At 64.3% G+C, this 84215-nt stretch carries 74 protein-coding genes, 6 tRNA genes and 3 pseudogenes; 61 read left to right on the top strand and 22 right to left on the bottom strand.

The features are described from left to right. From IV088_RS21425 to IV088_RS21405, 5 genes and pseudogenes are all read left to right on the top strand, one after another. A pseudogene (locus IV088_RS21425) lies at positions 1 to 191 on the top strand (ABC transporter ATP-binding protein); the annotation flags it as partial. Further along, positions 188 to 925 carry an ABC transporter ATP-binding protein gene (locus tag IV088_RS21420; protein WP_291105998.1) on the top strand — a complete coding sequence of 246 codons (738 nt, stop codon included), beginning with the start codon at positions 188 to 190 and terminating at the stop codon, positions 923 to 925. The pseudogene IV088_RS21425 and the gene IV088_RS21420, both read left to right, overlap by 4 nt. 85 nt (positions 926 to 1010) lie before the next feature. After that, the gene (locus IV088_RS21415) at positions 1011 to 1997 is read left to right on the top strand and encodes a branched-chain amino acid ABC transporter permease (protein WP_291105997.1); all 987 of its coding nucleotides are present in this window, start codon (positions 1011 to 1013) and stop codon (positions 1995 to 1997) included. Positions 1998 to 2007: 10 nt separating this feature from the next. Beyond that, a complete protein-coding gene (locus tag IV088_RS21410) occupies positions 2008 to 3108 on the top strand; it encodes a branched-chain amino acid ABC transporter permease (protein WP_291105996.1) in 1101 nt (366 codons plus the stop codon). Further along, the gene (locus IV088_RS21405) at positions 3105 to 3977 is read left to right on the top strand and encodes an alpha/beta hydrolase (protein ID WP_291105995.1); all 873 of its coding nucleotides are present in this window, start codon (positions 3105 to 3107) and stop codon (positions 3975 to 3977) included. Before IV088_RS21410 ends, IV088_RS21405 begins: the two co-directional genes overlap by 4 nt. Before the next feature lie 1053 nt (positions 3978 to 5030). Here the strand turns inward: IV088_RS21405 and hemH are convergent. Further along, positions 5031 to 6122 (bottom strand): ferrochelatase, encoded by a 1092-nt coding sequence (gene hemH / locus IV088_RS21400; RefSeq protein WP_291105993.1) that lies wholly within the window; start codon positions 6120 to 6122, stop codon positions 5031 to 5033. Positions 6123 to 6141: 19 nt separating this feature from the next. On the opposite strand from hemH, the gene IV088_RS21395 reads away from it, so the two are divergent. Genes IV088_RS21395 through IV088_RS21385 form a run of 3 tightly spaced genes read left to right on the top strand, consistent with a single transcriptional unit; the run spans position 6142 to position 7573 of the window. Next, complete coding sequence (locus IV088_RS21395; RefSeq protein WP_291105991.1) at positions 6142 to 6906, top strand: HAD-IA family hydrolase; 765 nt, start codon at positions 6142 to 6144, stop codon at positions 6904 to 6906. A 14-nt stretch (positions 6907 to 6920) separates the two neighbouring features. Further along, complete coding sequence (locus IV088_RS21390) at positions 6921 to 7460, top strand: glutathione S-transferase (protein ID WP_291105989.1); 540 nt, start codon at positions 6921 to 6923, stop codon at positions 7458 to 7460. Then, positions 7445 to 7573: a hypothetical protein gene (locus IV088_RS21385; protein WP_291105987.1), complete on the top strand. Its 129-nt coding sequence runs from the start codon at positions 7445 to 7447 to the stop codon at positions 7571 to 7573. The genes IV088_RS21390 and IV088_RS21385 overlap by 16 nt, the downstream gene beginning before the upstream one ends. A gap of 90 nt (positions 7574 to 7663) precedes the next feature. On the opposite strand, the gene hpnE is transcribed toward IV088_RS21385, so the two are convergent. From hpnE to IV088_RS21370, 3 genes are all read right to left on the bottom strand, one after another. Then, positions 7664 to 9034, bottom strand: a complete 1371-nt coding sequence (hpnE, locus tag IV088_RS21380; RefSeq protein WP_291105985.1) for a hydroxysqualene dehydroxylase HpnE — start codon at positions 9032 to 9034, stop codon at positions 7664 to 7666. Positions 9035 to 9191: 157 nt separating this feature from the next. Beyond that, a complete protein-coding gene (gene hpnD / locus IV088_RS21375; protein ID WP_291105983.1) occupies positions 9192 to 10058 on the bottom strand; it encodes a presqualene diphosphate synthase HpnD in 867 nt (288 codons plus the stop codon). A gap of 81 nt (positions 10059 to 10139) precedes the next feature. Beyond that, the gene (locus tag IV088_RS21370; RefSeq protein WP_291105981.1) at positions 10140 to 10847 is read right to left on the bottom strand and encodes a Crp/Fnr family transcriptional regulator; all 708 of its coding nucleotides are present in this window, start codon (positions 10845 to 10847) and stop codon (positions 10140 to 10142) included. A gap of 408 nt (positions 10848 to 11255) precedes the next feature. On the opposite strand from IV088_RS21370, the gene IV088_RS21365 reads away from it, so the two are divergent. Continuing rightward, positions 11256 to 12056 (top strand): ATP-binding protein, encoded by an 801-nt coding sequence (locus IV088_RS21365; protein WP_291105979.1) that lies wholly within the window; start codon positions 11256 to 11258, stop codon positions 12054 to 12056. Here the strand turns inward: IV088_RS21365 and hpnC are convergent. Continuing rightward, positions 12031 to 12966 (bottom strand): squalene synthase HpnC, encoded by a 936-nt coding sequence (gene hpnC / locus IV088_RS21360; RefSeq protein WP_291105977.1) that lies wholly within the window; start codon positions 12964 to 12966, stop codon positions 12031 to 12033. The two genes, IV088_RS21365 and hpnC, sit on opposite strands and share 26 nt — an antisense overlap. A 218-nt stretch (positions 12967 to 13184) precedes the next feature. Between hpnC and IV088_RS21355 the strand changes: the two genes are divergently transcribed. The 13 genes from IV088_RS21355 to IV088_RS21295 all read left to right on the top strand — a co-directional run bounded on the left by IV088_RS21355 (position 13185) and on the right by IV088_RS21295 (position 26434). Then, positions 13185 to 14291, top strand: a complete 1107-nt coding sequence (locus tag IV088_RS21355; RefSeq protein WP_291105975.1) for an efflux RND transporter periplasmic adaptor subunit — start codon at positions 13185 to 13187, stop codon at positions 14289 to 14291. 8 nt (positions 14292 to 14299) lie between these two features. Continuing rightward, entirely contained in the window at positions 14300 to 17455 is a 3156-nt protein-coding gene (locus tag IV088_RS21350) for an efflux RND transporter permease subunit (protein ID WP_291105973.1), read from the top strand. Between the two features lie 86 nt (positions 17456 to 17541). Beyond that, positions 17542 to 17628 (top strand) — tRNA-Leu (locus IV088_RS21345). A gap of 68 nt (positions 17629 to 17696) precedes the next feature. Beyond that, a complete protein-coding gene (gene tig, locus IV088_RS21340; RefSeq protein WP_291105972.1) occupies positions 17697 to 19007 on the top strand; it encodes a trigger factor in 1311 nt (436 codons plus the stop codon). A 192-nt stretch (positions 19008 to 19199) separates the two neighbouring features. Then, positions 19200 to 19817: an ATP-dependent Clp endopeptidase proteolytic subunit ClpP gene (clpP, locus tag IV088_RS21335; protein WP_236964998.1), complete on the top strand. Its 618-nt coding sequence runs from the start codon at positions 19200 to 19202 to the stop codon at positions 19815 to 19817. Positions 19818 to 19969: 152 nt separating this feature from the next. Then, entirely contained in the window at positions 19970 to 21235 is a 1266-nt protein-coding gene (gene clpX, locus IV088_RS21330) for an ATP-dependent Clp protease ATP-binding subunit ClpX (protein ID WP_236964999.1), read from the top strand. Positions 21236 to 21319: 84 nt separating this feature from the next. Beyond that, on the top strand, positions 21320 to 23752 hold the full coding sequence (gene lon / locus IV088_RS21325) for an endopeptidase La (protein ID WP_291105971.1): 2433 nt from the start codon (positions 21320 to 21322) through the stop codon (positions 23750 to 23752). Positions 23753 to 23840: 88 nt separating this feature from the next. After that, positions 23841 to 23916: transfer RNA gene (locus IV088_RS21320), tRNA-Gly, on the top strand. Positions 23917 to 23992: 76 nt separating this feature from the next. Further along, positions 23993 to 24066: transfer RNA gene (locus tag IV088_RS21315), tRNA-Cys, on the top strand. A gap of 22 nt (positions 24067 to 24088) precedes the next feature. Beyond that, positions 24089 to 24164 (top strand) — tRNA-Gly (locus IV088_RS21310). A 140-nt stretch (positions 24165 to 24304) separates the two neighbouring features. Further along, positions 24305 to 24393, top strand: a tRNA-Leu gene (locus tag IV088_RS21305). Between the two features lie 43 nt (positions 24394 to 24436). Further along, positions 24437 to 25060, top strand: a complete 624-nt coding sequence (locus IV088_RS21300) for a DUF6806 family protein (RefSeq protein ID WP_291105970.1) — start codon at positions 24437 to 24439, stop codon at positions 25058 to 25060. 75 nt (positions 25061 to 25135) lie between these two features. Beyond that, positions 25136 to 26434, top strand: a complete 1299-nt coding sequence (locus IV088_RS21295) for an MFS transporter (RefSeq protein ID WP_291105969.1) — start codon at positions 25136 to 25138, stop codon at positions 26432 to 26434. Between the two features lie 12 nt (positions 26435 to 26446). On the opposite strand, the gene murI is transcribed toward IV088_RS21295, so the two are convergent. Both murI and IV088_RS21285 read right to left on the bottom strand, forming a co-directional pair. Further along, positions 26447 to 27274, bottom strand: a complete 828-nt coding sequence (gene murI, locus IV088_RS21290) for a glutamate racemase (protein WP_291105967.1) — start codon at positions 27272 to 27274, stop codon at positions 26447 to 26449. Next, complete coding sequence (locus tag IV088_RS21285; protein ID WP_291105966.1) at positions 27271 to 28824, bottom strand: fumarate hydratase; 1554 nt, start codon at positions 28822 to 28824, stop codon at positions 27271 to 27273. Before IV088_RS21285 ends, murI begins: the two co-directional genes overlap by 4 nt. A 132-nt stretch (positions 28825 to 28956) precedes the next feature. On the opposite strand from IV088_RS21285, the gene fumC reads away from it, so the two are divergent. Continuing rightward, on the top strand, positions 28957 to 30342 hold the full coding sequence (gene fumC / locus IV088_RS21280; protein ID WP_291105965.1) for a class II fumarate hydratase: 1386 nt from the start codon (positions 28957 to 28959) through the stop codon (positions 30340 to 30342). Between the two features lie 67 nt (positions 30343 to 30409). Here the strand turns inward: fumC and IV088_RS21275 are convergent, their stop codons facing one another. Continuing rightward, positions 30410 to 31009 (bottom strand): TIGR00645 family protein, encoded by a 600-nt coding sequence (locus tag IV088_RS21275; RefSeq protein WP_291105964.1) that lies wholly within the window; start codon positions 31007 to 31009, stop codon positions 30410 to 30412. 192 nt (positions 31010 to 31201) lie between these two features. Between IV088_RS21275 and acs the strand changes: the two genes are divergently transcribed. After that, entirely contained in the window at positions 31202 to 33196 is a 1995-nt protein-coding gene (gene acs, locus IV088_RS21270) for an acetate--CoA ligase (RefSeq protein ID WP_291105963.1), read from the top strand. A gap of 94 nt (positions 33197 to 33290) precedes the next feature. Here acs and IV088_RS21265 read toward each other — a convergent pair whose 3' ends face one another. Next, complete coding sequence (locus IV088_RS21265; RefSeq protein WP_077331376.1) at positions 33291 to 33596, bottom strand: c-type cytochrome; 306 nt, start codon at positions 33594 to 33596, stop codon at positions 33291 to 33293. Between the two features lie 124 nt (positions 33597 to 33720). On the opposite strand from IV088_RS21265, the gene IV088_RS21260 reads away from it, so the two are divergent. From IV088_RS21260 to IV088_RS21225, 8 genes are all read left to right on the top strand, one after another. Continuing rightward, positions 33721 to 33960 carry a TIGR04438 family Trp-rich protein gene (locus IV088_RS21260; RefSeq protein WP_291105960.1) on the top strand — a complete coding sequence of 80 codons (240 nt, stop codon included), beginning with the start codon at positions 33721 to 33723 and terminating at the stop codon, positions 33958 to 33960. Positions 33961 to 34071: 111 nt separating this feature from the next. Next, positions 34072 to 35931, top strand: coding sequence for a dihydroxy-acid dehydratase (gene ilvD, locus IV088_RS21255; RefSeq protein WP_291105959.1), 1860 nt, complete (start codon positions 34072 to 34074; stop codon positions 35929 to 35931). Positions 35932 to 36042: 111 nt separating this feature from the next. Continuing rightward, positions 36043 to 36846 (top strand): prolipoprotein diacylglyceryl transferase, encoded by an 804-nt coding sequence (gene lgt / locus IV088_RS21250; protein ID WP_291105958.1) that lies wholly within the window; start codon positions 36043 to 36045, stop codon positions 36844 to 36846. A 159-nt stretch (positions 36847 to 37005) separates the two neighbouring features. After that, positions 37006 to 37674, top strand: a complete 669-nt coding sequence (locus IV088_RS21245) for a GntR family transcriptional regulator (RefSeq protein WP_291105956.1) — start codon at positions 37006 to 37008, stop codon at positions 37672 to 37674. Further along, complete coding sequence (locus IV088_RS21240; protein ID WP_291105954.1) at positions 37671 to 38999, top strand: malonyl-CoA decarboxylase; 1329 nt, start codon at positions 37671 to 37673, stop codon at positions 38997 to 38999. The genes IV088_RS21245 and IV088_RS21240 overlap by 4 nt, the downstream gene beginning before the upstream one ends. A 35-nt stretch (positions 39000 to 39034) precedes the next feature. Next, complete coding sequence (locus IV088_RS21235; protein WP_291105953.1) at positions 39035 to 40021, top strand: tripartite tricarboxylate transporter substrate binding protein; 987 nt, start codon at positions 39035 to 39037, stop codon at positions 40019 to 40021. 20 nt (positions 40022 to 40041) lie between these two features. Continuing rightward, on the top strand, positions 40042 to 40809 hold the full coding sequence (locus IV088_RS21230) for an enoyl-CoA hydratase/isomerase family protein (RefSeq protein WP_291105952.1): 768 nt from the start codon (positions 40042 to 40044) through the stop codon (positions 40807 to 40809). Positions 40810 to 40829: 20 nt separating this feature from the next. Next, on the top strand, positions 40830 to 42371 hold the full coding sequence (locus tag IV088_RS21225) for a malonyl-CoA synthase (protein WP_291105951.1): 1542 nt from the start codon (positions 40830 to 40832) through the stop codon (positions 42369 to 42371). A 127-nt stretch (positions 42372 to 42498) separates the two neighbouring features. On the opposite strand, the gene IV088_RS21220 is transcribed toward IV088_RS21225, so the two are convergent. Then, positions 42499 to 42942 carry a universal stress protein gene (locus IV088_RS21220; protein WP_236965024.1) on the bottom strand — a complete coding sequence of 148 codons (444 nt, stop codon included), beginning with the start codon at positions 42940 to 42942 and terminating at the stop codon, positions 42499 to 42501. Between the two features lie 238 nt (positions 42943 to 43180). On the opposite strand from IV088_RS21220, the gene IV088_RS21215 reads away from it, so the two are divergent. The 10 genes and pseudogenes from IV088_RS21215 to IV088_RS21170 all read left to right on the top strand — a co-directional run bounded on the left by IV088_RS21215 (position 43181) and on the right by IV088_RS21170 (position 51526). Then, complete coding sequence (locus IV088_RS21215; RefSeq protein WP_291105949.1) at positions 43181 to 45475, top strand: cation-translocating P-type ATPase; 2295 nt, start codon at positions 43181 to 43183, stop codon at positions 45473 to 45475. Between the two features lie 39 nt (positions 45476 to 45514). Then, a complete protein-coding gene (gene ccoS / locus IV088_RS21210; protein ID WP_236965026.1) occupies positions 45515 to 45652 on the top strand; it encodes a cbb3-type cytochrome oxidase assembly protein CcoS in 138 nt (45 codons plus the stop codon). A gap of 67 nt (positions 45653 to 45719) precedes the next feature. Further along, on the top strand, positions 45720 to 47165 hold the full coding sequence (gene ccoN / locus IV088_RS21205) for a cytochrome-c oxidase, cbb3-type subunit I (RefSeq protein ID WP_291105948.1): 1446 nt from the start codon (positions 45720 to 45722) through the stop codon (positions 47163 to 47165). A 13-nt stretch (positions 47166 to 47178) separates the two neighbouring features. Continuing rightward, positions 47179 to 47790: pseudogene (ccoO, locus tag IV088_RS21200) on the top strand (cytochrome-c oxidase, cbb3-type subunit II); the annotation flags it as partial. Between the two features lie 111 nt (positions 47791 to 47901). Next, positions 47902 to 48201, top strand: coding sequence for an OmpA family protein (locus tag IV088_RS21195; RefSeq protein ID WP_291106002.1), 300 nt, complete (start codon positions 47902 to 47904; stop codon positions 48199 to 48201). 14 nt (positions 48202 to 48215) lie between these two features. Further along, positions 48216 to 48353, top strand: coding sequence for a cbb3-type cytochrome c oxidase subunit 3 (locus tag IV088_RS21190; RefSeq protein ID WP_291105947.1), 138 nt, complete (start codon positions 48216 to 48218; stop codon positions 48351 to 48353). A gap of 27 nt (positions 48354 to 48380) precedes the next feature. Beyond that, positions 48381 to 49289 carry a cytochrome-c oxidase, cbb3-type subunit III gene (gene ccoP / locus IV088_RS21185; RefSeq protein WP_291105945.1) on the top strand — a complete coding sequence of 303 codons (909 nt, stop codon included), beginning with the start codon at positions 48381 to 48383 and terminating at the stop codon, positions 49287 to 49289. Between the two features lie 104 nt (positions 49290 to 49393). Next, positions 49394 to 50821 (top strand): cytochrome c oxidase accessory protein CcoG, encoded by a 1428-nt coding sequence (ccoG, locus tag IV088_RS21180; protein ID WP_291105944.1) that lies wholly within the window; start codon positions 49394 to 49396, stop codon positions 50819 to 50821. A gap of 35 nt (positions 50822 to 50856) precedes the next feature. Further along, a complete protein-coding gene (locus IV088_RS21175; protein ID WP_291105943.1) occupies positions 50857 to 51159 on the top strand; it encodes a nitrogen fixation protein FixH in 303 nt (100 codons plus the stop codon). Between the two features lie 73 nt (positions 51160 to 51232). Continuing rightward, positions 51233 to 51526, top strand: coding sequence for a hypothetical protein (locus IV088_RS21170; RefSeq protein ID WP_291105941.1), 294 nt, complete (start codon positions 51233 to 51235; stop codon positions 51524 to 51526). A 66-nt stretch (positions 51527 to 51592) separates the two neighbouring features. On the opposite strand, the gene fnr is transcribed toward IV088_RS21170, so the two are convergent. Further along, complete coding sequence (fnr, locus tag IV088_RS21165; RefSeq protein WP_236965033.1) at positions 51593 to 52312, bottom strand: fumarate/nitrate reduction transcriptional regulator Fnr; 720 nt, start codon at positions 52310 to 52312, stop codon at positions 51593 to 51595. 176 nt (positions 52313 to 52488) lie between these two features. Between fnr and hemN the strand changes: the two genes are divergently transcribed. Together hemN and IV088_RS21155 are read left to right on the top strand one after the other, a co-directional pair. After that, on the top strand, positions 52489 to 53868 hold the full coding sequence (gene hemN / locus IV088_RS21160) for an oxygen-independent coproporphyrinogen III oxidase (RefSeq protein ID WP_291105939.1): 1380 nt from the start codon (positions 52489 to 52491) through the stop codon (positions 53866 to 53868). Between the two features lie 121 nt (positions 53869 to 53989). After that, a complete protein-coding gene (locus tag IV088_RS21155) occupies positions 53990 to 54661 on the top strand; it encodes a sulfite exporter TauE/SafE family protein (RefSeq protein WP_291105938.1) in 672 nt (223 codons plus the stop codon). On the opposite strand, the gene IV088_RS21150 is transcribed toward IV088_RS21155, so the two are convergent. Further along, complete coding sequence (locus tag IV088_RS21150; RefSeq protein ID WP_291105937.1) at positions 54662 to 55603, bottom strand: DMT family transporter; 942 nt, start codon at positions 55601 to 55603, stop codon at positions 54662 to 54664. A gap of 301 nt (positions 55604 to 55904) precedes the next feature. Between IV088_RS21150 and aceA the strand changes: the two genes are divergently transcribed. The 12 genes and pseudogenes from aceA (at position 55905) to IV088_RS21090 (ending at position 66914) form a co-directional block, all read left to right on the top strand. Then, the gene (aceA, locus tag IV088_RS21145) at positions 55905 to 57236 is read left to right on the top strand and encodes an isocitrate lyase (protein WP_291105935.1); all 1332 of its coding nucleotides are present in this window, start codon (positions 55905 to 55907) and stop codon (positions 57234 to 57236) included. Between the two features lie 273 nt (positions 57237 to 57509). After that, entirely contained in the window at positions 57510 to 57905 is a 396-nt protein-coding gene (locus IV088_RS21140; RefSeq protein WP_291105934.1) for a DUF4189 domain-containing protein, read from the top strand. A 235-nt stretch (positions 57906 to 58140) separates the two neighbouring features. Continuing rightward, positions 58141 to 58272, top strand: a pseudogene (locus IV088_RS21135) (IS3 family transposase); the annotation flags it as partial. A 473-nt stretch (positions 58273 to 58745) separates the two neighbouring features. Further along, positions 58746 to 60653: a threonine--tRNA ligase gene (gene thrS, locus IV088_RS21130; protein ID WP_291105932.1), complete on the top strand. Its 1908-nt coding sequence runs from the start codon at positions 58746 to 58748 to the stop codon at positions 60651 to 60653. A gap of 52 nt (positions 60654 to 60705) precedes the next feature. Beyond that, entirely contained in the window at positions 60706 to 61371 is a 666-nt protein-coding gene (gene infC / locus IV088_RS21125) for a translation initiation factor IF-3 (RefSeq protein WP_291106000.1), read from the top strand. Positions 61372 to 61550: 179 nt separating this feature from the next. Beyond that, positions 61551 to 61754: a 50S ribosomal protein L35 gene (gene rpmI, locus IV088_RS21120; protein WP_066151481.1), complete on the top strand. Its 204-nt coding sequence runs from the start codon at positions 61551 to 61553 to the stop codon at positions 61752 to 61754. 24 nt (positions 61755 to 61778) lie between these two features. After that, a complete protein-coding gene (gene rplT, locus IV088_RS21115) occupies positions 61779 to 62138 on the top strand; it encodes a 50S ribosomal protein L20 (protein ID WP_066151478.1) in 360 nt (119 codons plus the stop codon). Between the two features lie 128 nt (positions 62139 to 62266). After that, positions 62267 to 63319: a phenylalanine--tRNA ligase subunit alpha gene (pheS, locus tag IV088_RS21110; RefSeq protein ID WP_291105930.1), complete on the top strand. Its 1053-nt coding sequence runs from the start codon at positions 62267 to 62269 to the stop codon at positions 63317 to 63319. Between the two features lie 36 nt (positions 63320 to 63355). Then, positions 63356 to 65782, top strand: a complete 2427-nt coding sequence (gene pheT, locus IV088_RS21105) for a phenylalanine--tRNA ligase subunit beta (RefSeq protein ID WP_291105929.1) — start codon at positions 63356 to 63358, stop codon at positions 65780 to 65782. Between the two features lie 38 nt (positions 65783 to 65820). After that, positions 65821 to 66147: an integration host factor subunit alpha gene (locus IV088_RS21100; RefSeq protein ID WP_291105928.1), complete on the top strand. Its 327-nt coding sequence runs from the start codon at positions 65821 to 65823 to the stop codon at positions 66145 to 66147. A gap of 202 nt (positions 66148 to 66349) precedes the next feature. Next, positions 66350 to 66802, top strand: a complete 453-nt coding sequence (locus tag IV088_RS21095; protein ID WP_291105927.1) for a MerR family transcriptional regulator — start codon at positions 66350 to 66352, stop codon at positions 66800 to 66802. A gap of 35 nt (positions 66803 to 66837) precedes the next feature. After that, a tRNA-Pro gene (locus IV088_RS21090) sits at positions 66838 to 66914 on the top strand. 267 nt (positions 66915 to 67181) lie between these two features. On the opposite strand, the gene IV088_RS21085 is transcribed toward IV088_RS21090, so the two are convergent. The 8 genes from IV088_RS21085 to IV088_RS21050 form a co-directional block, all read right to left on the bottom strand. After that, positions 67182 to 70358 carry a DUF3427 domain-containing protein gene (locus tag IV088_RS21085; RefSeq protein WP_291105926.1) on the bottom strand — a complete coding sequence of 1059 codons (3177 nt, stop codon included), beginning with the start codon at positions 70356 to 70358 and terminating at the stop codon, positions 67182 to 67184. A gap of 14 nt (positions 70359 to 70372) precedes the next feature. Continuing rightward, on the bottom strand, positions 70373 to 71251 hold the full coding sequence (locus IV088_RS21080; protein ID WP_291105924.1) for a restriction endonuclease: 879 nt from the start codon (positions 71249 to 71251) through the stop codon (positions 70373 to 70375). Positions 71252 to 71738: 487 nt separating this feature from the next. Then, complete coding sequence (locus tag IV088_RS21075) at positions 71739 to 73019, bottom strand: TRAP transporter large permease subunit (protein ID WP_291105923.1); 1281 nt, start codon at positions 73017 to 73019, stop codon at positions 71739 to 71741. Further along, positions 73016 to 73612 carry a TRAP transporter small permease gene (locus IV088_RS21070; protein WP_291105922.1) on the bottom strand — a complete coding sequence of 199 codons (597 nt, stop codon included), beginning with the start codon at positions 73610 to 73612 and terminating at the stop codon, positions 73016 to 73018. The genes IV088_RS21075 and IV088_RS21070 overlap by 4 nt, the downstream gene beginning before the upstream one ends. A 145-nt stretch (positions 73613 to 73757) precedes the next feature. Next, a complete protein-coding gene (locus IV088_RS21065; protein WP_291105921.1) occupies positions 73758 to 74780 on the bottom strand; it encodes a TRAP transporter substrate-binding protein in 1023 nt (340 codons plus the stop codon). Between the two features lie 23 nt (positions 74781 to 74803). After that, on the bottom strand, positions 74804 to 75577 hold the full coding sequence (locus IV088_RS21060; RefSeq protein ID WP_291105919.1) for an SDR family NAD(P)-dependent oxidoreductase: 774 nt from the start codon (positions 75575 to 75577) through the stop codon (positions 74804 to 74806). Between the two features lie 42 nt (positions 75578 to 75619). After that, positions 75620 to 77029, bottom strand: a complete 1410-nt coding sequence (locus IV088_RS21055) for a four-carbon acid sugar kinase family protein (protein ID WP_291105918.1) — start codon at positions 77027 to 77029, stop codon at positions 75620 to 75622. A gap of 3 nt (positions 77030 to 77032) precedes the next feature. Beyond that, complete coding sequence (locus tag IV088_RS21050) at positions 77033 to 78307, bottom strand: ribulose-bisphosphate carboxylase large subunit family protein (protein WP_291105916.1); 1275 nt, start codon at positions 78305 to 78307, stop codon at positions 77033 to 77035. 135 nt (positions 78308 to 78442) lie between these two features. Here IV088_RS21050 and IV088_RS21045 point away from each other — a divergent pair, with 135 nt between their 5' ends. Next, positions 78443 to 79327, top strand: a complete 885-nt coding sequence (locus tag IV088_RS21045; RefSeq protein ID WP_291105915.1) for a LysR substrate-binding domain-containing protein — start codon at positions 78443 to 78445, stop codon at positions 79325 to 79327. Between the two features lie 10 nt (positions 79328 to 79337). On the opposite strand, the gene IV088_RS21040 is transcribed toward IV088_RS21045, so the two are convergent. Together IV088_RS21040 and IV088_RS21035 are read right to left on the bottom strand one after the other, a co-directional pair. Beyond that, positions 79338 to 80012 (bottom strand): glutathione S-transferase family protein, encoded by a 675-nt coding sequence (locus IV088_RS21040; RefSeq protein WP_291105914.1) that lies wholly within the window; start codon positions 80010 to 80012, stop codon positions 79338 to 79340. A 63-nt stretch (positions 80013 to 80075) separates the two neighbouring features. Further along, complete coding sequence (locus IV088_RS21035) at positions 80076 to 80828, bottom strand: SDR family oxidoreductase (RefSeq protein ID WP_291105913.1); 753 nt, start codon at positions 80826 to 80828, stop codon at positions 80076 to 80078. 127 nt (positions 80829 to 80955) lie between these two features. On the opposite strand from IV088_RS21035, the gene IV088_RS21030 reads away from it, so the two are divergent. The 4 genes from IV088_RS21030 to IV088_RS21015 all read left to right on the top strand — a co-directional run. Further along, on the top strand, positions 80956 to 81885 hold the full coding sequence (locus IV088_RS21030; RefSeq protein ID WP_291105911.1) for a LysR family transcriptional regulator: 930 nt from the start codon (positions 80956 to 80958) through the stop codon (positions 81883 to 81885). Between the two features lie 274 nt (positions 81886 to 82159). Further along, positions 82160 to 82765: a TetR/AcrR family transcriptional regulator gene (locus IV088_RS21025; protein WP_291105909.1), complete on the top strand. Its 606-nt coding sequence runs from the start codon at positions 82160 to 82162 to the stop codon at positions 82763 to 82765. 115 nt (positions 82766 to 82880) lie between these two features. Next, positions 82881 to 83882: an NADP-dependent oxidoreductase gene (locus IV088_RS21020; RefSeq protein ID WP_291105908.1), complete on the top strand. Its 1002-nt coding sequence runs from the start codon at positions 82881 to 82883 to the stop codon at positions 83880 to 83882. A gap of 134 nt (positions 83883 to 84016) precedes the next feature. Next, on the top strand, positions 84017 to 84215 hold a 199-nt coding region (locus tag IV088_RS21015), incomplete at its 3' end, for an SDR family NAD(P)-dependent oxidoreductase (RefSeq protein WP_291097444.1).

Here is an 84215-nt window from a genome sequence, read left to right as displayed (position 1 = left end):
AGACCAAGACCATCCTGCTGGTCGAACACAAGATGGACGTGGTGCGCGAACTCTCCGACCGCATCATCGTGCTGCACAACGGCGAACTCGTGGCCGACGGCGACCCGGCGACGGTGATTGCCTCGCCCGTGGTGCAGCAGGCCTACCTCGGCATCAACCCCGAAGAAAAAGAAGAAGAGGCCGCAGCATGAGCGAAGCACTGCTGACACTCGAAGGGGTGCATACCCACATCGGGGCGTATCACATCCTCCACGGCGTCGACCTCACCGTGCCCAAGGGGCAGCTGACCATGCTGCTGGGCCGCAACGGCGCCGGCAAGACCACCACGCTGCGCACCATCATGGGCCTGTGGCACGCCAGCCAGGGCCGCATTACGCTGGCCGGGCAGGACATCACCGCGCGCCAGACACCCGACATTGCGCACAGCGGCGTGGCCTATGTGCCCGAGAGCATGGGCATCTTCTCGGACCTCTCGGTGCGCGAGAACATGCTGCTGGCCGCGCGCGGCGCACGCACGCTGGACGACATCGACACCACGCGGCTCGAATGGATCTTCGGTCTGTTCCCGGCCATGAAGAAGTTCTGGAACCACCCGGCGGGCAAGCTCTCGGGCGGGCAGAAGCAGATGCTCGCGGTCTCGCGCGCCATCGTCGAGCCGCGCCAGCTGCTGCTGATCGACGAGCCCAGCAAGGGCCTGGCGCCCGCCATCATCCAGAACATGATCGAGGCCTTCCGCCAGCTCAAGGCGGCGCAGACCACGATCCTGCTGGTCGAGCAGAACTTCAACTTCGCGAAACAGCTGGGCGACACCGTGGCCGTGATGGACGACGGGCGCGTGGTGCACAGCGGCTCCATGGCCGAACTCGCGGCCGATGAATCGATGCAGTCGCGTTTGCTGGGCCTCTCACTCGGAGCACACCAGTGACACCCCACGTTCATCACTTCGTGTATTCACTGCCCCTCCAGGAGGGGCTGGCCTCCCTTGGGGCGGCCCGGTGGGAGGCCGTTCTATGACATCCCTGAAAGAGATGGACTGGAAGCCCATGGCCCTGGTGCCGCTGCTCGCGCTGGCCGCTTTGCCCGCCATCGGCAGCCCTTCGACCTGGCTCACGCTCACGGTGGCCGGGCTGGCCATGGGCATGATCGTCTTCATCATCGCCTCGGGCCTGACGCTGGTGTTCGGCCTGATGGACGTGCTGAACTTCGGCCACGGCGTGTTCATCGCGCTCGGCGCCTTCGTCGCGACCACGGTGCTGGGCAGCATGAGCGCCTACACGACGGCCGACAGCCTGTGGCTGAACCTGATGGCTATCCTGCCCGCCATGCTCGTGGCCATGGCGGTGGCGGGTGCGCTGGGCCTGGTGTTCGAGCGCTTCATCATCCGCCCGGTCTACGGCATGCACCTCAAGCAGATCCTGATCACCATGGGCGGCATGATCATCGGCGAGGAGATGATCAAGGTGGTGTGGGGGCCCGAGCAGATCGCGCTGCCGCTGCCCGAGAGCCTGCGTGGCTCGTTCATCTTCGGCGACGCCGCGGTGGAGAAGTACCGCCTGCTCGCGGTGCTGGTGGGCGCGGCCGTGTTCGCGGCCATGGTCTGGACGCTGAACCGCACCAAGGTCGGCCTGCTGGTGCGCGCCGGCGTGCAGGACCGCGAGATGGTCGAGTCGCTCGGCTACCGCATCCGCCAGCTCTTCATCGGCGTGTTCGTGGTGGGCAGCGCGCTGGCCGGCCTGGGCGGCGTGATGTGGGGCCTGTACCAGCAGAGCGTCATGCCGCAGATGGGCGCGCAGGTCAACGTGCTGATCTTCATCGTCATCATCATCGGCGGCCTGGGCTCCACGCTGGGCGCGCTGATCGGCGCGCTGCTGGTGGGCCTGATGGCCAACTACACCGGCTTCCTGGTGCCCAAGGTGGCGCTGTTTTCCAACATCGCACTGATGGTGGCGATTCTGCTCTGGCGTCCGCAAGGCGTCTACCCGGTGACCAGCCGCTGAAGGCCTGACCATGCTGCAAAGACTCCTCTCCAAAGACCTGCCCCGCAGCCCCTGGCTGGCGGCCTTGCTGGTGATCCTGTTCCTGGGCCTGGCGTTCGCGCCGTTCCTGTTCCCGGGCGTGAAGGCGCTCAACGTCGCGGCCAAGATCCTGATCTTCGTCGCGCTGGTGGCGAGCTTCGACCTGCTGCTGGGCTACACCGGCATCGTGAGCTTCGCGCACACCATGTTCTTCGGCATCGGCGCCTACGGGGTGGCGATCGCGCTGAGTTCGGTGGAGGAGGCCTCGTGGGGCGCGCTGCTGCTGGGGGTGCTGGGGGCGCTGGTGGTCTCCAGCGTGCTCTCGCTGCTGATCGGGCTGTTCTCGTTGCGGGTGCGCGCGATCTTCTTCGCCATGATCACGCTGGCCGTGGCCTCGGCCTTCCTCACGCTGGCCTCGCAGCTGTCGGACTTCACGGGCGGCGAAGACGGGTTGACATTCAGCGTGCCCGAGCTGCTGACGCCCGGCTTCGAGCTGAGCGAAGAACCGCTGGTCACGCCCTTCGGCGAGGTCAACCTCAACGGCAAGCTGCTCACCTACTACCTGATCTTCGCCAGCGTCTGCGCCATCTTTCTCACCATCCTGCGCATCGTGAACTCGCCCTTCGGCCGCGTGCTGCAAGCGATCCGCGAGAACGACTTTCGCGCCGAGGCACTGGGCTACCGCACGGTGATCTACCGCACCCTGTCCAACGTGCTCTCGGCCCTGTTCGCCACGCTGGCCGGCTGCCTGCTCGCGATCTGGCTGCGCTACAACGGGCCGGACACCTCGCTGTCGTTCGAGATCATGCTGGACATCCTCCTGATCGTCGTGATCGGTGGCATGGGCACGTTGTACGGTGCGCTCATCGGCAGCGTGCTCTTCGTGCTGGCGCAGAGCTACCTGCAGGACCTGCTGCGTCTGGCCGGCGAAGCGACCGAGGGCATTCCGCTGCTGCCCGCGCTGCTCACGCCCGACCGCTGGCTGCTCTGGCTGGGGGTGCTGTTTGTGCTGTCCGTCTATTACTTCCCGACCGGCATCGTTGGCAAGCTGCGCGAGCGCGCGGTGCTCGGAAAACTCAAGGGGCTGAAATGAACGCCGTTGCCACCCATGCGCCCCAATCGCGCTATCTCACCTGCGAAGGCCGCGAGATCCATTTCATGGACTGGGCGCCGGCACCGGGCACACCGGACCACGGCACGGTGATCGCCTGGCACGGCCTGGCACGCACCGGGCGCGACATGGACGCCCTGGCCGCGCACCTGAGTGCCTTGGGTTACCGCGTGATTTGCCCCGACACCATCGGGCGCGGCCTCTCGCAATGGAGCCCCGAGCCCAAGACCGAGTACTGCCTGGCCTTCTACGCGAAGCTGGCGCGTTCGCTGGTGAACCAGCTCGGGCTGGAGCGCTTCCACTGGGTCGGCACCTCGATGGGCGGCGCCATCGGCATGGTGTGTGCCGACGGCCTGCTGCGCGGGCGCATCCAGCGCCTGGTGCTCAACGACAACGGCCCCCAGCTGGCCGAGGCGGCCATTCAGCGCATCCGCAGCTACGCCGGCAACCCGGCGAGTTTTGCCACCGTGGGCGAACTTGAGCGGTACTTCCGCACCGTCTACAAGCCCTACGGCCATCTCACCGACGCGCAGTGGACGCTGCTGACCGAGAGCTCGGTGCGCCGCCTGCCGGACGGCCGCGTCACGCCCCACTACGACCCGGCGATGGTGATGCAGTTCACTGAGCACCCGGGCGACTACGACCGCTGGCCCGAGTACGACCGCATCGACGTGCCGGTGCTGTGCCTGCGTGGCGCGGAGTCCGACCTGCTGCTGGCCGACACCGCCGAGCAGATGCGCGACCGCGGACCGCGTGCGCTGGTGGTGACGATTGCGGGCTGCGGCCATGCGCCGGCGCTCAATGTGCCCGAACAGCTGCAGTTGGTCAGCCGGTTTCTGGCGGGGCAGTGAGGTCCGGAAATGACGCTGGCACTACCTCCGTGTGAAGCGTGGGTGGCTAAGGCTCGCTTGACCTGTTCCTTGTCGATTCAGATCTTCGCAAACGTGCGCCATGTTCCAATCGGGCAAAAGTGGGTTTTCAGTTCAGAGACATTCGCGCAAAGGCGGCCACAGACACAGGCAACCGCGCCCACTCCCAGATGCTTCTAGCTCACAAGAATCGGGACATGACTGAACACTACGCGCCCGCCCGCCTTGGAGCTAGCGTCAGGCCGCTTCGGTAGGGAATGTGTACTCCCGAGAAAAGCACCACGGCGAGTACTTTTGCAAACTCAACAGAAGCTCATGGGCGATTGTTCGAATGCAAGAATATTGAGGTGAGGACAGCCATGTCGAAGCTTGGTCCTCCCGCAATAAACGCCAGCCGAGAAATTCGCCAGATCGGAACCGTGCGTAAATTTCGGTGAAACCGGGGTCCACATGGGCTCCTCCATCCATGTCGGTCACTGCTCGAACGATATCCATCCTCGACATCGTTCTTTTGTCTTGCGCTTTTGCTACGGGCCGCGTCCACCATTCCGGAAACGGAACTCTCTTGGGCATAGACCACGGGGGGTGCAGTACTGGTAGAAACCGAGAGTCCGTCGCCCCGATCCGCATTGAAACCAAATTGCATTCAGAAAGAATGTTGTGAGGATTCAATGGTGGCGCCATCGAGAAGTACCTTCCACTCCTAAGGCCAAGCTGATGAAGAATCGAATGGGAGCTCGGACTCTGGTGCAGGAGAACTCGTACCGAGGTTGCCATTGGCTTCGCAAACGCACTCTCCCCTCGGTCCACATGTTCGCAATAGCCAAGCAATAAATCGACCTGCTCAATCAGTGCAGCACGCAAGTCCGCCTGACTACGTTTCACCTTCGCGTTGTTCTTCAACATAAAGTCCTCCGACGAAGCGATTGTAGAAATGCGGAACCAGACGTAGAAACGCCCTAGAACCTTGAACGGACGCTGGGGCACATAAAGGCTGGTGGCATGGGACCGATCGAACCACCGACACACGGATCTTCAGTCCTTCGCTCCCCGAGCCAGCGCGCGCTCGCGGCTGGCCTGGAGCTGCATCGGGTCGTCGGCCTGCTTCGTGGGCCAGCCTTGCAGGTGCTGCTCGGTCAGGTGGGTGAGGGCGCGGATCCAGTCGGGGCTGTCGTTGAGGCAGTCGATGTAGTTGAACCGCTCGCCCCCCGCGTGCAGATACGCCTCCTGCGCCTCCATGCGGATTTCTTCCAGCGTCTCCAGGCAGTCGCTGGTGAAGCCTGGGCAGACCACGTCCACGCTCTTGATCCCCTTCTGCGCCATGGTGATCAGGGTCGGCTCGGTGTAGGGCTCCAGCCACTTGGCCTTGCCGAAGCGCGACTGGAAGGTCACGGTGTAGCGGTCTTTGCTCAGGCCCAGTTTCTCGGCCAGCATGCGCGCCGTTTTCAGGCACTCGCAGTGGTACGGGTCGCCCAGCAGCAGGGTGCGTTCGGGCACGCCGTGAAAGCTCATCACCAGGTGCTCGGCCTGGCCGTTGTGCATCCAGTGCGCGCGCACCTTGCGGTGCAGCGCGTCGATGTAGCCCAGGTCGTCGTGGTAGCGGTTGATGAAACGGAGCTCGGGCAGGTGGCGGATTTTCAGGCCCCAGTTCGCCACCGCGTCGAACACGCTGGCCGTGGTGGTGCCGCTGTACTGCGGGTAGGCCGACAGGATGAGCACGCGGGTCACGCCGTCTGCCTTGAGTTCATCGAGCACCGAGGGGATCGACGGGTTGCCGTAGCGCATGGCGTAGCGCACCGTGACCTGGTGGCCGCGCTCGCCCAGGTAGCCGCGCAGCAGCGTGGCCTGCTTCTCCGTCCAGACCTTGAGCGGTGAACCCTCGGGCGTCCAGATGCTGGCGTACTTGGCGGCCGACTTCTTGGGCCGCACCCGCAGGATGATGCCGTGCAGGATCAGCATCCACACGGCCCTGGGGATCTCGACCACGCGGGCGTCGCCCAGAAACTCGGCGAGGTAGCGGCGCAGCGCGGGCGCGGTGGGTTCGTCAGGAGTGCCCAGATTGCACAGCACCACGGCCGTGCGCGGCGCCTGGCCATGGGAGAAAGCGGGTTCGGGTTGAAAGGGCATGCGCTATTCTCACGCAGACATGACAACCTCCCCATCCGGGCAGCGAGAACCTGCCGAATCCCCCGCCACCGGTGTGGTCGCAGACCAGGGGCTGGACCTGTCCCGCATCCGCGCCATCACGATCGATCTGGACGACACGCTCTGGCCGATCTGGCCGACGATTGCCCGCGCCGAAGCGGTGCTGCAGGCCTGGCTGGACACGCACGCGCCGACCGCTGCCGCGCTGTGCCGCGACAAGGGCGTCTTGCGCGAGGTGCGCAACCAGATGAACACCGAGCGGCCCGACCTCGCGCACGACCTGAGCGCCCTTCGCCGCGAGTCCATCCGCCTGGTGCTGCAGCGCGCGGGCGACGACCCGGCGCTGGCCGAGCCGGCCTTCGAGGCCTTCTTCGCCGAGCGCCAGCGTGTCGATCTGTTCGACGACGCCTTGCCCGCGCTCGAGTTTCTCAGCGGCCGCTTCCCGGTGGTGGCGCTGTCCAACGGCAATGCCGACGTGCACCGCGTGGGCATCGGGGCGCATTTCCGGGCATCGATCGGCGCGCGCGAGTTCGGCGTCGGCAAACCCGACCCACGCATCTTTCACGCGGCGGCCGAAGCCGCGGGCGTGGAGGCATCGCAGGTGCTGCACATCGGCGACGACGCGCACCTCGACGGTGTGGGCGCGCTCAACGCCGGCATGCAGCTGGCCTGGGTCAACCGCTCGGCCCACGCCTGGGAACACGCGCCCCTGGCACCACACATCACCGTGAGCGAACTGCTCGCGCTGTGCCGCGCGCTGGGTTGAAACTGGCTTCCGCGATGCCCATCACCATCCACGGCCTGGCGGCCTCGCGCGCCATCCGTCCGCTGTGGGCCGCGAGCGAGCTGGGGCTGACCTTCACCCATGTGCCCATGCCCTACCTGGGCGGCGCCACACGCACCCCCGGGTTTCTGGCGCTCAACCCCAATGGCCACATCCCGGTGCTGGTGGATGCCCGGCCCGAGGGCGAGGTGGTGGTGTGGGAAAGCATGGCTTGCGCGCTGTACCTCGCGCGCCATCACGGGCAACCCGACGGGCTGGGCATCACGCCGGCCACCCCACGCGAAGACGCCGAGGCGCTGCGCTGGGGCTTCTGGGCTGTGACCGAGTGCGAGGCCGACGCGCTGACCGTGCTCATGCACCGCGAGGCCATGCCGGTCGAACGCCGCAGGCCCGAGCTGGCCAGCGCCGCCGAAAAGCGGCTGGCGGTGCGCCTGCGTGTGCTGGAACAGCACCTGGCGGCGCAGCGGGCGGCGGGTTCGCTTTACCTGGCGGCCGAGCGCTTCACCGTGGCCGCCTGTGTGTGGCCAGCGTGCTGAACTGGGTGCGGCCGGCGCGCGAACTGATGGTGACCCACCCGCTGACGCAGGACTGGATCGCCCGCTGCACCGAGCGACCGGCCCACGAGGCCGCCAAGGCGCTGGGCGGCTGACGGCGGCCCGCGGTCCGGGCACCCGGTGTCATGGCGCCAGCGCGCCACCCCGAGGCATGAGGGGGTGATGCGCAGCGGCGCGGGAGCTGCTTAGCTGCTGGCGGCTTGCGCGGCGGCCAGGCCGCTGCGCACCGCGCCCTCCAGCGTGGCCGGGTAGGGCCCATCCACAAAGTCGCCCGCGGCCCACAGGCCGGGCGCGATCTGCGCGGCGGGGCGCACCAGGCCCGGCGTGCAGGCGAAGGTGGCGCGTTTGTCCACCACCGTCTGGATCGGCCGAAGGTCGCTCAGCCCGAGTTGATCCGCCGCCTGCCGCAGCACGCGCGCCTGCAGCGCCTCGCGCTCACCCTCGCTCGCGCTGACCACGAAGGCCAGCACGCCCTGCATCGACGGGTCGTCCGGGCGCAGCTGCCCGCGGTCAAAGGCGAACTGCGCGGGCGCCGACAGCGGGTCGGGCTGGGCGCGCAGGGCGAGCATGGGCGCGCGCAGGCGCACGCCCGGCGCCCACGCATAGACGGTGGTGATGGCGGTGAACGCCAGCGAGGCGGTGGTGTGCGCCCAGCCCGACAGGGCTTGCGCGAGCGCCGTGTCGCCCGCGTCGAGCGCCACCGGGGCGGCAGCGTTCATGGCCTGCGCCGCAGGGCTGGCCGCCGTGGCCCAGATCACCCGGTCGAAGTCCTCCTGCCAGCCGTCTCCCGCCAACCGCCAGCCTGGGGGCCGGGCGCTGATCGAATGCACCCGCGCGGCCAGGCGCACGCGCGCGTGGGTGCCGTGGGTGCGCGCCAGCCAGCGGGCCGCTGCCTCGGGAAACAGCGCCCCCAGGTCGTCGCGTGGCAGCAGCAGGCTGGACGCACCCCAGCGCCCGAAACCCCGGCCGAACAGCGCGTCGCGCATCACGCGCAGGAACACCTGGGCGCTCGCTGCCGCCGCCGGCAGGTTGAGCGCCGACACGCACAGAGGCTCGATCAGTTCGTCCATGACACGGCCGGGCAGGGATTGGCACAGCGCGCCCACGGTCAGCGATGGGTCGCAGGCAAAGCCTGAGCGTTGCCAGCCCAGCGAGGCACGGACCAGCGCGAACCGCTCGCTCCAGCGCCAGCCGCGCGCCGTGGCGATGGCCGCGACGGCGTCAAGCGGCGCGGGCCAGCGCGCGGCCCAGCCGGGCGTCTGCAGACCGAGCCCGTCGGGGTAGGGCATGGCCAGGGGCAGGCCCAGCAGCAGGTGCTCGGGGTCCAGCCCCACGCGCTGCATGAGCGAGAGCGATTCGGTGTAGGCGCCGATCAGGATGTGCTGCCCGTTGTCCAGGGTCAGCGGCGTGCCATCGGGGCGCTCGGCGCTCAGGGCGCGGGCCCGGCCACCCAGCATCCGGGTGGCTTCAAAGACGGTGACGTCCGCGCCGGCCCCCGCCGCCGCCACCGCTGCCGCCATGCCCGCCCAGCCGCCCCCGACGATCGCGATGTTCATGCGACCGACACCACGCAACCGCGGAGTGTGGGGGCCACCGGGCCAGCCGCCTGGCCGCCCCAGGCCGGATCAGCCCCCCTTGGGAGGGGCAACGACCCGCGCAGCGGCGGAACCCTGGGTTCCCGCCGTTGGCGGGAGCATGCTTGGGGGGCAACCCTCACAACCGCCCCAGCGCCTGCACCTTCCACGCCAGCCAGAACTTGCGCAGCGGGGTGAGGCTCACGCGCTGGGTGAGCACGGGCAGCGGGTCGGCGGCGATTTCCCGCAGCAGGGTGCGGTAGATGTTGGCCATCATCAGGCCCGGCTTCTGTGCGCGCCGGTCGGCCTCGGGCAGCAGGGCCAGGGCCTCGTCGTAGGTGTTCAGCGCGCGTTCGCACTGGAAGCGCATCAGCGCCAGGAAGCGCTGGTGGAAGTCGGCGGTGTCCATGCCCGGCGCTGCGCCACGCTTGATCAGTTCGTGCGCCTTCACGTCGAAGCGCTGCAGCTCGTTGACCGGCAGGTAGATGCGGCCACGCGCGGCGTCTTCGCCCACGTCGCGGACGATGTTGGTGAGCTGGAATGCCAGGCCCAGGCGGTGGGCGTAGTCGGTGGTCTGCGGCTGGGTCTGACCGAAGATGCGCGCGGCCACCTCGCCCACCACACCGGCCACCAGGTGGCAGTACTGCTGCAGGTTGGGGAAGTCGAGGTAGCGGCTCTGGTCCAGGTCCATCTGGCAACCGTCGATCACGGCCAGCAGGTGGCGCGCCTCGATGCCGAAGCGGGCGGTGTGCGGCATCAGTGCTTGCATCACCGGGTGGTTCCCTTCGCCGGCAAAGGCCTGCGCCACCTCGTGGCGCCACCAGGCCAGTTTGGTCTGCGCGACCCCGAGGTCGCTGATTTCGTCGACCACGTCGTCCACCTCGCGGCAGAACGCATAGAACGCCGTGATCGCGGCGCGGCGCTCGGCAGGCAGGAACAGGAAGGCGTAATAGAAGCTGCTGCCGGAGGCGGCGGCTTTTTGCTGGACGTAGTCTTGTGGATTCATGGACTCAGGCGGGGTTGCCTGAGTGTAAACAGCCGTTTCACCGCTGCCCGCTGCCCGCTGCCGGCAGAGGTCAGGGTTGGGTCAGGTCAGGTCGTTTGTGAAGACTTCGCGGTGGCTGCGGCTGAGTTCCGCGTGCCAGCGGTCGATGCGCCGCAGGTGTCCGCCGGTCTCGAGCTGGCGCAAGGTGCGGGCCACCGATTCGCGCGTGGTGTTCAGCACCGCCGCGAGCGCCACATGGCTGGGCAGGCGCACCGCGCTGGCGCCCTGCGCTTCGCCCAGCAGCACCAGCGAAGCCACCAGTTGCCGGGGCAGGCCGCGCAGGCGCACGACCTGGCTCCAGTCCGCCAGCCGCGCGAAGGTGTGGGCCATGCCAGTGTGCAGCGTGTTCAGGAACACCGGGTCCTGCAACAGCGATTCGCCCAGCGAGGCGACGGGCAATTCACATGCCCGTCCGCTGGACAAGGCCAGGGCGCCGACCTGGGTGGGCTGATCGAGCAGGCGCCACTGGCCAAGCAAGTGACCCCGGCCCACGATGGCCACCGGGCGCGCCACGCCGTCGATCCCCTCTCGGGTGAGCATCACGGTGCCGAGCTTGATGGTGCGGACCACCTCGGTGGCCGCGCCCTCGGCCTGCAGGGTGTCGCCTTTGTGGAATTCGACCTCGCTGATCCAGGGATCCAGGCGCACCTGACGTGCGCGCGGCAAACCGCCGATCAGGCAGTTCAGGCGGGCCGCGCACACCAGACAGCGGGCGGAGGGTGGGGTGCTGGGGGCCGGGGTTTGGGTCATGCGGGCGTGGTCGTGGGCATCGCGGGGTGCGGGGATCGCGCCTGGGTCGGGGTGGCTCGACGGCCGGGAAGCGCCCGGCTGTTCCTGATGTATCGGCCACTGTGCGTGTGATTGAAGGCCCGGTGGCGTGTCATCCATCACGGGGACGGGCTCGGACGCACGGGGCAGGCCCGCTCCGGCGTCGGCGGGCGGCTGCGTTCAGGGTCTGTTCGGTGGGTGTCCATCCCGGAGGTATGCCGCAGACCCGGGGCACTGTGGGCCGGAAAATGTGATGCCCGTCACATTGGGTGTTGAAAATGCCACGGACGGTGGCGCGCGGGGTGGCACACGAAGGTTTGCGTGCCGTCAGGCGTTAGTGTTGCGTCTCTGGGTGTGAGGCCCAGCGTTTCGCCACCTTTTCATTGACCCATGACGTCCCACCGCGACTCCCCCCACCCGCTGGCCTTGCGTTCCGTTGCGATGGAAACCGATTCGGGTTCGGGGCCGTCACACGCCGTGCCGGCGGCGCTGGCGGCGCGGCTCGATTCGGCCGAGCAGACGCTGCGCGACATCGCACACGCCCTGGCCCACGACCTGCGGACCTCCTTGCGGCATGTCGTCAGCTACGCGCAGTTGCTGGGCGACCCCGCCTACGCCGACAAGCCCGAGGCGGCCGCGCGCATCTCGCACAAGGTGCTCGACTCCGGCCGCCGGCTCCAGCGGCTGATGGAGTCCATGGCCGCGCTGGCCCGGCTGCAGGTGGCCGACGTGCAGCTGGAAACGGTGGACACCGCCGAGCTGCTGCGCGGTGTGATCAAGGAACTGGACGAGCGCGCCGGTGGTTCGCGTGTGGCGTGTGTGCTGGCGGCCGATCTGCCACCCGCCGTGGCCGACGCGGGTTTGCTGCGGCGTGTCTGGCAGGAACTGCTGGACAACGCCTGGCGCCACGCGCGCAGCCATGTGTCGCCGCGCATCGAGGTGACTTACGAGGCGGTGCCGGGCGGACACGCCTACTTTGTGCACGACAACGGGCTGGGCTTCGAGCCTGAAAAAGCGGCCGAGCTGTTCGGCCTGTTCCAGCGCGCACGGGGTGCGCCCGATCCGGGCTTGGGGTTGGGCCTGGCCATGGTGCGGCGCATCGTCGAATGCCACGGCGGCCGGGTCTGGGCCACGGCCCGCCCGGGCGAAGGCGCCCGCTTTGGTTTCAGCCTGCCCGATCGCGCGGGCTGAGGCCCATCCCGAACGCGGCGCGCCACAGCAGCAGCGGCAGGTCCGCCTTGCCCAGCGTGGGGCGCGTCTGCCAGCTGCGGTGGTGGAGGACGCCGATCTTGTCGAGGATGCGCAGACCCCCTTGCACGACCAGCCGCAGTTCCCATCCGGCGCGCCCGGGAAGGCTCAGCGCCAGCGGGGCGCCCCGGTTCATGAGCGTGCGTGCCTGGCCGCACAGTTCGATCACCAGCGCCTCGCAGCGGGCCGTGCGCTCGGCATCGATGGGGCCGGAGAAATCGGCCAGCTGCAATCCGTGGCGCTTCAGCGCGTCGGCCGGCAGGTAGTTGCGCTGGCGCGGCAGGTCCACGCTGATGTCCTGCCAGAAGTTGATGAGCTGCAAGGCACTGCAAATGGCGTCGCTCTGCTGGAGCGAGGCCCCGTCGTGGATGCCATACAGGTGCAGCAGCAAGCGCCCCACCGGGTTGGCCGACAGCCTGCAATAGGCCAGCAGCTCGGTCTCGTCGGCGTAGCGGTGGCCGACGGCGGTGTGGCGCACATCTTGCTCGAACGCGCTGATCAGGTCGTGCAGCAGGTGGCCGGGCAGGTGGTGTTGCTGGATGGCCCGGGCCAGCGGGTGGAAGACATGTTCCCAGGGCGTGTCCTGCCCGGCGGGGAGGCGGTCGCTCAGCGCGTGCGTCAGGGCCAGCCGGTAGCTGGCCAGTTCGGCCAGGCGCTGCCCGGGCGAGGCGTCGCCTTCGTCGGCGATGTCGTCGGCCGTGCGGGCAAAGTGGTAGATCGCCATGACCGCGGGGCGCAGGGCCGGCGGGCACAGCAACGAGGCCACCGGAAAGTTTTCGTAGTGGCCCACCCCCGCCGACAGGGGCGCCAGGGCGTCGGCGGTGGCTGGAGAGGGAGGGGCGGGCGGGGTCATTCGGGCAGGGCTTCGGTGGTTGCAGGGTTTGTCAGTGAACGGCGCTGGCTGTCGTCGGCGTCGGGCAGAGTGGCCCGCCGTTGAACGGGTGCACATCCGCGAAGATTGCACTACAATTTTGATTACTAACCGGTCAGTCATTAACGTGGCCGCCCGGTTTTCTTCCGATTTTCGGCGCAAACCGCGGTGGTGGGCGCCGCCATCAGCCGACCGACACCATGAACATCCGCCTGCTCATCCTTGTTTCGACGGCCGCCCTGTTGCTGGCCGCGTGTTCCAAGCCCGAGGCGCCGCAAGAGCCGATCCGTGCGGTCAAGCTGCTCAAGGTCAGCAGTGGCGCGGTGAGCGGGCAGAGCGAGTACGCGGGCGAGGTCAAGGCGCGCACCGAGTCGCGCCTGGGGTTCCGGGTGGGCGGCAAGGTGACCCAGCGCCCGGCAGAGGTGGGGCAGCGGGTGGTTGCGGGCCAGTTGCTGGCGCAGCTCGATGCGCAGGACCTCGCCCTGTCCAGCCAGGCGGCGCAGGCACAGGTCAGCGCGGCGCAGACGCAGCGCGACCTGGCCGCGGCCGACCTGAAGCGGTACATGGATCTGAAGAACCAGGGCTTTGTGAGCGGCGCCGAGATCGAACGCCGACAGGCCACCCTGCAGGCGGCGGACGCGAGCCTGCGGCAGGCCCGCGCCCAAGGCTCGGTGCAAGGCAACCAGGCGGGCTATGCGCGGCTGCTGGCCGATGGCGCCGGCGTGGTGCTGTCGGTGGAGGCCGAAGTGGGGCAGGTGGTCGCCGCCGGCACGCCGGTCGTGCGCCTGGCCAGGGACGGTGCACGCGATGTGGTCATTGCCGTGCCCGAGGACAAGCTGGCCCAGGTGCGCATCGGGCAGGTGGCTCAGGTGCGGCTGTGGGGCCACGGGATGCCCGGGCAGGCACCGCTGGAGGGCACCGTTCGCGAGGTCGCGGCCAGTGCCGACCCGGTCACCCGCACCTTCCAGGTCAAGCTGGCCCTGCCGGCGGGCGCGAGTGCGCCGCTGGGCGCCACCGCCACGGTGTCGCTGTCGGCGACCGGCGGCGTGGCGGTGGCCGCCATCAAGCTGCCCACCAGCGCCCTGATGCGTGCGCCCGGTGGCACGAAAGGCGAGACCGCCGTGTGGGTCTTTGAACCCGCGAGCCACACGGTGGCCTTGCGCCCGGTGGTCGTCAGCGGTGCCGATGGCAATCACCTCTTGATCGCGACGGGTCTGAAGGACGGCGAGGAGGTGGTCGCGGCGGGTGTGCATGTGTTGTCGCCAGGCCAGAAGGTCACGCGCTTCGCGGCTTCCGCCACCGAGTGAGGCCGCACATGCATCCGCAAACCAACAGCGCCCATCCCGAAGAGACGTCCTGGGTGTCGCGATTCAATCTTTCGCAATGGGCCCTGGACCACCAGGCCTTCACGCGTTACCTGATGATCGTGCTGATGCTGCTGGGCGTGGCGGCGTATTTCCAGCTCGGCCAGGACGAAGACCCGCCGTTCACCTTCCGCGCCATGGTGGTTCGCGCCTACTGGCCGGGCGCCACGGCACAAGAAGTGGCCGAACAGGTGGCCGACCGCCTGGAGAAGACGCTGCAGGAGGTGCCTTACGCCGACAAGATCCGCAGCTACTCCAAGCCGGGCGAGACGCTGATCCTGTTTCAGGTCAAGGACAACGCGCCAGCGGCCGAGGTCCAGCAGACCTGGTACGCCGTGCGCAAGAAAATCGGCGACATGCGGGCGACGCTGCCGCAGGGCGTGGTCGGACCGTTCTTCAACGACGAGTTCGGCGATGTGTACGGCGTCATCTACGCGCTGCAGGGCGACGGTTTTTCGCCTGCCGACAAGAAGCAGGTGGCCGACACCGTGCGCCAGCGGCTGCTGCGGGTGAAGGACGTGAACAAGGTCGAGCTGTTCGGTGTGCAGGACGAGAAGCTGTACATCGAGATTTCCCACCAGCGCCTGGCCACCCTGGGTCTGGACATGCAGCAGGTGCTGGCCGCACTGGGCCAGCAGAACGTGCTGGAGTCGGCCGGCGCGGTGCAGGCGCCGCACGACGTGGTGCAGGTGCGCGTGGGCGGGGCGTTCAACTCGGTCGAACAACTGCGTGCGATGCCGGTGCGCGCCGCCAACGGCACCCAGCTGCGCCTCGGCGACTTCGCCGACATCCGGCTGGGCTATGTCGATCCCGAGCAGGTCAAGGTGCGCCACAACGGCAAGGACAGCGTGGCCCTGGGCATCTCCATGGCCAAAGGCGGCGACATCATCGCCCTGGGCGAGGCGCTGAAGACGGCCGTGACCGACATCGAACGGCAGTTGCCGGCCGGCATGCAGCTGGTGCAGGTGCAGGACCAGCCCAGCGCGGTGACCCGGTCGGTGAACGAGTTCGTGAAGGTGTTGATCGAGGCCGTGCTGATCGTGCTGGCGGTCAGCTTCCTGAGCCTGGGCCTGCACCGGCGCGAGGGCGGAACCGGATGGCGCCGCTACCGGCTCGACGCGCGCCCGGGCCTGGTCGTGCTGATCACGATTCCCCTGGTGCTCTCGATCACGTTTCTGGCCATGCGGTACTGGGGCATCGGCCTGCACAAGATCTCGCTGGGCTCGCTGATCATCGCGCTGGGCCTGCTGGTGGACGACGCGATCATTGCGGTGGAGATGATGGTGCGCAAGCTGGAAGAGGGCTACTCGATGATGAAGGCCGCAACCTTCACCTGGGACGCCACCGCCATGCCGATGCTCACCGGCACCTTGATCACCGCCGCGGGCTTCCTGCCCATCGGCATGGCGAACTCGACCGTAGGCGAGTACACCTTCGCCATCTTCGCGGTCACCGTGATCGCGCTGGTGCTGTCGTGGATCGTCGCCGTGATGTTCGTGCCCTATCTCGGCGTGAAGCTGCTGAAGGTGAAGCCCCATGTCGGCCCCGCCCACGAGGTGTTCGACGGGCCGTTTTACGTGCGTTTCCGGGTGCTGGTGAACTGGTGCGTGCAACACCGCTGGATCACCATCGGCCTGACCATCGCCACCTTCGTGCTGGGCATCGTCGGCATGGGCAAGGTGCAGCAGCAGTTTTTCCCCGATTCGAGCCGCCCCGAGATCATGGTCGATCTCTGGCTGCCCGAAGGCGCGAGCCTGACGGCCAACGACGCGATCACGCGCCGCGTCGAGGCGCGCATGGCGAAGGAGCCGGGGGTGAGCAGCGTGAGCACCTGGGTGGGCTCGGGCGTGCCGCGCTTCTATCTGCCGCTGGACCAGGTGTTCCCGCAGAGCAACGTGTCGCAGCTGATCGTGTTGCCCAAGGACCTGGAAGCCCGTGAGCGCATCCGCAAGGCCCTCCCCGCTTTGCTGGCGACCGAGTTTCCCGAGGTCCGGGGTCGCGTGAAGCTGCTGCCCAACGGGCCTCCGGTGCCGTACCCGGTGCAGTTCCGCGTGGTCGGCACGGACCCCGCGGTGTTGCGCAGCCTGGCCGACGAGGTGAAGGCTGTCCTGCGCGAGAGCCCGAACATGCGCGGCGTGAACGACAACTGGAACGAGTCGGTCAAGGTGCTTCGCCTGGACGTGGACCAGACCAAGGCGCGTGCGCTGGGTGTGTCGAGCCAGTCGATTGCACAGGCCGCCCGCACCATCCTGAGCGGCAGCACCGTCGGGCAGTACCGCGACGGCGACAAACTGATCGACATCGTGCTGCGTCAGCCTTTGTCCGAGCGCGACGCCCTCTCCAGCCTGGCCAACGCCTACCTGCCCACGGCGAGCGGCAAGAGCATTCCGCTGTCGCAGATCGCGCGGCCGGTGTTCGACTGGGAGCCGGGCGTGATCTGGCGAGAAAATCGCGACTTCGCCATCACCGTGCAGGGGGATGTGGTCGAGGGGCTTCAGGGCGCGACCGTCACGGCCGAGCTGCTGTCGGCGCTGCAAAAGATCGAGGCGGGGTGGACCGAACGCGGGCTGGGCGCTTACCGAGTGCAGGTCGCGGGCGCGGTGGAAGAGAGCAGCAAAGGCTCATCGTCCATCGCGGCGGGTGTTCCGCTGATGCTGTTCATCACCTTCACCCTGCTGATGCTGCAGTTGCAGAGCTTCAGCCGCTCGTTGCTGGTGTTCCTGACCGGCCCGCTGGGCATGGCCGGTGTGGCGGGCGCGTTGCTCCTGCTGAACCGTCCGTTCGGCTTTGTGGCGCTGCTCGGCGTGATCGCGCTCATGGGCATGATCCAGCGCAACTCGGTGATCCTCATTGACCAGATCGAGCAGGACCGCGCCCGAGGCGTGCCGGCCTGGGACGCGGTCGTCGAGGCGGCGGTGCGCCGCATGCGCCCCATCGTGCTGACGGCCGCCGCCGCCGTGCTGGCCATGATCCCGCTCTCGCGCAGCGTGTTCTGGGGCCCGATGGCCGTGGCCATCATGGGCGGCCTGATCGTCGCGACCGTGCTCACGCTGCTGGCCCTGCCGGCCATGTACGCCGCCTGGTTCCGCGTCAAGCGGGAGGCTTGAGCCCTGCGGCTACAATCGAAGGTTGCCGAAAAGCGGAAAGCATGCTTTGCAGTGTCAGTGCTGCGGGGCTTGATCACCGTGCAGGCGCGCGGGTGGCGAAATTGGTAGACGCACCAGGTTTAGGTCCTGACGCCAGCAATGGTGTGGGGGTTCGAGTCCCCCCCCGCGCACCACCTCAGATACAGCGATTTCCTGCGGCAGGCAGCACCTTCTGACCCGCCGTCCCTATTTGGAGAAAACCATGACCGTGACCGTAGAAACCCTGGAAAAACTGGAACGCAAGATCACGCTCACGCTGCCGGCCGACGTGATCCAGAACGAAGTCGCCAAGCGCCTCAAGCGCCTGGCCCGTGACGTCAAGATGGACGGTTTCCGTCCTGGCAAGGTGCCGATGAACGTGGTGGCCCAGCGCTACGGTTACTCCGTGCACTACGAAGTGATGAACGACAAGGTGGGTGAGGCCTTTGCCACCGCCGCCGACGAAGCCAAGCTGCGCGTGGCCGGTCAACCCAAGATCACCGAGAAGGAAGAGTCGCCTGAAGGCCAGCTGGCTTTCGACGCCGTGTTCGAGGTGTACCCCGAAGTCAAGATCGCCGACCTGTCGACCGCCGAGGTCGAAAAGGTGTCGTCGGAAGTGACCGACGCCGCCATCGACCGCACGCTGGACATCCTGCGCAAGCAGCGCCGCACCTTCGCGCAGCGCGCGCAAGACCAGGCCGCACAGGACGGCGACCGCGTCACCATCGACTTCGCCGGCAAGATCGACGGCGAGCCCTTCGAGGGCGGCAAGGCCGAGGCCTTCCAGTTCATCGTGGGCGATGGCCAGATGCTCAAGGAATTCGAAGACGCGGTGCGCGGCATGAAGTCGGGCGAGTCCAAGACCTTCCCGCTGCCGTTCCCCGCCGATTACCACGGCAAAGATGTGGCCGGCAAGACGGCCGACTTCCTGGTCACCGTCAACAAGATCGAAGCCGCCCACCTGCCCGAAGTGGATGAGGCACTGGCCAAGTCCCTCGGCATCGCCGAAGGCACGGTGGAAGGTCTGCGCGCCGACATCAAGAAAAACCTGGAGCGCGAGGTCAAGCACCGCCTGCAGGCCCGCAACAAGCAAGCCGCCATGGATGCCCTGGCTGCCAAGGCCGAGCTGGACCTGCCGAAGTCGGTGGTGCAGTCCGAACTCGACCGTCTGGTGGAAGGCGCGCGCGCCGACCTCAAGCAGCGCGGTGTGAAGGATGCCGACAAGGCGCCGATCCCTGACGACCTGTTCCGCCCGCAAGCCGAGCGCCGCGTGCGCCTGGGCCTGGTGGTGGCCGAGCTGGTGCGTGCCAACGAGTTGCACGCCAAGCCCGAGCAGATCAAGTCCCACATCGAAGATCTGGCTGCGTCCTACGAGAAGCCGGCCGACGTCGTGCGCTGGTACACCAGTGACAACCGCCGCATGGCCGAAGTGGAAGCGATCGTGATCGAAAACAATGTCACCGAATTCCTGTTCGCCAACGCCAAGGTCACCGACAAGGCGATCGGTTTTGACGAGTTGATGGGTCAGGCCTGATCGGCAAGGCCTGACGCAGGCAGCCGACGCGAGCGACAAGGGCGGAGGAATCCGCCCTTTTTTTTGCCGCGCGGCTTGTCTTTTGTGGTCGGCACGCCATATGCAAGCCTCTGACAAAGCCGCTGCGAGGTTGCGGCTTTGTCGGGTTGGTTACAGTAGTGACATGGTCTCAAACACACACCGGAGAAACGCATGAGCGCAATGGACATTCAGGGTTTGGGCATGGTGCCCATGGTCATCGAAACCTCGGGCCGCGGCGAACGCGCCTACGACATCTATTCCCGTCTGCTCAAGGAGCGGGTGATCTTCCTGGTCGGTGAAGTCAACGACCATTCGGCCAACCTGGTGGTGGCGCAGTTGCTGTTTCTGGAAAGTGAAAATCCCGACAAGGACATTTCGTTCTACATCAACTCGCCCGGCGGTTCGGTGAGCGCGGGCATGGCGATTTTCGACACGATGAACTTCATCAAGCCCGACGTGTCCACCCTGTGCTGCGGTTTTGCCGCCAGCATGGGCGCCTTCCTTTTGGCGGCCGGTACCAAGGGCAAGCGGTTTTCACTGCCCAACTCGAAAATCATGATTCACCAGCCATCGGGCGGCAGCCGTGGCCAGGCGACCGAGATTGAAATCCAGGCCCGCGAGATCCTCAAGACCCGCGAGCAGCTCAACAAGATCCTGGCCGAACGCACTGGCCAGCCGCTGGACCGCATCGCACGGGACACCGAGCGCGACTACTACATGTCCGCCGCCGAGTCCGCCGAGTACGGCTTGATCGACAAAGTGATTGAAAAGCGTCCGACCGCCGCCTGACTGCGGAACCACCCTTGGCTGGTCGCCAGAAAGGGCCCGTTCTGGCTGCGGAATGGGCCTGATTGGCCCTCTTTTCCCTCGTTTGAGCCTGTGCAGGCTTGAACTATCATTGATTCCACCGCTCCCAACAGGCATTCCGGACCTCCAGACCCATGGCCGACAAAAAATCCGCCTCCAGCGAAAAAGCGCTCTACTGCTCGTTTTGTGGCAAGAGCCAGCACGAGGTCAAGAAACTGATCGCCGGCCCATCGGTGTTCATCTGCGACGAGTGCATTGACCTGTGCAATGACATCATTCGCGACGAACTGCCTGGCCTGGAGTCGGTCAAGTCGTCCAGCGACGATGTGCCCACGCCGGCCGATCTCAAAGGCAACCTGGACAACTATGTCATCGGGCAGGAGGCCGCCAAGCGCGCGCTGGCTGTGGCGGTGTACAACCACTACAAACGCCTGCGTCACAAGCAGAACGCCCGCAAGGACGATGTCGAGCTGGCCAAGAGCAACATCTTGCTGATCGGTCCGACCGGTTCGGGCAAGACGCTGCTGGCACAGACCATGGCTCGCATGCTCAACGTGCCGTTCGTGATGGCCGATGCCACCACGCTGACCGAAGCCGGTTACGTGGGCGAAGACGTCGAGAACATCGTGGCCAAGCTCCTGCAGAGCTGCAACTACGACGTGGAGCGCGCCCAGCAGGGCATCGTCTACATCGACGAAATCGACAAGATCACCCGCAAGTCCGACAACCCCTCCATCACCCGCGACGTGTCGGGTGAGGGCGTGCAGCAGGCGCTGCTCAAGCTGGTCGAAGGGACGATGGCCAGCGTGCCGCCCCAGGGTGGCCGCAAGCACCCGAACCAGGACTTTCTCCAGGTCGACACGACCAACATCCTGTTCATCTGCGGTGGCGCGTTTGCCGGTCTCGAGAAGATCATCGAGAACCGCACCGAGGCCTCCGGCATGGGGTTCAGCGCGGTGGTCAAGAGCAAACAGCAGCGCAGCCTGACCGATGCCTTCAAGGAAATTGAACCCGAAGACCTGATCAAGTTCGGGCTGATTCCCGAGCTGGTCGGCCGTGTGCCCGTGATCGCCGCTCTGTCGGAACTCAGCGAGGATGCGCTGGTGGAGATCCTCACCGAGCCGAAGAACGCGGTGGTCAAGCAGTTTTCGCGTTTGCTCGCCATGGAAGGTGCGGAGTTGGAAGTGCGCCCAGCGGCGCTGAAGGCGATCGCGCGAAAGGCGCTGGCCCGCAAGACCGGTGCGCGCGGGCTGCGCTCCATCCTGGAAAACGCGCTGATCGACACCATGTTCGATCTGCCCGGCATGAGCAATGTTGAAAAAGTCGTGGTCGATGAGTCCACGATTGAAGAGAACAAACCCCCCCTGCTGGTGTACCGAGAGGCGGCCAAGCAGGCTTGAGCGCGTGCGCTGTGTGGGTGTGCAACGCGCTGGCTGATGCGAGGCCATCGCGTTGTTTCACCGAAACCTTGTAGAGGTTAAAAAATGTCCGGACAAATTCCCTTGCCCAGCACGCCCGTAGACCTGCCCCTGTTGCCGTTGCGCGACGTGGTGGTCTTCCCGCACATGGTGATCCCGCTGTTTGTGGGACGACCCAAAAGCATCAAGGCGCTGGAGGCGGCCATGGAGGCCGAGCGCCGCATCATGCTGGTGGCGCAAAAGGCCGCGGCCAAAGACGAACCCGCGGTGGACGACATGTTCGAAATGGGCTGTGTTGCCACCATCTTGCAGATGCTGAAGCTGCCCGATGGCACCGTGAAGGTGCTGGTCGAGGGCGTGCAGCGTGCGAAGGTGCTGGCAATCCACGATGGTGAAAGCCATTTTGTGGCGAACGTGGCGCCTGTCGATCCAGCCCAGGAAAAGCTGGCCACGCAATCGAACGAGCTGGAAGCGCTGCGCCGTGCGGTGATGCAGCAGTTTGATCAGTACGTCAAACTGAACAAGAAGATCCCTTCGGAAATCCTGACTTCGATCTCCAGCATCGATGACCCGGGCCGGCTGGCCGACACCATCGCGGCGCATCTGCCGTTGAAGCTGGAGTCCAAGCAGGTGGTGCTGGATCTGGATCCGGTCAACAAGCGCTTGGAGAACCTCTTTGAGCAGCTGGAGCGCGAGGTCGACATCCTCAATGTGGACAAGAAGATCCGTGGCCGCGTCAAACGCCAGATGGAGAAGAACCAGCGCGACTTCTACCTGAACGAACAGGTCAAGGCGATCCAGAAAGAGCTCGGTGAAGGCGAAGAGGGCGCCGACATCGAAGAGATCGAGAAGAAGATCAAGGCCGCCAAGATGCCCGCCGAAGCGCGCAAGAAGGCCGATGCCGAGTTCAAGAAGCTCAAGCTGATGTCGCCCATGTCGGCCGAAGCCACTGTGGTGCGCAACTACATCGACGCGCTGGTCGCGTTGCCCTGGAGCAAGAAGACCAAGATCAAGCACAACCTCGCGCACGCCGAAGAAGTGCTCAACGAGGATCATTACGGACTGGACAAGGTCAAGGACCGAATCCTTGAATACCTCGCGGTGCAGCAGCGCGTGGACAAGGTCAAGGCGCCCATCCTGTGTCTGGTGGGCCCACCCGGAGTGGGCAAGACCTCTCTGGGCCAGTCGGTGGCCAAGGCCACGGGTCGCAAATACGTGCGCATGGCGCTGGGTGGCATGCGGGACGAGGCAGAAATTCGTGGCCATCGCCGCACCTACATCGGCGCCATGCCTGGCAAGGTGCTGCAAAGCCTGAGCAAGGTGGGCACGCGCAACCCGCTGTTCCTGCTGGATGAGATCGACAAGCTGGGCACCGACTTCCGTGGTGACCCGTCCAGCGCGTTGCTGGAGGTGCTTGATCCCGAGCAGAACCACACCTTTGGTGACCATTACGTTGAGGTTGATTTCGACCTGTCGGACGTGATGTTCGTGGCCACGTCGAACTCGATGAACATCCCTCCAGCGCTGCTGGACCGCATGGAAGTGATTCGCTTGTCGGGCTACACGGAGGACGAAAAAACCAACATCGCGATCCGCTACCTGTTGCCCAAGCAGTTGAAGAACAACGGCATCCGCGAGGGTGAGTTGAACGTCAAAGATGAAGCGGTGCGCGACATCGTCCGCTACTACACCCGCGAGGCGGGCGTGCGTTCGCTGGAACGCGAACTCGGCAAGATCTGCCGCAAGGTGGTGAAGGGTCTTCTGCTCAAAAAATACACGCCCACAGTGGTGGTGGACGCGGACAACCTCAACGATTTTCTGGGTGTGCGCAAGTACAGCTACGGCCGCGCCGAAGCGCAAAACCAGGTGGGTCAGGTGGTGGGTCTGGCGTGGACCGAAGTGGGCGGGGATCTGCTGACCATTGAGGTGGCGATCATGCCGGGCAAGGGCGTGATCACGCGCACCGGTTCGCTGGGCGATGTGATGAAGGAGTCGGTGGAAGCCGCTCGCACCGTGGTGCGCAGTCGCGCCCGTTCGCTCGGCATCAAGGACGAGCAGTTCGACAAGCGCGACATCCACATCCATGTGCCCGATGGCGCGACGCCGAAAGACGGTCCGAGCGCAGGTGCTGCCATGACCACGGCGCTGGTGTCTTCGCTCACGGGGATTCCCGTGCGTGCCGATGTCGCCATGACCGGTGAGATCACCTTGCGTGGTGAGGTGACAGCGATCGGTGGATTGAAAGAGAAGCTTCTCGCCGCGCTGCGCGGCGGGATCAAGACCGTGATCATTCCCGAAGAGAACGTGAAAGATCTGGCCGAGATTCCGGACAACGTGAAGCAGGGGTTGGAGATTGTTCCAGTGAAGTGGATCGACAAGGTGTTGTCCATCGCGCTCGAGCGCATGCCTGTTCCATTGACCGACGAAGAAGTGGCGGCACAACTGGCTGCGGCCGCCGTGCGCGCTCCGGCGACGGCGCCAGACGCCGTGAAGCACTGATTCAAAAAAGTTGAGGGGGCTTGAAAAGAGGGCGTTTTCTAAGCTAGAATTTCAGCTTCCGACGAACATCACCAAACGTCGGAAGTTTGCGGGAATAGCTCAGTTGGTAGAGCGCAACCTTGCCAAGGTTGAGGTCGCGAGTTCGAGTCTCGTTTCCCGCTCCAGTTTCAAAAAAAGGGAAGCCCGGCTTCCCTTTTTTGTCGATGGCGGTGGAGAGGGGTTTCCCGATCCGGCGTTTTGGGCGCGATAGCAAATCGGTTATGCAACGGATTGCAAATCCGTCTAGCCCGGTTCGACTCCGGGTCGCGCCTCCAGTCACAACTGGTGTCAGGCAATGCGGGAATAGCTCAGTTGGTAGAGCGCAACCTTGCCAAGGTTGAGGTCGCGAGTTCGAGTCTCGTTTCCCGCTCCAATATCAAAAAAGGGAAGCAGTGCTTCCCTTTTTATTGTTCCATCGCCGGCGTGCCTTCGGCAGTCAAAGCTTCCTGGGCGCGTGCCTTGGCCGCAACCCTGGCCAAAGGTGTCCGAGTGAACCTGCGACAATCACCGGTGGCCTCGATGGTGAAATTGGTAGACACAGCGGACTTAAAATCCGCCGGCTTTAACAGGCCGTACCGGTTCGATTCCGGTTCGAGGCACCACACCTCTAGGCTTTTGCGGTTTTCGTCGCTACAGTGAGTTTCCATGACCCGATACAACGCGCCTTTTGAAATCCATGTGCATGGGGATGTGCCCCTGCGCGAGGATGTGGCCTACAGCCAGATTCAGGATGCGCTCAAGCCGCTCTGGCAGTACGCTGGCGCGCGTTCGCTGGCCGCCGCCGCCGAGAGCACCTACGAAGATGAGCCCGGCATCCGGTTCGATGCCGAGGCGCACCTGCTCCAGATGTGCTGGACAGTACCGGGTGACGAAGATTTCCGGCAGGTGATCGAAGAGGCCTGCATGGGGCTGAATGACATTGCGGCTTCAGGGGCTCCCCTGGAGGTGTCGTTCTACGACACGGAGTTCGACGAAGAGGATGGGGCGTCGGAAGAAGAGGCGCGTGACGACTTCATGATGTGTTTTGTCGGTCCGACGCCGGCGGCGATCATGCAGGCTCAGCGCGACCTGCTGGTGGAAGATGTCGTGCACGTCATGGAGCGGCACTTTGACGCCTCGGAGCTGGGCAGCGTGGTGGCTGCCATCGACGGGTTGTTCACGGAGCGCTTTGATGCGCTTGTGAGCTCCATGCAGCTTGGGAAACCACCCCGCGGGCATGGAGGATCGTCCGGTCATGGTGGTGGGCGCAAGCCCCGGCACCTCCATTGACGCCCAGGCTTCGTTTGTCCGAGGCGCGCCACCATCAGGGCGGGCGCGTTCCAGCAACCTCCGAATAGGATCCGGATGACGGTGTTTTCTACCGACGCCCTCAACCCAGGGGTTCGCAAGCGCGAGCTGTTGGGGTGGGCGATGTACGACTTCGCCAACTCGGGTTACACCACGGTCGTGCTCACGGCCGTTTTTGCGGCCTACTTCGTGGGTGCCGTGGCGGGTGGCGCTCCTTGGGCAACGTTTGCGTGGACGGCTGCGCTCAGTGCCTCGCACGCGATCGTCATGTTGAGCATGCCGGCCATCGGTGCGTGGGCCGACCGGCATGGCGCCAAGAAGCGCCTGCTGGTGCTCACGACCTTGGGTTGTGTGGTGAGCACGGCGGCGCTCTCACTGGTGGCGCCGGGCGGCGTGGCGCTGGCCATCGGGTTGGTCATCGTGTCCAACGTTTTCTTCTCTTGGGGCGAGTCGCTGATCGCCGCGTTTCTGCCTGAACTGGCTCGGCCCGATTCCATGGGCCGTGTCAGTGGCTGGGGCTGGAGTTTTGGTTACCTGGGGGGCATGTTGGCATTGGGCTTGAGCTTGGTGATCGTGCTGCAGTCTCAGGCCGCAGGAAAGACCGCTGAGCAATTTGTGCCGCTGACCATGCTGCTCACCGCGACGCTGTTCGCGGTGGCTTCCTTGTTCACATTCGGCTTGCTGCGAGAGCGCACGATCCCCAGCCAAAACCAGCCGGCGGGCAACCTGGGGTCTGCCTGGCGGCGTTTGCTCGGCACCTACCGACGTGCCAAGCACTACAAGGACTACATGTGGCTGTTGGCCTGCGCGGTGGCTTATCAGGGCGGGGTGGCGGTCACGATCGCTCTTGCGGCCATTTACGCTGAGCAGGTCATTGGCTTCGCGCAGCAGGAAACGATGGTGCTGATCTTTGTGCTGAACATCGCCGCTGCGCTGGGGGCCTTTGCGTTCGGTTACTGGCAGGATCGCATCGGTCACAAGCTGGCCCTGGGCATCACGCTGGTCGGGTGGATGGCGACCTGCGTCATTGCGGCGCTCACCACCACCAAAGGCGGTTTCTGGTACGCCGCCGTCATTGCCGGACTGTGCATGGGATCCAGCCAGTCGTCCGGGCGCGCCATGGCGGGGCTTTTCGCGCCGCCAGCTCAACTGGCCGAGTTCTATGGTCTCTGGACCTTCGCGACGCGCCTGGCCAGCATCATCGGACCTTTGACCTACGGCGCGATCACCTGGGCCACCGATGGCAATCAGCGACTGGCCATCGCATCCACCGCGGTGTTGTTTGCCGTGGGTCTGGTGTTGCTCCAGCCGGTGAACATGGCGCGTGGTCGCCGGGCCGCCTTGGCCACCGATTGAGCGGTACAGGGATCAGCAGGCCAGGTGTTGACCCGCAACGTCCAGACCCAGCCAGCGCCGCGCGGCGCGTGCCAGCGGTTCAGGGTCTCCCGTCGAGAGCAGCGTGACACCCGGGGCAACGACCGGCCGGGTTTCAAGGCGGGGCAAGGCTTCCAGCACCTGGCGCGTGCGTCGCGCCACGGGCGCACCGGTTTCCACCATCGTGACGTTCGGACCACAGAGCGCCTGCAAGATTTCTGAGGCGAAAGGGTAGTGGGTGCAACCCAGCACCAACGTGTCCATCGGGGCCAAGGTGCTTGTCTGGGAAAGCAGCGCTCCGATGTAGCGCTGACTCAGCGCTTGGATGGCGGGTTGGTCGTCCCGCTCGATGGCGTCGGCGAGGCCGTCGCATGCCTGGAGGCTGAAGTGCAGGGGCGTGAGGGCCTCGCTCTGGAGCCGATCGCGCAATCGGGCGACACGGGCGCTCTCCACGGTGCCCCGCGTCCCGATCACGCCCACATGGCCGGTGTGCGTGAGGGCCGCTGCCGGCTTGAGCGCCGGTTCCACCCCGACGATGGGCCAGCCCAGGTGTTGCTCGCGCAGGCCTTCAATGGCCAGTGCGGTGGCGGTGTTGCAGGCCACGACCAGTGCGTCGATGCCAAAGCTGTCGCGCAGGCGCCGGGTGATGCGGTGCGCGCGCTCGGCCACTTGCTCGGCACTGCGTTCGCCGTAAGGCGCGTGAGCGCCATCGGCGAGGTAGACAAAGTGCGCCCGCGGCATTTCGGCGAGCAGGGCCCGGAGCACGCTCAGGCCCCCGACCCCGCTGTCGAACACCCCGACGGTGTGGCTGCCCTGGTTCAAGCAGCGCCCACCGGAATGCCCTTGAACTCGCCGGAGGCGATGCGCTTGCTCCACTCGGCCGGGCCAGTGATGTGGGCGCTGGTGCCGCCGGCGTCCACCGCCACCGTGACCGGCATGTCGACCACGTCGAATTCGTAGATGGCTTCCATGCCCAGGTCGGCAAAGCCGACCACCTTCGCGGTCTTGATGGCCTTGGACACCAGGTAGGCGGCACCGCCCACGGCCATCAGGTAGGCCGACTGGTGTTTCTTGATGGCCTCGATGGCGACCGGACCGCGCTCGGCCTTGCCGACCATGGCGATCAGGCCGGTCTGGGCCAGCATCATCTCGGTGAAGCCGTCCATGCGGGTGGCGGTGGTGGGGCCGGCCGGGCCCACGGCCTCGCCCTTGACCGGATCGACCGGGCCGACGTAGTAAATGACGCGGTTGGTGAAGTCCACCGGCAGCTTCTCGCCCTTGGCCAGCATGTCCTGGATGCGCTTGTGCGCGGCATCGCGGCCGGTGAGCATCTTGCCGTTCAGCAGCAAGGTGTCGCCGGGCTTCCAGCTCGCCACCTCGGCGGCGGAGAGCGCATTGAGGTCGACCTTCTTGCTTTTCACATAGTCGGGCGTCCAGGCCACGTCGGGCCACAGGTCCAGGCTCGGCGGGTCGATGTAGACCGGGCCGCTGCCGTCGAGCACGAAGTGCGCGTGGCGGGTGGCGGCGCAGTTGGGGATCATCGCCACGGGCTTGCTGGCCGCGTGCGTGGGGTACATCTTGATCTTGACGTCGAGCACGGTGGTCAGACCACCCAAGCCCTGCGCACCGATGCCCAGCGCGTTGACCTTCTCGAACAGCTCCAGGCGCATTTCTTCGACCTTGCTGAGCTTCTCGCCTTTGGAGGCCTTGGCCTGCAGTTCGTACATGTCCAGGTCGTCCATCAGGCTTTCCTTGGCCATCAGCACGGCCTTTTCGGCGGTGCCGCCGATGCCGATGCCCAGCATGCCGGGCGGGCACCAGCCGGCGCCCATGGTGGGCACGGTCTTCAGCACCCAGTCGACCACGTTGTCGCCCGGGTTGAGCATGACCATCTTGGACTTGTTTTCGGAGCCACCGCCTTTGGCGGCCACGGTCACTTCCACCGTATTGCCGGGCACGATCTCGGTGAAGATCACGGCCGGCGTGTTGTCCTTGGTGTTCTTGCGGGCGAACTGCGGGTCGGCCACCACGCTGGCGCGCAGCGTGTTGTCGGGGTGGTTGTAGCCACGGCGCACGCCTTCGTTGATGGCGTCGTCCAGGCTGCCGGTGAAGCCTTCCCAGCGCACGTCCATGCCCACCTTCAGGAACACGTTGACGATGCCGGTGTCCTGGCAGATCGGGCGGTGGCCGGTGGCGCTCATCTTGCTGTTGGTCAGGATCTGCGCGATCGCGTCCTTGGCGGCGGCGCTTTGCTCGCGCTCGTAGGCGCGGGCCAGGTGGGCGATGTAGTCGGCCGGGTGGTAGTAGCTGATGTACTGCAGGGCGGCGGCGACGGATTCGATCAGGTCGTTCTGGCGGATGCTCGTGGTCATGGCGTGGGGCAATGGTGGGGACGTGGACAAGGCGTGCCGCGCTGGTGGCGCGGCGCAAGGTCTGCTACGGTGGGATCAGCCCGTTATTTTGACAGGCCCAGCCTTTCAACGGCTGACGACTGGAGGCCAAGCATGAACACCCGGACCGAATCCGACAGCATGGGGCCGATCGAGGTGCCCGCCGACCGCCTGTGGGGCGCGCAAACCCAGCGCTCGCTCGAACATTTCGACATCTCCGGCGAGCGCCTGCCGGTGGAGCTGATCCGCGCGCTGGCGCAGGTCAAGCGGGCCTGCGCGGTGGTGAACCCGTCGCTGGCGGGCCTGGATGCGGGCACGGCGCAGGCCATCGTGGCGGCGGCCGACGAGGTGATCGCTGGGCGGCACAGCGGCGAATTTCCGCTGGTGGTCTGGCAGACCGGTTCGGGCACCCAGAGCAACATGAACCTGAACGAGGTGCTGGCCAACCGCGCCAGCGAGTTGCTGGGCGGCACGAAGGGCGCAGACCGGCGGGTGCACCCGAACGACGACGTGAACCGCAGCCAGTCGTCCAACGACGTGTTCCCCACCGCCATGCAGCTGGCGGCGGTGGAGGGGCTGACGCAGCGCCTGCTGCCGGCCTTGGCGGGTTTGCGCGAGACCCTGGCCGCGAAGGCGGTGGCCTTTGACGACATCGTGAAGATCGGCCGCACCCACCTGCAGGACGCGACCCCCCTCACGCTGGGGCAGGAGATCTCGGGCTGGGTGGCGCAGCTGTCACATGCGGAGCGCCATGTGCGCGCCGCGCTGCCTCACCTGTGCGAGCTGGCGCTGGGCGGCACGGCCGTGGGTACCGGGCTCAACGCACCGCCGGGCTTTGCCGATCAGGTGGCGGCCGAGCTGGCCCGCCACACCGGGCTGCCGCTGGTGAGCGCGCCCAACAAGTTCGAAGCGCTCGCCAGTTGTGATGCGCTGGTGCATGCACACGGCGCCTTGAAAGGCCTGGCGGCCAGCCTGATGAAGATCGCCAACGACGTGCGCTGGCTGGCGAGTGGTCCGCGCAGCGGGCTGGGCGAACTGTCCATTCCAGAAAATGAACCCGGCTCGTCCATCATGCCGGGCAAGGTCAACCCGACGCAGTGCGAGGCGCTGACCATGTTGTGCTGTCAGGTGATGGGCAACGATGTGGCGATCAACATTGGCGGGGCCTCGGGCAACTTCGAACTCAACGTGTTCCGCCCGATGGTGGCGCACAACTTCCTGCAGAGCGTGCGCCTGCTGGCCGATGGCATGGCGAGCTTCAACGCGCACTGCGCGGTCGGCATCGAGCCCAACCGCGAACGCATCGCCGAGCTGCTGGAGCGGTCGTTGATGCTGGTGACCGCGCTGAACCCGCACATCGGCTACGACCGGGCGGCACAGATCGCAAAGAAGGCGCACCGTGAGGGTTTGACTCTGCGCGAGGCCGCTTTGGCGCTGGGGCACGTCTCGGCGGAGGACTTTGACCGCTGGGTGGTGCCACAGCGGATGGTCGGCCGCTGAGCTTGATCAGGCACCAGAACAAAAAAGCGGCCACGAGGGCCGCTTCCGGGAATCCGTTGCTGGGGGTTCAGTGGTCGCTGCCAACGGGTTTGCTCATCAGTCGATCGGTCACCGCGATGGCCATGGCGCTGAGCAGGAACACCACATGGATGATGGTCTGCCACATCAGCACCTTTTCGTCGTAGTTGGCGGCGTTGATGAAGGTCTTGAGCAGGTGGATCGACGAGATGCCGATGATGGCGGTGGCCAGTTTGACCTTCAGCACCGACGCGTTCACATGGCTGAGCCACTCGGGCTGGTCGGGGTGGCTTTCCAGGTTCATGCGGCTCACGAAGGTTTCGTAGCCACCCACGATCACCATGATCAGCAGGTTGGAGATCATCACCACATCGATCAGCGCCAGCACCACCAGCATGATGATGGTCTCGTTGAGCGAGGTGACCTCGAAGGATTCCTTGTAGCCAATGCTCTTGACCAGGGCGGCAAGGGCATCCTTGTTGCCGAATGCGGCCTCGATCAGATGGACCAGTTCCACCCAGAAATGGAACACATAGATGCCCTGCGCCAAGATCAGGCCCAGGTACAGCGGCAACTGCAGCCAGCGGCTGGCGAAAATCAGGTTGGGCAGAGCCTGCAGGTTGCTGTTGGTTTTGGGTGGGTGGCTCATCGAATGGCTGTCAAGAATGGAGGGCCGCTGGCGCGGGAAAGCTTGAGCGCGATTGTAGGTCTCCCTCACAATGTCGCTGCGCGCGCGCGATGTCCCCGCTGGGGGGCTCTTGCACCAGTAAGCGGCTCGTAAGAGCCTTTGCGCACATTCGCCAGGTTCACTGTCATCACACCCCCAAGAGGAGACTTGCCCATGTCAACGCCGTCGTCGTCCATTGAATCGACCCTGGTTGAAAACCGTGTTTTTGAACCCAGCGAAGCCTTCCGCAAAGAGGCTTGCATTTCCGGCATGGACGCGTACAACGCGCTGTGCGCCGAGGCCGAGAACGACTTCGAAGGCTTCTGGGCCAAGCGTGCCCGTGAAACCCTGACCTGGAGCAAGCCGTTCACCAAGGTGCTCGACGAGTCCAACAAGCCTTTCTACAAGTGGTTCGAAGATGGCGAGCTGAACGCCTCGTACAACTGCCTGGATCGCCACATGGGCACGCCGGTCGAGAACAAGACCGCCATCATTTTCGAGGCCGACGGTGGTGAGGTGACCAAGGTCACTTACAAGGAACTGCTGGCCAAGGTGTCGCAATTTGCGAATGCTTTGAAGGCCCGCGGTGTGAAGAAGGGCGACCGCGTCGTCATCTACATGCCCATGACCATTGAAGGCGTGGTGGCCATGCAGGCCTGCGCCCGCATCGGCGCCACCCACAGCGTGGTGTTCGGTGGTTTCTCGGCCAAGGCGCTGCAGGAACGCATCCAGAACGCCAGCGCCGTGGCGGTCATCACCGCCAACTACCAGTTGCGCGGTGGCAAGGAACTGCCACTGAAGGCCATCGTGGACGAAGGCATCGCCATGGGTGGATGCGAGTGCGTGAAGGACGTGATCGTGTTCCAGCGCACGCCCACCGCCGTCAACATGGTGGCAGGCCGCGACAGCTTCATGCACGAGGTGATGGCCGCCGCCTCCACCGATTGCCCCGCCGAGATGGTGAGCGCCGAGCACCCGCTGTTTGTGCTCTACACGTCCGGTTCTACCGGCACCCCGAAGGGCGTGCAGCACAGCACCGGTGGCTACCTGCTGTGGGCCAACCTCACGATGAACTGGACCTTCGACCTGAAGCCCAGCGATGTGTTCTGGTGCACCGCCGACATCGGCTGGATCACGGGCCATACCTACGTGGCCTACGGCCCACTGGCCGCTGGTGCCACTCAGATCGTGTTTGAAGGCGTGCCCACCTACCCGAACGCCGGTCGTTTCTGGCAGATGATCGAGAAACACAAGTGCACGATTTTCTACACGGCTCCCACGGCGATCCGCTCGCTGATCAAGGCCGCCGAAGGCGATGAAAAGGTGCACCCGGCGCGCTCGGACCTGAGCAGCCTGCGCCTGCTCGGTTCGGTGGGTGAGCCCATCAACCCCGAAGCCTGGATGTGGTACTACAAGCACGTGGGTGGCGAGCGTTGCCCCATCGTGGACACCTTCTGGCAGACCGAGACCGGTGGTCACATGATCACCCCGCTGCCAGGAGCCACGCCGCTGGTGCCAGGCTCCTGCACGCTGCCGTTGCCGGGCATCACCACCGCCATCGTCGATGAAACCGGCAACGATGTGCCCAACGGTGCGGGCGGCATCCTGGTCGTCAAGAAACCCTGGCCGTCGATGATCCGCACCATCTGGGGCGACCCCGAGCGTTTCAAGAAGAGCTACTTCCCTGACGAACTCAAAGGCTACTACCTGGCCGGAGACGGCGCGGTGCGCAGTGTGGATCGTGGCTACTTCCGCATCACGGGCCGCATCGACGACGTGCTGAACGTGTCGGGGCACCGCATGGGCACGATGGAGATCGAATCGGCGCTGGTGGGCAAGACCGATCTGGTGGCTGAAGCCGCCGTGGTGGGGCGCCCTGATGACCTGACCGGTGAAGCCATCGTGGCCTTCGTGGTGCTCAAGCGCTCGCGCCCCACGGGTGACGAAGCCAAGGCGATTGCCAAGGTGCTGCGCGACTGGGTGGGCAAGGAGATCGGCCCGATCGCCAAGCCCAAGGACATCCGCTTCGGTGACAACTTGCCCAAGACCCGCTCGGGCAAGATCATGCGCCGCCTGCTGCGCTCGATCGCCAAGGGCGAAGCGATCACGCAGGACACCTCCACCCTGGAGAACCCGGCCATCCTCGATCAATTGTCTGAAAACAACTGATTGTGCTGACCCCGTGCCTGGCATCGAAAGACGCCAGGCAACAAAAAACCCCGCTGGACTCCAGCGGGGTTTTTCTTTAGAGCGCGAACCGTGATTACTTCAGGCTCAGCACCCAGGCCGCCAGCTTCTTGGCATCGGCGTCATTGACCTGCGCATTGGCGGGCATGGGGATCGCACCCCAGACACCCACGCCACCCTTCATGATCTTCGCGGCCAGCATGTCGGCGGCTTTGGCATCGCCAGCGTATTTCTTGGCGACGTCCTTGTAGGCAGGGCCCACCAGCTTTTTGTCTGTGGCGTGGCAAGCCATGCAGTTCTTGGCAGTGGCCAGGGCTTGGTCCGCCATGGCGGGGGCGGAAATGGCGGCCATCGCAGCCATAATCATCAAAGCACGTTTCATGGTGTTGTCCTCGTGGGGGTGTCGTGAGCATCTCACAGGACGCGATTTTAGCGAGTTGGCCGAGACGTCCCTCGGTGTTTACAGGAACTTGCCAAGCTTTATCGGACCTTTACCGGAGACTGTGATGTATTTGCTGATTCTGGGCATTGCCCTGATGGTGTTGAAGTACCTGGAGATCGGATTCGTTGCCGGGCTTTCGTGGTTGTGGGTGCTGTCGCCGTTTGCGTTGGCGGTGGTCTGGTGGGCCTGGGCCGATGCCACGGGCTACACCAAACGCAAGGAAATGGAAAAGATGGACCAGAAAAAACAGGAGCGTATCGACAAGCAGCGCGCCGCCCTGGGGATCCGGACCAAGCGCCGCTGATCCGCCACCCGTCTGTAGCCCTTGCGCCCCGTGGGGCTGCGGGCTCTGACTCCCGTTGGGGTGCGGGATAATCGATTCTCTGTTTTCTGACCTCACACCCACCCACACACCATGCCTGTTTACCGTTCCAAGACCTCCACCGCCGGCCGCAACATGGCCGGCGCCCGCTCGCTGTGGCGCGCCACCGGCATGAAGGACGGCGATTTCAGCAAACCCATCATTGCCATCGCCAACAGCTTCACCCAGTTCGTGCCCGGTCACGTGCACCTGAAAGACCTGGGCCAACTGGTGGCACGCGAGATCGAGGCCTCGGGCGGTGTGGCCAAGGAGTTCAACACCATCGCGGTGGACGACGGCATCGCCATGGGACATGACGGCATGCTGTATTCACTGCCCAGCCGCGACCTGATCGCCGACTCGGTGGAGTACATGGTCAACGCCCATTGCGCCGACGCGCTGGTGTGCATCTCCAACTGCGACAAGATCACCCCCGGCATGCTGATGGCCGCGATGCGGCTGAACATCCCGGTGGTGTTCGTGTCGGGCGGTCCGATGGAGGCCGGCAAAGTGCGACTGGCCAACCCGCAAACCCATGTGATGGAGTTCAAGAAGCTCGACCTGGTGGACGCGATGGTGATGGCCGTGGATGACAAAGTGAGCGATGCCGATCTCGCCGAGGTCGAGCGTTCGGCCTGCCCGACCTGCGGTTCTTGTTCGGGCATGTTCACCGCCAACTCGATGAACTGCCTGACCGAGGCGTTGGGCCTCTCCCTGCCCGGCAACGGCACGGTGGTGGCCACGCACGCCGACCGCGAGCAGCTCTTCAAGCGCGCCGGCCGCCTTGCGGTTGAGCTGTGTCAGCGCTATTACGAGCAGGACGACGAATCGGTGCTGCCGCGTTCGATGGGTGTCAAGGCGTTTGAGAACGCGATCACGCTCGACATCGCCATGGGCGGCTCGACGAACACCATCCTGCACATTTTGGCGATCGCTCAGGAAGCGGAGATCGACTTCACCATGGCCGACATCGACCGCCTCTCGCGCGTCGTGCCGCAGCTGTGCAAGGTGGCGCCCAACACCAACAAGTACCACATCGAAGACGTGCACCGCGCGGGCGGCATCATGGCCATCCTCGGGGAGCTGGACCGTGCTGGCAAGCTGCACACCGACGTGCCCACCATTCACGCGAAGACGATGAAGGACGCCCTGGACGCGTGGGACATCGCCCGCAACCCGTCCGAAGAGGTCAAGACCTTCTACATGGCCGGCCCGGCCGGCATCCCGACGCAGGTCGCTTTCAGCCAGGCCACGCGCTGGCCCAGTCTGGACGTGGACCGTGCCGAGGGCTGCATCCGTTCGGGCGAGCACGCCTTCTCGCAAGAGGGTGGCCTGGCGGTGCTGCACGGCAACATCGCGGTGGACGGTTGCGTGGTGAAAACCGCGGGTGTGGACGAATCGATCCTGGTGTTCGAGGGCTCGGCCTTCGTGACCGAATCGCAAGATGAGGCGGTGGCACAGATCCTGGCCGACAACGTGAAGGCCGGGGACGTGGTCATCGTGCGCTACGAAGGCCCCAAGGGTGGCCCGGGCATGCAGGAGATGCTCTACCCGACCAGCTACATCAAGTCCAAGGGTCTGGGCAAAGCCTGCGCGCTGCTGACCGACGGCCGCTTCTCCGGCGGCACCTCCGGCCTGTCTATCGGTCACTGCTCGCCCGAAGCGGCGGCGGGTGGTGCGATCGGTCTGGTGCGGCACGGCGACAGGATCCGCATCGACATCCCCAACCGCAGCATCAACCTGCTGGTGAGCGACGAAGAGCTGGCGAAACGCCGCGCCGAGCAGGACGCCAAGGGCTGGAAGCCCGTGTTGCCGCGCCCGCGCAAGGTGTCGACGGCGCTCAAAGCCTATGCCTTGCTGGCCACCTCGGCCGACAAGGGTGCGGTGCGCGACCTGTCGCTGCTGGGCGACTGAAGCCCCACTGGCCCGGCCACCAGGCAGCCCCTTCGGGGGCTGTTTGTCTTCTGGCCGCCCGTTGACCTCGTCAGTGCGGTGCTTTGTTGGCCGCGTGCACAATCCACAGCCATGTTGATCCATCCCACCATCGATCCTGTCGCCCTGCAACTCGGCCCCATCGCCATCCACTGGTACGGGCTGACCTACCTCGCGGCGTTTGGCTTGTTTGTGCTGCTGGGCCGTGCGCGGCTGAAGCACCAGCCCTATGCGTCCATCACGGCGCCGAGCCCCTGGACCGCGCGAGATGTGGAGGACATCCTCTTTCTCGGCGTCATGGGCGTGGTGCTCGGTGGACGCATCGGCTATTGCCTGTTCTACAAACCCGCCTACTACCTGAGCCATCCGCTGGAAATCTTTGCGGTCTGGCAGGGCGGCATGAGTTTCCACGGCGGCATGCTGGGGGTGCTGGTGGCCATGGTCTGGTACGCACGCAGCCGCCAGCGGCCCTGGCTGCAGGTGATGGACTTCGTGGCGCCCTGTGTGCCCACCGGGCTGGCGGCCGGTCGCGTGGGCAACTTCATCAACGGCGAACTCTGGGGCCGCGTGGCCGACCCGTCGCTGCCCTGGGGCATGGTGTTTCGCGGCGCGGGCGAGCTGCCGCGCCATCCATCTCAGGTGTACCAGTTCCTCATGGAAGGGGTGTTGCTCTTCGTGTTGCTGTGGTTGTACGCGCGCAAGCCGCGCGCGACCGGGCGGGTGAGCGCGGCCTTCCTGTTCGGCTACGGCGTGTTCCGCTTCATTGCCGAGTTCTTCCGCGAACCCGACGCCCATCTCGGCCTGCTCTCGCTGGGCATGAGCATGGGGCAGTGGCTGTGTGTGCCCATGATCCTGGGTGGGGCAGCGCTGTGGTGGTGGTGCGGCCGGCGCACTTGAGTCGCCGCGAGCGTTGACGCGAGGGCGGCGGCTGGCCACCGGGCGGGGCACCACATGGCCATCCCGCCGTTCATCTGTGAAGGCAGGGCCTTCGGGTAAACACCCGTTTCGGAATGTGAGTACCGCATTAATATTATTTGTAATTACAGATAATCACGAATGCGACTGGTGCTCAACTCCCTGCATGACGAAGTGGCCGCGAGGCTTCGCGAGCGCATCTTTGCGGGCGAACTGGCGCCTGGCAGCTTCATCGACGAGCCGGCCTTGTGCAGCGAGTGGGCCATCTCCCGAACGCCCTTGCGCGAAGCGCTCAAGGTGCTGACGGCGGAGGGCTTGCTGCGCCACGAGCCGCGCCGGGGATGCTTCGTGAGCGAGATCACCGAACGCGATCTGGACGAGATCTTCCCCGTGATCGCCTTGCTCGAAGGGCGTTGCGCTTTCGAGGCCGCAAACAACGCGACGGATGCCGATCTGGCCGCGCTGGAGCAGCTGCACGACCGGCTGCAGCGCAGCGCCAAGGCCAAGCGCATCACCGAGTACTACGACACCAACTTTGCGATCCACGAGGCCATCATCCTGCTGGCGAACAACCGCTGGCTGTCGCAGGTGATCGGTGACCTGCGCAAGATCGTCAAACTCGCCCGCCTGCAGCAGCTGCATGCGCCCGGTCGGCTTGAGCAGAGCCTGTCGGAGCACATGGCGGTGTACGCCGCCCTCAAGGCGCACGACGCCGAGGGTGCCGAAGCGGCGATGCGCACTCACCTGACCCGCCAGCGCGTGGCGTTGCGCGAATTGGCCCGCAACCAGACGTCGAGGATTTCGGCATGAACACCACCGAATGGATCGTCCAGCGTGTGTCCCGCCTGCGTGCGCCGTCCCCAGCGGTGACGCGTTCGACGCAGGAGCGCTTGCAGGCCCGGTTGCGGCAGGGTGAGGAGGCCATGTCGCCGCGCGCATTGCGCCACAAGCTCGACGAGCTCAAAGCCATCGTGGACCCGCTGGTGAGCGAGGTGGAGGGCGGGCGCCGGGCCCAGGCGGTGGTGGACTGGTACGCCAGCGCAACGCCTGCGCACCGGCGCGATCTCTGGCTGCTCATGAGCGAACGTTTCGTGGCCGACCCGGCGCAGGTGAAGGCGGCGCAGGAGACCTACCTGGCCACCGTGGGCACACCCGACGAGGCCGCCGCCGAGGTGCTCTACCGCCGCGCCACGGTGTCGCCGCGGCGGCGCTTGCTGCAGCGCTTCAGCGCCCACCCGGAGGGCATTGCCTTTCTGGTGAACCTGCGCGCCGAGATGCAGGCCCAATTGAAGACCGACCGGCGTCTGCGGGCGCTGGATGTCGAAATGGAGTACATGTTTTCCACCTGGTTCGATGTGGGTTTCCTGGAGCTGCGCCGCATCAGCTGGGACTCGCCCGCATCGCTGGTGGAAAAGCTCATCAAGTACGAAGCGGTGCACGACATCCGCAGCTGGGACGACGTGAAGAACCGGCTCGACAGCGACCGCCGCTGCTACGGGTTTTTCCACCCGCGCCTGCCGGGCGAGCCGCTGATCTTCGTGGAGGTGGCGCTGGTCAACGAGATCGCGACCAGCATCACCCCGCTGCTCGACGAAGCCGCCGCGCCGGCCGATCTGGACCGAGCCACCACCGCCATCTTCTATTCCATCAGCAACACGCAGGCGGGCCTGCGTGGCGTGAGCTTCGGCGACTCGCTCATCAAGCGCGTGGTCGAGACCCTGCACCAGGAGTTCCCCCGCCTCAAGACCTTCGCCACGCTCTCGCCGATACCGGGGCTGCGCACTTGGCTGAACAAGGCGGCGCCCGCTGATTTGCTCAAGGCCTGGGACAACGCGGCCGAGCTGGGGGAAAAGGCCCCAGAGCGCCTGGCTTTGCTGGGCTGGGCCGCACGTTACCTGGGCATGGAGCTGCAGGACGGCAAACCGCTGGACCCGGTGGCGCGTTTCCACCTGGGCAACGGCGCGCGCGTTGAGCGTCTCAACTGGGCCGGCGACCCGTCGGCCAAGGGCTTCAAGCAGTCCTATGGCCTGATGGTGAACTACCTCTACGATCCCAAGCGGCTTGACAAGAACCGGGCCGCGCTCACGCAGGGAAAAATCCCGATAGCCACGGCGATCAAGGATCTTTACCTTTGACGCTGCCATCCCAACCACAACAGGAGACAAACCCCATGCAACAAGGTCTGAACCGACGAGACGTCCTGCGAGCGGCGATGGTCGGCGCCACGCTGTACAGCACGATGGGCCACGCCCAGTCCAGCTGGCCGAGCAAGCCGGTCACCATGATCGTGCCGTTCCCGGCCGGCGGTGGCACCGATGCCTTTGCCCGTCCGATGGCCGCCCAGTTTGCCAAGCTGTCGGGCAAAGCGCTGGTGATCGACAACCGCGGTGGCGCTGGCGGGACCTTGGGGGCGGGCATCGCGGCCAAGGCCACGCCCGACGGCTACACCCTGTTCATGGGCGCGGTGCATCACACCATAGCGCCCAGCATGTACCCCAGGCTGGACTACGACCTGGAGCGTGATCTGGTGCCACTGATCCAGGTGGCCAGCGTGCCGCAGGTGCTGGTGGTGAACGCCAAGAAATTCGGCAACCTGGACTTCAAGGCGTTTCTCGAACAGGTCAAGTCCAGCCCCGGCAAGCTCAACTACGGTTCGGCCGGTGGTGGCACCTCGCACCACCTCGCTGGCGAGTTGTTCAAGCTGCAGAGCAAGACGTTCATCACCCACATTCCCTACCGCGGCGCTGGCCCGGCGCTCAACGACCTGATCGCGGGCAACGTGGACATGATGTTCGATGGCCTGGGCTCTTCGGCGGCCCACATCAAGGGTGGCCGCATCAAGGCGCTGATGGTCTCCGGCAACAAACGGAACCCGGCTTTCCCCGATGTGCCCAGCGCGGCCGAGGTGGGCCTGCCCGACTACAACGTGACCACCTGGTACGGTGTGTGGGCGCCCAAGGGCTCACCGGCCGATGCACAGGCCCGCGCCATTGAGGAAATCCGCAAGGCCGCCCAGACCGACGAAGCCAAGGCCGTCTGGGCCTCACAAGGTGCCGACTTCCCCAACCTCACCGGCGCGCAGTTCGACGGATTCATCAAGGCCGAACTGAAAAAATGGGCGCAGGTGGTCAAGGCCTCGGGCGCCAAGCTGGACTGAGTCCTCCGACAAGACACCCGATGTCAGGCCACGTCCGTCTGCTGATCGATGGCGCTGCCGCGCTGGTGACCTTGTCGAACCCGGCCAAGTTCAACGCCATGTCGCGAGCGATGTGGCGTGAACTGCGGCAGGTGTTCAACGAGCTGCAGCAGCGCAGCGACGTGCGCGCCGTGCGGGTGGCGGGCGAGGGCGGGCATTTCTGTGCGGGCGGTGACATCGCCGAGTACACGGACTTCCGTTTCCACCCCGAGGGCCTGCGCGACTTCCATGAAAGCGACGTCTGGGGTGGCCTCTCGGCCATGCTGGCCTGTGACCTGCCCATCGTCGCGCAGATCGAAGGCAACTGCATGGGCGCCGGGGTCGAAATCGCCAGCTGCTGCGACGTCCGTGTGGCAGGGCAGGGCGCGCGTTTCGGTGCACCCATCGCCAAGCTGGGCTTTCCCATGGCCCCGCGCGAGGCCGAACTGGTCGTGCGCGAGGTGGGGTTGGCCACGGCGCGGCAGATGCTGCTGGAAGCCGCGGTGCTGGACGCGCCCACGATGCTGGTGCGCGGCTTCCTGCAGGGGGTGCTGCACGATGCCGATGTGCCCGCCGAGGCCTTGCAGCGGGTGCTGCGCATGACGCGCCTGGCGCCGCAGGCCGCCAGGATGAACAAGCAGGCCTTGCGCGCGCTGTCCCATGGGCAGAACGCCGAAGCCCTGCTGGCCACCGCCTACGATTACGCCGACAGCGCCGAACACCGGGAAGGCATTGCCGCCTTCCTGGCCAAACGCCCCCCGATTTTCTGAACGATTTTTCCGATCCACCCATGAGCAACCACAACCTGTTCGTCGCCTTGCGCGATGCCTTTCCCGCCGACCTCGACCGCACCGCCGTGGAGACCGACGACGGGTTGGTCTATTCGTGGTGCGATCTCGACCGCGCGACCGCCATGGTGGCCAACCTGATCGACTCGCTCGACCTGCCGGCCCACTCGCGCATCGCGGTGCAGGTGGAAAAATCGGTCGAGGCCATGGTGCTGTACCTGGCCACGCTGCGCGCGGGCCATGTGTTCCTGCCGCTCAACACCGCTTACCAGAGCGCCGAGATCGAGTATTTCATCGGCAACGCCGAACCGGCCGTCGTGGTGTGCAGCCCGAAGAACCACGGCTGGGTCAGCAAGATCGCCTTCACCGCCGGCACGGCATTCGTCTTCACGCTGGGTGACGACCGCACCGGCAGCCTGCTGGACCGTGCTGCGCACATGAGCGACCGCCACACGCCCGCAGTGAGGGGCAGCGACGACCTGGCTGCCATCCTGTACACCAGCGGCACCACCGGCCGCAGCAAGGGCGCCATGCTCACGCACGGCAACATGCTCAGCAACGCGCGGGTGCTGCGCGACCACTGGGGCTGGCGACCCGACGATGTGCTGATCCACGCGCTGCCGATCTTCCACGTGCACGGCCTGTTCGTGGCCATCCACGGTGCGCTGATCAACGGCAGCAAGATGATCTGGTTCTCGAAGTTCGACCCGAAGCGGGCGATCGCCAAGTTCGCCGAGGCCACCGTGTTCATGGGTGTGCCCACGCTGTACGTGCGCATGCTGGCCGAGCCCACGCTCACGCCCGCGCAGGCCCGCCACATGCGGCTGTTCATTTCGGGTTCGGCACCGTTGCTGATCGAAACCTTCACCGAGTGGCAGGTCCGCACCGGCCACACGATTCTGGAGCGCTACGGCATGAGCGAGACGGTCATGCTCACGTCCAACCCTTGCGGCGACGACCCGCGTTACCCGGGGCAGACCGAGCGACGCGGAGGCACGGTGGGCTTTCCGCTGCCGGGCGTGGAGCTGAGGGTGGTCGGTGATGGCGACCAGACCGTTGCACAGGGCGAGATCGGTGGCATCCAGGTGCGTGGGCCCAACGTGTTCAAGGGCTACTGGCGCATGCCGGAAAAAACGGCCGAGGAGTTCACGGCCGACGGTTTCTTCAAGACCGGCGACGTGGGGCGCGTGGACGAACAGGGTTACGTTGTCATCGTCGGTCGCAGCAAAGACCTGATCATCTCCGGTGGCTACAACGTCTACCCGGCCGAGATCGAGGGTTACATCAACGACATGCCTGGCGTGGCCGAGAGCGCGCTGGTGGGGGTGCCGCACCCGGACTTCGGCGAGGTCGGCGTCGCGGTGATCATCCCCAAACCCGGCGCCGCCGTGGACCCGGACCAGGTGATCGGCGTGCTCAAGTCCCAACTCGCCAATTTCAAGATCCCCAAACGCTGCTGGGTGGTCAACGAACTGCCCCGCAACACCATGGGCAAGGTGCAGAAGAACCTGCTGCGAGATCAATACAAAGGCGAATTCGCCTGAAAACAAAAAACGTGCTGCGGCATGCCATCCGGAGCGCATGAACAAGACCCAGAACGCGGTGGAACCGGCTTCGCCGGGCCACTCGCGTTGCCCCTTGGGGGGTGACGCCGAAGGCGGCGCGGGGGGACTAACGGAGCACGAGCACAGGGATGTGCGAGTGCGTCAGCACCTGCTGCGTCTCGCTGCCCAGCAGCAGGCGCTTGATGCCCTTGCGGCCGTGCGAGGCCATCACGATCAGGTCCACCTTGTTGCGCTTGGCCGCCGCGATGATGGCTTCTGCGATCAGATCGGACTTCACCGTCACCGGCTTGACCTTCACTTCCACTTTCTGGCCCGCGGCCTTCACCGCGTTGACGGCTTCCATGGCATCGTCGTTCCATTGTTTCTCGATGCGGGCAACCTCAGCCGCCGCCAGGGCGACGCCACCTTCAAAGTAGGTCTGCGGGTAGCGGGGAACCACTTTCAGAGCGATCACTTCGGCGCCGGTGATGTCGGCCAGGGCAATGGCGTGGTCAACCGCCATGTTGGACAGTTTGGAGCCGTCGGTGGCCACCAGAATGCGCTTGTACATGTCTCTTCTCCTGTGGGTTGTTGTTGAAGAAGCATTAGGCTACGCAATGACCGCCCGTGGGTGGTTGACTTAAATCAATCCCATGGAACCTGACCTGAATTACCCTCGCGGCATGAACGAGGCCGTCACCGCGCCCCCGGTGGGGTCATTGCTTGGGCTCTCCCAGTCTGAGCCTGTGGCGGCGGGCGGGGCGGGCGCGGAGCCTGATCTGTTCGGAATCCACCGGGGTCCGTTGACGGTGACCGACGATTTCCTGGTCCTCGACGACCCGGTCGAGCAGCAGGATTTCACCGAATTTTCAGAAATTGACGGTCGCCCGGTCGCCGAATCGGTGCTGATGGTGCAGGGCATGTACTGCGCTGCCTGCGCCGACACGGTGGAGTGCGCCTTGCAGGACCTGCCCGGTGTGCAGTTCGCCCAGGTGCACGCCGCCACCCGGCGCCTCACCTTGCGTTGGGACCCTTCGTTGACCCGCATTTCCAGCCTCGCGCAGGCCGTGGGACAAACCGGCTACCGGTTGCTGCCCTTGCAGCAGGCCCTGTCCATCAGCGAGCGGCTGAAGGAAACCCGGCAGGCGCTGTGGCGCCTGTTCGTGGCGGGCTTCTGTGCCATGCAGGTCATGATGTACGCGTTCCCGGCCTACGTGACGGTGCCGGGCGAGATCCCGGCCGACATCGACCAGCTGCTGCGCTGGGCCAGCTGGATCCTGAGCGTCCCGGTGGTTTTTTTCGCCAGCGGACCGTTTTTCAGGGGCGCGTGGCGCGACCTGCGGCTCGGTCGTGTGGGCATGGACACACCGGTGTCCATCGGCATCCTCGTGGCTTTTCTGGCGAGTTCCGCGGCCACTTTCGATCCGACTGGCCCCTGGGGGCAGGAGGTCTGGTTCGACTCGCTGACGATGTTCGTGTTTTTCCTGCTGGGTGGCCGCTACCTGGAGCTCAAGGCCCGCGATCGCACCGCGGGTGCGCTGGATGCGCTGATGAACCGCTTGCCTGAAGTCTGCGACCGGCAGAAGGGCGAGGGCGTGTTTGAGACCGTCTCGGTGCGCCGGCTGCTGGTGGGCGACGTGGTCCGCGTGCAGGCCGGTCAGGCCTTCCCGGGCGACGGTGACTTGTTGAGTGCGTCGGCCACGGTCGATGAAGCCCTGCTCACGGGCGAATCCCACCCCGTGACCCGCAACGCGGGCGACGCGGTGGTGGCCGGCAGTTTCAACCTGGCCGGGCCTGTCTTGCTGACGGTGATCCGGCTGGGCCGTGACACGCGGTTTGCGCAGATCGTGGCGCTCATGGAAAAAGCCTCGACCGAAAAGCCCCGGCTGGCCGTCCTGGCAGACCGCATCGCTGCGCCGTTCCTCGCGCTGGTGCTGGCGGCGGCGGCCCTGGCTTTCTGGTACTGGTGGCAGATCGATCACACCAAGGCCCTGGCGGTCGCGGTGGCGGTGTTGATCGTGACCTGTCCGTGCGCGTTGTCGCTGGCCACGCCGGCGGCCATGCTGAGCGCCGCCGGTGCGCTGGCGCGGCGCGGCATCCTGGTGCGGCGCCTGCAGGCGTTCGAGAACCTGGCGGGGATCAACGCCGTGGTGTTCGACAAGACCGGGACCCTGACGCACGACCGCCTGGTGCTCCGCGGCATGACCCTGCGGGATGGCGTGGCTCGCGACCAGGCCCTGGCACTGGCGGCCGCTCTGGCGGCAGGGTCGCTGCACCCGGTATCGCGGGCACTGGTCGAGGCGGCTCGCGCGGCGGGGCTGCCGCCGGCACGACCCGCGCCGGTCGAGGTGACAGAAGCGGCCGGGCAGGGCATGCAGGGCCGTTGGGACAACGGCGGCGAAGCGAGGCTCGGATCGGCCGTCTTTTGCGGGCTGGAGGTCCGGCGTGGGCCACAGGGCGACAAGGGCGGTTCGCGGGTTCACCTGGCCGATGGCCATGGCTGGCTGGCGAGTTTCGAGCTGCAGGAGGGCCTGAGGGACGACGCGCAGGCCGCGGTGGCTGCGCTGCGCAGCATGGGCCTGGCCACCTGGCTGTTGTCCGGCGACCGTGAGAGCGCGGCGCGGGAGGTGGCTCAGGCCGTGGGTGTGGAGCATGTGATCGCCGGTGCGTCACCCGAGCAGAAGCTGGCCGAGGTGGTGGCCTTGCAGGCGCGCGGTGTCCGTCTGGCGATGGTGGGCGACGGTCTGAACGACGGCCCGGTGCTCGCCAGGGCCGACACCTCGTTCGCGCTGGGCCATGCCGCACCGCTGGCGCAGGCCCAGTCGGACTATGTCATTCAAGGTGGCAAGGTCATGGACGTGGTGTTGACGCTCAGGCAGGCACGCTCCACCATGCGCATCGTGCGGCAGAACCTCGCCTGGGCGGCGATCTACAACCTGGTCAGCGTGCCGCTGGCGCTGGTCGGCTGGATGCCCCCCTGGCTGGCGGGTCTGGGCATGGCGGCCAGTTCGTTGCTGGTGATCGCCAACGCGCTGCGACTGACCCGCGACATGGGGCCTGTGCCGGACCTCCATTCACCGGACGCTATGGCTGCCACCCCCTGACCGGGGTGGGGCCCACCTATTTTTTTCGAGGGACTTACCGTGGACGTTTTGTATTTGCTGATCCCCGTGTCGGTGGTGCTGGTTTTCATCATCATCGGCATCTTCTGGTGGGCGCTCAACGCAGGCCAGTTTGACAACATCGATCGTGAAGGTGAGCGTGTTCTGAGGGGCGATTGACTTAAGTCAAGGCACCTGTGAGGTTACATGTGGACACTTGCCCGGTGACATTAATGAGGAGTTGTGTATGTCCGTGACATCAAAGACCAGCCAGCCGGCGGTCTATAACGACAGTGTGGTCCGCGGGTTTGCCATCATGTCCGTGATCTACGGCGTGGTCGGCATGCTGGTGGGGGTGATCATTGCGGCCCAGTTGACCTGGCCCGAGCTCAACATGGGCATTGAATGGCTGACCTACGGCCGTCTTCGCCCCTTGCACACCAACGCGGTGATTTTTGCGTTTGGTGGGTCGGTCCTGTTTGCGACCAGCTACTACGTGGTGCAGCGAACCTGCCACACCAACCTGTTTTCCAACAAGCTCGCCTGGCTCACCTTCTGGGGCTGGAACGCGGTGATCGTGGGGGCCGTCGTGTCGTTGCCCCTGGGGCTGACCCAGGGCAAGGAATACGCCGAACTGATCTGGCCGATTGACCTGTTGATCACCGTGGTGTGGGTGTCGTATGCGATCGTGTTCTTCGGCACGGTCGGCACCCGCAAGGTGAAGCACATCTACGTGGCCAACTGGTTCTTTGGTGCCTACATCATCACCATTGCCCTGCTGCACATCTTCAACAACCTGGCCATCCCGACCGGTGCCACGCACTCCTACTCGGCCTATGCCGGCGTGCAGGACGCGATGATCCAGTGGTGGTACGGGCACAACGCCGTGGGCTTCTTCCTGACGGCCGCCTTCCTGGGCATGATGTACTACTTCATCCCCAAGCAGGCCGAGCGCCCGGTCTACTCGTACCGCCTGTCCATCGTCCACTTCTGGGCGCTGATCTTCACCTACATGTGGGCGGGTCCTCACCACCTGCACTACACCGCGTTGCCCGACTGGACGCAATCGGTCGGCATGGTGTTCTCCCTGATCCTGCTGGCCCCCAGCTGGGGCGGCATGATCAACGGCATCATGACCCTGTCGGGCGCCTGGCACAAACTGCGTGACGACCCCATCCTGCGCTTCCTGATCGTGTCCCTGTCGTTCTACGGCATGTCCACGTTCGAAGGCCCGATGATGTCCATCAAGACCGTCAACGCGCTGTCGCACTACACCGACTGGACCGTGGGCCACGTGCACTCCGGCGCGCTCGGCTGGGTGGGCCTGGTGTCCATGGGTTCGCTGTACTACCTGATTCCGCGCCTGTACGGCCAGAAGAAGATGTATTCGGTGCCCGCGATTGAAGTCCACTTCTGGGTGGCCACCATCGGCATCGTGCTGTACATCGCCGCGATGTGGATCGCCGGCGTGATGCAGGGCCTGATGTGGCGCTCGGTCAACCCCGACGGCAGCCTGACCTACACCTTCGTTGAATCGGTCAAGGCCACCTTCCCCTTCTATGTCATCCGCCTGCTGGGTGGTCTGCTGTACCTGGGCGGCATGGTCATCATGCTGTGGAACGTGATCATGACGACCCGTCAGGGCAGGGTGCAGGATGTGCCTGTGCTCGCCGTCAACCCGGCTCATGCCTGAGGAGCAAAACAACATGTCTTCACACGAAACTCCTGTCGGCCACGCCAAGATCGAGACCAACAACTTCCTCATGATCGTCTTGATCACGCTGGTGGTGGCGGTCGGTGGTCTGGTCGAAATCGTTCCCCTGTTTTTCCAGAAATCCACCACCCAGCCGATCGAGGGCCTCAAGCCCTACACCGCGCTGCAGCTGGCGGGTCGCGATGTCTATGTGGGAGAGGGTTGCTACAACTGCCACTCGCAGATGATCCGTCCCTTCCAGGCCGAGACGCTGCGTTATGGCCCGTACTCCGTGGCGGGCGAGTTTGTGTACGACCGCCCGTTCCAGTGGGGTTCCAAGCGCACGGGTCCCGACCTGCACCGCGTGGGTGGCCGCTACAGCGACGAATGGCACCGCATCCACCTGAACAACCCGCGTGATCTGGTGCCCGAGTCCAACATGCCGGCCTACCCCTTCCTGGGCGAGAAGACGGTGGACGCAGAGTCCATGCCCAAGCGCATGCAGGTGCTGCGCACCCTGGGTGCACCTTACTCGGACGAAGAGATCGCCAAGTCGGTGGAAGACACCAAGGGCAAGACGCAGATGGAAGCGGTGATCGCGTACCTGCAGGTGCTCGGAACCGCCCGCACGGCGGCGCCGGTCGCGGCCGCCGCGGCACCCGCTGCGGCCACGGCACCTGTGGTTGCTGCAGCCCCTGCCGCTGGTGACGACGCTCGGGTGGTGGTGGAAAACGGCATGGTCAAGTTTTACTTTGCCTCGGGCAAGGCCGACCTGGCACAAGGCGGTTCGGAGGCCCTGGCCGACGCGGCCAAGGCCGCCAAAGACGGCAAGAAGCTGCAGGTGAGCGGTTTCCACGACTCGACCGGCGACCTCGCCACCAACCAGGAGCTGGCCAAGAAGCGCGCTTTTGCGGTGCGCGACGCCCTCGTGGCCCTGGGCGCAGACGCTGCTCAGGTGGAGCTGGTGAAGCCCACCGCGACCGAGGGCGGTGGTGCCAACCCCGAAGCCCGCCGGGTGGAAGTCAGCATTCAATAACGCAGGACACCATCATGGACATCAACGACCTGCGCAGCATCGTGACGGTGGTCAGCATGCTGACCTTTGTGGGCATCGTGGTCTGGGCCTGGTCCAAACGGAACCAGGCCGGTTTTGAAGAGGCGGCGCGGCTGCCCCTCCACGACGACTAACCCGCAGCACCCCAACAGAGAAACATCATGAGCGACTTTACAAGTGAATTCTGGCATCTCTATGTGGGCGGTCTGACACTCGTCAGCATCATTGCCTGCCTGGTCCTGCTCTGGATCAGCGGCACCACCAAGGCCGCGACACACGGCGACAACACGACCGGGCACGTCTGGGACGGTGACCTGAAAGAGATGAACAACCCCTTGCCCAAGTGGTGGGTCTATCTGTTCGTCCTGACCGTGGTGTTCGCGCTGGTCTACGGCGTGCTCTACCCGACCTTTGGCAAGTTCCAGGGCGTTCTGGGCTGGACGTCACAGGGCCAGCATGCCGCCGAAGTGGCCAAAGTGGAAAAGGCCATCGCGCCCATCTATGCCAAGTTCCAGGACATGAAGCCCGAAGCACTCGCCGGCGATGCCACCGCGATGGCCATCGGCGAACGCTTGTTCATGAACAACTGCGCTCAGTGCCATGGTTCCGATGCACGCGGCGCGAAGGGCTTCCCCAACTTGGCCGACGGCGACTGGCTGCACGGCGGCTCGCCCGACGTGATCAAGACCACGCTCACCAACGGTCGCATCGGCGTGATGCCGCCCATGGCTGCCGCTGTGGGCACCGCTGAAGATGTGCGCGACGTGGCGAACTACGTGCTCAGCCTGTCAGGCAGCCCGCACGATGCGGTGCGCGCCTCACAAGGCAAGGGCAAGTTTGCGGCCTGCGCGGCCTGTCACGGGCAGGATGGCAAAGGCACCCAGGCCATGGGCGCTCCCAACCTGACCGATGGAATCTGGTTGCACGGCTGGGGCGAAGACGCCATCGTGCGCGCCGTGAACAATGGCTTCACCAACCAGATGCCCGCTCAGGCCGGCAAGCTGAACGAGAGCCAGATCAATGTGTTGGCCTCCTACGTCTGGGGCATGTCCAACAAGCCCGCGAAGTGATTCGCGCCTGATCGAGAAGGGGTCGCCGAAAGGCGGTCCCTTTTGGTGTTATTTACTGATATAGGCATGTTGTGAGTACCGCTTCTTCCGACGCCAACAAACCCATGGTTCCCGTTTCTGCAGGCAACCCCCAGGGCGGCGCCGCGGAAGATGAGGAGATGGTCTCCCTTTACGCCTCGAGGCAGAAGATCTACCCCCGATCCGTGTCGGGCCTGTTCTCCAAGTGGCGCTGGCTCACCGTCTGGATCACCCAGATCGTGTTTTATGGCCTTCCATGGCTGGAGTGGAACGCGCGGCAGGCGGTGCTCTTTGATCTTGAAGCCCGCCGCTTTTACATTTTTGGCCTGGTGTTGTACCCGCAGGACTTCATCTACCTGACCGGGTTGCTGGTGATCTCGGCGCTCGCCTTGTTCCTTTTCACGGCCGTGGCCGGTCGCCTGTGGTGCGGCTACGCCTGCCCCCAGACGGTGTACACCGAGGTGTTCCTCTGGATCGAGAAGAAGGTCGAAGGGGATCGGTCCGCCCGCATGCGACTGGACAAAGCCGAACTGTCCGCTCAGAAGCTGGGCAAGAAGTGGCTCAAGCACGCGCTCTGGATTCTGTTTTCCCTCTGGACGGGCTTCACCTTCGTCGGGTACTTCACGCCGATTCGCGAGCTGGCTGTGGTTTCCCTGGCCGCTTCCCTGGGGCCCTGGCAAACCTTCTGGATCTTTTTTTATGGCTTTGCCACCTATGGCAACGCCGGCTTCATGCGCGAGCAGGTGTGCAAGTACATGTGCCCCTATGCCCGCTTCCAGAGCGCGATGTTTGACAAGGACACGATGATCGTCACCTACGACGAGAAACGGGGTGAGCCGCGGGGACCACGCTCCAAGAAAGCCGATCCCCAGGCGCTGGGCTTGGGCGCCTGTGTCGATTGCACGCTGTGTGTGCAAGTGTGCCCGACTGGCATCGACATCCGCAAGGGCCTTCAATACGAGTGCATTGGGTGCGGCGCCTGCATTGACGTGTGTGACGAGGTGATGGACAAGGTGGGCTATCCCCGCGGACTGGTCAAGTACGCGACGCAGAACGGCATGGCCAATGGCTGGACGACGGCACAGATGGTCCGTCGAGGTCTGCGCCCGCGCGTGCTCGTCTACACCGGCATCCTGATGGCCATCACGACCGCCGTGATGGTGAGTCTGTACCTGCGCACCCCGCTCAAGGTGGACGTGATCCGTGACCGGGGCACGCTGGCCCGCATGGTGGAGCAAGGACGCATCGAGAACGTGTTCAGGTTGCAGGTCATGAACGCCACCGAGTCCACGCAGCGCTATGTGATCGCTGTCACCGGGCTGCCTGGCATCACCATCGCTTCCGAGAGCGAGGTGGAGGTGCTGCCCACCGAAGTGCGTTCTGCCGTCATTCGGGTGCAGGTGCCCCCCGGGGCCGCTTCCAGCGGTTCTCATCCCATTCAGTTCGATGTCCGCTCGACAGGGGATGATGTGTCTCAGGTGAAAGAAAAAGCCGCGTTCCTGATCCCCCGGTAAAGTGACACCCGCCATTCCACATCGACCACCCACGCATGAACCCCTCCAACACCCGCCCCGCCCAGCCCTCGCTGCCCATCCCATGGTGGAAAGTGCCCCACATGTGGCTCGTGGTGGGTGGACCACTCGTGGTGGTGGTCGCTGCCATCGCCACGGCCATCATCGCGGTCAAGGGCGCTGATCCGGTGCTCAACAAGGCCGATTTCGAGCGAGACCTGAAAGCCGCGCATGCCCTGGAGGGACAGGCCAAAGCCAAAGCGCTGGAAACCTTGCAGCCCGCGCAACAGGCGCGCAACCACGCGGCCTCACCTCTGCCAGAGCCTCCTCCGGCCAAATAGCGTGCTCAGGCCGGGGAACTGGCCGCCAAGACCTTCTGGACCCGACTTTCACACACACTGAGGAGACAAGAACATGTGGTCACAGCGCTGGATGTGGATTGCCTGGCCGGCCTTTCTGTTGGCTGGGGTGCTGGAGATGATCGTTTTTGCGATGGTGGACCCGGGTGATCTGCACTGGTTTGGCAACCCGCTGGGGCTTTCCCGCCAGGCCGTCTACACCTTGGCGTTTTTTGTGTTTTGGGGCGTCACCATGGCGTCCAGTGCGCTGACCACCCTGTTGTCGATGTCACCCTTCGAGGTCAACCGATGCCCGGTGCCCGAGGCCGCACGACCCAAAGACTGCGCACAAAACGGCGCCTGTCGCTGACATTGAAAAGCCCAAAAGAAAACCCCGCCGGAGCGGTCCGGCGGGGTTTTCTTATGAACGGTGAAATCAGCGGCAGGTCTGTGGATTCACGATCAGCTTGAGCGCTTCGGTGTCCTTGATGTGCACGTAGCGTTGCTTGACTTCAATGATGCCTTCCTCGACAAACTTCGAGAACGTGCGGCTGACCGTTTCCAGCTTCATGCCCAGATAGCTGCCAATTTCTTCGCGCGTCATGCGCAGCACCAACTCGGACTGAGAGAAGCCTCGGGCATGCAGGCGCTGCACCAGGTTGAGCAGGAACGCCGCCAGGCGTTCCTCGGCGCGCATGCTGCCCAGCAGCAGCATCACGCTGTGGTCTCGCACGATTTCGCGGCTCATGATCTTGTGCACATGGTGCTGCAAGGTGGTGAACTCACGGGACAACTCTTCGACCTGATCGAAAGGCATGATGCAGACCTCGGCGTCCTCCAGTGCGATGGCGTCACACGAGTGGCGATCGCTCACGATGCCGTCCAGGCCGATGATTTCGCCCGTCATCTGGAAACCGGTGACCTGGTCCCGGCCATCGGCGGTGGTCACGCAGGTTTTGAAGAAACCCGAACGGACGGCGTAGAGGGAGGTGAACTTGTCGCCGGTGTTGAACAAGGCCGAGCCCCGTTTGACGCGCCGACGGGCTGAAATGACGTTGTCAAGCTTGTCCATTTCGTTGGGGTTCAGGCCCATGGGCAAGCACAGCTCCCGCAAATTGCAGCTGGAACAGGCGACTTTGATGCTTTGAATGTCCATAAATATCCCGCAATTGGGCCGAAGCTTAACGCATGGGTGTCGCCGCTGTCGATGTACCCATTCGTTTCGCTGGCGTCAGTCAGCAGAAACCCTTGGCCGTCATGCGCCCTTGATCTTGATCAAGGGCTCGGGTGGGCGCTTGGGGCACATTCAACTTCTGCATTGGAGAATTGCCTGTGAGTCACGCCATTTCTGACGAATTGCTCAAGCGGTTCGATGTCCCTGGACCGCGCTACACGTCGTACCCGACGGCTGATCGGTTTGTGGAAGCCTTCACCGAAGCCGACTACATCCAGGCCCTGGAGCAGCGGCGGGCGGGCTCGATGGCCTTGCCGCTCTCGCTGTACGTGCACGTGCCGTTTTGCGAATCGGTTTGTTACTACTGTGCCTGCAACAAGGTGATCACCAAGCACCACGAGCGGGCGGCGGAGTACCTGCGCTACCTTTCACGCGAGGTCGATCTGCAAGTGCAGCACTTCGGAAAGGGCCACAGCGTGTCCCAGCTGCACCTCGGTGGCGGGACGCCGACCTTCCTGTCGGATGCCGAGCTCGAAGACCTGATGGCGATGATCCGTCGCAACTTCACGCTGGTGCCGGGGGGGGAGTACTCGATCGAGGTGGATCCCCGCACGGTGACAGGCCAGCGTTTGCAGACCCTCGCGCGACTTGGGTTCAATCGCTTGAGCTTTGGCGTGCAGGACTTCGATCCTGCGGTGCAAAAGGCCGTGCACCGGGTACAGCCCGCCGAACAGGTGTTTGAGCTGGTGGAGACCGCCCGCAAGATCGGCTTCGAATCGGTGAACGTGGACCTGATCTACGGCCTGCCGCTGCAAACGCCGGAGTCGTTTTCCCGCACGCTGGCACAGGTCAACCAGCTGCGCCCGGACCGCATTGCGCTGTACGCCTACGCCCACCTTCCTTCGCGTTTCAAGCCGCAGCGCCGCATCATCGCGGCAGAACTGCCCAGCCCCGGGGACAAGCTGTCCATGCTCTCGGCCTCGCTGGATGCCATGAGCGAAGCCGGCTACGTGTATGTCGGGATGGATCACTTTGCACTGCCCACCGATGCCTTGGCGGTGGCCAAGCGGCAGGGGCGCCTGCACCGCAATTTCCAGGGCTACAGCACGCAGCCCGACTGCGATCTCATCGCCCTGGGTGTGTCGGCCATCGGACGCATCGGCGCGACCTACAGCCAGAACGCCAAGACGATCGAGGACTACTACGACGCGCTGGATCAGGGCCGGTTGCCGATCGTTCGCGGCCTGGCGCTCACGCGCGACGACCTGCTGCGCAGGTCCGTCATCATGTCCTTGATGTGTCAGGGGCAGTTGCAGTACGAGCCCATCAACCTGGGGCATCTCATCGATTGCAAAAAGTACTTTGCCCGCGAACTGGAAGTCTTGGCCGGCTTTGCCGAGCAGGGGCTGGTGAGCATTGACGAGTCGGGTGTGCAGGTCACTGCCACAGGCTGGTATCTGGTGCGCGCCATTGCGATGGTGTTTGACAAGAACCTTCAAGTGGATCAGGACCGGGCCCGCTTCTCCAAAATCATCTGACTTGAAGCGGTCGTTGGCGCCGCGGTCCATGCTCGCTGCGAGCGCGGTCAAGCGCTCCACACGCATGGCGCTTGTGTGGACTTCCAGCGCCCATTTCTTTTCCGCCTGCTAGAGTTCCGAGATGCAGACTTCCATGGCGATCACGGCCCTGTTCATGGGGCTGGCCGGTGGCCCGCACTGCGTGGCCATGTGTGGGGCCGCGTGTGCGGGCATTGGCCGCGCCGCAGGTGAGCGCAGCACGCAAGCGCTGTGGTCGTTTCAGGCCAGCCGCATGCTGGGCTACGCGCTCTTTGGTGCGTTTGCTGCCGGGTCCGTGCAGGGGCTGGCCTGGTTGGGCACCAACACGGCCGTCATCCGTCCGGTCTGGACGATGTTTCATGTGGCGGCGTTGCTGCTGGGTGCAGTGCTGATCTGGCAGGCCAGGCAGCCCGCGTGGCTGGAGGGGCTGGGTCAGAATGTCTGGCGCAAGGTGCGCCCCGTGCTCGGCCGGCTCGGCGGCAAGGCGCCTGTGGTGCTGGGTGTGGCCTGGGCCTTGATGCCTTGCGGCTTGCTGTACTCGGCGTTGTTGGTCGCCTCGCTCTCCGCCAACGCGATGGAGGGCGCACTCATCATGGCGCTCTTTTCGGCGGGCACCTCCATCTCTTTGACCGCCGGGCCGTGGCTCTTGCTGCGTTTGCGTGGTGGCCGTTCGGGTGCCTGGGGCATTCGCCTCGCTGGGCTGGCCTTGGCGGCCACCTCGGGCTGGGCGCTCTGGATGGGCATCACCAACCCCACCGGGCTGTGGTGTGCCTGATCAGGCCTTTCGGCTGGGCAAGGTGGCAAGCAACAAGCCCAACAGGGCGATGCCGAACGCCAGCAGTTGAAGGGGCGTGAGCCGCTCACCCATGAAAACCACGCCGATGGCTGCCGCGCTGATGGGCAGCATCACGGCAAACACACCGGCCTTGGAGGCTGGAATGGTTTTCAGTCCGGTCATCCAGAGCCACACCGTCCAGACGCTCGCAGCCAGCGCATAAAACACCAGCAGACCCCAAATGTCAAAACGCACGGCGCCGAAATCGAAGCGCCACGCGGCCCAGATGCCCAGTGGCGTGACCAGCGCAAAGCCCCACAGATTGATGATGGCCGAGATGCGTTTGGGACCCAGGCCTTCCGTGAGTCGCTTGCCAATGACCACATAGGACGCTTCGCACACCACGGCGGCAAACACCAGCAGGTTGCCCCACACCTGAAGATCCAGACCCAGCGGCCCGGGGCGCCCCGCTGCATGGGTGTTGGCGTCTTTCTGCAGCGAGAACAGCCCGATCCCGATGGCGGCACAGACGATGCCGCCCATGGTGCGCTTGCCGATGCGCTCCTTGAGGAACACCCTGCTCAGCACCGCGACCACAGCGGGGATGGACGACATCACCACCCCCGCGGCCACGGCGGTGGTCAGGCCGACACCGAACAGCATGCAGATGGAGAAAAGGAAGTTGCCCAGGAAGGATTCGAGAAAGAGCAGGCGCCGGGTGTGTGGGCTCCAGGCAGGTTCGTCCGGCGGCTTGAGCAGCCAGCGGAGCATGGCCACACCGCCGATGCCAAAACGAAGCCAGGCCAGCAGAAACACGGGGAACACCGCCACCAGCGGTTTCGACAGCGCAACGTAGCCGCCGACCAGCGACATACTCAGAGCCAAACTCAGGTAGGCCATCCACCGTGGGCCATGCGGGGAGGTGTTGCTCGGATCGGTCATGGGGGGCGATCATGCCTCATCAGGGTTTCAGGGCCGCCCACTTTCGGCATGAGAGAACATGTTTTCTTAATATGAAAAACGGAAATGTTGCGTTGCAAGAAATTTTCTTGATACAAGAAAAATTATTCCATAATGCGGCATTCTGCTTAAATCTTGTTGATTTAAAACAAAACTTTTTTTGTCTTATATAAGACATAAGAGCTTTAAAAAGTCTTCTATAAGACTTAAAGTAGGCCCATCAGCATCCCGTTTGCAGGCGGGCGCTGCCAGCCCCCTTCTTTCAACCTCATGGAGAGTTCAAATGCCCCAGTCCCTTACCGAACAACTCAGCCGCCAACAGCAGATCGACGCCCTGGAAAAAGACTGGGCCACCAACCCCCGCTGGAAGGGTGTCAAGCGCGGCTACTCTGCCGCTGACGTCGTGCGGCTGCGCGGCAGCATGCAGATCGAGCACACGCTGGCCAAGCGCGGCGCCGAAAAGCTGTGGGACAAGGTCAACGGCGGCGCCAAGAAGGGCTACGTCAACGCCTTCGGTGCCATCACCGCCGGCCAGGCCATGCAGCAGGCCAAGGCTGGTCTGGAAGCCGTGTATCTGTCGGGCTGGCAGGTCGCCGCCGACGGCAACACCAGCGAGACCATGTACCCCGACCAGTCGCTGTACGCCTACGACTCGGTGCCGACCATGGTCCGCCGCATCAACAACACCTTCAAGCGCGCCGACGAAATCCAGTGGGGCCGTGGCATCGAGCCAGGCTCCAGCGATTTCGTGGACTATTTCCTGCCCATCGTGGCCGATGCTGAAGCCGGTTTCGGTGGCGTGCTCAATGCCTTCGAACTGATGAAGAACATGATCGCCGCCGGTGCCGCTGGCGTTCACTTCGAGGACCAGCTGGCCGCCGTGAAGAAGTGTGGCCACATGGGTGGCAAGGTGCTCGTGCCCACGCAGGAGGCTTGCGAAAAACTGATCGCTGCCCGCTTCGCTGCCGACGTGATGGGTGTTTCCACCATCGTGTTGGCCCGTACCGATGCTGAAGCCGCCAACCTGATCACCAGCGACCACGACGCCAACGACAAGCCGTTCCTGACCGGTGAGCGCACGCAAGAAGGCTTCTACCGTGTCAAGAATGGCCTGGAGCAAGCCATCAGCCGCGGTGTGGCCTACGCCCCCTACGCCGACCTGGTGTGGTGCGAGACCGGCGTGCCCGACATCGGCTTTGCCCGCGAATTCGCGCAGGCTGTGCAAGCCGCCTGCCCTGGCAAGCTGCTGTCCTACAACTGCTCGCCTTCTTTCAACTGGAAGAAGAACCTGGATGACAAGCAGATCGCTTCCTTCCAGGAAGACCTGGCCGCTCTGGGCTACCGCTACCAGTTCATTACGCTGGCCGGCATTCACATCAACTGGTTCAACACCTTCCAGTTCGCCCACGCTTACGCCCGTGGTGAAGGCATGAAGCACTACACGGAGATGGTGCAGGAGCAGGAATTCGCCGCTCGCGACAAGGGCTACACCTTTGTCTCGCACCAGCAGGAGGTGGGCGCGGGTTATTTTGACGACGTGACCACCGTGATCCAGGGTGGTTCTTCCAGTGTGAAGGCCCTCACCGGCTCGACCGAAGAAGAGCAGTTCCACTGAGATAGCGCGCTGCTGCGGGTGTGCGCTGGTCCGCTGGCGCGTCCTGTGCAGCAACTTGCGATATGGCCCCTGAGCGCTGCGGTGCTCCAGGGGCCATTCCGTTTTTGTGAGCATTGCGGCGCACAACCGTTGCCGCGCGCACCACGACGGGGGCTGGCGTGTGTCGCCAATTTCATACAGGCAGCGTTGTTGCCCGGCGATAGACTAGACGCCGTTGGCGTATTTGCCGATCTGGGCTGGCATGCCCGCCCGTCACAAACAGGAGAGATTCAAGTGTTGATCAATTGGAAATGGGTGTCTGCGCTGTCCATCGCGGCGGCTTTGGCGGCTTGTGGTGGCGGTGGTGACACGACTGCAAGGGGTGCCATTGCCGTCAACACGTCGAACGGTTATGGGGCGATCGTGGTCAACTACACGTCACAGCCTGAAGCCAACAGCGATGTGGTCGACAAATGCGCGGACGACAGTGGCGCAGGCTGTGCTGTGGTCCTGGAGTTTTCCGGCAACGGGACCTGCGGTTCGGCTGCGTGGGCTGCTGGCAATGGCGTGTGGGGGGTGGGCAGCGCGAGCTCCAAAGAGGTTGCTGATTCCCGCGCCTTGTCCCAGTGCATTGCCAAGGGCGGGGTTTCGTGTGAAATCCCCGGTTGGCTGGAAACGCAGTGCAACTGACGCGCTGGCCGCCTGTGGTGGCTTGAAGCAAAAAACCCGAGAGCTCCTCGGTTTTTTTTCGCCTTTTCGGGGCCAACCGGGTTCAGGTTGGGGCGGGTTTGCCCACTCCTGCTTGGACAAGCCAGGCTCGGGCGCTCCGGCATTCACAACGTGCCTATGATCATCCGGGGGCGTCAGCTATTGGCGCAACAAGGCAGCACAGCTGCGTCAGCCCAAGCAACTGGCGCACGCCATGAACGAAATCTGGAGCACGGACTTCGTCGCTGATGCGTTGTTCGATAGGCTTGAGTTGCGGACGCTGACGGTGGTCGATCTGTTCACACGGGAGTGTCTGGCCATCGACGTTGGACAAAGCCTCAAACGCGAGGCTGGGCCACCCCACCGAACTTTGCTGGCAATGGGATTCGATGACGATCTTAGAGGGGCCGGAAATCTCTGCTTCCAAGCGGTACTGGATCGGGCGCAGGGTCAGCTTGCTGACCTCAGGCAACTTGGGCATCTTGTGGAAAATCAGATGGCATCGCCTTGAACACGGGTGACTCGCTTCGTTTCGCGGCCAGCTTGTGGTGGCGTTTTCGGTTCACGACGTTTGAAGAATCTGTATCGGTCGGTAGATGGAGTGACGACTGATGCATTGACGCAGTGGGGTGAACGCATTTTTATGGGAAAATTACCGCTTTAGATCATGCAAGAGTGAGAAAGGCAAGTCTGGTTATGACACCGCGAACTACGAAGACGATGTCTTTGACTTATTGAGGTCTGCAGTTCGCGCCTGCCCGTTCCTTTTCTTCTCCATCTTCAGCGCGGCCCTTGCCGCGCTTTTTTGTTTCTGGACTTCCCATGCTTCACATCACGCTTCCCGACGGTTCACAACGCGAATTTCCCGGTCCGGTCACAGTGGCTGAGGTCGCTGCTTCCATCGGCGCCGGGCTGGCGAAGGCCGCCTTGGCTGGGAAGATCAATGGCAAGGTGGTGGACACCAGTTTTCTGATCACTTCCGACAGCCCGCTGTCCATCGTCACCGCCAAGGACGCCGATGGCCTGGAGGTCATCCGTCACTCCACAGCCCACTTGCTGGCATATGCGGTGAAAGAGCTGTTTCCCGACGCCCAGGTGACCATCGGTCCTGTGATCGAGCACGGCTTCTTTTACGACTTTTCATACAAACGCCCCTTCACGCCCGAAGATTTGGTGGCGATCGAAAAACGCATGACCGAGCTGGCGGGCAAGGATGAGCCGGTCGTGCGTCGCGTGCTGCCACGCGATGAGGCTGTTGCCTATTTCAAAGGCCTGGGTGAGCACTACAAGGCCGAAATCATCGCCAGCATCCCGAGCAACGAAGACGTGTCGCTGTACCGCGAAGGCGCTTTTGAAGACCTGTGTCGTGGCCCGCACGTGCCCAGCACCGGCAAGCTCAAGCATTTCAAGCTGATGAAAGTGGCCGGTGCCTACTGGCGCGGCGATCATCGCAACGAGATGCTGCAGCGCATCTACGGCACGGCTTGGGCGACCAAAGACGAGTTGCAGCAGTACCTGACGATGCTGGAAGAGGCGGAGAAGCGCGATCACCGCAAGCTGGGTCGTGAGCTGGATCTGTTTCACATTGACGAATACTCGCCAGGGACGGTGTTCTGGCACCCCAAGGGGTGGACGGTTTGGCAAGAGGTTGAGCAGTACATGCGCAAGGTGTATCGCGACAACGGTTACCAGGAGGTCAAGGGTCCGCAGATCCTGGATCAGGGCTTGTGGGAGAAGACCGGCCACTGGGACAAGTACCGTGAGAACATGTTCGTGACCGAGTCGGAAAAGCGCGATTACGCCTTGAAGCCGATGAACTGTCCGGGTCACATCATCATCTTCAAGCAGGGCATTAAGAGCTACCGTGATCTTCCGCTGCGTTTTGGCGAGTTCGGCCAGTGCCATCGCAACGAGCCCTCGGGCGGGCTTCACGGCATCATGCGGGTGCGCGCGTTTACCCAGGACGACGGCCACATCTTCTGCACCGAGGATCAGATTCAGGCTGAGGTGGTGGCTTTCACCACACTGCTACAAAAGGTCTACAAGGACTTCGGCTTCACCGACATCATTTACAAGCTGTCCACCCGGCCAGAAAAGCGCATCGGCACAGAAGAAAGCTGGGACCGTGCCGAGGCCGCATTGGCAGAGGGCTTGAAGGCCTCCGGCTGCAATTTCGAATATTTGCCGGGTGAGGGGGCCTTTTACGGTCCGAAGATCGAGTACACGCTGAAAGACGCGCTGGGTCGTCCGTGGCAGTGCGGCACCATTCAGGTGGACCCGAATCTGCCCGAGCGCCTGGATGCCGAGTACGTGGGAGAGGATGGCTCACGCCACCGCCCCATCATGTTGCACCGCGCCATCGTGGGCAGCTTGGAGCGTTTCATCGGCATCCTGATCGAGCAGCACGCCGGCGCCTTGCCCGTTTGGCTGGCGCCGGTGCAGGTCGCGGTGCTCAACATCACCGACTCGCAGGCCGATTACTGTCGCGAAATTGTCAAATCGCTGCAAAATCAAGGGCTTAGGGTCATGACCGACCTGCGCAACGAGAAAATAACGTATAAAATACGGGAGCACGCGTTGCAAAAGCTGCCTTACATCCTTGTCGTGGGCGACAAAGAGAAAGAAGCTGGCGCCGTGGCTGTGCGGGCGCGAGGTAACAAAGACCTCGGTGTCATGCCGCTGGAAGACTTTTCCAGATTGATTGCGGCAGACGTTTCATCCAAGGTTTGATCTCAAACATCCGGTTGATCCCCTTGCGGCTGCTGCGCACATCGCAGATGCAATGGGGCGACCGAGGGGTTGCCCATCTGTCATTTCTGCCCACACAAAGGAATTCACCATAGCTACCAACTTTCGCGACCGCCGCCAACGCGAAGAGCGCGCACACCGACTGAACCGTGAAATCATGGCCCCAGAGGTTCGCCTCAACGGCCCCGAGAACGAGCCGCTGGGCATCGTCAGTCTGATGGAAGCGCTGCGCATGGCCGGTGAGCTGGACGTGGATCTGGTTGAAATCGCTGCGACCGCTGTGCCGCCTGTGTGTCGCCTGATGGACTACGGCAAGTTCAAGTACCAGGAGCAGAAAAAGGCAGCGGAAGCCAAGGCCAAGCAGACGGTCATCGAGATCAAGGAAATCAAGTTCCGCCCGGGCACCGACGACGGTGACTACAACATCAAGATGCGCAATATTCGGCGCTTCTTGGATGATGGCGACAAATGCAAGATCACGCTGCGCTTTCGCGGGCGCGAGATCACGCACCAGGAACTCGGGCTGGCCTTGCTCAACCGCATCCGCGATGAGTTGGCCGATTCGATCGTGATCGAGCAGTTTCCCAAGCTCGAAGGGCGCCAGATGATCATGATGATCGCACCAGGGCGCAAGAAAGCTGGTGGTGGCGCGCCCAAGGCTGAGACTCCAGTGCAAAGCACCGAGTCTTCGGCGTCTTGAGACCGTGCAGTAACAAGATTGGACGGGCAGGGTAGTCTCCTGCCGGTTCGAGGCCTGCGGTGGAAGCTGTGGTGCCGAATTGGGAAGCCGAAAGGCTTTTCATCAAAAGTGGCTCGGGGCCAACAAGTCCGCGGAAGGTTCGCGGCGCCTCACGAGCACAAATGAAAAGGAGCATGAAGATGCCCAAAATGAAGACCAAGAGCAGCGCGAAGAAGCGTTTTCGCGTTCGTCCCGGTGGCACCGTCAAGCGCGGTCAAGCCTTCAAACGTCACATCCTGACCAAGAAGACCACCAAGAACAAGCGCCATCTGCGTGGTGCGGTGACTGTCCATGAGACCAATATGGGTCACATGGCGCAGATGCTGCCCGGCATGGGCATTTGATCAACGACGAACAAGGAGCTACACATGCCTCGCGTCAAACGTGGTGTAACGGCACGCGCCCGTCACAAAAAAGTTCTCGCCCTTGCAAAGGGCTTTCGCGGTCGCCGCGGTAACGTCTTCCGCATCGCCAAACAGGCGGTGATGAAGGCTGGGCAATACGCCTACCGCGACCGCCGTACCAAGAAGCGCGTCTTTCGTCAGCTGTGGATCGCGCGTATCAACGCCGGTGCACGTGCTTGCGGCCTGACGTACAGCCAGTTCGCCAACGGCCTGAAGAAGGCCCAGATCGAGATCGACCGCAAGGTCCTGGCCGATCTGGCCGTCAACGACGTTGCTGCTTTCAACAGCATCGTGGAGCAAGTCAAAGCCAAGCTGGCCGCTTGATTCACGGCGGAGGCCACGGTTGCCCGCAAGGGTGAAAGTGGTTTCCCGTCGCTCAAAGGGGTTGAGGCTTGAGGGATTCCCTCGGTGCTCTCAACCCCTTTTTTTGTTTTGCCCAATCCTGAACACACATGAACGAGTTGGACGCACTGGTTGACAGCGCCCGCGCTGGCTTCGCGCAAGCCGCCACCCCGGCCGATCTGGAAAACACCAAGGCCCTGTATCTGGGCAAGTCGGGCCGCATCACCGAGCTGATGAAGGGCATGGCGGCCCTGCCGGTCGAAGAAAAGAAGACCCGCGGTGCGGCGATCAACGTGGCCAAGCAGGCCATTGAGGCGGCGCTGAACGATCGTCGCCAGGCGCTGGCGGATGCCGAACTCGAAACCCAACTCAAGGCCGAAGCGCTGGACGTGAGCCTGCCTGGCCGTCAGCGCGGGCAGGGTGGCCTGCATCCTGTGAGCCTGACGCTGGAGCGCATTGAGGCCATCTTCAGTTCACAGGGTTTTGAGGTCGCCGAAGGCCCCGAGATCGAATCCGACTGGTTCAACTTCACTGCATTGAACACGCCTGAGGATCACCCGGCGCGTTCGATGCACGACACTTTTTACGTGGAAGGCGGCAGCGATAAAGCGCCGAACTTGTTGCGAACCCACACCAGCCCCATGCAGATCCGTCATGCGGTTCAGCACGTCAAGCGACACCGCGCCGCGCTGGACGCTGGTTTGCCCATGCCCGAGATCCGCGTCATTGCGCCGGGCCGCACCTACCGTGTGGACAGCGATGCCACGCATTCGCCCATGTTTCATCAGTGCGAAGGCCTGTGGATCGGCGAGAACGTGAGCTTCAAGGACCTGAAGGTCGTGTTCACCGATTTCTGCCGCACGTTCTTCGAAAGCGACGACCTGGTGCTGCGTTTCCGTCCCAGCTTTTTTCCGTTCACCGAACCCAGTGCCGAGATCGACATCCAGTTTCAGAGCGGCCCGTTGGCCGGTCGCTGGCTGGAGGTGGCGGGCTCCGGTGAGGTGCACCCGAATGTGGTGCGCAACATGGGTCTGGACCCCGAACGCTATATCGGCTTCGCCTTCGGCATGGGGCCGGACCGCCTGACCATGCTGCGCTATGGCGTGAACGACCTGCGCCTCTTCTTCGACGGCGATATCCGTTTCTTGCGTCAGTTCGCTTGATCACTTGCGCCGCTTGCCCACGTACTGAGTCGTTTCATGCAATTCCCCGAATCCTGGCTGCGTGCCTTCTGCAACCCTTCCCTGACCAGTCAGCATCTGGCCGACACCCTGACCATGGCCGGTCTGGAGGTCGAAGAACTGCGCCCGTTTGCGCCTGCTTTCACGGGCGTGGTGGTGGGCCAGATCCTGAGCGCTGAACAACACCCCAATGCCAACCGCCTGCGTGTGTGCCAGGTGGACGTGGGGCAAGGTGCTCCGCTGAGCATCGTCTGTGGTGCGCCAAACGCCCGCGCCGGCATCAAGATTCCCTGCGCCACTGTGGGTGCCCTGCTGCCACCGGGTGAAGATGGCAAAGCCTTCGAGATCAAGCTCGGCAAACTGCGCGGCATCGAAAGCCAGGGCATGCTGTGCTCGGCCAAGGAACTGCAGATCTCCGATGAGAGCAATGGCCTGCTGGAGCTGGGTGATGACGCCGTGATCGGCCGCAACGTCCGCGAGCAGCTGGCTCTGGACGACATGCTGTTCACGCTCAAGCTCACACCCAACCTGGCGCACTGCCTGAGCGTGTACGGCATCGCGCGCGAGGTGTCGGCATTGACCGACACGCCGCTGCTGCAGCCCGAGTTCCCCAAAGTCCCCGTGCAGGTGACGGACCGCCTGCCGGTGAGCGTGCAGGCACCCGACCTGTGCGGCCGTTTCAGTGGACGCGTGGTGCGCGGCGTGAACACGAAGGCGCAGACGCCAGCCTGGATGATCGAGCGGCTCGCGCGCTGCGGTCAGCGAAGCATTTCGCCGCTGGTGGACATCTCCAACTACGTGATGTTTGAGCTGGGCCGCCCCTCGCACATCTTTGACCTCGACAAAATCCACGGTGGCCTGCAGGTGCGCTGGGGCCGCGAGGGCGAACAGCTCAAGCTGCTCAATGGCAACACCATCACGGTGGACGCCGAGGTCGGCGTGATCGCGGACGACCAGCAGGTCGAGTCGCTGGCCGGCATCATGGGCGGCGATGCGACGGCGGTGTCCGACGACACCCAGAACATCTTCATCGAGGCTGCCTTCTGGTGGCCCAAGGCCATCGCCGGCCGCTCGCGCCGCTACAACTTCAGCACCGACGCTGGTCACCGTTTTGAACGCGGTGTGGATCCGTCCACGACCGTCGAACACGTGGAACGCATCACGCAGCTGGTGCTGGACATTTGTGGTGGTCAGGCAGGTCCGTTGGACGATCAGACACTGGCGCTGCCAGAAGGCAAGCCGGTCACCCTGCGCGTCGCGCGTGCGGCCAAGGTCATCGGCATGCCGGTCACGCAAGCGCAGTGTGCGGGCGCTTTGCGCCGCCTGGGCCTGGACGTGACCGAAGGCGAGGGCAGGGTGACCGTGGCTCCGCCAGCGTTCCGTTTCGATCTGCAGATCGAGGAAGACCTGATCGAAGAGGTGGCGCGCGTCATCGGCTACGAGCAACTGCCCACGAACCCGCCGCTGGCGCCCATCACCGCCAAGCTGCGCGCCGAGGCCAAGCGTGGCCCCTTCGCCGTGCGTCGGCAACTGGCGCAGCTGGGATATCAGGAAACCATCAACTTCAGTTTCGTGGAGGAGCGCTGGGAGCACGAGCTGGCTGGCAACGCCGACCCGATCAAGCTGCTCAACCCGATCGCCAGCCAGATGAGCGTGATGCGCTCCTCGCTGCTCGGCAGTCTGATCGCGGTGCTCAAGTTCAACCTGGACCGCAAGGCTCAGCGCGTGCGCCTGTTCGAACTGGGCCGCGTGTTCCGCAAGGACGCCTCGGTGCCAGACAGCGACACCAGCGTGGCCGGATTCGATCAGCCCATGCGCGTGGCCGGTCTGGCCTACGGAAGTGTGGACAGCCTTCAGTGGGGCAGCGCCGAACGTGGCGCCGATTTCTTCGACGTGAAAGGCGATGTGCAAACGCTGCTGGCGCCGCTGCAGCCGGGTTTCAAGCCCGCAGAGCACCCCGCGATGCACCCTGGTCGCTGTGCCAGCGTCTGGCTGGGCGATCGTTGTGTCGGTCATGTGGGTGAACTGCATCCGAAATGGCGCCAAGCCTACGACCTCACGCAAGCGCCGGTGATGTTCGAACTGGCGCTCGACGCCGTGCTCCTGCGCGATGTTCCGGTGTTCCAGACCGTGAGCCGCCACCAGCCGGTGGAGCGCGACCTCGCCATTGTGGTCAAGGAGTCGGTGACGCATGCCTCCGTCGTGGATGCGATCCGCTCGGGCGGCGGCCGCTTGCTGCGCGACGTGGTGCTGTTCGACGTGTACCGACCCAAGCGGCTGGCCGATGGATCCTTGTCCGGCGGCTTGGCTGCAGACGAGAAGAGTCTGGCGGTGCGACTGACGCTCAACCGCGACGACGCTACACTGACTGAAGAAGAAATCGAGACAGTGGTCAAAGACGCACTCGATGCGCTGTCCCGCTGTGTGAGCGCCCGGTTGCGTTGAGTTGGCGTTGAATCTCAGAACAAACGAGGAGAATTTTCATGGAACTTGCCGTCGAAAGCCTGGAAACCCCGGCGCTGACCAAAGCCCAACTGGCGGAGTTGCTGTTTGACCAGATCGGTCTGAACAAACGCGAATCGAAAGACATGATTGACGCGTTTTTTGATCTGATCACCGACAGCCTGGTGGAGGGCACCGACGTGAAGATTTCGGGTTTTGGCAATTTTCAGATTCGCACAAAGGCGCCCCGACCGGGTCGCAACCCCCGCACGGGTGAACCCGTGGCAATTCAGGCCCGTCGCGTGGTCACCTTCCACGCCAGCCCCAAACTCAAGGAGCAGGTTCAGACTGCCGTGATTGGAAGCTGATGGCAATCCCCTTCAGGGACAGATATAAGAAAAACGGTGACTTTTGTCACCGTTTTTTGTTGGAGTGACAACGACGCGAGCGAGGCGTTCTTTTACTTCTTGTCACAATCACAACAGTGCTTACAGAAATTTGTGCCTCGTTGTGCGGACCAGCCATTGTTAGAGTAAATTTCAAGGTTCGGTTTGTACCGCTTTGATTTTCATGGAAAAAAACCTCCCACCCATACCAGCCAAGCGCTACTTCACCATCGGTGAAGTGGGCGAACTGTGTGGTGTCAAACCGCATGTGCTGCGGTATTGGGAGCAGGAATTTACCCAGTTGCGGCCGATGAAGCGCCGTGGCAACCGCCGCTACTACCAGCACCATGAAGTACTCATGATCCGGCGCATCCGTGAACTGCTGTACGACCAGGGTTTCACCATCAGCGGCGCTCGCAACAAGCTGCAGGAGATGGTGCAGTCCGAACGCGACCGGCGGCGGACTGACGAGGAGGACGCGGTCGATGTGGTTGACTTCGGAGAGGCCGTTGGTGCGGGTGATGACGTCGTTGACGTGCCTGTCGACGAGGTCCCTTTTGCCATTCCAGCATCAGCGTTGATCGGGATGCGCCGCGAACTCATGGAAATTCGTGAGCTTCTGAGCCTTCAGGTCTGAATTGCCCCAATTGCTGGCTATAATCTAAGGCTTGTCGGCGTGTAGCGCAGCCTGGTAGCGCACTTGCATGGGGTGCAAGGGGTCGCGAGTTCGAATCCCGCCACGCCGACCATTAAAATCAACGGGTTAGCTCAGAAATGAGCTAACCCGTTTTTCTTTCCAGAGCCTATGGGGTAAACGTTGGGGTAAACAGCCGCAGTGCTGTGAGATCTTCAACGGACCAGAAAACGCCCAGGACGACAGGAATCACCATCCCGGCGGCTGAGACTTCTCAAGTCTTGGTTTTGTGGTGGTCAAGCAACGATGAGCCGTTGCCTGTGCGGCTTCGCGCTATCGACTTCATTTCGCCGACGAACGGCAATTTCTTGCCAGACTGTCGCTACACCCCGCGCAGCACACTGAACTCTCGGAACAGCCGCGCTGGCAACGGCGTCTCCAACTTCCAGACGATGCTCATCGGTCGGTCACCCTCGGCCGACTCCAGCGTGACCGGGCCGCAGGCGCGGTAGGCCTCGCCCTTGCGCGGTCTCACGAAGAGCTGGAACTGCCATCCGTTGGTCGCGCTTTCGAGATAGCGCCGACCGCCAGGCGTGTCTGGGCCTGCGCTGTTCTGGGACTGCCAGTGAAAGCGCTCGGCGCTGATCGCGTAGTCGTGATACGCGATGCGGTCGTGGTAGCCCTCGCTCTTGTCGAGCGTGACGAACAGCAGCTCGGTCTGGCGGCTGAGCAAAGACAGTGTGCCGGCCTGGAACGGCACGCGGCGCGACGCCGTCAGCCAGCGCACCGCAGTGAGGATTTCGCGCGCACCGTAGCCCGCATGCAGGCACAAGGGCGTGTCTTCGAGTCCAGGCACAGGATGCGCGCCCAAGGTGCTGCGGGCCTGCAGAAGGGCGGACAGTTCCACCAGCTCGGCAGCGATGGTTGGGTGACCCTCCAAGCGTGCCAGGAAGGCTTCATACCCCGCTGCCTGTTCGTGGCGTCCATCGATCTGATAGGCCAGCATCTGCACGCCCAGCGCCTCCTCAGCACTAAGTGCTGGTGAACTCCCTTGGCGCGAACCCACAGCAGTCATCACATCGAGCCGGCGTGGATCGTCCACATGCAGCAGATCGCCAAAGCGGCGGCTGAAGTAGTCCTCTTCAGGTTCTGGCTCTGCGACGATCAAGCCCGCATCGCGCTTGAGCGATGTCCAGCCGCTACGACCTTGTCCGGTACCGGCGCGGTAGATGTCTTCCAGTTCCAGTGCCTGGTCGTGCAGGAAGTCGGCCAGTTGAATCGACGATCGGCCACGCAGCGCCGCATAGGTCTGCAGCTCGGTCTTCAGACGGCGCCAGTTCTGGGACGTCAGGGATCGCAGGCCTTGCAGCACCTGTTCTCGCGTCTGGCGCTGCAGGTGGATGTGGCATCCGGGCGGCAAGCTGCCGAAGCCGTTCTCAACGCCGTCCACCAGTTCGCGTCGCGACAGGCCGGTCAGGCTCGACAAGAGTCGGTCAAACCGAAACTCGGCCCGGTGTTGCCCGACGAAGTCGAGCACCAGGCAACTCTCCTTGCCGGGGGCCAAACGCAGACCACGGCCGATCTGTTGCTGGAACAGCACCGGGCTCTGAGTGGGGCGCAGCAACAGCAGCGTGTCCACCATCGGCAAGTCGATGCCCTCGTTGTAGAGATCCACCGTGACCAACGCGCACAGCTCGCCGCTGAGCAGGCGTTGCGGCGCACGTCGCCGTTCTTCGGATGCTGTCGTGCCAACCACGCAGGCTGCTGGCAGACCGGCGCGGTTGAACCAATCGGTCATGAACTCTGCGTGCGCCACCGACACACAGAAAACGATGGCCCGAGACTGCCGCGCATCGGAAGCCAGACGACGCCATTCATTGATGACCAGTTTGGCGCGCACGTCGTTGCCTGTGACCAGGTTGTTCACCGCCTCGCGTTCCCCTGGCCTGTCCCAAGGCACTTCCGAAAAATCGGTGGCGTCGTCGCATGCGTAGTACTCGAACGGCGCCAGCAGCTGCAGGTCCAGCGCGTGCCACAGCCGCAGCTCGACCGCAGGGCTCCCGTCGGGACGCGAATCGAAATACGGCGCGATGGGTTGACCGTCGCTGCGCTCAGGCGTCGCCGTCAGCCCGAGCAACACGCTGGGACGAACGGCCCTGGCGAATACGTCGAACCGATCGGCCGCCAGGCGGTGGCATTCATCCACCACCACCGTGTGCCAGTTGTCGGCACCGACGGTGGCCACCAGGTCGCGGCTGGTGACGCTGTCGATGGTGGCGAACAGATGGCCCCAGCGTTCGGGTTGGTGGCTCCCGGTGAGCAGGTCGCCGAACTCGGGATCGCGCAGCACCTCGCGGTAGGTGCGCATGGCCTGGCGCAGGATTTCCTCTCGGTGGGCCACAAACAGCAGGCGAGGGCGCCCACCCTCGATACGGCAGGTGTTCCGATAGTCAAACGCCGCCACCACCGTCTTGCCCGTGCCGGTGGCCGCCACCAGGAGGTTTCGGGTTCGACCGTGCGCGCGCTCGTTGGTCAGCTGCTCCAGCATTTCCAGCTGGTAGGTCTTGGGCTGCAGGTCGAAGAAACTGATGGTGGCCGCCGGCTCGCCGCCAAACGACTCGCGGCCCAGCGCAGCCGCCAGGGCTTGTCTGTGTTCGACGTTGTCCGGGTCGTAGCGCTGAAACTCGCTGTCCGCCCACAGCGTCTCGAAGTGGGCCACGGCGCGGGTAAACAGGGCTTCTTGCGCGCGCTGGGTCAGCTTGACCGTCCACTCCAGCCCGCCGGTAAGAGCAGCTCCCGAGAGGTTGGCGCTGCCGACATACGCCGAACCAAAGCCGGTCTTTCGCTGGAACAGCCAGGCTTTGGCATGCAGACGGGTGCGTCGGCCATCCAGTGACACGCGAACTTCACACCCGGGCAGACGGGCGAGCTCGTCCAGCGCGCGAGCCTCGGTCGCACCCGTGTATGTGGTGGTGAGGATGCGCAGCCGGGTCTTCGGTTGCGTCTCTCCATCCTGCTGCGCACCCTTGGCCGTGATCTGCTGCAGCACATCCTGCAGCTTGCGCACGCCGGAGACGGTGATGAAGCTGACCAGGATGTCCACTTGATCGCTCGATGCCAGCTCGCGACGAATCTCCTGGAGCAGCGAGGGTGAGCCTTTGCCAGCCGTGAACAGCCAGGGCACGCCTAGCCCGATCTCCGGCGACACGGGGAACTGCTGGTCGCGCTGCACAGCCCTCAGGACCCGCAGCGGCGGCGCCACCAGGTCAACCACTTCACCAGACGCAAAGGTGCCACCCGCACTGCTTCCTGCGAGCCGCTGACGAAGCATCAACAGCAGTTCATTGACCAGTTCAAGTTGTCGTTTGGCTTTCTCGGCCTCGTCGCCAGACACATCGTCGAGGATGGTCGAGAGCTGACGGGTGATGACATCGGCCAGGAACTCAGCTGCCCCACCCTTGAGCGCCGACACATCGGCCCGTGACGGATCGAGGTCTGCCAACGATCGAGCCAACCCCTCGGTCAACAACAGGTCATAGAGACCATCGGGCAATGCCATCGTTGTCCTTGGGATCAGTTGATCTGGCGTGTGCCACGGCAGGTCGGGTAGCCGGTGCAGCCCCAGAACTCGTTGCCGGCATTGGCGCCGCGTTTGGCGGTGCGCCGAACCATGGGTTTCGCACACAGGGGACAAGTCAGAGCCTGAGTTGACGGAGCAGGGGAGCGAGCCACCGGGACAGCAGGTTTCTGGGCTGGCGAGCGCTCGGCACCCGCCTGGGCTTGCCGCAACAGGCCGTGCAGCTTCGGCCCATCGACCAGCGCCACGTTGCGACCGCTCGCAAAGCTGATCGCCTCATCGGTGAACTTTCCCGAGGTCACGACGAACCCGCCGGTGGCGCCCTTGGCGGCCATCACACCGTACAGCTCGCGCACCACGTCCACGCCAACCTTGTAGGCGCGCCACTGCTTGCACTGCACGAGGAATTTTTCGCCGCCACTTTTGCCCGGCTTGGTGAGCACGAGATCCACGCCGCCGTCGGCACCGCAGCCCCCGGTTTCTACCACCTGGTAGCCCTGCAACCGAAACCCTTCCCCCACCAGCATTTCGAACTCGCGCCAGCTCATGCCATCCAGCGCGTCGGTCGCCTTGCTCCTGGCCACATCAGCCACCAGGTTCTTTCGCTCACGCCGCCGCCAGGCAGACGTGCCCGCACCCAGCAAGCAAATGAAAGGGAGGATGTACTGGCCCGCCATGGCCAGCGATTTCCAGATGGATCGCGTGACCATAGCGCCCATTTGACCGGGCTGCGAGGGCGCTACCACCGGTTGGGATGCAATGTTGTGAAGCACGAAGTAGCTCACCAGCGCCAGCAGCACGCCGGCCCACCAGGGCAGCATCGCCACCAATTCCAGCAGGTCGTCGGCCGTGCTTGTTCTCTTGCGTCTCGCCATTCTTGATTTCCTCCCTTGATGACACTGCTGCTTGGCAGCCATTTGCTGGCGCACAGCCTATCCTGCCATCAATCCTATCCTTCTCTCTTCTGTTCGACCTGAAAGGGTCGGACCGTCCGACCCCTTTGGCCAGTAGCCGAGAAATGCGACCGGGAGGCAGGAACAAACAGGAGAAGGCGGCACAGGAAGCGTCCTGCAATTCAGCCGCAATCTGTCAAGCAGCTTGACAGCGCAGACCGATGGCAGCTTGCATGGAGTAAGAGCTGCAGGCGCACCTGGTCTAGGAATTCAAGGGACGGTATGCAGCGACAGCCGCCATTCAGGATCTAAGCCTGAATGGCGGCTGTCTTCCGAAAGCGGGCGAGCGTCAGGTCGACGCAGTCCGCGCTCGCAGGGTGCCATCACCAGCGTTGCTGTTTTTGTCTTTTTGCCGCAAGTACCCACACAGGAAGAGCCTGTTCGGTTGCTCAGGTAGCAAGTCAAGTCGTCAGCCGATGAACCACTTTGCAGGCACGGTCACCAGTTGAGGGAACAGCACCATCAACAGCAGGATCACGAACTCGGCGAGCATGAAAGGCAAGACGCCGCGCGTCACTTCGTCCATCTTCATGCGCCCGACACCAGCGACGGTGCTGAGCACCGTGCCGACCGGCGGGGTGATCAGACCGATCGAGTTGTTGATGATGAACAGCACGCCGAAGTAGACCGGGTCGATGCCTGCCTGCTTGACGATCGGCATCAGCACCGGCGTCAGGATCAGGATCGTCGGCGTCATGTCCATCGCCGTGCCGACGATCATGCACAGCACCATGATCGCGATCAGCAGCAGCGTCTGGTTGCCCATGAACGGCTCCAGCAGGACGGCGATCTTGCTCGGCAGGTCGGCCACCGTGATCAGCCAGGCAGAGACCATGGCCGCGGCAATGAGGAACATCACGACCGCGGTCGTCTTGGCCGCCGTCACGAAGATCGCATAGAGCTGCCGGGCTTTCAGCTCGCGGTAGATCACCGTCGAGACGAACAGCGCGTAGACCGCGGCGACGACGGCGGCCTCGGTCGGCGTGAACACGCCGAAACGCAGGCCGACGAGGATGATCACTGGCAACATCAGCGCCCACGACGCGTCGAACAGCGCGCGGACCATCTCCTGGCCCGACTTGCGCGGCGGCGGAACAAGTTTCTCCTTGCGCACCAGGATCATCCAGGTGATCCACAGCGCCAGGCCGATCAGGATGCCCGGGAAGATCCCGGCCAGGAACAGCTTGGAAATGGACACGTTGGCCGCCACGCCAAAGATGACGAAGCCGATGGAGGGCGGGATGACCGGCCCGATGACACCCGCTGCGGCGATCAGGCCGCCCGAGCGCGCTTTGTCGTGACCGGCCCGCACCATCATCGGCAGCAGCAGAGCGGTCAGCGCGGCGGCGTCGGCGACCGCAGAGCCCGACAGCGCCGACAGCAGGATCGCCGCCAGGATCGTGACGTAGCCGAGGCCGCCCTTGACGTGGCCGACCAGCGCAAGCGCGAAGTTGACGATGCGCTGCGAGAGTCCGCCGACGTTCATGATCTCGCCGGCCAGCATGAAGAACGGGATCGCGAGCAGAGGGAAGCTGTCGGCGCCGTTGATCACGTTCTGCGCGAGGATTTGCGCGTCGAACATGTCGAGGTGGACCATCAGCGCGACGCCGGTGGCCAGCAGCGCGAAGGCGATCGGGATGCCCAGCGCCATGGCGCCCATCAGCGCCCCGAGGAAAACGGCAATCGTCATTTTTGGGCTCCGGCGGACGGTTGAAGATGCGCGGGTGTCTCGGCGTGCTCGCGGGCCAGTTCGGCCTGCAGCGCCTCCAGCTCCTCCTGCTCTTCGGACTCCTTGACCATCACAAGCTCCTCGTCGCTGAGCTGGCCGGTCAGCACCAGCCAGAGTTCATAGGCGAGGAACAGCGCGGCAACGACCGCGAAGACGATGCCAGCGAAGTACAGGATCGCCATCGAGGCACCGGTGACCGGCGCCTGCACGTCGAGGTTGATGCGCGCCTGCGCCAGCGCGCCACTGAACAGCAGCCACGTGATGTAGAGCATCAGGAGGTGGCCGATGACGAGGCAGATCTTCTTGCCGATGACGGGCAGGCGCGAGACCAGCATGTCGCTGCCGAGGTGCGCGTGATCGCGCATCGCGACGATGGCGCCGAGGAACGTCAGCCAGACGAACAGCCAGCGCGAGACCTCCTCCGACACCGTGATGCCCGAGTTGAAGCCGTAGCGCAGGACAACGTTTCCGAACACCAGCACGACCATCACGGCCAGAGCCGCTGCCATCAGCAATTCGAGAACTCGACAGAAGCCATCGAGGACCTGGGTCATTGGGTTTGTCTCCTTTGGGTCAGCGATCTGTTGGGCCGCCAGCGAACGGCTTTGCCTGGTGGGCAGGTTCGCTGCGGTCGCACGGCCGGGCACCGCGCGCGGGTGGTTCGATACCCGTGCGCCGTGGACCGACCGGGCTGATGGCTCAGGGCTTGCGAGCCTTCTCGATCTCGCCGAAGAGGTCCTTGACCAGCGTGCCGCCGATCTGCGCGCTGTACTTGTCCACCACCGGCTGCACCTTGGCGCGCATGCGCACCAGCTCCGCGGCGGGGATCTCGTTGATCTGCATGCCGACCTTCTTCAGGGACTGGAGGTACTGCTCGCTGAGGTCGCGGTTGGCCTTGCGCTGGTACACGGCGGCCTCGACGGCCGCATCCTGGATGAGCTTCTTCTCGTCGGCGGAGAGCTGGTCCCAGAACTTCTTGCTCAGGGTCACGACCAGCGGGGTGTACTTGTGCTTGGTGACGCTCAGGTACTTCTGCACTTCGTAGAACTTGGCGCTGTCGACCGTGCTGTAGGGGTTCTCCTGGCCGTCCACCGCCTTCTGCTCCAGCGCGCCGTACAGCTCGGGGAAGGGCATGGGCACCGCGTTGGCGCCGAGCGTGTTCCAGGTGTCGATCGCGACGGAGTTCTGCTCCACACGGATCTTCAGCCCCTGGATGTCCTCGAGCTTCGTCACCGGGTGCCGGCTGTTGGTCAGGTTGCGGAAGCCGTGCTCGAAAAAGGACAGGCCGACCAGGCCCTTCACCGGCATCTTGTCGAGGAAGGTCTTGCCGACGGGGCCTTCGACAACGCGATCGACCTCCTTCTCGTTGCTGAACAGGAAGGGCAGATCCAGCGCGGCAAAGTCCTTGATCACGCCGACGAGCTGCGACGTCGCCACGGCCGACATTTCCACGGTGCCGCCCTGCATCGCCGAGATGATCGCGACCTCACCACCCAATGTCGCGTTGGGAAAGACCTTGACCTTGATCTTGTTGTCGCTGCGCTGGGCCACCAGATCGGCGAACTTCTGCGCTCCCAGGCCGTGCGGGTGCTTGATGTCGTAGATGACGGCGTACTTGATCGTGCGTTCCTTGATGTCCGCCGCCATGGCGCCGGTCGCGCCGGCCACGAGCAGTGCGCCGAGCAAGCCGGCAGAGAGGGTCTTGAGTTTCATGATGTTCATTGCTGTCTCCTTGAGTGGATGGTTTACAAACCGCGGGCGCCGGACGAGAGAAAGCCCCCGTCGACCGGCAAGGTGACGCCGCTGGTGTAGCCGGCGTCTTCGGATACCAGGTACATCACGGCCGCGGCAATCTCGCCGGGCGTGCCGTACCGGTTCATCGGGATGGCTTTGCAGTACTCCTGACGGAACTGGTCGGTGTGCAGCGCGCGGGTCATCGGCGTGTCCACCGGGCCGGGCGCCACCGCGTTGGCCGTCACGCCGTGCTCGGCCAGCTCGACCGCCATCTGGCGGGTCAGCGCGATCACCGCGCCTTTGGACGTGCCGTAGGCCGTGCGTCCGGAGCCGACGGCGCGCATGCCCGCCACCGAGGCGATGTTGACGATGCGGCCCCACTGGTTGCGCACCATCAGGCGCGCTGCGCGCTGGCTGCACAGGAAGGTGCCGGTGACGTTGACGGCCATGGTGGCCGCGAAGTTGTCGTCCGGAAACTCCAGGAAGGGATAGACCTTGGCGATGCCGGCCGAGTTGACCAGGACGTCGCAGCGGCCGTGTCGCTGCTCGATGGCGGCGAAGGCGCTGTCGACCGATGCCGCATCTCCGACGTCGATGGCCTGCGCTTCGGCGACTGCGCCCTCGGCGCGCAGATGGGCCGCGGTGGTCTCGGCGGCGGTCTGGTCGCGGTCGGCGACGACGACGGTGAAGCCCGCAGCGCCCAGGCGCCGGCAGACTTCGGCGCCGATGCCCATGGCGCCGCCGGTGACGACCGCGACGCGCTGTGGTGTGTTGGTGGATGGCATGAGAACGTCTCCTAGGTGGTTTTGTGTGAATGGATCCATGCGTCAGGTGGACGCTGCGCTGCCCCGCAGCGCACGGACGAAGTAATCGGGAGCGCCCATCTGCCCGCCCTTGAGGGCCAGTTCGAGTCCGCTCAGGTGGGGCGCCGACGACAGCGCGGCACACAGCGGTGCGCCGGGCGCCAGGCGGGCGCGAATCTCCAGTGCGTCGGGGCCGAGGGCCTGCGTGATGCGGCTGGACGTGTCGCCCCCCGACAGCACCAGGCGGCGCAGCCGGTGGCGACGAACGATGGCGTCCACCACGATCCCCAGCCGTTCACTGACCATGCGCCCGCTCTGGTGGCGCGCCTGCTCCAGGCTGCAGCCTTGGGCCTGTAGGCCCTGGATCAACCGGGCCACCCGCGGGTCGGACGGGCCGCGGGCGGTGTGCATCACCACGCTGGCGCCACTGGCCAGCGCGCTGACGACCTCGCTCACGAGGCGCGCCTCGGCCGCAGCGGTGTCCGGACCGATGGTCAGCGCCTCCACATCGATCGCCACCTCGCGGAAGCCGGCGTCCAGCGCCGCTTCGATCTGCATGGCACTGAGCTTCGAGGCGCTGCCCGACACGACCAGCACCTGGTCGACGGCATCGAAGGTCCCGTAGGGATCGGCCGACGGAGCGGCGCCTTCATGCTGCCAGGACTGCGTCAACGCGTACTCGACGCCCGACGAACCGACGACGAAGAGCGGCGCACCCAGCGCAGAGGCCATGTGCTGAAGGCAGTTGCCCGTCGCGGTCAGGTGTTCGGGGCTCAGGCCGTCGATCACCACCGCTTGCCGGGACGGCGCCATGTCGGCGATGCGCTCCGCCAGTGCGGCGGGTGACGCGGTGTCGAGCCAGGTCAGCGGCACGTTGCCGATGGCCAGCGGCGCCTGTTTCTGCAGGTGACGGGCCACGTCGGATTCCTGCATCGGCGTCACCGGGTGCACGCTCATGATCGGGTGGCGGTCGATGCGGTAGACCTCGTCATCGGTGCCCGACCGCGCAAACAGGTGACCGAACAGGCAGTAGCGGCCCAGCGCCGGCGTGCTGGCGATGATGGGCACCACGGGCTGCGGGAAGGCCGACCGCGAAAGCTCGATGACCCGGCCGATGTTGCCCACGGTCGGCGCGCTGTCGAAGGTGGAGCACACCTTGTAGTGCACGATCTGCGGCGCCAGGGCGGCGAGCCCGCTCAGTACGTCGGGCAACTCCGCGTCCATCTCGTCCGGCGACATCGCCCGGCTGGCGCCGGCCACGCCGATGGCGTCGAAGCCGCCCAGCGCGGCCATCTGCAACGGCGTTGGCACCGACAGGAAGAGCGCGCAGCGCAGCCCGCCAAAGGCCAGGACTTCCAGGGCATCGGTGGAACCGGTGAAGTCATCGCCGTAGAAGGCGAGCTTCAGGGTTTGGGGCTTGTCCGTCGAGGTCATCACTTACCGACCAGAGAAGTGCACCAATGCACGCTTGAGTGCGGGGTGCGTTTCGGCGTAGGTGTTCAGGCCCACGCCGGCCACCGCCGCCTCCCAGCCCTCGCGCATGCTGGCCATGCCCGCAGCGATGCCGTCTGGGTGACCGATGATTCCGCCACCGGCGAGGTGCATGAGGTCCACCGTGCCCAGGGCCGAGTACAGGTCCGGTGCCTGGCCCGCCCACTGGCCCGACGAAGACACCGGCATCAGAGCCTGCACCCCTGCCCATGGGGTCAGGCAGGCACGGGCCGACGCGATGACCGAGTCATCCGACTCACAGAACTTGCTGCGGATGCCGTTGACATGCAGGTGGTCCACGCCCGCCAGGCGCCACAGCTTCTGGTATGCCTTGAACGAGAAGCCCAGTCCCGGGTGCCTCGTGAGCGCACCCCAGCCGTTGCGGTGGCCGTGGATCGGCAGCTGTGCGTGGCGGCGCAGGTGCTCCACGCCGGCGAAGCCGACCCAGTTGATGCTGACCATCACGCAGGTGCCGCCCGCAGCGAGCACTGCGTCGTGGCGTCGCAGCATCTCGTCGATCGAACCGGAGATGTTGATCGCGTACATCGGCATCCGGCCCAGGCGGTCGGCGTGGCGTTGCAACACCGGCATGACAGCCCGCAGGCGTTCGTCGAATGGCGCATAGGGCGGATCGGCGATCAGCTCATCGTCCTTGATGAAGTCGATGTCGGCCGCACACAGCTGGTCGACCAGTTCGGCGGTCTGGCCGGGCGTGAGGCCGATGCTGGGCTTGATGATGGTGCCGATCAGCGGCCGGCCATGGACCCCGGCCAACCGGCGGGTGCCGGGAATGCCGAAGGCCGGGCCGGCGAACTGGGCGGCGTGGTCGGGAGACAGTTCCAGGTCCAACAGGCGCAAACCGGTGACCTCGCCCAACTCATACAGGTTGCCTGCCACCGTGGCCAACAGGCTGGACAGACTGGCGCCGACGTTCGCCACCGGGAATGCGATGTCGATCTCGGCCCGATGAAACACACCACCGTGCGGGTGGCGATCAACGTACGCGCTGGGCAGCGTGGGCTGCAGCGCCGGAGCGAGCGGCTCGATGCGGGTGACACGGGCGCGTGAGCGCTCCTTGAGCTCGTCCGTCTCACCGGGCAGTGCGAGGAAGGTGCCGCTGGATTGTTCGCCAGCGATGACCTGCGCGACCTTCTCGGAGGCGACCGAACTTTCGACGAAGTAGCGCGCGGTGAACTCGGCGCGGGGAGGGGTCTTGGTCATCTGGCTGTGAGTTAATTTGGAAACTGGACTGAACGATATAGGCCCTCTTCCTTTGTGTAAAACGATATGATTTCTCCGAGCTGTGACTTGAACTCACACAACATCCGGGTTGACCCTAGGTTGGAGAGTGCCCTCATGACCCCGTCCCATCGACTTTCGCTCAATGCCTTGCGAGCCTTTGAGGCGACGGCACGTCTGCGCAGCTTCAGCGCTGCGGCTGAAGAGCTGTCGGTCACGCATGGCGCGGTCAGCCGCCATGTCCGGATGCTGGAAGACACGCTGGGTCTGGCGCTGCTGCAGCGCACGGCGCAGGGAGCCACGCCGACCGGCGAAGGGCAGCGCCTGGCGGAGGGCCTCTCGAAGGCCTTCGGGTTGATCCAGTCCAGCGTTGAGCAACTGAAGCCGGGCCCGCTCACCCTGGCGTGTTCGGAGTCGATCATGATGTACTGGCTCATTCCCAGGCTGGGCCGCTTCAAGGAAGACAACCCAGAGGTGGAGCTGCGCTTCAACATGAGCCATGGGCCGATCGACTTCGCTCACGACAACGTCAGCGTGGCCATTCGCCTGTCATCGATCGAGCCGCCCAAGGACGCCGTGCGCGCGGATGTGGCGCATGAGTGGATCGGGCCGGTGTGTTCGCCGGAGTACCTGCGGCAGCAACGCATCGGGTCGTTCGAGGACCTCGCACGGGCACGGCTCATGGTCTCGCGCACCCGACCGACGGCCTGGGCAGACTGGGCCCGCTGCAGTACGCAACCAGATCAGGCGTTGCGGGTCGACCAGTCGTTCGACCATTTCTACCTGCTGATCCAGGGCGCCCGCTGCGGTCTGGGCATGGCCAATGTGCCCCGCATGCTGGTGCGGGACGATCTGATGAGTGGCACCCTGGTGGCGCCCATGGGCTTTGTGCGCGGCCCCAACCGGCTCTCGATCTGGACCGCTCCGCACCTCAGCCGCAGACCCGATGTGGTGAAGCTGGTGGATTGGCTGCACGACGAGTTGCGGGCCACGGAGCCGTGAATCCTACGGGTCAGTTGGCGAGCAGCGCCGCGTGGTCACGAAGGTGGTTTCTGAATCGCTCCGCATAGTCGCTCCCCACGGCGTCGATGACGCTGCGGCGCAGCGCCAGCGCGTTCCGCCACGCTGACACGCGTGGCAAGTTCTCGAAGATGGAGCGCGACACCGCCGGATCGAGGATGTCGAAGTAGCGAAAGATGGGTGCACAAACGGCGTCCACCATGCCCAAGGCGGCACCGTTGAAATAGGGCCCCGACCCAAGCGCCGCCTCCAGTTGTTGGAGGCGGTGTCGGAACGCCGCCTGCTTGGCATCCGCAGACGGACGGTCGGTGGCGTTGAGAAACTGCCAAGCGTCGGCGAGAGTTGCCGTGCCGAACTCAACCCAGCCCCGGTGGCGGGCACGGGCCAGCGCATCAAGCGGATACATCGGTGTGCCGCCCTGCGACTCCTCAAGGTATTCGCAGATCGCCATGCTCTCGAAAATGATGGCTTCCGTACCATCATGCTGCCGCACCCGGAGCACGGGAACCTTGCCAGTGGGCGAGATTTCCAGAAACCAGCCAGGCTTGGCCGCCAGATCGACATTGATCCTGTCAAAGGGAACGCCCTTTTCCAGCAGCACGATCGCCGCCCGCTGGACAAAGGGGCACAGCGGATGGCTGATGAGGGTGAGTTGGGTCTCGGTCATGAAGCTCTTTCAAAGTGGTGGTGCGGTGGCCACGGTCGTTGACGCACCGCACACATTGCGCAATCAGCGGTTGAGCAGGCGGCCGCCGTCCACCACGATTTCCGAGCCCACGGTCCAGCGGGATTCGTCGGAGGCCAGGTACAGCACGGCCTTGGCCACCTCTTCGGGCGTGCCGAAGCGGCCGAGCGGGATGGTCGACACAATCGCCTTGTTGACCTGCTCGCGGTAGGCCTCGGGGATGCCGGCCTTGTCGTACAGCGGCGTCTCGACCGGACCGGGACTGACCGCGTTGACACGGATGCCGCGCCCGAGCAATTCGGTCGAGAGCGTCTTCGACATGTTCAGAAATGCCGCCTTGGTGGCGGCATAGACGGACGAGCGGTCCGCGCCGGTATGGGCGCTGACGGACGTGTTGAGCACCACGGAAGCGGGATTCGCGAACACCGGCAGCAGGGCCTGGAGCAGGAAGTAAGGTCCCTTGACGTTGATGCCGAACGAGCGGTCGAACATGTCTTCCGTCCATTCCTCGATGGGCCGCCAGACGGACACGCCGGCATTGAGGAAGGCGACGTCCAGCTGGCCGTAGTGGTCCTGGACGGCTTGTGCCAGTTCTTTCTGCGCGGCGACGCTGGCCGAGTCCGCGCGCAGCACCGGGACCTCGGAGCCGAGTTCGGCCTGGGCCTTCGCGATCGAATCGGGATGGACACCGGTCACGATGACGCGGGCGCCTTCGGCCAGAAACTGCTTGGCGGTTTCCAGGCCGATGCCGCTGGTGCCGCCAGTGATGAGGGTGCGTTTGCCTTGCAGGCGGGACATGAAGTTCTCCTTTGGATGACGACCAACCGCGGTCGCCTGGGAGTAATGTGCATCCATGCCTTTAGTTGCATAAGATCTGACTTCTGAATATGTTTCATGCATCATTGGCATGAATAAGAAGGAAAACATGGACCGACTGCTCTTGATGACCTGCTTCGCCCGCGCCGTGGAGACAGGGAGTTTTTCTGCTGCGGGGCGCGACCTGGGCCTGGGGCAACCCAACGTCAGCCGCTATGTGGCCGCGCTGGAAGAACACCTGCAAACGCGGCTGCTGCACCGGTCCACCCGCAAGCTGTCCTTGACGCCGGAGGGCGAGCGCTACTACGCCGACGTCCGGCGAATCCTGGATGCCGTGGACGAGTCGGAATCCTCATTCAGGGACACCGTCGATCCCTCGGGACTCTTGCGCGTGGCCTGTCCGACCGCACTGGCCCATGCCTTTGTGATGCCACAGGTGCCGACTTTTCTGGAGAGATACCCCAGATTGACGCTGGATCTGCAGATCAACGACCGCTACGTGAACCTGGTGGACGAAGGGACCGAGTTGGCGATCCGCATCGGACACCTGGAGGACAGCGCACTGCGCGCCCGGCGCATCGGTATGTTCGAGCGGGTGTGTGTCGCCAGCAAGGACTATCTCGCCAGGCGAGGTATCCCCCTCGTCCCGGATGACCTGCGCGAGCACGATTGCCTGATCTACACCCTGTTGTCCTCCGGTGCGACATGGCGCTTTCGAGACACCGAAGTCCCGGTATCCGGCAGGCTGCGGGTCAACTCACCCGAGGCCGTTCGAGCCAGTGTGACCGCCGGATTGGGGATTGCACACGGACCGGCGTGGCTGTTCGCCGAGGGGCTCAAAGACGGCAGCTTGCAGTTGGTGCTGTCGGAATACGCGCCGCCACTCGTGCCGATTCAGATCATCTACGTGGCCAACAGGCTGCTTTCGAAACGGGCCATCGTGTTCATGGACTTCATGACCGATGTGTTTTCAAAGATTCCCGCGTTTGGTGCCGCCGGCAATGTGCTGGGGGGGACCGCCCCCGGGCAGTTCAGGTGAGTTGGTTGCACGAGGGGGCTGCTTGGGTCGCTCCCAACCATCTGCAACGTCAGTTCACGACATCCCTGCCCAACCAATCCTAGATGACCGACATCACCTACATCCGTACGCACGGAGGCTGTGCGGGCTGAGTCCGAGCGTGGCCTCGACATCGCCGGCCATCATCGGCCTGACCAACATCGAAGACCCGAGTCTCGGTCGGGTTCGGCTCCAGGTTGAAGGGTCCTGACGATGTCCTCCAGTTCAACCCTTGCATCGTCGGCTCGCATAATGTATGATGCGCATCATGCGAAAGTCACCTGTCAATGTCCGAGCCGCCGCCAAGGAGGCCTCCCACGAGCGCATCGTGCAGGCAGCTGCACGCGCCATCCGGCGCAGCGGCTACGACGGCACGGGTGTGGCCGACATCATGAAGGAGGCCGGCTTGACGCATGGCGCCTTCTACGCCCACTTCGCCTCCCGAGAGGCCATGTTGGCCGAGGCGGCGGACCGCGCAGGTGCCGAGTCCAATGCCTTCGGGGCCCGTGTCGTCGCCGCTGCGCCCGCTGAGAAGGCTTTGCAGGCCTTGATACAGGTCTACCTCTCGAAAGAGCACCTTGTGGGCATCGAGACGGGCTGCCCGGTGGCTGCCTTGGGTTCCGAGATGCCCCGTCAAGCGCCCGAAGTGCGCCGGGCGGCCACACGCCGCATCAAGGAAATGATCGATTTGGTTGCGCGCCAATCGCCGGATTGGGGGCAGCCAGGCGCCCATGAAAGCGCTCTGGTGACCGTGGCCACCATGGTGGGCACCTTGATGATCGCCCGCGCCGTGGACGATGCTGCGTTGTCGGAGGCGCTGTGCAGCGCCACATTGAAGCAACTGACCCCCTCAGGGGCGTAACAACAACGTCTCTTTTTTTGACTTTACATATGATGATCATCATTCGATATTTTCCATCAACCGGCGCCACCGCCACCGGTTGGGGTGCTGAATCTGACAACAACAAGGAGAAGCCATGAAAGCTTTCATCCTCGACCGCTACGGCAAACAAGAACGTTTGCGGGCCGCCGATGTGCCTGAGCCTGAACTGCGTGCCGACGAGGTGTTGATCGAGGTCCACGCGGCTGCAGTCAACCTGATCGACGTCAAGGTTCGAAACGGCGAGTTCAAGCTCATCCTGCCGTACCGACCGCCGTTCGTGCTCGGGCACGACGTGGCCGGCGTCGTGGTGCGTGTCGGCTCGCGCGTCAGCCGAATCAAGGTGGGCGATGAGGTCTACGCCAGGCCCTATGACCTGCGCATCGGGACCTTTGCAGAACTCGTGGCGGCCCATGAAGACACGGTGGCGCTCAAGCCCAGGAACATCAGCATGGAGGAGGCCGCCTCCATCCCCCTGGTGGGTTTGACGGCATGGCAGGCGCTGGTCGAAAAGGCCAAGCTCCGCAAAGGTCAGAAGGTCTTCATCCAGGCGGGCTCCGGCGGCGTGGGCACGTTCGCGATCCAGCTGGCCAAGCACCTGGGCGCCACGGTGGCCACCACCACCAGCACCGGGAACGTCCCGCTGGTCAAGGGCCTGGGAGCCGATGTCGTCGTCGACTACAAGAAGGAAGCGTTCGAAGAGCAACTGCGCGACTACGACGTGGTGCTGAACAGCCAGGACGAAAAGACCTTGAAGAAGTCCCTGGGCGTGGTCAAGCCCGGCGGCCACGTCGTGTCCATCACCGCGCCAGTCGACCCGCAGTTCGGGGAGGACATCAAGGCTTCGTGGCTGGTGAAACAGATTTTCAAAGCGCTGAGCTTCGGCGTTCGCCGGCAAGCCCAGCGCCTCGGGGTCCACTACAGCTTCCTGTTCATGAGGGGCAACGCCAGCCAGCTCAAGCAGATCGCGCAACTCATTGAATCGGGCGCCATCCGCCCGGTGATCGACCGGGTCTTCCCCTTCGACGCCACCAACGAAGCCATGGCCTACGTCGACAGCGGCCGCGCCAAGGGCAAGGTGGTCATCAAGGTCCGCTGAACCGTTCCCCCTGAACCCAGGCGCAGCTTCGCGCCTTTTTCAGACCTCTACATATGACGGTCGTCATGTGATTTCCCTGTCCCTCCCTTCCTGTCCCGTTCTTTTTCTGTCCCTTCTTCTTTCTGGAGCCTCTCATGAACATTGAAAACGCTGTCGTCCTGATCACGGGTGCCAACCGTGGCATCGGCCTGGCCTTTGCCCGCGAACTGCTGGCACGGGGCGCCCGCAAGGTCTACGCCGCGGCCCGCGATCCTTCGACCGTGACCCTGCCCGGCGTTCAGGCCCTGCAGCTCGACGTCACCCAGCCCGATCAGATCGCCGCCGCGGTCCGGC

The sequence above is a fragment of the Hydrogenophaga sp. genome (assembly GCF_018780075.1).
Lineage (GTDB): Bacteria > Pseudomonadota > Gammaproteobacteria > Burkholderiales > Burkholderiaceae_C > Hydrogenophaga.
The sequence above is the reverse complement of the archived record's forward strand: the minus strand, read 5'-3'. Positions and strand labels throughout refer to the sequence as shown.

Coding starts and splice junctions, on each gene's coding strand:
- IV088_RS21040 (WP_291105914.1), bottom strand. CDS start 80,012: ATGACCGAGACCCAACTCACCCTCATCAGCCATCCGCTGTGCCCCTTT.
- IV088_RS21220 (WP_236965024.1), bottom strand. CDS start 42,942: ATGTACAAGCGCATTCTGGTGGCCACCGACGGCTCCAAACTGTCCAAC.
- IV088_RS21350 (WP_291105973.1), top strand. CDS start 14,300: ATGCATCCGCAAACCAACAGCGCCCATCCCGAAGAGACGTCCTGGGTG.
- fnr (WP_236965033.1), bottom strand. CDS start 52,312: ATGGACATTCAAAGCATCAAAGTCGCCTGTTCCAGCTGCAATTTGCGG.
- hpnE (WP_291105985.1), bottom strand. CDS start 9,034: ATGAACATCGCGATCGTCGGGGGCGGCTGGGCGGGCATGGCGGCAGCG.
- IV088_RS21245 (WP_291105956.1), top strand. CDS start 37,006: ATGCGACTGGTGCTCAACTCCCTGCATGACGAAGTGGCCGCGAGGCTT.
- lon (WP_291105971.1), top strand. CDS start 21,320: ATGTCCGGACAAATTCCCTTGCCCAGCACGCCCGTAGACCTGCCCCTG.
- IV088_RS21020 (WP_291105908.1), top strand. CDS start 82,881: ATGAAAGCTTTCATCCTCGACCGCTACGGCAAACAAGAACGTTTGCGG.
- infC (WP_291106000.1), top strand. CDS start 60,706: ATGGGGCGACCGAGGGGTTGCCCATCTGTCATTTCTGCCCACACAAAG.
- IV088_RS21065 (WP_291105921.1), bottom strand. CDS start 74,780: ATGAACATCATGAAACTCAAGACCCTCTCTGCCGGCTTGCTCGGCGCA.
- lgt (WP_291105958.1), top strand. CDS start 36,043: ATGTTGATCCATCCCACCATCGATCCTGTCGCCCTGCAACTCGGCCCC.
- ccoP (WP_291105945.1), top strand. CDS start 48,381: ATGAGCGACTTTACAAGTGAATTCTGGCATCTCTATGTGGGCGGTCTG.
- IV088_RS21355 (WP_291105975.1), top strand. CDS start 13,185: ATGAACATCCGCCTGCTCATCCTTGTTTCGACGGCCGCCCTGTTGCTG.
- IV088_RS21085 (WP_291105926.1), bottom strand. CDS start 70,358: ATGGCATTGCCCGATGGTCTCTATGACCTGTTGTTGACCGAGGGGTTG.
- IV088_RS21100 (WP_291105928.1), top strand. CDS start 65,821: ATGGAACTTGCCGTCGAAAGCCTGGAAACCCCGGCGCTGACCAAAGCC.
- IV088_RS21240 (WP_291105954.1), top strand. CDS start 37,671: ATGAACACCACCGAATGGATCGTCCAGCGTGTGTCCCGCCTGCGTGCG.
- clpX (WP_236964999.1), top strand. CDS start 19,970: ATGGCCGACAAAAAATCCGCCTCCAGCGAAAAAGCGCTCTACTGCTCG.
- IV088_RS21410 (WP_291105996.1), top strand. CDS start 2,008: ATGCTGCAAAGACTCCTCTCCAAAGACCTGCCCCGCAGCCCCTGGCTG.
- IV088_RS21265 (WP_077331376.1), bottom strand. CDS start 33,596: ATGAAACGTGCTTTGATGATTATGGCTGCGATGGCCGCCATTTCCGCC.
- IV088_RS21080 (WP_291105924.1), bottom strand. CDS start 71,251: ATGGCGAGACGCAAGAGAACAAGCACGGCCGACGACCTGCTGGAATTG.
- IV088_RS21415 (WP_291105997.1), top strand. CDS start 1,011: ATGACATCCCTGAAAGAGATGGACTGGAAGCCCATGGCCCTGGTGCCG.
- ccoG (WP_291105944.1), top strand. CDS start 49,394: ATGGTTCCCGTTTCTGCAGGCAACCCCCAGGGCGGCGCCGCGGAAGAT.
- aceA (WP_291105935.1), top strand. CDS start 55,905: ATGCCCCAGTCCCTTACCGAACAACTCAGCCGCCAACAGCAGATCGAC.
- pheS (WP_291105930.1), top strand. CDS start 62,267: ATGAACGAGTTGGACGCACTGGTTGACAGCGCCCGCGCTGGCTTCGCG.
- IV088_RS21075 (WP_291105923.1), bottom strand. CDS start 73,019: ATGACGATTGCCGTTTTCCTCGGGGCGCTGATGGGCGCCATGGCGCTG.
- rplT (WP_066151478.1), top strand. CDS start 61,779: ATGCCTCGCGTCAAACGTGGTGTAACGGCACGCGCCCGTCACAAAAAA.
- thrS (WP_291105932.1), top strand. CDS start 58,746: ATGCTTCACATCACGCTTCCCGACGGTTCACAACGCGAATTTCCCGGT.
- IV088_RS21055 (WP_291105918.1), bottom strand. CDS start 77,029: ATGACCTCGACGGACAAGCCCCAAACCCTGAAGCTCGCCTTCTACGGC.
- IV088_RS21370 (WP_291105981.1), bottom strand. CDS start 10,847: ATGACCCAAACCCCGGCCCCCAGCACCCCACCCTCCGCCCGCTGTCTG.
- hemH (WP_291105993.1), bottom strand. CDS start 6,122: ATGCCCTTTCAACCCGAACCCGCTTTCTCCCATGGCCAGGCGCCGCGC.
- IV088_RS21025 (WP_291105909.1), top strand. CDS start 82,160: ATGATGCGCATCATGCGAAAGTCACCTGTCAATGTCCGAGCCGCCGCC.
- IV088_RS21060 (WP_291105919.1), bottom strand. CDS start 75,577: ATGCCATCCACCAACACACCACAGCGCGTCGCGGTCGTCACCGGCGGC.
- IV088_RS21230 (WP_291105952.1), top strand. CDS start 40,042: ATGTCAGGCCACGTCCGTCTGCTGATCGATGGCGCTGCCGCGCTGGTG.
- IV088_RS21395 (WP_291105991.1), top strand. CDS start 6,142: ATGACAACCTCCCCATCCGGGCAGCGAGAACCTGCCGAATCCCCCGCC.
- IV088_RS21155 (WP_291105938.1), top strand. CDS start 53,990: ATGCAGACTTCCATGGCGATCACGGCCCTGTTCATGGGGCTGGCCGGT.
- hpnC (WP_291105977.1), bottom strand. CDS start 12,966: ATGACCCCGCCCGCCCCTCCCTCTCCAGCCACCGCCGACGCCCTGGCG.
- IV088_RS21285 (WP_291105966.1), bottom strand. CDS start 28,824: ATGACCACGAGCATCCGCCAGAACGACCTGATCGAATCCGTCGCCGCC.
- IV088_RS21235 (WP_291105953.1), top strand. CDS start 39,035: ATGCAACAAGGTCTGAACCGACGAGACGTCCTGCGAGCGGCGATGGTC.
- IV088_RS21030 (WP_291105911.1), top strand. CDS start 80,956: ATGGACCGACTGCTCTTGATGACCTGCTTCGCCCGCGCCGTGGAGACA.
- IV088_RS21390 (WP_291105989.1), top strand. CDS start 6,921: ATGCCCATCACCATCCACGGCCTGGCGGCCTCGCGCGCCATCCGTCCG.
- fumC (WP_291105965.1), top strand. CDS start 28,957: ATGAACACCCGGACCGAATCCGACAGCATGGGGCCGATCGAGGTGCCC.
- IV088_RS21035 (WP_291105913.1), bottom strand. CDS start 80,828: ATGTCCCGCCTGCAAGGCAAACGCACCCTCATCACTGGCGGCACCAGC.
- rpmI (WP_066151481.1), top strand. CDS start 61,551: ATGCCCAAAATGAAGACCAAGAGCAGCGCGAAGAAGCGTTTTCGCGTT.
- IV088_RS21300 (WP_291105970.1), top strand. CDS start 24,437: ATGACCCGATACAACGCGCCTTTTGAAATCCATGTGCATGGGGATGTG.
- IV088_RS21150 (WP_291105937.1), bottom strand. CDS start 55,603: ATGACCGATCCGAGCAACACCTCCCCGCATGGCCCACGGTGGATGGCC.
- IV088_RS21175 (WP_291105943.1), top strand. CDS start 50,857: ATGAACCCCTCCAACACCCGCCCCGCCCAGCCCTCGCTGCCCATCCCA.
- IV088_RS21195 (WP_291106002.1), top strand. CDS start 47,902: ATGGTCAAGTTTTACTTTGCCTCGGGCAAGGCCGACCTGGCACAAGGC.
- IV088_RS21045 (WP_291105915.1), top strand. CDS start 78,443: ATGACCCCGTCCCATCGACTTTCGCTCAATGCCTTGCGAGCCTTTGAG.
- tig (WP_291105972.1), top strand. CDS start 17,697: ATGACCGTGACCGTAGAAACCCTGGAAAAACTGGAACGCAAGATCACG.
- IV088_RS21070 (WP_291105922.1), bottom strand. CDS start 73,612: ATGACCCAGGTCCTCGATGGCTTCTGTCGAGTTCTCGAATTGCTGATG.
- IV088_RS21095 (WP_291105927.1), top strand. CDS start 66,350: ATGGAAAAAAACCTCCCACCCATACCAGCCAAGCGCTACTTCACCATC.
- IV088_RS21170 (WP_291105941.1), top strand. CDS start 51,233: ATGTGGTCACAGCGCTGGATGTGGATTGCCTGGCCGGCCTTTCTGTTG.
- IV088_RS21225 (WP_291105951.1), top strand. CDS start 40,830: ATGAGCAACCACAACCTGTTCGTCGCCTTGCGCGATGCCTTTCCCGCC.
- IV088_RS21405 (WP_291105995.1), top strand. CDS start 3,105: ATGAACGCCGTTGCCACCCATGCGCCCCAATCGCGCTATCTCACCTGC.
- hpnD (WP_291105983.1), bottom strand. CDS start 10,058: ATGAATCCACAAGACTACGTCCAGCAAAAAGCCGCCGCCTCCGGCAGC.
- clpP (WP_236964998.1), top strand. CDS start 19,200: ATGAGCGCAATGGACATTCAGGGTTTGGGCATGGTGCCCATGGTCATC.
- IV088_RS21295 (WP_291105969.1), top strand. CDS start 25,136: ATGACGGTGTTTTCTACCGACGCCCTCAACCCAGGGGTTCGCAAGCGC.
- IV088_RS21260 (WP_291105960.1), top strand. CDS start 33,721: ATGTATTTGCTGATTCTGGGCATTGCCCTGATGGTGTTGAAGTACCTG.
- IV088_RS21190 (WP_291105947.1), top strand. CDS start 48,216: ATGGACATCAACGACCTGCGCAGCATCGTGACGGTGGTCAGCATGCTG.
- acs (WP_291105963.1), top strand. CDS start 31,202: ATGTCAACGCCGTCGTCGTCCATTGAATCGACCCTGGTTGAAAACCGT.
- IV088_RS21365 (WP_291105979.1), top strand. CDS start 11,256: ATGACGTCCCACCGCGACTCCCCCCACCCGCTGGCCTTGCGTTCCGTT.
- ccoN (WP_291105948.1), top strand. CDS start 45,720: ATGTCCGTGACATCAAAGACCAGCCAGCCGGCGGTCTATAACGACAGT.
- IV088_RS21275 (WP_291105964.1), bottom strand. CDS start 31,009: ATGAGCCACCCACCCAAAACCAACAGCAACCTGCAGGCTCTGCCCAAC.
- ilvD (WP_291105959.1), top strand. CDS start 34,072: ATGCCTGTTTACCGTTCCAAGACCTCCACCGCCGGCCGCAACATGGCC.
- IV088_RS21420 (WP_291105998.1), top strand. CDS start 188: ATGAGCGAAGCACTGCTGACACTCGAAGGGGTGCATACCCACATCGGG.
- pheT (WP_291105929.1), top strand. CDS start 63,356: ATGCAATTCCCCGAATCCTGGCTGCGTGCCTTCTGCAACCCTTCCCTG.
- IV088_RS21050 (WP_291105916.1), bottom strand. CDS start 78,307: ATGACCAAGACCCCTCCCCGCGCCGAGTTCACCGCGCGCTACTTCGTC.